We start from the raw sequence: 115,343 nt of genomic DNA, 5'->3' as shown, positions 1-115,343 counted from the left end.
AGGATGGGTCAAGCGGGACGAAACCCACCACCTCGTCCCGCCATACGTCATCGTTGCCGAAGCTGCGGCAACCGATCGCGGCTGAATTTGGCTGGCATGAAGTCCCTCCCCGATTTTTTAGCGAGGGTATCGCATCGGCCAGTCGCAGCTACGGGACAGATCGGCGCAGCGGCTACAAGTCAGCGACTGTGCTCACCGCCGCAACCGTTGATCCCGGATCGGCCCCGCTGACACCGCTGCGACCTTCTGCGCGAACCGCTGGCGGCCGACGAGGCCGGCAATTGCCAGCATGACATCGCCACCGAACCACCACGAGCCGATCACGAACTCCCAGGCTCGCGGCGGAATCTCGTCGAACACGATGCCATAGACCGACACCAGCGCGGCCAGGGCGGCAAGGAAAATGCCACCCGCGCTCATCAGCTCGACGGCATCGATGCGACCCGTCACGCGCATCGCCGGCTTCGGAATATCGATGCCGAGATAGAAGCCGACGGCACCGATCACGATCGTCGTCGCGATGAAGGCAAGCGTACCGAAGAAAGCGATGTGCCCCTTCGCGAGCTGGGCGGCGACGAAGGTGCCGCCCATGGCGCCGGCCATCGCCAGCCCGGTTCGCTGCAGCACATGCGCAGCGCGGCTGACCATCATCAGTTCGCGAGCGATCACCGCCCTCTGCTTCGGCCTGGTCACGATCCTCATGAGCGATCTCCTCTACCGGCTCTGCGCTCGCTCTCGCCGCTGCTACGGGGAGAACGGGTAGTAGCGGATCTGCGACATGATGATGTGATCGTCGGTCCTCGGCGCGCCGCCGACACCGGCGAAGGCGAAGCGCTGGTTGTAAGAGTATTGGACGCCGGCCTTGATCGCCCCGTAGTCACCCTTGAAGATCGTGTCGTAGAAACCGGCGGTGTACTGCCTGACCTCCGAGGTATTGCCGTTGCAGGTCGCGGCCGGCGAGTTCTCGATGTTGCAGCCGAGATTGTTGTAGAGCGGATTGCCGTAGCCGAACGGCACGGTGCCGACGTTGGAGAACGTCGCCTTGGTCTTCTCGAGGCCGGCATAGGCATAGAGATCGAGCGACGGCGTGGTGTGCCAGACCGTGCCGAGCAGGAACGCGGTGATCGGCAGCGGCTGGATCGTGCCGTCCTGGCGCAGCGTGGCGTCCGGGAATGGCGTCGCGGTGAAGCGGCCGAGCGCGCCGTGTGACGCCGAGCCTTGCAGCTCCAGGAGCTTCGGCACGATCTCCGCCGAGAAATGCCCGCCGAAGCTCACCGTGTTGACATCGTGGTTGGCGAAGTTGAAGCGATCGTAGAAGTCGCGGTACATCGCCCAGCCCTCGACGTGCAGCTTGTAGGGCCCGAGCCGCGGATCCCACGCACCCTTCACGGTGAAGTCAGGCACGTGGTTGAGGCTGACATTGTTGGCGTTGTTGAAGAAGCTGCCGCCCGGCCCGGTGAGATTGACCAGCACGTTCGGATTGAGCACGCCCTGCGGCCCGACCGCGGGCGTGCCGACCAGCGGCGTGTTGCCGCCGAAGAACGAGGTCTGCGGATTTTCCGCCGAGACCGCGAGCTTGAATTCGGGCCCGATGTCCTGCCAGACGCGGATGCCGGGTTGTCGCGCCGCAAGGAAGCCGGGCACCGATTCGAAATCGATCACGCCGGGTGCATCGACCCCGCGCGGATCGATGCCGGCCTTGCTCGGCGCGTTCAAAGACCAGCTCTGGCCGGCGAGAAAATGCAGGCCGAGATCGGTGCGATCGATCTCGACGCTGGCCTGCCGCAGCCGCGGATTGAAGGAGTTGGTGGCGACCGAATTCGCGGTCTGCGCCGCGCCTTCGAGGTCCAGTTCGCCGTAGCCGGCGACACGGGTGTTGGCGAACACTTCGGCTTCCGCAAGCACCGAGAAGCGGGTCTGCCGCGCCGAGAAGCGCGACTCGCCGGTGTTGAAATTCTTGCTCTGCGGGAACGGGATGAAGGCGTAGACCGAACCGGTATCGGAGGCGAGATTGCGGGTGCGATAGATGCCGGTGAGATCGACCCAGCCGCCGAAGGTGAAGGTGACGCCCTTGTAGCAGAGCTTGCCCGAGGCGCAGGGATCGAACGGCACCGGCGCCTTCGCCGCCATCTGCGTATTCCGCATCGCGCTCTGCCTTGCCGCCAGCGCCTCCTCCTTGCGCGCCTGCACTTCCATTTTCTGTTCGAGCTGCTTGAGGCGAGCCTTCAACGCCTTTAGCTCGGACGCATCGTCCTCCGCCAACGCCGGACCTGCCGACAGCAGCACGCTGCCGAGCAGAATTCCCCCGAGAATTCGCATCGCTTCCTCCACACGAGGTTGTTTCCTCAGGCGTGAGAGAGCGGTACTCGGGGAATGATATTCGCGAAGGCCCGCAATATTCCGGTCACGTTTTTCTCATGGCGACCGCGGGAATAGTTTGCCGCGACGGACGATATCGCGCGCGAGGGAGTAGTGAGTGGCTCAGTGCGTAGGGCGAATTAGCCAACGGGTCCGCGCAAAGCGCGGCCCGATGACAGGCTCCGCGCAATCCGCCGCACAGCCGGCGCTGAAGGACGGCGGATTACGCCTGACGGCTAATCCGCACTACAAGACCGCCGCCGCGCCTTCGCGTGAGTTTTTCTCGCGCTATGCGCGAGTTTTTGCAGGATTGTCCGGTTCAGATTTTGGCGATACGTCCATATCGCGATCAGGCGATCAACAGGGACACGCAACATGGCGGACAAGGCGAACGTTCGGGCTGGCCAGTGCCATTGCGGCGCGGTGCGTTTCGAGGTGACGCTCAGCGACGGCTTCAATTCGATCCGCCGCTGCACCTGCTCCTATTGCCGCATACGCGGCGCCGTCGTCGCCATGGCGGAAATGGGCGGGATCAAGTTCCTGCAGGGCGAGGATGCGTTGACGAGCTATCGCTTCCATACCGGTGCGGCGCAGCACTTCTTCTGCTCCCGCTGCGGCATCTACACCCATCATCAGCGGCGATCCGACCAAAGCCTCTATGCCGTCAACGTGGCGTGCCTCGACGGCGTCAGCCCGTTCGATTTCCCCGAGGTGCCGGTCATGGATGGCGTCAATCACACCAACGACACCGGCAAGCCGACGCGTCGCGCCGGCACGCTCCGCTTTATCCAAGCCGACGGTGTGTAGGGCGCATAGCGAAGCGTAATCCGCCGCACTGCCGACGCTGAACGATGGCGGATTACGCTTCGCTAATCCGCCCTACAAAGCTGACTGGGCGCGGCGCTCAAAACAGCGGCGGGATCTGCGCGACTTTCAGCGGGCCCAGGAAGACCGCGCCGTCGGCGAAGCGCAGCGGGAAGCTGCGCGCCTTCTTGCCTTCGAGCGTCGCCTCGGTGCCGAGCGAATTGATGCCGGCGGAGATGCCGGCATTGGCGTTCTGCTTGATCACCTTGCCGAGGCCGGGGATCGCGCGATCCAGCGCGCCGAAGAGATTGCTGAGATCCTGGCTCTTCACACCGGGCGCGACGCGATCGAGCGTCGACTGCGGCACGCCCTCCTCCAGCATCTTGTCGATGCCGAGCGCGGGGATCACGCGTTCGAGGCCGGCGACCGTCATCTGCAATTCGCCGTCGATGCGCCCTTGCGCGTTGAGGCGCAAGGTGCCGGCCGCGACCGACAGCACATCGCCCTGCTCGATCCGCGACTGCTGGATCTCGACGCTGCCGCCGGCCGCCTGGATCTCGCGGAAACGATCCGGCCACGGCTTTGGCGAGAAATCCTTCAGACCGTTCAGCCGCGCATGGATGTCGGCGTTGAACGGCTGGGTGAGCAGCGGATGCACCTCCTGCAAGGTGCCGCCATTGATCTGCAGCACGGTCTCGATCGCGGGACTGTCGGGGCCCGAGCCGTCGACCTGCCTTCCGTGCAGCTCGATGTGATTGACGCGCATCAGCGGCGTCGGCGCGGGACCGCCGGTGCGGTCGATCGCCAGATTGTCGAACACCAGCGAGGCGCGCTGCGGCACCGCCGGCAGGCCGACCACGCTGCTGCGTCCAAGGCTCCAGTTCACCGACAGCGTCGGCTGCGCATTGCGCTCGGCGATCGAGGCCGGGCCCTTGAACTCCGCGATCACAAGCTTGGGATCGTAGATCTGCGCCACCACCAGGATCTCGGCGAGCCGCGCCACGAACGCCATCTGCGGCGAAGCGGTCTGCGAGACCAGCATCACGCTCGGATCGGTGCAGCGGACTTCGAACCGGAACGGGTACCCCGCCACCGAACGGTTGCCGCAATCATAGACCCGGCCGGCCTTCGCCTCCTGGGCGCGCCAGGCATCGGCCTGCACGCCGACCTGCGAGGCGGCGAAGAACCAGAAACCGCTCCACGCGACCGCGGCGATCAGGACCGCGACGGGGACGGCATAGAGGCCGAAGCGTGAGCGGCGGCGGGGGGCGGAGGTCAAATCGGACATGCGGGTCCTTTGGCGGGCGAATTTGTCAAAATCTAAGCGGCGGCAAGCCTTGGGCAACCCCTACGCACGCCCTTACGCAACTCTCGCGCAACCCTGGAGCAACCCTTGCGCAACTCTTGGAAACATCACGGAATTTGCTTCGCTTCGATTAGCTGTTCTGCTAGCCCATCAGCGCGATGGCAGCAAATCCTTCCCATTCCGAATCTCCCGACGGCGACCTCTGGGTGTTCGGCTACGGCTCGCTGATGTGGAAGCCGGGCTTCGAATACCTCGAGCAGGTGCCGGCACGGCTGATCGGCGAGCATCGCGCGCTCTGCGTCTATTCGTTCGACCACCGCGGCACGCCGGAGAAGCCCGGCCTAGTGCTCGGGCTCGACCGCGGCGGCGCCTGCCGCGGCATCGCGTTCCGCGTCGCCGCCCGGCTGCGCCACGACACCATCGCCTACCTCCGGGCACGCGAGCAGACCACCAACGTCTATCGCGAGGTGATGCGCTCGGTGTGGCTGGAGAATGCGGCGCGCGATCGCGTCTCGGCGCTGGCCTATGTGGTCGATCGCGGCCATGTGCAATATGCCGGGCGGCTGTCGCTGGCCGAACAGCAGCGGCTGGTGCTGCAGGGCCATGGCCGCTCCGGCAACAACCGCGACTATGTGCTCTCGACGGTGACCTCGATCGAGAAGCAGGGGTTTCGCGACGCGCAGCTGCACCAGCTCGCGGCGATGCTACACGATTCCGGTACGCTGCATCGGGATGCGCGTGCGGCGGATGGGCCCGATCCGGGCTAAGGCTCGGAACCTCGCTCGCGAATTTTTGCCACGGCGCGAACAACATTGTGGTCTCAATTTCCAGTCGCTGAAATGGAATGACTGGAATGCCCCCCTCATTGCTCAGGCTCGCCGCGATCGGCCTGCTGTTGCTGCTGAACTCCCCATCTTTTGCCGGTCTGAGAGAGGATGGCGCGGTTTGCGACGCCAAGAATTCGCAGCCCGACCTGGTGATCCCGGCCTGCACCCGCCTGATCGCGGCCAATCCGAGGGGACGCGACCTCGCGATCACCTATTACAACCGGGCGCTGGCCTGGCATAACAAGGGCGATCTGGAGAAGGCCAAGGCGGATTACGATCAGTCGATCGCGGCGAATCCGTCGTTTGCGCCCTCCTACGGCCAGCGCGCCAAGGTCTTCCTGCAGAACCAGGACTATGACCGCGCGCTGAGCGATTTCGACCGGGCAATCCAGCTCAAGCCCGCCGGTCCGTTCAGCGCCGGCTGGTTCAACAATCGCGCCGAGCTGTTCGTCGCCACCGGCGACTATGACCGCGCGCTGGCCGACTACGGCAGATCGATCGAGCTCGATCCCAACTCCTGGTACGCCTATGTCAATCGCGCGCTTGTGTACGACTTCAGCGGCAAGGACCGGCTCGCGGCGCTGCATTGCCAGGATGCGCTCAAGGTCGCGCCGCGCGCCAGCGGCCCCTATTACTGCCGGGCCGTAGTCGAGATCAGCGCCGGCGACATCGACAATGCCGCGCGCGACGTCGATCGCGCGATCGCGATCCAGGATGGCCAGCCCGAGTTCTACTCGCTGCGCGGCCTGACGCTGGCGAGCAAAGGCGAGCTCGATCAGGCGATGCGCGACTACGACCACGCCACGCAACTCAATGCCCAGGGCGCATTGAACTACGCGCGGCGCGGCCTCGCCGACGAGAAGAAGGGCGACCTCGACACTGCCCGCACCGACTTCCGCCATGCGCTCGATGTGATCGGCCTCGATCAGCTCGACCGCACCCAGGGTCAGCGCGTCGCGAGGGAAGGCCTGCAACGGCTCGACAAGGTCGCCGCGACCGACAAGAGCGTCAGCGCCGATCATGGCGCGGCCAAGCCTGCCGCCCCCGCGCTCGCCGCAGCCGTTCCGATCGCGCCGGTCGGCGCGAGCCCGAAGTCGGCAACGACTGAGCGGCGCGTGGCGCTTGTCGTCGGCAATTCGAAATATCGCTCCGTGCCGGTGCTGCCGAACCCCGGCCAGGACGCCGCGGCAATTGCCGAGACGCTGCGCGCCACAGGCTTTCAGGATGTCCGGCTCGTTACCGACGCCACGCGGGACAGCCTGGTCGAAGCGCTGAAGTCGTTCGCCAACGCCGCCGATGGCGCGGACTGGGCGGTGATCTATTATGCCGGGCACGGCATGGAGATGGCCGGCGAGAACTACCTGGTGCCGGTCGATGCGAAGCTCGCGACCGACCGCGACGTGCCGTATGAGGCCGTGGCGCTGACCCAGGTGATGGGCGCGACCGAAGGCGCCCGCAAGCTGCATCTCGTGATTCTCGATGCCTGCCGCGACAATCCGTTCGCCAACCAGATCAAGCGTACCGTCGCATCGCGCTCGATCGGCCGGGGATTGGCCCAGGTCGAGCCCGACAGCGGCACGCTGGTGGTCTACGCTGCCAAGCACGGCCAGGTCGCGCTCGACGGCGACGGCGGCCACAGCCCGTTCGTGACCGCCTTGATCAAGCGCATGCAGACACCGCGGATCGAGATCCGCAAGCTGTTCGACCTCGTGCGCGACGACGTGATGGCCGCGACCGATCGCCGGCAGCAGCCCTTCAGCTACGGTTCGGTGCCGGGAAGCGAGGATTTCTACTTCGTCGGCGCGAGCCAGAATGCGGCAAAATAATCCGGATGCGGGAGGCCGGCGATGAGCACCGAGATGCCGAGATTGCGCAGCGACGACCCGCTCGCCGCCGAGTTCACGGCGGTCCTCAAGGCCGGCGAGGCCGAACGTCTGTGCGCGCTGCTCGCCTCGCATCCCGGACTTGCGACCTGCGTGGTCGAGGATGCGAAGGGCGGCGGACGAACGCCGCTGCATCTGCTTGCCGATTGGCCGGGCCATAATCCCAATGCAGCTGCGATCGTGCAGATCCTCGCCGCGGCCGGCACCGATCTCGACGCACCGGCCGTCGCGATGTGGCATCGCGAAGCTCCGCTGCACTGGGCCGCGAGTTGCGACGATGTCGCGCTGATCGATGCGCTGCTCGACGCCGGTGCCGATATCGAGCATGAGGGCTCATCGATCGATGGCGCCTCGCCGCTGTCGTCGGCTGTCGGCTACGGCCAATGGGCGGCGGCGCGGCGGCTGGTCGATCGCGGCGCGCGGACGCAGTTGTGGCACGAGGCGGCGCTCGGCATGATGCCGGAGATCACCGGCCGTTTCGCGGCCGCGGCCGTGCCGGCCGACGAGCTCTCAGGACCATTCTGGAACGCCTGCCATGGCGGACAACTCGCCGCGGCAAGGTATCTGCTCGAACGCGGAGCCGACCTCAACTGGCCCGCGCCGTGGTCCGGGCAAACACCGCTCGACATCGCAGAGCAAGCGGACCGTCGCGAGGTCGTGACCTGGTTGCTCGAACGCGGCGCAATTCGCGCGCAGAAGAGCTCCGGACCCGATGCCGACTGAACGGCCCGTTTGGATCGAGCGCACCTTCGATGCCGCCTTTGTTGCGGCCAGACACATCGCGGCTTCTCTAAGGCAGCGCCCTGTGACATTTAGGCTTTTGCATCGCGGCGCGGACGGATAGAAGCTGATCCGCAAACATCGCTCGCTGATGCAATGAACCTCTCCGCTCCCTTTGTTCGCCGCCCGGTCGGCACCACACTGCTGTCGCTTGGACTGGTGGTGGCGGGCATCATTGCGTTCTTCAAGCTGCCGGTGTCGCCGCTGCCGGACGTCGACATCCCGACCATCATGGTACAGGCGACCCTGCCCGGCGCCAGCCCGGCCGATGTTGCGGCCACCGTGGCGAGTCCCCTGGAACGCCACCTCGGCCAGATCGCCAGCGTGACCGAAATGACGTCGCAATCCTCGCTCGGCTCGGCGCGCATCACGCTGCAATTCGACATCGACCGCGACATCAACGGCGCCGCGCGCGACGTGCAGGCCGCGATCAACGCGGCGCGCGCCGACCTGCCGACCAACCTGCGCGCCAATCCGACCTACCGCAAGTTCAACCCGGCCTCGGCGCCGATCCTGATCTACACTTTGACCTCGGACACGCTGACGCCGGCCGAACTCTACGACGCCGCCTCGACCGTGCTGGCGCAGAAGCTGTCGCAGGTCGAGGGCGTCGGCGAGGTCTCGGTCGGCGGCGGCTCGCTGCCCGCGGTGCGCGTCGAGCTGATCCCACCGGCGCTCTACAAATACGGCATCGGGCTCGAGGACGTCCGCGCCGCGCTGAGTAGCGCCAATGCGCACAGCCCGAAGGGCGGCATCGACGTCGGCGACCAGCGCTACCAGATCTACGCCAACGACCAGGCCCGCAAGGCGGCCGACTACAAGCCGCTGGTCGTCGCCTACCGCAACGGCGCCGCGGTGCGGTTGACCGACGTCGGCGACGTGATCGATTCCGTCGAGAATGTGCGCACGCTCGGCCTCGCCAACGGCAAGCCGGCCGTCGTGATGATCGTGTACCGGCAGCCCGGCGCCAACATCATCAAGATGGTCGACAATGTGAAGGGGCTGATGCCGCAGCTCAAGGCCTCGGTCTCGCCGGCGATCGACATCACGCTGGCGATGGACCGCTCGAAGACGATCCGGGCCTCGCTGCACGATGTCGAGATCACGCTGCTGATCGCCGTTGCCCTGGTGATCCTGGTGGTGTTCGCCTTCCTGCGCAATGCGCGGGCGACGCTGGTGCCGGTGGTGGCGGTCGGCGTGTCGCTGATTGCGACCTTCGCGGTGATGTACCTGCTCGGCTACACACTCGATATCTTCTCGCTGATGGCGCTGACGGTGGCGACCGGCTTCGTGGTCGACGATGCCATCGTGGTGCTGGAAAATATCACCCGCCACATGGACGCCGGGCTGTCGCGGCTGGAAGCGACGCTGCTCGGCACCCGCGAAGTCGGCTTCACGGTGCTGTCGATGAGCGTGTCGCTGGTCGCGGTGTTCGTGCCGATCCTGTTGATGGGCGGGCTGGTCGGGCGCCTGTTCCGCGAATTCGCCATGACCATCACGATCGCGATCGTGATCTCGCTGGTGGTCTCGCTGACCACGACGCCGATGATGTGCGCCGTGGTGCTGCGCAAGGAGGAAGGCCAGCCGCATGGCCGGACCTACCGGATCAGCGAGCGGATCTTCGAATTGATGCTGAACGGCTACCGCACGACGCTTGGCCTCGCGCTGCGTCATCCGCTGCTGGTGATGCTGATCCTGGCCTCGACGCTCTATCTGAACTTCCATCTCTACAAGGTCGTGCCCAAGGGCTTCGTCCCACAACAAGATACCGGGCTGCTGGTTGGCTCGATCCAGGCCGACCAGAGCACCTCATTTCAGCTGATGCGGCAGAAACTGACCCAATTCATCGACATCGTGAAGTCGGATCCGGCGGTCGAGACCGCGGTCGGCTTCACCGGCGGCGGCGGTGTCGGCCCGGGCGGCACCAACACCGGCACCGTATTCGCCTCGCTGAAGCCGATGAACGAACGCGGGCTGCGCGCCGACAAGGTGATCGAGCGGCTTCGCGAACCCCTGGCAAGCGTCGCCGGCGCCACTTTGTTCCTGCAATCGATCGGCGATCTCGGCGCCGGCGGACGCTCGGGCAACGCGGCGTATCAGTACACGCTGAAAGGCTCGACCTTCGAAGAACTGAACGAGTGGACGCCGAAGCTCGTCGCCGCGCTGCAGAAGGAGCCGACGCTCACCGACGTCAACAGCGACCAGCAGAACAAGGCGCTGCAGGCCAATCTGGTGATCGATCGCGACGCCGCCTCGCGGCTCGGGATCACGGTCGCCCAGCTCGACAACACGCTCTATGACGCGTTCGGGCAGCGCCAGGTCTCGACCATCTTCGTCGCGCGCAACCAGTATCACGTCATCATGGAAGTCGCGCCGCGCTTCTCGCAGGACCCGCAGACCCTGAAGGAGGTCTACATCTCGACCTCGGGCGGATCGGCCACCGGCACCCAGAGCACCAATGCGGTGGCCGGAACGGTGGCCTCATCGTCGCAGAAGAGTTCGGTCAGCTCGGTCGCTGCTAATGTGGTGCGCAACCAGGCGACCAACTCGATCGGCGCCACCGGCAAGGGCGTCGCCTCGACCGGGACCGCGGTCTCGACCAGTGCCGAGACGATGATTCCGCTGTCGAGCGTCGCGCGTTTCGAGCATGGCGAAACGCCGCTTTCGGTCAACCACCAGGACCTGCTGGTTGCCAGCACCATCTCGTTCAATCTGCCGCCGGGGGTCTCGTTGAGCACGGCGACCACCACGATCGAGACCGCGATGCACGCGATCAACATGCCGGCGAGCATTTCCGGCGGATTCGCCGGCTCCGCGAAGATCTTCCAGCAGGCGCTGGCGAACGAGTTGTTCCTGATCGTCGCGGCGCTGGCGACGATCTACATCTCGCTCGGCATGCTCTATGAGAGCTACATCCACCCGCTGACCATCCTGTCCACCTTGCCCTCGGCCGGCGTCGGCGCGGTGGCCGCGTTGATGCTGTCGCACACCGATTTCGACCTGATCGGCGCAATCGGGGTGATCCTCTTGGTCGGCATCGTCAAGAAGAACGCGATCATGATGATCGACTTCGCACTCGATGCCGAGCGGCTGCGCGGGCTGTCGTCGCGCGATGCGATCTACGAGGCCTGCGTGATGCGCTTCCGCCCGATCATGATGACGACGCTTGCGGCGCTGTTCGGCGCGGTGCCGCTGATGATCGGCCTCGGCGAAGGCAGCGAGCTGCGCCAGCCGCTCGGCATCGCGATCTTCGGCGGCCTGATCCTGAGCCAGATCCTGACCCTCTACACCACGCCGGTGGTCTATCTCTATCTCGATCGCGCCCGGCTCTGGACCCAGCGGCGCCGTGCCGCACGGCGCGCACGGCGAGCTGCAGCAAGCGCCGCCGGTCGTTGACAGACCGGCCGCGATCTTGCCAACCTGCCGCGAAGTGACAGGCGCAAGGAACCAGGCCGTGACTCCCGCACCGGAAATCGCCGCGTCCCGCTGGTTCAACACCAGCGAGCCGCTGACCCTGGCCGCGCTGCGCGGCCGCCCGGTGCTGCTGCATGCCTTCCAGATGCTGTGTCCCGGCTGCGTCGCGCACGGCACGCCGCAGACCCAGCGCGCATTCGAGCTGTTCAAGCATTCGGATCTGCAGGTGATCGGGCTGCACACCGTGTTCGAACACCATGCGGCGATGACACCCGTGTCGCTGGAAGCCTTCATCCACGAGTACCGGCTGACCTTTCCGATCGGCGTCGACGAGGCCGGCGACGGCACGCCGATCCCGGTCACGATGCAGCGCTACGGCATGCAGGGAACCCCGACCAGCATCCTGATCGGCCGCGACGGCAACATCGTGCATCACGGCTTCGGCCAGCAGAGCGACATGGCGCTCGGCGCGATCATCGCAGCCGAGCTTGCCGCGACGCACGGCTGACGGCGATCGCCCCCGTCTGCAACCCACTCAAGCAGCTGCGTTATGACGGCGTCGCGCAAGGCGTGGTAGCATTTCGCCAACCAGAACCATTGCCTTGCGGGAGGATCTCATGAAGACCTATCAGCTCTACATCAATGGCCAGTATGTCGACCCCGCCAATGGCGAGTGGTTCGAAACGATCGATCCCTATCGCGGCGAGGCCTGGGCGAAAATCCCGCGCGGCACGGCCGCCGATGCCGACAAGGCGGTGAAGGCCGCCAACGAGGCGATGTGGAACGGTCCCTGGGCCAAGATGACGGCCTCGGCGCGCGGCAAGGTGATGCGCAAGCTCGGCGACCTCGTCGCCGCCAATGCCGAGCGTCTCGCCGAGATCGAGGTGCGCGACAACGGCAAGCTGATGGCCGAAATGCTGGGCCAGCTCCGCTACCATCCGGAGTGGTGGTGGTATTTCGGCGGCCTGGTCGACAAGCTCGAAGGCGGCCTGGTGCCGATCGACAAGGCTGAGACCTTCGCCTACACGACGCATGAGCCGGTCGGCGTGGTCGCGGCGCTGACCGCCTGGAATTCGCCGCTGCTGTTCGTCGCCTGGAAATGCGCCGCCGCGCTCGCCGCCGGTTGCGCGGTGGTCGTGAAGCCGTCGGAATTCACTTCGGCCAGCACGCTGGAATTCGCCGCGCTGACCAAGGAGGCCGGCATCCCGGACGGCATCTTCAACGTGGTGACCGGGTTCGGGCCCGAGGCGGGCTCCGCGCTGATTTCGCATCCCGGTGTCGCCAAGATCACCTTCACCGGATCGGATACGACCGGCGCCAAGGTCTACGAGACCGCGGCGAAGAGCTTGAAGCGGGTCTCGCTCGAGCTCGGCGGCAAGTCGCCGAACATCGTGTTCGAGGATGCCGACCTCACGGCGGCTGCGGCCGGCGCGATCTCCGGCATCTTCGCCGCCACGGGCCAAACCTGCATCGCGGGCTCGCGCCTGCTGGTGCAGAGCTCGATCAAGGAGAAGTTCGTCGCCCGCGTGCTGGAGCTGGCGAAATCCGCCAAGATCGGCGATCCGATGCAAGCCGACACCAATGTCGGCCCGATCACCACGCCGGCGCAGTACAAGAAGGTGCTCGACTACATCGACATCGCCAAGGCCGAGGGCGCGCGCTGCCTGCTCGGCGGCAAGCCGGCATCCGGCGACGGCATCAAGGGCGGCCAGTTCGTCGAGCCGACGATTTTCACCGATGTCGACAACACCATGCGGATCGCGCGTGAGGAGGTGTTCGGCCCGGTGCTCTCGATCATCTCCTTCGACACCGAGGAAGACGCCATCCGCATCGCCAACGACACGATCTACGGCCTCGCCGCCGGGATCTGGACCAAGGACCTCGCCCGCGCCATCCGCGTGCCGAAGCAGCTGCGCGCCGGCACGGTGTGGGTGAACACCTACCGCGCCATCAGCTACATGATGCCGTTCGGCGGCATGAAGTTCTCCGGCGTCGGCCGCGAGAGCGGCATCGACGCGGTGCGCGAGTACCAGGAGACCAAGAGCGTCTGGATCTCGACCGCGACCGACGTGCCGGCGAATCCGTTCGTGATGCGGTAACAGCACGCTCCGATCGCGATCCGCTTGCCTCTCCCGGCTGGGAGAGGTGAGCGGAGTTGCGCTTCGCGACGGCTCATTTGCTCCGATGCGCTTGCAACGGAACCTTTGCGCACAAGGACTCAAATCGCTTGAAATACTGAGATCTTACGACGTCTTTGTGCCAGCTGAGATAAATGTGCAGCGGGAGGCTGTTGGCAAGCGGCACCACCGCAAGCGGCATGTCCCATTCATCGGCCACCGAGAACTCATCAACAATTGCGATACCCACTCCGTTAGCGACCAGGCTCACAGCGGTCTCTATGTGTCTTATCAAGACGCAAATCTGCGGTTCGTGTCCCGTAGACTCGAACATTTGCGAGACAGCCGCTCCGTGTGGCGTCATCGGGTCGAAAGAGATTAGAGGCTCTTTTGCCAGCTGCTGGACCGTCACTTGTCTGCGTTTGGCGAGAGGGTGCGTCTTTGGAATGAGCGCGACCAGTCGGCCGGTTCGGACGGACCGCGACTCCACGAGGGGATGGCGGATGGGAAATACCGAGACGACGCATTCGCCACGCTGAAACAACAGATAGTCGATGATCTGCTCGAACAGGAGAACGTCGACTTGAAAGTTGAGTTTTGGCAGAGCCGTTCGCATCGCCGCGACCACGCGCGGCACCAGGCATCGTCCCGGACTACCCGTGCATCCGAGCTTGAAGACGCTTCCTTCGCCCATCGTCATTTTGTCGACGGCGTCACCTAGCTCATCCAGCTGCCGATAGACACGATTGACCAGGGTAAGAAGCGCTCCCGCCTCTTTGGTCGGGATCAAACGGCCTCTGACCCGCTCGAACAATTTGAAATTGAGAACATCTTCCGTTCGCTTGACCACGCGCGAAAGACTAGGCTGCGCGACGTGGAGCACATTCGCCGCACCGTTCAGCGAACCGGAAAGCATGACAGCTCGAAATACTTCGATCTGTCTCAAACTCAGCCGCCGGCGTTCTCCGGCAAGGTCTCCAACCTCCATCAGGTTTAGCGACGACGCTTGGTTCTTCCGACGACCCGTCATGATCAACCTATGCCTCCAGGGCATATGATAGGCATAAAACGGCATTGGTGCTATTCTCGGTGTCGCCCTACAGCCTCCTGAACGAACTAAGAACACAACGCGTGGGCTCTGCACTTGCAAAGCCCGACGATGGAGGACGCCGTGGGCACGTTCGATTCCCAGGTCATCTACGAAGAAGAGGTCACGAAGGGCCGCAGGCGCGTCGTGCGGAGGCCGCTCGGTTCGTTGCACGAACCGGCGCGTGAGGTCCCCATCATGCACGACGTGGATGTTCTGGTTGTCGGTGGCGGTCCTGCCGGAACCACCGCCGCCATCGCGGCTGGACGCATGGGTGCACGCGTCCTGCTGGTCGAACGCTACAATCACCTCGGTGGGCTCTCGACTGGCGGGCTGGTGATCTGGATCGACCGCATGACGGATTGGAACGGCAATCTCGTCATCCAAGGGCTGGGTGCGGAACTCGTCGACCGCCTCCCATCGCACGCAAAGTTGGGCCCGGATCGCGCCACATGGGGCTCCCATAACGCCGACGATGTCGCGATCTGGAAGCCTCGTTTTTCGGCGTTCCACGATACGGTGACCTGGGCGCCAATGATCGACCCCGAAGCGCTCAAGGCGGTATCGCTCGCTGCCGTCCGCGAATCCGGCGCGCAGGTTCTCTTCCACGCCTGGGCCTCATCCGCGGTCGTCGACAATGGCCGGCTGCGTGGCGTCATCTTTGAATCCAAGAGCGGCCGCTTCGCCGTAACGTCCCGAGTCGTTGTGGACACCACCGGCGATGGCGACGTCTTTGCCAGTGCGGGCGAAGCTTCGGCCGGCGATGTGGAGGCCAGCAGCATCCATCAATGCATCAATACGTCCTGGCTTTGGGGTGGTGTCGATTGTGAGTCATGGCTTCGCTTCCGACGATCGCCTGAATATGAGGAATTCTCTGACCGGGCCCGGAAACAATTGGGGCTTTTTGAATGGCCGATCGCCGGATGGCGGAACGACATTGCCGTGTTCATGGGCCCGCGGTGGGCGGGCTACAGCGGCCTCGACGTGCAGGATCTCACCGAGGTCGAACTGCGCTCGCGAGACAAGATGACGGAGTTGCTGGAATATTATCGAGAACATGCGCCGGGCTTCAAGGACGCCTGGATCATGTTGACGGCACCACAGGTCGGAGTCCGCCAGACACGTCGTCTCCTAGGGCGTCAGATATTGACGCGAGAAGATTGGCAGGCCGGACGCGTGCACGCCGATGAGATCGGCGTCAGCCCCAGCCTCGGACCAAAGTGGCCGAGTGTTTCCGTGCCCTACGGAAGTCTGCTGCCCCGTTCAATGCCTGGATTGCTGGTCGCCGGCCGACATTTATCTGCGGACGCTTCATCACACACCTTCATGCGCGAAATACCGCAATGCTGGCTGACCGGGCATGCGGCCGGTGTTGCGGCAGGCCTTGCGGCGCAGGCGAACTGCGATCCAAGCGAGATCCCCGTCAATCTCCTGCAAAAGCAATTGTCAGAGCAAGGGGCCCATCTGCGCGCCCGTGAAACCGGGCGCCCTTCAGTTCTGGCTGGTCGCCAACCTCAATAGCTAGCGCAACACGGATTTCGTTCACAACGGCGCGACGTCTTCGAGCGCGCAGCAAAGATCGATCTTGAAAGATCGGCAAACTGGAGGAGGAAACAATCATGGACACCTCGAACAAGCATGCGATTTCCACCATTGTCGAGGGAGTGCCGTTCGAACGGCCGCTGCTGACAATCATCGGACTATGCTTCCTGTTGATGGTTTGCGATTCCTACGATGTGGCCGCCCTTTCATTTGCGGCGCCGGTCCTGATCAAGCAGTGGAGTCTCACACCCCAGGCCATGGGCTTGATATTCAGTGCGGGTCTTTTTGGCTTGCTGGTGGGTTCCATCCTGTTTGGGTGGGTCGGCGACCGATACGGTCGCAAGCAAGCCATGATCATCGGCGCGCTCGGCTTTAGCGTGCTGACCGCAGCGACTGGATTTGCCCGGTCCGAGGAATCGCTGCTTGCGCTTCGCTTCCTTGCGACGATCGGCCTGGGAGGCGCGGTGCCGAACGCCGTCGCACTCACATCCGAATTCACCCCAAAGGCATATCGGATCACCGCGGTCGGCGTCATTTTCGCCGGCTACTCCATTGGCGGCATCGCTGCGGGCTTGTCGGCGGCCTACGTCGTTGGCGCGCTCGGCTGGCAAACGATGTTCTTCATCGGTGGAGCGCTTTCGCTGCTCTGCACCTGCGCATTCTTGCTGCTGCCGGAATCGCTCGCCTACCTCGCCTCGCGTCCCGAACGCCGGCGTGAAGCGATCATGGTTGCCAACTATGTCAGGCCGGACCTCAAGCTGGATTCAACGAGTGAGTTGATACCCGACGTCCCGGCAGATGTTCCACGCGCACAATTTTCCGATCTGTTTCGCGGTCCGCTCATGGTTGCGACCCCTTTGCTATGGATCGTCTACATTGCCAGCGCTATGACCGTCTTCTCCCTGGTTAGCTGGATGCCGGTCGCAGCCCAGTCGGTGGGGCTTTCGCAGAGTGCAGCGGCTGTGGCAACGGCGCTGCTCTTTGCCGGCAGCGCCGTCGGAGGGATTGTCGCGGGCTGGATTGCTGATCGCCTTGGTATCCTCGCGGTCGCAGGAATGGGCGTTCTTGGCTTTCCCGCAGTGGCCACTCTTGGCTCTTTGGGCAACAGCGCCGAGTTGCTGCTACCCGCGAGTTTTTTCGCCGGCTTCTTTGCGTTCGGCGGGCAGACCTGCCTCCACGGTGTCGTCGGTTCTCTTTACCCAACGAACGTGAGAGCCAACGGCGTGGGTTGGGCAATCGGTATCAACAAGATTGGCTCGATTGCGGGCCCGTATATCGGTGGCCTTCTGCTGTCGCATCTCACCGGACAGCAACTTTTCCTGGCTGCAGCCAGCCCGTTGGTGGTGGTCGTTGTCGTTGCCCTCGCGCTTTGGATCGTCCTGTCCTCGTCAACACGTAGCAGCGCGCGATCCGCAACCAGCATCGTTCACTAGTCTTCGCGGGAATCACGCCAGGACGGCGTCAAGTCGACGCCTCCCCCTTCGATCCCGGCACACCGCCGAACGACTTCGCCTGCTCGGCGCGGCCGGCGTCGACGATGCGGGTGGTGGCGGTTTCGATCTGGTCGCGCAGGCGGGTCATGAACTCGTCGCGCGGCAAGCCCGGCGGCAGCGGATCGAGGAATTCGACCACCAGCGTGCCGGGATAGCGCATGAAGGTACGGCGCGGCCAGAACAGGCCGGAATTGAGCGCGATCGGCAGGCACGGCACGCCGCTCTCGGCATAGATCTGGGCGACCCCGGCCTTGTAGTTCGGCACCGCGCCGGGCGCGGTGCGGGTGCCCTCGGGGAAGATCACGAGCTGCCGGCCGCGCTTCACCTCGGCGGCCGCGGCCTTCAGCGTCTTGATCAGCGAGCGCGGGCCGCCGCCGCGCTCGACCGAGATCATGCCGGCCTTCTTCAAATACCAGCCGAACACCGGGATCATCATCAGCTCGCGCTTGAGGATGAACAGCGGATGCTCGAAGAAGCGCACCAGCGCGAAGGTCTCCCAGAACGACTGATGCTTCGAGGCGACCACCAGCGGTCCCGCCGGAATCTTCTCGACGCCGCGGAACTCGATCCTGATGTTGCAGATCACGCGCATCAGGAACAGGCTGGTGTGGGCCCACGCGGCTTCCAGCGCCATCAGGGCGCCGCGCGGCAGCAGCAGTGTCGGCAGCGCGACGATGCAGAGCACCACCAGCACCAGATAGAACAGCACGTTGAAGATCAGCGAGCGCAGGAAGATCATCTCGGTCCCAGTGCTAATTCGCCTGCGCCGTTGCCGGGCGGCGGGGCGCGGCTGCCGGCTCGGCAAGATCCGAAGTCAGGTCGAGGCCGATATCGGCCAGCCGCACCCGGACCTCCGCGGCGACATATTTGGCGTATTCCGATAGCAAGAGACGGAAGGTTCCGCCACTCGTCCACCACGGCTCGTCGCGCCATTTATCACCGACCACCGCGAACGGGATCAGCGTGATCTCCGGCATCGCATGTGACAGTTCCACGATCGCCCTGGGCATGTGGTAGTTCGAGGTCACCACGATCAGCGACTTGAAGCCGCGCTCGCGCGCCCAGCGCCGCGTCTCCGCCGCATTGCTGCGGGTATTGACCGCCGAGCGGTCGAGATCGACGCAGCAGCTCATCAGCCCCCGGCTGTCGGGCACCGAACGGGAAATGTCGCCGGCATCGTTGGTCGGGTGCACGCCCGAGATCAACAGACGCTTGCCGTAGCCCGCGGCCAGCAGTTCCATCGCATCCGACACCCGCGACGAGCCGCCGGTCAGCACCACGATCCCGTCGGCATTGTGCGGCGGATCGGTCTCGACGCCGCGCAGTTGCGACAGGAATCCGATGAAGCCGACCGCGGCGGCGACAAACACCAGCGCCAGCGGCGCGACGATAGCAGCGCGCAGCCAGCCACGCGGGCGCGCGGCATGGCCATTCGGCGACGTATCGTCGGGCTGCAAACTCATGTGATGCGGTCGTCCTTCCCCCCGGGGATTTTAGAGCATGAACCGGCAAAGTGGAAACCGGTTTTGCCGGGCCAAGGTCGCGTGTATGCACGCGAAATCACACTCGGGCGACCAAACGCGATCACGAAATCGGCCCCATGATTGCGCTATCGCAAGCCGTCAATCGATGTCGTCGAGCGTGGCGAACAGGGTACGCCGCGATGCCCATGCGGTGATCGCCGCGATCAGCACCGCCTGCATCGCCAGCACCAGATAGCCGGACGGACGCAGCGAGAACGTGCCCAGCAGTGCCGCGAACTGGTCGCCCACCGGCGTGCCGGAGAACCAGTTGGCGATCGACTCGGAGAAGCCGAACGCCAGCATCGCCGCGCCGCCGCCGATCAATCCGCCCTCAAGGCCGAGCCGGAGGAAATGGCGCAGGAAGCGGTTGGCGATAAAGCTGTCGCCGGCGCCGACGAAATGCAGCACCTCGACGATCGGGCGGTTGGAAGCCATCGCGCCGCGGGTCGCGAACGACACCGAGATGATGGTGGCTATGATGACGAGGATCAGGATGCCGACGCCGGCAAACACGGTGGCGCCGGTCATCGAGCGCATGCGTTCGATCCAGGCGCGGTGATCGTCGACGCTTGCGGTCGGCGCCGCCTGCGTCAGGCGCGCGCGTAGCGCCGCGAGATCGAGCGTGGTGCCGGGCTGCACCCGCGCCACGATGACGCGCGGCACCGGCAGATCATCGATCGACAGCCCGCTGCCGAGCCACGGCTCCAGCAGCTTTGCGGATTCCTCCTTGCTGAACGGCCGGACCTCGAGAATGCCGGACTGCGCCCGCACCGCATCCACTGCGGCCTGCGCGTCGCGATCGAGGTCGCGGCCGGGTGACGGACGCACCTGGACGGTGATCTCGCTCGAGACTTCCGACTGCCATTCGGCGGCCGAGGCGCTGACCAAAAGCACAGTGCCCGTCGTCAGCGAGGCAAGGAAGGTCATGATCGCGACCACCGCGACCAGCGCGCGGCCGGAGATCGAGGCGCGCGGCACGATCGGCGACATATTGCGCGCGGTGGCCGGGACCTGCGGGCGTTCACGCCCGAGATCGACCAACGACACTTTCTCGTCGCCGCTCCTACTCATAGATGTGCAGCCGTCCCTGATGCAGCACCAGCCGCCGCGCCTCGTATTGATCCATCAGCGTGATGTCGTGGGTCGCGATGATTACAGCGGTACCCGATTTGTTGAGCTCGATGAACAGCCGTAGCAGGCGGCGCCCGAGCGTCGGATCGACGCTGCCGGTCGGCTCGTCGGCCAGCAGCAATTGCGGCCGCGAGATCACGGCGCGCGCGATCGCCGCGCGCTGCTTCTCGCCGCCCGACAGGATCGGCGGCAGCGCATCCATACGCTCGCCGAGGCCGACCCACTTCAACAGATCGATCACCTCGCGGCGATAGCTGGATTCCTCGCGGCCCATCACCCGGAACGGCAGCGCGACGTTCTCGTAGGTGGTCATGTGGTCGAGCAGCCGGAAGTCCTGCAACACGATGCCGATCCGCTTGCGCAGGTCGGCGACCTGGTCCTTGTTGAGCAGGGAGACGTCCTTGCCGAACAGATTGACCAGCCCGCGGGTCGGTCGCAGCGACAGGAACAACAGCCGCAGCAGCGAGGTCTTGCCGGCGCCGGACGGCCCGGTGAGGAACTGGAACGAGTGCGCCGGAATCATGAACGAGAGGTCGCGCAAAATCTCCGGGCCGAGCCCGTAGCGCAGACCGACATTTTCGAACCGAACCAATGCGCTAGCTCCGTTCGAGAGGGCCTGTGGCCCAATACCCAACACTGACGGCGGCCCGAACACCCCGCCGAGCGGCCGCGAACCGCACAGAAAGCTTGTGCGACGGTTATGGTTTCCGATTCGTTAACGGTCGCTCAGTAGCATCCGGGCATACCACACGGTGGAGATTCGGCTCCATGCATATCGTTTGCCCGCATTGTACAACATCCTATGCCATCAATCCGGCCACCCTGGGGGAGGCCGGACGCTCCGTCCGTTGTTCCCGCTGCCGAGAGGTCTGGCTGGCCCGGCCGGAGGATGCGATCGGGGCGACCGCGCCGACCCTGGCCTATGAGGCCGCAGGCTCTGATCTTGCCGCCGAATGGGAGGCGATGGGCAGCGCGGAGGCTGACGACACCCCGATGGTCGACAGTCCCTCGATTTCGGCCGATTTGCCCGAGGGGACCGATACCGCCACGGACTGGCCGGCGGTCGCCGCGGCGGATGCCGCTGCCCATGCCGACGGCGAGGAGCCGGTCGGAACCCGGCGCCGCTTCCGCCTTCCCCGCCTGTTCCGGCTGCCCTCGCTGCCGCGGATTCCGTTCATGCCTGTCATCGGCGCCCTGCCGACCACCTGTGCGGCGATGGCCGCGCTGATCGTCGCGCTGTTCGTCTGGCGCAACGACGTGGTGCGGCTGCTGCCGCAGACCGCGCTGTTCTACAGGATGGTCGGGCTCGACGTGAATCTGCGCGGGCTCGCCTTCAAGGACCTCAAGATCACCAACGAGACCGTCGACGGCAAGCCGGTGCTGGTGATCGAGGGTGCAATCGTCGGCCAGACCAGGAAGCCGGTCGAACTGCCGCGGCTACGCTTCTCGGTCCGAGACGCCAAGGGCGCAGAGATCTACGCCTGGAATGCGGTGCTGGAACAGCCGGTGCTCAATCCCGGCGAGCGCGCCTTCTTCAAGTCGCGCCTCGCCTCGCCGCCGCCCGAAGGCCGCAATATCGACGTACGCTTCTTCAACAAGCATGACCTCACCGGCGGCCGCGCCTGAGCCGCCGGCTCACTCTTTCGGGACCTGACCCATCACCATGACCCGTGTTCTGATCGCCGACGACGAAGACTCGATGCGCTCGCTGGTGGCCCGCGCCATCGCCATGGACGGCCACGAGACCGTCACTGCGCAGGACGGCGCCGAGGCGCTGGAGGTTCTGACGCGCGATGAAGGCGCATTCGACCTGCTGCTCACCGACATCCAGATGCCCGTGATGGACGGCATTGCGCTGGCGCTGACCGCGGCGCGCGACTTCCCCGCGTTGAAGATCCTGCTGATGACCGGCTTCGCCCATCAGCGCGAACGCGCCTCCGGCCTCGAGGCGATCGTGCATGACGTGGTGACCAAGCCGTTCTCGGTGGCCGATATCCGCACCGCGGTGGCGGACGCGCTGGCGGCGAGGAAGGCGAGCTAGAGCATGATCCGGAAAAGTGCGAAGCGGTTTTCCGAAGAAGATCATGCAAAAAAATAAGAATCTAAAGCATGCCTGACCGCTGGCTCAGCTCGGAAAGCAAGCCTGGGCCGTCAGCACGATCGGCGCCACGTTGAGAAACTGCATAAACTGAAATGTATAGCTCGCGCTGACCTGGTTGCCGCAGGCTGACGCGGCGTAGGTGAAGGTCTGCGTCGGGAATGTGAGGCCGAACGCCTGTTGCGCCGCGTAGGTCGTGATCGCGTTGCCGTTGGGACAGAGCGTGCTGTTGACGGTTGCGCAGCGCGCCGCCATTTCCGTGCCGTGCTGCAGCCCGAGCTGTGTCCAGAACAGCAACCCGAATTCGATGATCCCGAAGATGAACAGGAAGAACACGGGAGCGGTCAGGGCAAATTCCAGCGCAGAGGCCCCTCGATCGTCGCGCCACAACGCCGTGCGTTTCACTGCAGCCTCGCAGTGGACTGGGCGTTAAAGGTATAGGTGGTCGCCACGATCTGGTAATTGATCAGCGTGTAGTAGGTCCCCTGCGCCGAGACCATCGCATAGGTCCCGGCTTGTGCGCCGCTCGGACACACTGCGCCGCAGCTGACGGTGCTGATTCCGGCACTCGTTGGACATCCACAGAACTGAATCGGTTGCGGCGACGCGGTGATGGCCGTGGAATTCGTCGCGGCTATCACGGCGTTGGACACGCCGGTCGTATCGAAGCCGCGCACGATCGCGTATTGCGCTCCCGCCTGTGCGGCATTTTCGACCTGCATCTTGTGGAAGAGCGCAAGCCCGATGTCGGTAACCGAGACGACCATCAGGGTCAGCAACGGGATCATGACACCGAATTCGATCGCCGCTACGCCGCGTCGGTCGCGAACGCTGGTGCGCAGGTGCCGCAAGAGAGCGCTGAACAATCGGCTGGGACTCATGGACGAAGACCTCTGGATTTGCATCGGAGCCAACCTCACTCGATGAGTTGCGCGGTTTGCGAGCCTATCGTCGCGGTGCCGAGCGCCGAACAATTGACCTGCAAGTTCGACGAGCCGGTGAACGTCAAGGTATCTGCGATGATCTTGGTGCAGGATGTGCTGGTGCCGTTTCCGCCACTGAAGCTGAGGTTGGCCTTCGGCAGATAGATGGCACCACCAAAGTTCTGGGTACCGCCGCCCGTGAGACTAAAACCGGTCCCGGTCGGCATGTTGCGATCGCCGTAGATGACGATGCCTTTGGTGGCGCCGGAGGTCGGTGCCGTCAGATCGATGATCGCGTTGCTGCCGATTGAAGCGGTACCCCAGTTGCTTCCCGACCCCGTGAACACCAGGGTCACGTTGGTACCCGTGATCGTGGCATTGCCCGCTACGCTCAAGCTCGCGCCGTCGAAATAATAAATCGCGGGATTAAGGTTTCCGGGGTTCAGATTTAATGTTGCTCCGGCATTGACCGTGATGTTGCCGCTGTAGCAGCCAGGGCTAAGTGAGCTGGTCTTCCCATTGGCGTTGATCGTGTACTTCTTGCTATCGCAGCTCGGCTCCGATGGGGGCGAGACGTTCGCATACGGATCGGCGATCGGCTGGATGTGCGTCTTGATGCCGTTAGTTGCCGTGATGTTGCTGGTGCCGGAGACGTCGCCGACAACTCCGACCTGATTTGCGGAAACCGCCGCATTGCCCGCAACGTTGAGTGATGGGCTTGCGTTCGAGTTGCTATAGAGGTTGCACTTGATCAGATTGAGCTGATTGCTGCCGCTCACATTGACGGCGGCGCTAGCCGTCGGATCGAGGGCGAGAACGCAACCGGTCCCGGAATTCGGCAGGGCGACCGCGCGCGCGGTGACCATGACGGGATTCGAGCCGAACAGGGCCGACAGCAGTCGCGGTTGCGGCTGGGTGACAACGACTTCGACCGCCTGCGGATTGGATGTGTAATTGCCTGCCTTCGGCGGCTGATTCACGGCGATCGTGACGTTGTTCACCGTGTTGACGTAGCCGTAGTTTGCCGTCACCGCATTGGCTTCGGACAGCAGGTCGGCGCCTGCACTTGCCGCGGTTGCAGCGCTGACGGCGCCCGAGTCGGCCGCGCTCTGCATGTTCTTGTGCTTATAGTACCACCAGCCCACTTCAGTGCCGAGCCCTGCCGTGCCCACCAGGACCGGCATCAGCAGCGCTGAGATAATGACATAGCTGCCCGACTGGTCGCGAACGAAGCGTCGGAGCAGGCTGGTCTTCTCAAGGTTCCGGCGAGCTTCACGCAATGGCCGGCACGACGATGCAATGAATAAACGGCTGCAGTGCCTCATGTGATCTCCTGAGACGCTTGCCAATTATCCGAAACAGAATGACGCAGGCGACTTAAATGCGCGCCAACGGGAACCCGACAATTTGAAAGAAGTTTTTGCGAGCCGATGTCGGGCATTCGGGCCCGATCTGCGGCCGTGACGGTTCGCTCTGGCTGCCGCTGCCCTACCGAGAGCCGGCGCGGGTGCCGGGGCTACCCCGCGTCTGCGAGGCTCCGGGCCGCGCTTGCTATTGCTTGATCAGATTGAACTCTTGGGTCAACAGCTTTCGGTTGCCCTGCCACACCTCGACCGTCCAGATGCCGGGGACATGCGTCCAATCGTCTGACATCTTCCAGTAGATCCAATAGTGCGCATTCCCGATGGTAGGGCCGGGATCGATATAATCATCGGTTAGTTTTGCCGCTCCACCGCCCGGTGGCTTGAGACCGGGTTGGGGATAGTGCCACACGATCCTCACAGGAATCGTCGCGCCCTTCGGCCGACCCTCGGCATGAACCTGCACACCGATGGTGAAGTCGCCGGGCTTCAAGATGATAGTCTTGCCCACCTCCTGGAGCTTGATGTCGCCGCCATTCAGCACTTCGCCGGTCGATATGTCGCTGTTGGTTTTTATCTTGACCTTGGTGAGCGAAAACGTGCCGGGTGTGATGTCGGTGAATCGACTGATTTCGGGTTTCGCCGCCTGCGCAGCCGGGACACACATCAAGAAAAGCACAACGAAGAGCGCAATGCGCATAGTCTTATCTCTTCAAAAAAAGGGCGAAGCCACAGGGTAAAATCCAAGCCTGTGCTGAAACAATGAGCGCCCGCAAGACCGGGCCCGCGAGCATGAGGCATCGCCAAGCTGCGACGTTTCAATCGCTGATATCCGTAGAATCCCGGGGCACCCGCCTTCGCGGGTGACGACGGCCGGGGCCGCTTCACTATCCTCAATAATCCTTCAGCAGGCGCTCGATATAGTCGAGCTCGATCTGCGGCCGTGACGGATCGGCGAGGCGGCGGCGCAGCTCTTCGAGGATACGGCGGACGCGCTGCACGTCGATCTCGCCGGGGATCTTCACGGTGTAGTCGTCGCCGAATTCGCGGCCATGCAGCGGACGGCCGAGCGGATCGGTCTGGTTGCCGCCGCTCTGCTGACGGCCGGCGCGGTTGCCGGGGCTGTCGCCCGGCTGGTCGCCATCGCCCTGCTGCATCGCGTCGGCCAGGCTCTGCGCACCCTTGCGCAGCGCATCGAGCGCACGGCCCTGCGAGTCCACCGCGCCGTCGGCATTGCCCTCGCCGAGCCGGCCGGAGGCATCGCCCATCGCGGAGTCAGCCTGGTCGAGCCCGTCGCCGTCGTCATCGCCCTGATCGCCGCCCTGGTCGCCCTGTTGCGCCTGGTCACCCTTCTGACCCTGGCCCTTCTGCCCTTGCTGGCCCTTCTGGCCGCGCTGATCCGGGCCCATGCCGCGCTTGGCGAGCTCTTCCTGCAGCTTCTTGAGCCGGTCGCGCAGCGCCTGCTGATCCTGCTGCAGGTCGCCCATCGACTGCTCGCCCTGCTTGCCGCGCATGCGGTCGCGGCGGGAATCCTGGCCCTGCTTGAAGGTCTTGTCGCGCAATTGCTGCTGCTTGCGGATCATGTCGCCGAGTTCGTTGAGCGACTGCTGCATGTCGTCGTCGCCCTGGTTGGGCTGCGCCATCTGCAGGTTTTCCAGCATCTGCTGCATCTGCTCGAGCAGCTGCCGTGCCGCCTCCTTGTCGCCGGAGCGCGACAGCCGCTCCATGCGATCGAGCATGTTCTTGAGATCCTGCTGGCTCAGGACCTTGGCGTTGGGATCGAGCGGCCGCGCGAGCTGCTGCGGATTGTTGCGGAACTGCTCGACCATCTGGCGCAGGAAATTGTCCAGCGCCGCGCGCAGATTGTCGGTGAGCTTCTTGATCTCCTCGTCGCTCGCGCCGCGCTCCAGCGCCTGCTTGAGCGCGTCCTGCGCCGCGCGCAGCGCCTTGTCGACGTCGCTGATGTTGCCGTCCTCGATGGTGACGGCGAGCGCCCACAGGCTGGCGACGACCTCGCGCAGCTGATCGTCGGTGCGCGCCGCCTCGAGCTGGCGGGCGACGGTGTGCAGGCCGAGATAATAGCCGGTCTCCGGCATGAACATTTCGGGCGCGATCATCAGCGCGTCGAGCGCGGCGTAGACCTGGCCATTCTGGTTGGCGTCGAGCGCCAGGATCCGGCGCTGCTCGATCAGCGCCCGCGCCAGGGGCTTGGTGAACAGCCGCTCGGGCAGCCGCATGTTGAACGGCTCGCTCTTGCCCTCATTGCCGGCCTCGTCCTTCGCCGTCAGGGTCAGCGTCACGTCGGCGCCGGCATAGGGGTCTTCGCTGAGGTCCTTGACGGTCTGGCCGACGCCGTTGCGGGTGCGCGCATTCGGCAGCACCAGCGGGAATTGCGGCGGCTCGAACAGAGGACGCGGCTGGGTGACCTTGCCGTCGGCATCCTTCGGCGCATCACCCGGCCGCGGCGCGAATTGCGCGCGGGCTTCGGTCACGCCGTAATCGTCCTCGAGCTTGTAGGACATCTGCAAGGCACCGCGCGCCTGCCGCTCCGGATCCTTGGCGAGCGCGATCGACGGCGGCCGGTCCGGCGTCGCGGTGAATTTCCACTGCGGCTGGCCGGCCGGCGCACGGACATGCGCGGTGCCGTCGCCGGTGATCTTGAAGTGCCGCTCATTGGTGCCCTTGGGCGCCTGTCCTTCCGGCGCGACCTCGGCGACGCCGCCACCGACCACGACGTCGATGGTGCCGCCGCTGGAGCGCACCAGCAGCGTGCTGCCGGCCGGCACCGCCAGCGGGGTGGTGTCAGCCGCGGCAGCGTCCTTGTTGGCGTTGGACAGGATGATCGGCGGCTTGCCGGTATAGTTCGGCGGCGTGACCCAGGCGTCGACCCGGACATTGGCCGGCGCCATGATGCCGTTCCAGTCGAACGCGGAGGCGACCCGCAGGCTGCGCTCGTCGCCGGCGGCGACATAGCTCGCGACCAGCATCACGATGACCAGCGCGCGCAGCGCCCAGGGGTCGTGCAGCGAGACGCGCGGCCGCGGCAGCCCGGCGCGAATCCGCTTGATCGAGGCCAGCGTGCGCTCGCGTTGCGCCTGCCACAGCGCCAGCGCGAACGGATCCTTGTTGGTGAGCGTGTCGGAAAGCGTGGTCGCGGGGCGATGGCGAATGCCGGCGCCGCGGTCGAGCCGGCTCAGGCCCTCTTCGCGGCTCGGCCAGCGGAAGCGCACCAGCGGCGCCAACGCAGCGAGCGCGGCAAGGCCGAACAGGGCGGCGCCGGCCAAGCGTGCGGCAAACGGCAGCACCAGCCACAGCCCGGCCCAGGACGCGACCAGGAACAGACCCGCGACCGTCAGGAACCGCGCCAGATGCGGCCACGCCCGTTCCCACGCGATCGCGAATTTCGCCCGCTGCAGAGCCTCAGTGAGCTTCAGACGCGCGATCGCATCGCTGTCGGGGACGGCGCGTGAGGCGTTGTCAGACGGGTCGATGTTGGCTCCGCTCAATAAAATCTCCGGGGTAGCCGGCAGGTCAGCCTAGCACGGCGGCGGCTTTGAGGCACCCGTTCCCCGACGTAACCCACACCGGGAAATACGCATAACACGAAGGCGTGACTGCGGCAGTTCGACCCCGTAACTTCGCGGTCAGAACCAACGCCTTAACGAGGCACGCTCCGCGCATAACAAGAAAAGGAAACGAACCATGGAAATCGGATTCATCGGCCTCGGAAAGATGGGGTTCCCGATGGCGCGCCGGCTGATCGAGGCCGGTCACTCGCTCACCGTGTTCGACACCCGCAAGGATGTCGTCGACCAACTGGTTGCACGCGGCGCTGCGGCCGCAACGTCGCCGAAGGACGTCGCCGATCGCGTCGAGACCGTGATGGCGAGCCTACCCTCGCTGCAGGCTTCGCTCGAGGTCGCAACCGGCGCGGGCGGCGTGATCGAGGGCAAGCGCGTCAAGCGCTTCATCGATCTCTCCACCGTCGGCTCGCAGATGGCGGTGAAGATCCACGATCTCTTGGCCAAGAAGAACATCGTGCAGATCGACAGCCCGGTCTCCGGCGGCGTCTCCGGCGCCGAGAAGGGCACGCTGGCGGTGATGGTGTCGGGCCCGCGTGCCGATTTCGAGCTGGTGAAGAGCGCGCTCGACGTCATCGGCAAGGTGTTCTTCATCGGCACCAAGCCGGGCTCCGGCCAGACCATGAAGCTCGCCAACAATTTCCTGTCGGCGACCGCGATGGTCGCGACCTCGGAGGCTGTCGTGATGGGCGTGAAGTCCGGACTTGATCCCGCCGTGATGATCGACGTCATCAATGCCGGCTCGGGGATGAACACTGCAAGCCGCGACAAGTTTCCGCGCGCGGTGTTGCCGCGCAGCTTCGATTTCGGCTTCGCCACCGGACTGATGGTGAAGGACGTGCGACTCGCGGTCGAGGAAATGCGCGCGCTCGGGCTCTCGATGGAAGTCGCCGAGGCGGTGGGCCGGCTCTGGGAAGTCATCATCCGCGACGAGGGTCCGGAGTCGGATTTCACGGCGGCGATCAAGCCGATCGAGAAGGCCGCGGGTGTGATCGTCGGTGGGACCAAGGGCGGCAGTCACGCCGCGAAGTAATGCTCTCGCCGCAATAAACGCTGTCGTCCCGGGCAAGCGAAGCGCGACCCGGGATCCATAACCACAGGCGTTCGTGGTTTAGCTAAGCTGGAGCCCCAGCTCGGTTCAACCAGCAGTAACGGTGGTTATGGGTCCTGCCTTCGCCAGGACGACACCGTTGATGCGGCGCGCTCAGTGCCTCACAGCCACGGCGCAGGCTTGTCCATCGCGATCAGGGCGTCGACGTCGATACGCGGGCGGACCACGGCGTACTGATCGTCCTTGACCAGCACCTCCGGCACCAGCGGCCGGGTGTTGTAGGTGCCGGACTGCACCGCGCCATAGGCGCCGGCGGTCATGATCGCCAGCAGATCGCCGGCCTTCGGCTGCGGCAGCGCGCGGTCGAGCGCGAGATAGTCGCCGGTCTCGCAGACCGGGCCGACCACATCGGCGACCATGGTCGGCGTGCCCTGCGCCGGCTGCCGCACCGGCAGAATGTCGTGATGCGCTTCATATAGCGTCGGCCGGATCAGATCGTTCATCGCGGCGTCGATGATGACGAAGTTCTTGGCATCGCCCGGCTTCACATGGATCACGCGGGCAACGAGGATGCCGGCATTGCCGACGATCATGCGGCCCGGCTCGAACATCAGCGTGCAGCCGAGATTGTGCGTGACGCGCTTGACCATCGCGGCATAGGCCGCCGGTTCCGGCGGCGCGGCGCGGTCCATGTAATAGGGAATGCCGAGGCCGCCGCCGAAATCGATATGCGAGATGTCGTGGCCGTCGGCGCGCAGCGTCTGCACGAATTCGGCGAGCAGCCGGAAGGCGGCTTCCAGCGGGCCGAGATCGGTGATCTGGCTGCCGATATGCACGTCGGTACCGGTGACCTTGATGCCCGGCAGCTTTGCGGCGCGGGCATAGACCTCGCGGGCACGCGCGATCGGAATGCCGAACTTGTTCTCCGACTTGCCGGTCGAGATCTTGGCATGGGTGCCGGCATCGACGTCGGGATTGACGCGCACCGAGATCCGCGCGGTCTTCTTCATTTCGACCGCAAGGCGCGACAGCATCTCGAGTTCCGGTTCGGACTCGATGTTGATGCAGAGGATGTCGGTGGCGAGCGCGGCGCGCAGCTCGCCCTCGGTCTTGCCGACACCGGAGAACACGATCTTCGACGGCGGAATCCCGGCCGCCAGCGCCCGCTTCAATTCGCCGCCGGACACCACGTCGGCGCCGGCGCCGAGCTTGGCCAGCGTGCGCAGCACCGACTGGTTGGAGTTCGCCTTCATGGCGTAGCAGACCAGCGCCTTCTCACCGGCAAAGGCCTCGGTGAAGACGCGATAGTGCCGCTCCAGCGTCGCGGTCGAATAGCAATAGAACGGCGTGCCGACGGCTTCCGCCAACTCAATCAGATTGACCGCCTCGGCATGCAGCACGCCGTTGCGATAGTCGAAATGGTTCATAGCGGACTTAATTACCGAGCAGCGGATCGAGGATAAAGGACTTCTTCGCGCCCTTCGGTGCGGCCGGCGCGGCATCCGAGCCATAGGTCGGATTGAACACGCTGGGCTGCGCCGCCCGCTCGGCCTCGGTGTCGGTCGGTGCTGCTGCGCCCGGCGCGGCGTTCGCGGTCGGCGGCAGGTCGAGCGGTCCCTTGCGGCCGCAGCCGCCGAGCGCAAGCGCTGATACGCTCAGCACAATGATGGCCCATCCCGAGGGGGTCAGGCGGTTCTTGCTAATCACGACGAATTCCCCAATTCGGGCGGCACCATACAAACATTGGCGTGCTCTGGCGAGAGGCGGAGGCCTGAGAAATCACGACCAAATTTTCCGGTTCAGCCCAATTTTCGCTCTTTTTCCAGCCGCTTGGCCCAGGCCTTGGCCTGCGCCATCACATTCTTCGGCGCCGTGCCGCCGAACGAGGTCCGGCTCTTCACCGAAGATTCGACGCTGAGCACCTTCAGCGCCTCAGCGGTGATCTTCGGCTCGACCTCCTGCATGGCCTCCAGCGGTAATTCGTGCAGCGCCACGCCCTGCTTCGAGGCCAGGCCGACGATGCGCCCGGTGACGTGGTGGGCGTCGCGGAACGGCATTTTCAGGGTGCGCACCAGCCAGTCGGCAAGGTCGGTCGCGGTGGCGTAGCCCTCACCGGCGGCAGCCTTCATCTTCGCCTCGTCCGGCACCAGATCCTCGACCATGCCGGTCATGGCGCGGATCGCAAGCGACAACGCCTCGAACGCCTCCATGGCGCCCTGCTTGTCCTCCTGCATATCCTTTTGATAGGCGAGCGGCAGGCCCTTCATCACGATCAGCAGCGCGGTGAGCGCACCGACCACGCGGCCGGTCTTGGCGCGCACCAGTTCGGCGGCGTCCGGGTTGCGCTTCTGCGGCATGATCGACGAGCCGGTGGTAAACTTGTCGCTGAGCTTGACGAGACCGACCAGCGGCGAGGTCCAGATCACGATCTCCTCGGCGAAGCGCGACATGTGCACTGCGCAGATCGCGGCCGCCGACAGCGTCTCCAGCACGAAATCGCGGTCGGACACCGCGTCGAGCGAATTGGCCATCGGCCGGTCGAAACCGAGCGCTTTGGCGGTCGCAGTGCGGTCGATCGGAAACGAGGTGCCGGCGAGTGCGGCGGCGCCGAGCGGCGATTCATTCAGCCGCTTGCGCGCATCGTTGAAGCGGCCGCGGTCGCGGCCGGCCATCTCGACATAGGCGAGGAGATGATGGCCGAAGGTGACGGGTTGCGCGGTCTGCAGATGGGTGAAGCCCGGCATCACGGTTCCGGCATGCTCCAGCGCGCGCGCAACCAGCGCCTGCTGGAACGCGGCCAGCGCCGCATTGGTCTCATCGATGGTATCGCGGACATAGAGCCGGAAATCGGTCGCGACCTGGTCGTTGCGCGAGCGCGCGGTATGCAGCCGGCCCGCCGCGGGCCCGATCAGCTCAGACAGTCGCGACTCGACATTCATATGGATGTCCTCGAGCGCGCGCTTGAAATCGAAATCGCCCTCGCCGATTTCTGACAAAATCGTGTCTAGACCTTTGCCGATATTTTTCGCATCAGCTGACGTGATGATGCCTTGCGCAGCGAGCATCGCGGCGTGGGCCTTGGACGCGGCAATGTCCTGGGCATAAAGGTGCCGGTCGACGTCGATGGAGACGTTGATTTCCTCCATGATCGCGTCGGGACGCTCCGAAAACCGGCCGCCCCACATCTTGTTGCTCATGACATCTCGCTCACGAATTTGTATTTCAGGCCTTGCTGTTCCCGCGCCAAGACGGCGAAACAGCGTGGCGGTTCCGATCGTATTCCCGGCACTGCTTAGCCACATCTGACGCTGGATGACAAACGATATGCCCGAGACGACCCCATCCGAACCGACCACGAGGCCGACTGCCAAATGGCGCATCCCGCTGGTGATCGGCGCCGTGCTGGTTGGAGCCGTGATCGGCTATATCGGGGTCTCCGGCCTCAAGCATCCCGCGGGCGGCGATATCGCCTGCAACAGTGCGGTGGATCTGGCCAAGAAGATCGCCCCGCTCGCCCAGGGCGAGGTCGCGGCGCTGACCATGGCGACCACCCCCTTGAGGCTTCCCGACCTGACCTTCGAGGACTCCAACGGCCAGCCGAAAAAGCTCTCCGACTGGCGCGGCAAGACGGTTCTGGTCAACCTCTGGGCGACCTGGTGCGTGCCCTGCCGCAAGGAAATGCCGGCGCTCGACAGCTTGCAGACCAAGCTCGGCGGCAAGGATTTCGAGGTGGTCGCGATCAACATCGACACCCGCGACCCGGACAAGCCGAAGAACTTCCTGAAGGAAGCCAATCTGACCAAGCTCGGCTACTTCAGCGACCAGAAAGCCAAGGTCTTTCAGGATCTTAAGAACATAGGGAAGGCGCTGGGCATGCCGACCTCTGTGCTGGTCGACGGCAAGGGCTGCGAAATCGCCAATATCGCCGGTCCCGCCGAATGGGCGAGCGACGATGCGATCAAGCTGGTGAAGGCGGCGCTGGCCCCGGCCGCGGCGGGGTTCTGATCAGGCGACGGCGTTGAGATTGTCGCCGATGCCGGGGCTGAGATTTGCGGTGGACGGACTGCCCAACAGGGTCTGAACCGCGAACTTTTCCGCGTCGAGATTCTGCTTCGTGACCCGGGTCGCGATCTCACCCTGCAGGTTGCCCTGCTGCATCGACAGGATGCTGGTGACCATGCTCATCGTGTCCATACGCGGTACTCCCAATTCCGAACTTGGCGTAGCGCGCGAAAGTTAATGCTTGGGTAACAGATGGCCGCGTCAGGCTGACGCATCGCTTCAGGCCGCGTTCGCGGCAAAGGCGGCGCCGAGGGTGCGCAGCGCCTGCCGGGTCCGCGCGTCCGACAGCTTCGAGTGCAGCATGACATCGCGGGACGGCAATGGCGGCAGGCCAAGCCGCGGCCCGAGATCGACGGTATCCGCCGGCGCCACCCGGCGCGCCAGCGCAGCGACCGCAAGCCCTGCCGATATCGCAGCCCCGATCGTCGCAAGCCCGCCACCGACGAACGCCTCGGTCCAGGCGATGCCGGCAGCGTCGAGCGCTTCGACGGCCATGGCGCGGACGCTGCACGGCTCGGCCTGGGTCGCCAGACGCAACGGCTCGCCGGGGCGATGGTGAAAATCGGGCGCGGCCATCCAGCCGAACGGTTCCTCGAACAGCACGTCGCCGTCGCGGCGCTTGGCATCATGGCGCAGCGCGATCGCAGCATCGAGCTTGCCGTCGTCGAAGGCGCCAAGCACCGCGCGCGACGTGTCGACGTGCAACTGGATCACCAGGCCGGGATCGGTGGCGTTCATCCGCTTCAGCAGCGAGGCGAGTTCCGTTCCGACGATGTGGTGGCTGATGCCGACGACCAGCCGCCGATGCTCGACGGCAAACGACCCAATCGCCGATTGATGCGCGGCAACCAGATTGCGCGCGGCGCCGAGAAAGGCCGCACCTTCGGCCGACAGCCGGACCAGCCGGGGCGTGCGTTCCAGCAGCCGCCGGCCAAGCCCGTCCTCCAGTCGCCGGATCTTCAAACTGACCGCGGACTGCGTGGTCTCCATGACCTGCGCCGCGCGGGTGAAGCTGCTGAGGTCGGCGACCAGGACAAAGGCCTGCACCGCCTCGACGTCGAGTGCCTTCATGGCCATTCATTTCAATTAGCAATCATTGAAATGCAATACCATACCATTTTTAAATGATCAATCAGCTCCTAGGATCGGCTGCACACAACGCTTCCAAGGAGCCACCATCATGCCGCTGACCCGCGTCTCGCTGCGGAGGGGCAAGCCCGCCGCCTACCGCAAGGCCATTCTCGACAGCCTTTATCGCGCCATGCGCGAGACCTTCGACGTGCCGGACGGCGACCGCTTCATGACGATCTCCGAGCACGACGGCGACGATTTCGCCTATGGCGCGGACTATCTCGGCATCAGGCGCAGCGATGATCTGGTCATCATCCAGATCACCGTCAGCAACACCCGCCCGGTGGCGCAAAAGCAGCAGCTCTATCGCCGGATCGCCGAGCTGCTGACGGACAGCCCCGGCCTGCGCGCCGAGGACATCTTCATCAACCTCGTCGAGGTGCTCCCCGAAAACTGGTCGTTCGGCAACGGTGAGGCGCAGTACGTCCGATGACCGCATTACCGATCCTCTCGCCGCGCATGAGCGGCATCAAGGCATCGCCCGCATCGGTGCTGCGGCGCCGCGCCCGCGAACTGCGCGCCAACGGGCGCGACATCATCGAGCTGTCGTCGGGCAATCTGGACTTCCCGACGCCCGCGCATGTGATTGCGGCGGCGCATGACGCGGCCTTGTGCGGTGAAACCCGTTATACCGATGTCGACGGCACGCCAGAGCTGAAGCGCGCGGTGCAGGCCGCGCTGCTGCGCGACCATCGTCTCGACTATCGGCTGGATGAGATCGTCATCACCAACGGCTCGACGCAGGCGCTGTTCAACGCGCTGCTGGCGACGCTGGCGCCTGGCGACGAGGTGATCATCCCTGCCCCCTATTGGGCGCCCTATCTCGATCAGGTGCGGCTCGCCGGCGGGGCGCCGGTGGTCGTGCCGTGCGCGCAGAACAACGGCTTCAAGCTGCGCGCGGAGGATTTGCAGGCCGCGATCTCGCCACGTACGCGCTGGGTCGTGCTCAACAATCCGGTCAATCCTTCCGGCGCGCGCTATTCGCGTGAGGATCTCTCCGAGATCGCCGCGGTCCTGTTGCGGCATGCGGATATCTGGGTGCTTGCCGACGGGCTCTACGAGCACATCACGTTCGACGGCTTACCGGCGCCGACGCTGGCAGACATCGAGCCGCGCCTGAAGCCGCGGACTATGACCGTCAGCGGCCTCGCCAAGAGCTACGCCATGATGGGATGGCGGATCGGCTATGCCGCCGGACCATCGGCTCTGATCCGCGAAATGATCACGATCCAGTCGCAGACCACGTCGGGCGCATCGTCGATCAGCCAGGCCGCCGCGGTCGCTGCGCTCAATAACGCCCAGGATGTGCTGGCCGAACGGGCTGCCATCCTTCGCGCGCGGCGCGACCGCTTTGCCGACCTCGTCAACGGATGCGCCGGGCTGTCCTGCACGCCGCCGGAAGGCACGTTCTATCTGCTGGTCAGTTGCGCCGGCGTGATCGGCAAGCGCGCCCCCGACGGCAGCGTGATCGAGACCGACCGCGATTTCTCGGCTTATCTGCTCGAGAACGCTAATCTGGTGGTGTTTCCCGGCGAAGATCTCGGGCTGTCGCCCTATATCCGCGTCAGCTTCGCCAACCCGTCAGCGACCATCGAGGAGGCCGCTACGCGCTTGAAGCGCGCCTGCGAGGCATTGCAATGACGCCTCACACGCAGAACCAGCGCCTAGCGCTGGCAGCGCATCTGCTCGGACTTGGAATCGGGGTCAGCGTCATCGTCAGCCTCGTGCCCGCGACGCTTGCGCTGCTGCGGGCACTGACCTGACGACGCGGTGACTACCGCGTCGGGATCGGCTTGTCGCCGCGATAGTCGTAGAAGCCGCGCTGGCTCTTGCGTCCGAGCCAGCCGGCCTCGACGTACTTCACCAGCAGCGGGCACGGCCGGTACTTGGAGTCGGCCAGCCCCTCATGCAGGACCTGCATGATCGACAGGCAGGTGTCGAGGCCGATGAAATCGGCGAGCTCGAGCGGGCCCATCGGATGATGCGCACCGAGCTTCATCGCGGCATCGATCGCCTCGACGTTGCCGACGCCTTCATACAGCGTGTAGATCGCCTCGTTGATCATCGGCAGCAGGATGCGGTTGACGATGAAGGCGGGGAAATCTTCCGACACCGCGACCTGCTTGCCGAGCTTGGCGACGAACGCCTTGGCGGTGTCGAAGGTCGTGTCGTCGGTGGCGATGCCGCGGATCAGCTCGACCAGCTCCATCGCCGGCACCGGATTCATGAAGTGAATGCCGATGAATTTCTCCGGGCGGTCGGTCGAGGCGGCGAGCCGTGTGATCGAGATCGACGACGAGTTGGTCGCGACGATCGCCTCGGGCTTCAGCACCGCGCAGACCTCCTGGAAGATCTTGCGCTTGGTTTCTTCCTTCTCGACCGCGGTCTCGATCACGAGGTCGCAATCGGCCAGCGCGTCGAGCGTCTCGGCGGAGGAGATGTGGTCGAGCGCCTGCTTGCGCTCGCTCTCGCTGATCGCCTTCTTGGCGACCTGGCGGGTCAGATTGCCGTTGATGGTCGCCAGCGCCGACTTCAGCCGGTCGCCGGACACGTCATTGAGCACCACGTCGAAGCCGGCCAGCGCCGCCACATGGGCAATGCCATTACCCATCTGGCCCGAACCGATCACGCCGACCTTTTTGATTGCCACCGTCATCTTGTCATCCACCGGAACGGCGCGCATGTCGCGCCTGCCCAATTCCAACGATACCCGAAGTGAAGCCTTCCGGGTTGCCCAATCCGCCGGAAAACATTTCCCGGGACCATGATGTGATGACACGTCATCACGTCAGGACCCCATTCTCCCCTGTCGAGCATGATCCTTTCGGAAAAACGTTTCCGGATCATTGCTCCGAGAATAACAACACCGGCCGGAGCTTAGCCACCCGGCCGGTGTCTTGTCGCTTACTTTCCGAGCTTGCCGAGCGCTTCGGTCAGTTCCGGAACCGCCTGGTAGAGGTCGGCGACCAGGCCATAATCGGCAACCTGGAAGATCGGCGCGTCCTCATCCTTGTTGATGGCGACGATCACCTTGGAGTCCTTCATGCCGGCCAGATGCTGGATCGCGCCGGAGATGCCGACCGCGACATAAAGTTCCGGGGCCACCACCTTGCCGGTCTGGCCGACCTGCCAGTCGTTCGGCGCATAGCCGGCATCGACCGCGGCGCGCGAGGCACCGACGCCGGCGCCGAGCTTGTCGGCGAGCGGCTCGATGTACTTCGCGAAGTTCTCGCGGCTCTGCATGGCTCGGCCACCCGAGACGATGATCTTGGCCGAGGTCAGTTCCGGACGGTCGCTCTTGGCGACTTCCTCGCCGACGAACGTGGACAGGCCGGGATCGGCGGCCGATGCGGCGTTCTCGATCGCCGCGCTGCCGCCTTCACCGGCGGCGGCGAAGGTCGAGGTGCGGACCGTGATCACCTTCTTGGCGTCCTTCGACTTCACGGTCTGGATCGCGTTGCCGGCATAGATCGGCCGCTCATAGGTGTCGGGCGCGACGACCTTGATGATCTCGGAGACCTGCATGACGTCGAGCAGGGCTGCGACGCGCGGCATCACGTTCTTGAAGCGGGAGGTCGCGGGCGCGACGAACGCGTCATAGCCGGGCGCCAGCGCGACGATCAGCGCAGCCAGCGGCTCGGCAAGGTCGTGCTCATAAGCGGGGCCTTCGGCCACCAGCACCTTGCTGACGCCGGCGAGCTTGGCGGCTGCTTCGGCCGCCGCCTTGGTGCCCTGGCCGCCACCGGCAACCAGCACATGGACGTCGCCGCCGAGCTGGCTCGCCGCGGTCAGCGCCTTGTTGGTCGAGTCCTTCAGGGTCTCGTGGTCGTGTTCAGCAATCAACAGCGTCGTCATCAGAGAACCCCGGCTTCGGTCTTGAGCTTGTTCACGAGTTCGGCGACGTCCTTGACCTTGACGCCCGCCTTGCGGCCTGCCGGTTCCGCGGTCTTCAGCACTTCCAGGCGCGGCGTCACATCGACGCCGTAGTCAGCGACGCTCTTGTCGTCGATCGGCTTCTTCTTCGCCTTCATGATGTTGGGCAGCGACGCATAGCGCGGCTCGTTGAGGCGGAGGTCAGTGGTGACGATCGCCGGGCCCTTCAGCTTGATGGTCTGGAGGCCGCCGTCGACTTCGCGCGTGACCTTGAAGTCGGATCCGTCGACCTCGAGCTTGGAGGCGAAGGTCGCCTGCGACCAACCGAGCAGCGCGGCCAGCATCTGGCCGGTCTGGTTCGAGTCGTCGTCGATCGCCTGCTTGCCGAGAATGACGAGGCCGGGCTGCTCCGCCTCGACCACCGCCTTCAGGATCTTGGCAACCCCGAGCGGTTCGACATTGCCTTCGGCCTTGACCAGGATGCCGCGGTCGGCGCCCATCGCAAGGGCGGTGCGAATGGTCTCGGAGGCCTGCGCCGGTCCGATCGACACCACCACCACCTCGGTCGCCTTGCCGGCTTCCTTCAGCCGCAGCGCTTCCTCGACGGCGATTTCGTCGAACGGGTTCATCGACATCTTGACGTTGGCGAGCTCCACGCCCGTCCCGTCGCTCTTGACGCGGACCTTGACGTTGTAGTCGACGACCCGCTTTACCGGCACAAGAACCTTCATCGATCCTCTTTCGCTTTGATTTTATGGGTTTCGGTTGGCTGGCGCGGAACCTAAAGGTCCCGTTTCCCCCGGTCAACGCGCCAAAGCCAAAAAACCGTCACCCGGTTTTGAGCCAGTCTAACGGTTCTGGCCCGGCACCCACAACACGTCTCCCGCCCCCTTATTGTTCTGGAAGCGGCTGGCAACGAACAGGAAATCCGACAGGCGGTTCATATACTGAATGCCAGCGGAATTGACCGTCTCGTCGGGCCGGGCGGCGAGTTCCACCATCATCCGTTCCGCGCGGCGACATATCGTCCGGGCGAGGTGCAGATATGCGGATGCGGCCGTCCCGCCGGGCAGTACGAACGAGGTCAGCGGCGCGAGCTGGTCGTTCAGGCTGTCGATATCGCGCTCGAGCCGCTCGACCTGACTTGCCAGCACGCGCAGCCGTTCGGCCTTGCCCTCGCGCTCGGGCACCGCAAGGTCGGCACCGAGATCGAACAGGTCGTTCTGGATGCGGCCGAGCATCGCATCGACCTCGGGGCTGCCGGCAAGATGCAGCCGCACCACGCCGATTGCGGCGTTGGTCTCGTCCACGGTGCCATAGGCGGCGACGCGCAGATCGTATTTCGGCCGCCGCTCGCCGGAGCCGAGCGCGGTGGTGCCGTCATCGCCGGTGCGCGTATAGATCCGATTGAGAACGACCATGGCCGTGATCCTCTAAGGTTTGCGCCATCGCAGCTTCGCGCGACGACGCGCTCAACGCCCCATCGCCCAGACCGCGAGCATCGCGATGACGATGGCGACGAACTGCAACAGCACACGCAGCCGCATCAGCTTCTGCGACGTGTTCGGCGAGCCGCCCTTCATCATGTTGATGAGGCCGAGCAGGAGTACCAGCGCGACGGCGCCGACGGCGATGGGAAGAATGATCGTGCTGAGGACGGATGTCATCTGCGGTACATAACACCGCAGGACGCGGACTTCCACACAGCTCCGCCATGCAACCAACTGGCTTTTCAAGGCATAATGTCAGATGCTGGGTCCGTCCTCGGACCGAGCGGTTGTCGACAATGCCGGGTGGAATGTGAAGCAGCTTCGTTACGTCACCCACGTCGTGATGGATGCCTTTTACACGTTCCTCGCCGACGACGGCTGGGCGATCGCGAGCCACATCGCGCTGTCGACCCTGATGGCGCTGTTTCCGTTCCTGATCGTGCTGACGTCGGTCGCCGGCTTCTTCGGCTCCAAGGAGCTCGCCGACCAGGCCGTCGGGCTGCTGCTGCAAGTCTGGCCGCATCAGGTCGCCGAGGCGCTGTCCGGCCAGATCCACGACGTGCTGACCAACACCCGCGGCGACATCCTGACCATCGGCGCGGTGCTCGCGGTGTACTTCGCCTCCAACGGCGTCGAGGCGCTGCGGGTGGCGCTGAACCGCGCCTATGCAGTGATCGAGCCACGGCGCTGGTACTGGCTGCGGCTGGAATCGATCGGCTACACGCTGGTCGCGGCGTTCACCTCGCTGGCGATGGCATTCCTGATCGTGCTCGGACCGCTGATCATCGAGGCGGCGCGGCGCTATATCCCGTTCTTCGTCGAATCCAACGAGAGCCTGCTCAACACCGCCCGTTACGGCATCACGATCCTGGCGCTGGTGGTTGCGCTCTTCATCCTGCATGCCTGGCTGCCGGCGGGCCGCCGCAGCTTCACGCAGATCCTGCCCGGCATCATCTTCACCGTGGTGGCGTCGCTGATCTCGGGCATCGGCTTCGGCATGTACCTGGCGCGCTTCGCCAACAACTATGTAACGATGTATGCGGGGCTCGCCTCGGTGATCATCGCGCTGGTGTTCCTGTATTTCATCGCCGCGATCTTCGTGTTCGGCGGCGAATTGAACGCCGCGATCATCAAGTCGCGGCTGCCGCGCGGCGTGTCGCTTCATGCAGCGCAGTTGCGAGTGCCCGCGGAGAAACAGGCTTGACCAGGAAGGCGTCGGCGCCGGCGGCGCGCGCCGCGGCTTCGTCCTCGGCACGGCCGGAAATCCCGACGATCACGATGCGGCCGTGCGGCGGCGGCAGCGCACGGATGCGCTTGATCGTTTCGACACCGCCAATGCCCGGCAGCACCATATCCATCAGCACGGCGTCGAAGGCGCCCTGTCCGAGCCGATCCGGCGCGGCCTCGCCCTGACCGACGAATTCGGCGTGATGACCGAGTTCGGTCAGGATCGTGTTGAGCACGACGCGGCCGAACGGGTTGTCCTCGACGCTGAGCAGCCGCAGCCCCTGCGATGCATGCCCCGAGGCGCCTTCGCTCGAAGCGGTGCCGGCCGGCGCTCCGGCCGAGACCAGCACCACGTTGAGTGTGAAGACGGTGCCGCCGCCCGCGCGCTGCGCCGCGACGATGTCGCCGCCCATGGCACGCGCGAGCTGCTTGACCGAGGACAGGCCGAGCCCGGCGCCGCCGAACCGCGCGGCGATCGAGACATTGGCCTGCGAGAACGGCCGGAACAGGCGCTGGACCTCCGACAGGCTCAAGCCGATACCGCTGTCGGAAATCGCAAAGGCAACGCCGATCCTGCCGCCGGTCTTGCCGCCGATCTTGTCAGCGTTCTTGCCCTTGGCCGCCCGCACCGGGGCGACATGGAGCTCGACGCTGCCCTGCTCGGTGAACTTGACGGCGTTGTCGATCAGATTTTCCAGCGCCGCGCGCAACCGGACGGGATCGCCGACCGCGAAAGCGGGCAGCTTGTCGGAGATCACAACGGAGGCCTGCAGCCCCTTCGCTGCGGCACGGCCGGCCAGCGAATCCCCGGCATGGCGCGCCAGCGTGCGCAGATCGAAGAAGTCCTGCCGGACCTCCAGCCCCGGCCCCTCGCTGCGGGCTGCATCGACGAACAGGGTCGCAAGGCTCGCCAGATGCTCGGCGCCGGCCTTGATGGTATCGACCCAGCGCCGCTCGCGTTCGCCGAGTTCCGACGTTGCGAGCAGATTGCTGATCGCAAGAATGCCGGTCAGCGGCGTGCGGACCTCATGGGCAAAGGCGGCAAGCGCGGTCTCGACCATGCCGGGATTGGCCTTCGCGGCTGGCTTTGGCACGGCTCGCTTACGCCGTGGCTTGGTTACCGGCTTCGCGGCGCTGGTCGTGGCTGGACGCTTTTTGGCGGCGCGGGTCTTCGGCGGCGGCCTTTTGGATGGCCGCTTGCTGCGCCGTACGCGCGATTTTGACGCCATGGTCTCAGTGATCCCCGCCCCGAATGACAGCATGGCATGCCAGGCGGCCCGGAGTCACGGCAGCGTTTGCGGTCCGTCACCGCATAGCGCGACGATCGTCACCAGCGTCTTTACGGCAGACCGACCACGCGGCGAATGTCGGCCGGGCTCGCACCCTCCGCCCGCAATTCGCGCAGTCCGGTCGCCCGGGTCGATTTCGACAGTTTTTGGCCTGCGGCGTCCCGGATCAGGTGGTGGTGCCGGTAGGCCGGCACGGGCAGACCAAGCAGCTGCTGCAACAGCCGATGCACGCTGGTCGACCAGAACAGGTCAACGCCCCTGACCACATCGCTAACGCCCTGCAGCGCGTCGTCGATCACGACGGAAAGATGGTAGCTGGTCGGGGTCTCCTTGCGTGCCAGGATCACGTCGGCCCAGGCCTCAGGTCGGGCCGCCACGTCGCCGCGCTCGCCGGCGGGACCCTCGCCCACCTCGTGCCAGCGCAGGTCACCGGCGCTCGCGCAGGCCGCGGCCATATCGAGCCGCAACGCGAATGGCGCGCCCTGCCGGCTCAGCCGGTCGCGCTCCGCGGCCGAGAGCGATTTGGCCGTCCCCGGATAGAGCGGCGCGCCATCCGGATCGCGCGGCCACGCTCCACTGGCCTCCCGCGCCGCGACCAGCTGTGCGATCTCGGCGCGGCTCTCGAAGCTCGGATAGACCAGCCGCTGGGCCGACAGGCGGTCGAGCGCGGCGCGATAGGCGGCAAAATGCTCCGACTGCCGACGCACCGGGGTCTCCCAGGCGATGCCCAGCCAAGTAAGGTCCTCATAGATCGCCTGCTCGAATTCCGGCCGGCAACGGGTCCCGTCGATGTCCTCGATCCGCAGCAGAAAGCGTCCGCCCGACTGCCGCGCCAGGTCGTGGTTGAGCAGCGCCGAATAGGCGTGGCCGAGATGCAAATGGCCGTTCGGGCTCGGGGCGAAACGGAAAACGGGTGGCATGGTTGCTGGTCGCACGTCATTGCCGGGCATAGCCGTCTGAAGGACGGCGTCGCTTCCGCTCGCCTATGCCCGGCAATCCTTCTGGACAAGACTCTGTTACGATAGGAGATGGATGCGCGGGTCAAGCCCCGCGCATGACAAGCCGATGCAGATCCCGCAATGCTGATTCATCTCGAAACCCAGGCCGACCTCGACGACGCGGTCCAGAAACTGGTCGACCAGGATCGGCGCCTGCGCCCGATTCTGGCAGCGACCGGCATGCCGGCGATCCGGCAGCGTGAGCCCGGGTTTGCGGGGCTTGCCGCGATCATCTGCGGCCAGCAGCTCTCGACCGCGAGTGCGGCGGCGATCTGGGGCCGCGTCAGCAAGGCGTTCGACCCGTTCCATCATGATGCCATCCGCAAGGCGCGCGCCGATCGGCTCGGCCGCCTCGGACTGTCGGCGGCCAAGATCAAGACGCTGAAGCACATCGCGCGGGAACTCGCCGAGGAGCGGCTGAACCTCGACGTGCTCGCCAACGAAGAGGCCGACGCCGCGCACAACACGCTGACCGCGCTGCCCGGGATCGGCCCGTGGACCGCCGACGTCTATCTGCTGTTCTGTCTCGGCCATGGCGATGCATGGCCAGCGGGTGACCTCGCCGTCCAGGAGGCGATCAAGGTCGGGCTCGGGCTGAAGGAGCGGCCGACCCCGAAGCAGATGGCGCCGCTGGCCGAGCCGTGGCGTCCGCTGCGCGGCGCCGCCGCCCATCTGTGGTGGGCGTATTATCGCGTGCTGAAAAACCGCGAAGGCGTGATCGCCGCTGCGAAGTAGGCGTCGCCAAGAAAAACATATCGACGCGCGATCGCGTGATATAGAATCAAACGACAGATACTTTTTCAATTTGCCGGCACCGCTCATTTTGCACGCCCAGCACATCCTTCCGGCAAGGAGGACGGACCTGGTTTCTCACCGTACCCCGCTGACGCTCCTCGCGATCTCCCTGGGCGCCATCGCCGCAGTGTGGTGGTGGCTGGGTATCCCGGTCAGCCTCGTGCGCGCGCCGATCGATCCGAACGACAAGGTGCAGTGCATCTCGTACGCGCCGTTCCGAAACAATCAGACATCACTTTCGCCGGCGACGCAGGTCTCGCCGGAACAGATCGCGGAGGATCTTGCCCAGCTTGCCAAGATATCCCACTGCATCCGGACCTATGCGACCGATCTCGGTCTCGATCAGATTCCCGGCCTGGCAGCCAAAGCGGGCCTGAAAGTCATTCAGGGCATTTTCCTCGATCGGGACCGCAAGAAGAACGCGACGCAGGTCGAGACGGCGATCCGCCTCGCCAAGGAATATCCGGACACGATCATCGCGCTCGTGGTCGGCAACGAGGTGCTGCTGCGCAAGGAAATGTCGGCGTCCGACCTCGCCGCGATGATCCGCTCGATCAAGGCGCAGGTCTCGGTCCCCGTCACCTATGCCGACGTCTGGGAGTTCTGGCTGAGCAACCGCGAGTTGGCCGATGTCGTCGACTTCGTCACGATTCACATCCTGCCCTATTGGGAGAATGTTCCAATTGCCGCGGAACATGCCGCCGCGCACGCCGACGAGATGCGCCGGCAGGTCGCGGCGGCTTTTCCGGGCAAGGAGATCTTCATCGGCGAAATCGGCTGGCCGAGCGAGGGGCGCATGCGCGAATCCGCGCTGCCGTCGCGCATCAACCAGGCACGGGTGGTCTCTGAAGTCCTCGACCTTGCGCGGCGCGAGCATTTCCGCGTCAACCTGTTCGAAGCCTATGACGAAGGCTGGAAGCGCGAGATCGAGGGCACCATTGGCGGATCCTGGGGCCTGTTCGATTCCGAACAGCGCGCGCTGAAATATCCACCCGGAGTGCCGATCAGCAATTTTCCATCCTGGAAATTGCAGATGGCTGGTGGAATGGCGCTGGCGATCCTGGTGTTCGGCGCGGCATGGCTGACCTTGCGCCGCAGGCCCGGGACGCCCGAATTCGCATCATGGCTTGCGGTCGGCGTATCGGCGACCACGGCAGGAATCCTGTTTGGAGTCGCCGCCCAAAGAATGATTTATGAAAGCTACGGAACGGGAGGCTGGCTTATTTGGGGCTCGCTTCTGGTGGCGGCGACGGCGTCGCCGCTGTTCGCCGCCAATGCCCTGATATCGGGCCGCGCGCCGCCCAGTTTCCAGGAATTGTTGGGACCGAAGGGCTACCACACCGAAACGGTGCTGGTGACCTCGCATGGATTGGCCCTGATCGTCACCGTCGTGGTCGGCACGGCGGCCGCGATCGGCCTTGTGTTCGACCCACGCTTTATCGATTTTCCGTTTGCGCCGCTCACCATGGCGGCGGTGCCGTTTGCGGCGATGACGTTGCTCAATCCGCCAACCAAGGGAAGCCGCCCTTTGGCGGAATCGATCTTCGCCGGCATCTTTGTCGGAGCCGCCATCTATACGGGCCTCAACGAAGGATTTGAGAACTGGCAGGCGATGTGGACTTGCGCGGTCTTCATCCTGCTTGCGGGGACGCTGTGGCGGACCCGCGCCTGAGACGGTGCCCTAGCCGCGCAGCCTGACGCGATCCTCACGCGCGCAGTCGGTAACGAAGCCGATCACTGCGCGCACCGACGGCAATTCCACCAGATCGGGATGAGCGAGCAGCCAGAGATCGGACAGGCTCGAAAGCTTCTGCGGCGCGACCCGAACCAGATCGGGATAGTCGGCCCCGACAAGGCAGGACAGCGCGCAAATCCCGAGCCCGGCCCGCGCCGCCGCCAGCATGTCGCCCTGCGAGGAACAGCGCATCACCAGCGTGCCCTGCCGCGTGATGACATCGCTCCACCGCGCCAGCCGCACATTCGAGGCCTGGTCGGCAAACCCGATCACGCTGTGGCCCTTCCACTCATCCGGCCGCTCCGGAAGCTTGCGTCCAGCCGCATAGAGGCGTGAGGCATAGAAGCCAGCACCGAGCCGTCCGATCTTGCGCCCGATCAGGTTCTCATCCCCTGCATCGACCGGCCGCAGCACGACGTCGGCCTCACGGCGGCGCACGCTGGCCGGAAACGGATGGGTGATGATCTCGAGCTGGATGTTGGGGTGATCGCGCAGGAACGCCCCGAGCCGCGGCATCAGCCAGTGTGCAGCAAGCGTCGCGCCGATCGACAGCTTCACCACGCCACGAGCCTGCTCGCCGGTGGCAGACGCCGAGGCTTCCGCGCGCAAGGCGGCTGCGGCCATCACCTCCGTGTGCTCGCGGAACTTGCGGCCGTGCGAGGTCAGCGACAGCCCATCATGGGAACGCGCGAACAGGCGGGTCCCGAGTTGCTTCTCGAGCGCCGCGACGTTGCGGCCAACGGTGGGATGGCTGATGCGCAGCCGCCGCGCAGCGGCGGCGAAGCTGCGCGTCTCCGCCACCGCGACGAACGTCTTGCAGAGCTCCCAATCCATGCCGCTCGTCACCTACGTTCATTTCTGGGCAATCGACTGTTCAATATTGAACGCCATTACGCCGCCGTCCAGCCTTATATTGCGACGCAAGAGAGCCGCCGCTCCAAGCCATCACAACAAATCGCGAACCGCTCCGGCCACCGGCCGAGCGGTCCACCCATGGAGGATCCGAAACATGTCGCTGCCCGCGTCGCTCGCCAACAAGCTTGAACTGCCGGTCGTCGGCTCCCCGCTGTTCATCGTCTCGGGGCCGGAGCTCGTGATCGCGCAGTGCAAGGCCGGCATCGTCGGCTCATTCCCGGCGCTCAATGCCCGCCCGGCCGAGAAGCTCGGCGAATGGCTGACGCAGATCGAGAACGAGCTCGGCGAGTACCAGGCACTGCATCCCGAGAAGAAGGTCGCCCCCTACGCGGTCAACCAGATCTGTCATGCCTCCAACGACCGGCTGATGCACGACATGGAGACCTGTGTGAAGCACAAGGTGCCCATCATCATCACCTCGCTGCGTCCGCCGTCCGAGATCGTCGAGGCCGCGCATTCTTATGGCGGCGTGGTGTTCCACGACGTCATCAATGTGAAGCACGCCCGCAAGGCGGCCGAGCAGGGTGTCGACGGCCTGATCCTGGTCTGCGCCGGCGCCGGCGGCCATGCCGGCACGCTGTCGCCGTTCGCGCTGGTGCGCGAGGTGAAGCAATGGTTCAAGGGCACGATCCTGCTGTCGGGTGCTATCTCCGACGGCTGGAGCATCGCATCCGCCCTCGCGCTCGGCGCCGACCTCGCTTATGTCGGCACCCGTTTCATCGCGACCGAGGAAGCCAATGCCGACGTCAAATACAAGCAGGCGCTGACCGAATATGCCGCCCACGACATCGTCTATTCGAACTTGTTCACCGGCGTGCACGGCAACTACCTCGGACCGTCGATCGCGGCAGCGGGGCTCGATCCAGCCAATTTGCCGATCGCCGACAAATCCAAGATGAATTTCGGCTCCGGCGGCAACATGAAGGTCAAGGCCTGGCGCGACATCTGGGGCTCGGGCCAGGGCATCGGCCAGATCGTCGACGCCCCGCCGGTCGGAGAACTGGTGGCGCGGCTGAAGGCGGAGTTTAATGCGGCACGCAGCGAGTTCCTTCAGGCCAGCGCCTGAGTCCGCTTGGAGAGGCTCATTATGATCATCAGCGGCGACCGACAGATCAGCTACGCCGACATTCACGCCCGCATCGCGCGGGCCGCGAGCGGTTTCCGCGCGTTCGGCGTGCAGGGCGGCAAGCCGATCGGCATGATGCTGCGCAACGATTTCGCACTGTTCGAGGTAGTTGCGGCCTCGGCCGCGCTCGGCAGTCCGGTGGTGCCGATCAACTGGCATCTGAAGGCCGACGAGGTCGCCTACATCCTCGCTGACAGCGGCGCCGACACCCTGGTCTGCCACGCCGACCTGCTGCCGCAGATCCGCGACGGGGTGCCGGCTGGAATCAAGCTGCTGGTGGTGACGACGCCGCCGGAGATCGCCGCGGCCTATGGCGTGGCGCCGGCGCTCACGCGCGTGCCTGATGGCATGACCGATTGGGATGTCTGGCGCGAGACGCACCGGCCGCTGACCGACGCACCGGTCGGCGCGGCGCCGATGTTCTACACCTCGGGCACAACCGGACTACCGAAGGGCGTCAAGCGCAAGCCGATGCGGCCGGAGCAGCAGCCGGCGGCCGCCCGCATCGGCGCGCTCACCTACGGCGTCAAGCCGAACGAGGACCAGGTGATCCTGATGAACGGCCCGATGTACCATTCGGCGCCGCATTCCTATGGGATGCTCGCGTTCCGCAATGGCTGTAGCATCGTGCTTGAGCCGCGTTTCGATCCAGAGGATCTGCTGCAACTGATTGAGCGCCACCGCGTCACGCATATGCATATGGTGCCGACGATGTTCGTGCGGTTGCTGCGGCTACCGGAGGAGACGCGGCGCCGCTACGACCTGTCGTCGCTGCGCTTCATCATCCATGGCGCGGCGCCCTGCCCGGTCGACGTCAAGCGCGCGATGATCGAGTGGTGGGGCCCCGTCATCAATGAATATCTCGGCTCGACCGAGACCGGCATCCCGGTGTGGCACTCTTCGGCGGAAGCATTGGCCAAGCCCGGCACGGTCGGGCGGGCGATCGAGGGCGGCATCGTCAAGATCTTCCGGCCCGACGGGACGCAATGCGACGTCGGCGAACCCGGCGAAATCTTCATGCGTCAAACGTTGATCTCGGATTTCGATTACCACGGCAACGCCAAGGCGCGCACCGAGGCCGACCGCGACGGCCTGATCAGCGTCGGCGATGTCGGCTATCTCGACGCGGACGGCTATCTGTTCCTGTGCGACCGCAAGCGCGACATGGTGATCTCGGGCGGCGTCAACATCTATCCCGCGGAGATCGAGAACACCCTGATCGGCATGGAGGGTGTCCGCGACTGCGCGGTGTTCGGCGTTCCCGACGACGAATATGGCGAGCGGCTGTTCGCCTGCGTCGAGCCGGAAGCCGGCAGCACGCTGTCGGCCGCATCGATCCAGGAATATCTCCGCGGCAAGCTCGCCAATTTCAAGGTGCCGCGCGACATCCGCTTCATGGACGCGCTGCCGCGCGAGGCCACCGGCAAGATCTTCAAGCGCAAGCTGCGCGACCTCTACCGCGAAGGACAGCTCCGCTGAGCGAGGCAACGGCCGGGCGAACGGCGTTTGAAACTTAGTTGCTGTTGCAAAACACCGGCAATCGACGCAACGATGCGCCCGCATCCGAAGCTGGGATCATTGCCATGAACTCGACCGACTTCATCGTCATCCGCAACGATCTGCAGCAATGCAAGGTGATCGAGACGGAGCTGCCAGAGATCGCGGCACTACCGGCCGACGCGCTGCTGGTCAAAGTGACCCGCTTCGCGTTCACCGCCAACAACATCACCTACGCCGTGATCGGCGAGCAGCTGAAATACTGGCAGCTGTTCCCGGCCCCCAAGGACTACGGCATCATCCCGGTGTGGGGTTTTGGCGAGGTGCTGGCCTCGAAGCACCCGAATCTCGCAGTCGGCGAAACGCTGTTCGGCTATTTTCCGATGGCGACCCACTTGGTGATCGAGGCGGCCGATGTCAGCAAGCGCGGCTTGCGTGATGGTGCTGCCCACCGGCAGGAGGTCTCGCCGGTCTACAACAACTATGCTCGCGTCTCCACTGACCCGACCTATGCCGGCCAGCAGGGCGATTTCCGCGCGCTGATGCTGCCGCTGTTCATGCTGTCGTTCCTGGTCGACGACGCGCTCGCCGAGAACGAATTCTACGGCGCACGCCGCGTCATCCTGTCCTCGGCCTCGAGCAAGACCGCATTCGGCCTCGCGCATCTGCTGCACAAGCGGGGCATCCACGTGATCGGACTGACCTCGAAGGGCAATGTCGATTTCGTCAGCTCGCTCGGCTGCTATGACGAGGTCGTCACCTATGACCAGGTCGCCGCGATCCCGTCGGCAGAGCCGGTCGCCTATGTCGACATGGCCGGCAACAGCGCGCTGCGCGAGAGCCTGCACCGGCACTTCGGCGCGCAGATGGTCTATTCCGGCCGGGTCGGCCTCACGCATCGCGCGAGCGAGCCGGACGAGCCGACCTTGCCCGGCGCCAAGCCGGTCTGGTTCTTCGCACCAGACCAGATCCGCAAGCGCGGCAAGGAATGGGGGCCCGGCGGCATCGAGCAGCGCTTTGGCGCCGCCTGGACCGAGCTCGTGCCGCATCTGCCCAATTGGCTCGGTGTCGTCGAGCGGCGTGGCCCGGCCGCGGTACGCGAGGCCTATCTCGATACCCTGCAAGGCCACGTGCCGCCGGATCAAGGCCTGATCCTGTCGCTGGCCGAATAGGCGCTATCCCGTCACGCCCTTTCTGCGGCCTCGCCAATGGGTATAGGCTTCGCGGCAATGGGAACGCCGCCAAGCAAACACCACCAAGGCGGCCGATGACGAGAAACGCCTGATGCTCGACAAGACGGACGATATTTCGGTCGCCGCCGACAACTGGCTTGTGCAGTTCGAGGATGCGCTGGCAAGCCCCGACGATGTGCTGCTGAAGCCGCTGTTCCATCCCGACAGCTATTGGCGCGACGTGCTGGCGCTGAGCTGGAACATCCAGACCGTCAACCGCGCCTTCGCCATCATCGAGGAACTGCCGGCGCATGCGCGTCGCAGCAGGCCGCACGACTTCCGCATCGATGCCGAGCGCGCTGCGCCGAGGCGCGTGATGCGCGCCGGCACCGAAGCGATCGAGGCGATCTTCAAGTTCGAGACCGCGACCGGCCGCGGCCACGGCATCGTGCGGCTGATCCCGGATGCCGCCGACGATGACCGGTTGAAGGCCTGGACGCTGCTGACGGCGATCGAGGAGCTGAAGGGGTTTGAGGAGCAGCAAGGCCACACGCGGCCGCGCGGACAGGCCTATTCGCGCGACTTCCGCGGCCCCAACTGGCTCGACCTGCGCAAGGCATCCACTCAGTATGCCGACCGCGATCCCGCTGTGCTGGTGGTCGGCGGCGGACAGGCCGGGCTTGCGATAGCCGCGCGGCTGCAAGCACTCAAGATCGACGCGCTGATCGTCGATCGCGAGGCCCGCGTCGGCGACAATTGGCGCAAGCGCTATCACGCGCTGACCCTGCACAACCAGGTGCAGGTCAATCACTTGCCTTACATGCCATTCCCGCCGAACTGGCCGACCTATATCCCGAAGGACAAGCTCGCCAACTGGTTCGAATCCTATGTCGACGCCATGGAGCTGAACTTCTGGACTGGCACGGAATTCGTCGGCGGCAGCTATGACGACGTGCAGGGACATTGGAACGTGGAACTGCGCCGCGCCGACGGCACGAGGCGGACAATGCAGCCGCGCCATGTCGTGATGGCGACCGGCGTCAGCGGCATCCCCAATCTGCCCGAGATCCCCGGCTTGAAGAATTTTTCCGGCAAGGTCATGCATTCCAGCGGCTACGAGGACGGCGAGAACTGGACCGGCAAGCGGGCGCTGGTGATCGGCACCGGCAACAGCGGCCACGACATCGCGCAGGACCTGCATTCTTCCGGCGCCGAGGTCACGTTGGTGCAGCGCTCCTCGACGCTGGTCACCAACATCGAGCCGTCGGCACAGCTGGCTTATGCCGCCTACAATGAAGGCTCGCTTGAGGACAACGATCTGATCGCGACCTCGATGCCGCTTGCACTCGCCAAGCGCAGCCACGTGCTGATCACCGAGCAATCGAAGCAGCTCGACAAGACGCTGCTCGACGGCCTCATGCGCAAGGGCTTCAAGCTTGATTTCGGCGACGGCGGCACCGGCTGGCAGTTCAAGTATCTGACCCGCGGCGGCGGCTACTACTTCAACGTCGGTTGTTCCGACCTCGTCGCAAGCGGCGCGATCGCCCTGAAGCAATTTGCCGACATCGAGACCTTCGTCAGCGAAGGCGCGCGGCTGAAGACCGGCGAAACGGTGGAAGCCGATATCATCGTGCTCGCAACCGGCTATCGGCCGCAGGAAGAACTGGTGAAAAAACTGTTCGGCGAGGCGATGGCCGGCCGTGTCGGCCCGATCTGGGGCTTTGGCGACGGTCAGGAGCTGCGCAACATGTACACCCGCACGCCACAGCCCGGCCTGTGGTTCATCGCCGGCAGCCTCGCGCAGTGCCGCATCAACTCGCGCTACCTCGCGCTGCAGATCAAGGCGATCGAGGAGGGCCTGCTGCCGCGTGACGTCGGGCCGGTGGCGAGGCTTGTCTAACCCACACCGTCATTCCGGGACGATGCGCAGCATCGAGCTATGATGTGCAATTGCACATCTGAGAATCCATCAGGCCACATTTTCTGCGGATGAACGGATTCCGGGCCTGCGTTGCGCGCATCCCGGAATGAGGAGAAGAGAGAGGACGTACCATGCCAACCATCCTGGGCACCGGCGAGCACCGCTACCGGGTCGTTGAGAACTTCGCGAAACTGCCGGACGGCTGGAGCCTGACCGATGTCGCCTCCGTCGCGGTCGACAGCAAGGACCGCGTCTACGTCTTCAACCGCGGCGACCACCCGATGGTGGTGCTCGACCGCGAGGGGAATTTCATCCGGAGCTTCGGTGAAGGCGTGTTCTCGCGCGCCCACGGCCTGCACATCGACGCCGACGACAATCTCTATTGCACCGACGACGGCGACCACACCGTGCGCAAGTGCTCGACCGACGGCAAGGTGCTGCTGACGATCGGCATCCCGAACAAGCCGGCGCCATTCATGAGCGGCGAGCCGTTCCATCGCTGCACCCACACCGCGCTGTCGCCGAAGGGCGAGATCTATGTCTCCGATGGCTATGGCAATGCCTGCGTCCACAAATACACGCCGGATGGAAAGCTGATCAAAACCTGGGGCGAGCCCGGCACCGATCCCGGCCAGTTCAACATCGTGCACAACATCGCGACCGACGCCGACGGCTGGGTCTACGTCGCCGACCGCGAGAACCACCGCGTCCAGGTGTTCGACGGCAACGGCAGATACGAGACGCAGTGGAACAATCTGCACCGTCCCTGCGCGCTGTGCTGCTGCGGCGGCGGCAAGCAGCCGACCTTCGTGATCGGCGAGCTCGGTCCCGGCATGGCCGTCAACCGCAAGGTGCCCAATCTCGGCCCGCGGCTGTCGATCGTCGATCACACCGGCAAGCGCATCGCGCGACTCGGCGGCGAGCACGGTCCCGGCGTCGAGACCGGAAAATTCCTCGCGCCGCACGGCCTCGCGCTGGATTCCCGCGGCGACATCTATGTCGGCGAGGTCGGCGTCACCGACTGGAAGACCAGCTTTCCGGACACCGAGATGCCGGCCGCGGTGCGCACGACGCGGTGCCTGCAGAAGCTGGAGCGGGTGACGGCGTAGCCTTCAGATAGCAAAACCGTCCTTGTCCCGTCACCCTGAGGTGGCCGCTTCTTCAGCGGCCCTCGAAGGGTCGACGGCTCGGATCGTGGCCGTGCATCCTTCGAGGCTCGCTCCGCTCGCACCTCAGGATGACGGGTTTGGCAGAAAGCGACCACGCCGCCCTCAAATCTCGCCGATCACCTCGCGACGGCGCAGCTCGGATTCTTCCGCATAGCGCCGCATGGCGTGCGCTTCGGTGAGCAGGCCGATCGGCCGCCGATCGCCATCGCCTTCGACCACGGCGAGCGATTCCGCTTCGGCGGCGTCGAACACGGCGATTGCCTCCTGGACGTTCATGCCGGGATGGAGCACCACGTCGGCGTAGCGCAGGATCCCGCCGAGTCCCTTATCCTCCTCGAGGTCCGGCGCATGCGCTTCCGCGACCAGCGCCAGCCCGGCATAGCGTCCCTCGCCGTCGACCGCGACGACCTGGGTCTTCGACCCCGGTGGAAACTCCTCGCGGAACGCCTCGATCGGCATCGCGGCGCTCACCGTCGTCATGTCCTGTCGCATCATCTTGCCGACCGTGAGATCGCGGATCCAGCCGATGTCGGCGGCGCTGCGGATAGTCTCGCCGCGCAGATGCAGCCGCCAGGTCGCGAACGAATAGCCGAACAATTCGCGCGTGATCGTGGTCGAGATGATGACCGCGACCAGCACCGCGGTGGTGAGCCAGAGGTTGCCGGTGGATTCCAGCGCGATGAACGACATCGTCAGCGGACCGCCGATCACCGAGGCCGACAGCGCGCTCATGCCGATGACCGCATAGGCGTTGGGATCGAGGTTGAGCCCCGGCCACACGATGTCGACGCCGGCGGCGAACAGCCGGCCGCCGAGCGCCCCCATGAACAGCGTGGCGAAGAACAGTCCGCCGCGGAAGCCGGACCCGAGCGAGACGATCGAGGCGATCGCCTTTAATGCGAACACGCCGGCGATGAAGGCGAGCGGCATCGCCACGATGCCGGCGAAGCGCAGCGCGCCGTGGCCCGACGACATCACCTGCGGCGTCAGCAGCGCCATCGCGCCGACGGCAAGCCCGCCGAGCGCGGGACGCAGCGGCTGCCAGAGCTTTGTCTTGGTGAGCACCGCCTCGCACAGCGTCACCCCGCGCATGATCGCAATCCCGGTCAGGGCTGCGACCATGCCGAGCAACGCGGCGATCGCGAGATCCCGCCCGAGCACGTCGCCGACGGTTCCGACGCCGACGCCGAGCGGCAGCGGCTCGAAGGCATGGGCGACGAAATAGCCGGTCACCGCCGCCACGCCGACCGGCGTCAAGCTTGCCGGCGTGTAACCGCCGATCACAAGTTCGAAAGCATAGAACGCGCCCGCGAGCGGCGCGCTGAAGGCCCCGGCGATCGCGGCCGCCGCGCCGCAGCCGACCATGATTCGCTGGTCGTTACGGCGGAGGTGGAAGCCGCGGCCGAGCGAGGCCGCGAGTCCGCTGGACAATTGGGTGTAGCCGGCTTCGAGCCCAACCGAGCCGCCGACGCCGCTCGACCAAATCGTCTGCAGCGCCACGATCACGCTGCCGCGGAACGACATCCGCCCGCCATAGAGCGCATTGGCCTCGATCGGGTCGATCTCGCGGGCCGGCCGGACCCGGAGCAGCAGCAGGAACGCAAATCCCAGCAGCAGGCCGCCAACCGTTGGAACCACGAGCGCGCGGGCTGGATCGATGCTCGGTTGACTCGATAACCGTTCCCCCCACGGAATATTGAACAGCACCGAATGCAGCACCGTGACGAGGCTGCTCATGACCGCCACCACGAGGCCGCCAATGGCGCCGATCAGCACCGCGAGCACCACGAGGCTCGTCTCGTGCGCGCGCACGAATGCGCGCAGCCGGCGCGGCGCCTCGAGATAGCGTGATGTCGTGGTCATCGGCAGGGTCCGTCACTGGCCGAGGGGGCTTACCGCTCCCTTTACGGGCCTCGCGGGCAGGAGGCAATCGGGGCAGGAACATGGCAGGGGACGGCGGATAAGCCGCTCATTGCTCTTCACAATCCCGTCACGCTGCCTGTAGTATGTGAGTGCATGCTGCTTCGCAGCTAATGGGAGTCAGGAGCGTTATTTGAACGCACATGTCTCGCAAGGCGGTTGGCCGGTGCTGGTCTTGAATGCGGACTTCCGGCCGCTGAGTTATTACCCGCTGTCGCTCTGGTCCTGGCAGGACGCGATCAAGGCGGTGTTCCTCGATCGTGTCAACATCGTCGAATATTACGACCGCGCGGTACGAAGTCCTTCCTTCGAAATCCAGTTGCCGAGCGTCGTATCCCTCAAATCCTTCGTCAAGCCGACCACCCACCCCGCCTTCACCCGGTTCAACGTCTTCCTTCGCGACCGATTCAGCTGCCAATATTGCCTGTCGGCCGACGACCTCACCTTCGATCACATCATTCCGCGCAGCAAGGGTGGCCAGACCACCTGGGAAAACGTGGTCGCCGCCTGCTCACCCTGCAATCTGCGCAAGGGCAATCTGACGCCGCAGCAGGCCAAGATGTTTCCGAAGCAGACGCCCTATGCACCCACCGTGCATCAGCTCCATCGCAACGGCCGGCTCTTCCCGCCGAACTATCTGCATGAGAGCTGGCTGGATTATCTCTACTGGGATACTGAGCTCGATCCGTAACCAAAGCGGCCGTACGGCTTAGTGGGCAATCAGCCGGGGTGCGTGCGTGAGGAAGTCCGGGATGGACATCTCCAGCACCGTTAGGCCGGCGGGGCCTTCGACGTATTCATCGCCGCGCAGGCGGCTCAGCAAGCTGTCAACGGGACGCGCGAGCGCCGCCAGCCCCAGATCGCTTCGACGCGAGACGCGCCGCGAAAGACGTTCGACGAACGGTGCCACCGGACGGAAGGTGCGCACCCATTCCAGGTTCTGCAGCGGAATCGTTTTCCCGCCGATCGCCAACAGCGACTTGGCGCTGGTCGGCGATGCACTGTCGCAGAACGAAAGACTTGCCCTTTTCGGCCGCAGACCAAGATTGAGCTGGGCCGCACCGGCGGAGTCCCGGTTTGATGGCGGGGCTCGGATTGCAGCGCTGGCTCGTGTTCCGGCATCGCGCCTTCGCCATGGCGTTGACACGCATTCCGGAAGTGAACGCGGCCGTGGTGCGCGGCGACATCTATGTCGGCGGCCTCGCCGGCGAAGACTGGAGCCGATTAATGCACGACTTCGGCTGAGGTCGGGCCGCGCGCCGCGCAATGCGGCGAAAACGACAAGGCCGTGCCACTTGCATGCCCGGGTCCAACCCCGTTCGCTTTTGCGTGATCGGCAGCGATATTTCCGACCATATGGTTGCAGACTAATAGTTAGCATCCTAACTATTCTGCATGCCGCCCACCCAATCCCATATCCACGCCGAGATCGGCCGCCTGATCACCAGGCTTGGGCGGATCTGGCGCCGCGAGTCGGATCAGGCGCTGTCGGAACACGGCCTGTCCTATGCGACGGCGATTCCGCTACTGGTGCTGTCGCGGCAGGGGGAAAACGTCCGCCAGGGCGTGCTGGCCGACGAGTTGGGGATCGAGGGACCGTCGCTGGTGCGGTTGATCGATCTGCTCCAGTCTGAAGGCCTGGTCGAGCGTCGCGAGGACCCGACCGACCGGCGCGCCAAGACGCTGCATCTCACCCAAACCGGCGAAGCCAAGGTCGAGGAAACCAACCGGGTGCTGCGCCGCGTGCGATCGAGCCTGCTGAAGGATATCGGCAGCGAGGAACTTGCGGTAACCTTCGAAGTGCTCCTGCGCATCGAGCAGCGCGCGAGCCGCTTGCAGGACGCCAAAACACCTCCCGCCGCGACTCCTCAAGAGGCGAAATAGTCATGCGCGCGGAAGAGCCGTTCCTGGTCCGCCACGCGGACCTCATCTTCGCGTTGAAGACGTTCGCCGCGTCGATGCTGGCGCTCGTCATCGCGTTGATGATCGATCTGCCGCGTCCCTATTGGGCGATGGCGACGGTCTACATCACCTCGCAGCCGCTGGCCGGTGCGACCAGCTCGAAGGCGTTCTTCCGCGTCGTCGGCACCCTGGTGGGCGCGAGCATGACGGTCGCGCTGGTGCCGAACCTGATCGATGCGCCGGAGCTGCTGTGTCTCGCGATCGCGCTCTGGGTCGGGCTCTGCCTTTATCTGTCGCTGCTCGACGGCACGCCGCGCAGCTATGTCTTCATGCTGGGCGGATACACCGTCGCATTGATCGGTTTTCCGTCGGTGTCCGCCCCGGGCAGCATCTTCGATATCGCGCTGGCGCGGGTCGAGGAGATCTCGCTCGGCATCATTTGTGCGAGCCTGGTGTCGACCGTGGTGTTTCCCCGCAGCGTCGCACCGGCGGTCGGAAGCCGCGTCCGGAGCTGGCTGTCGGATGCACGCCGCCTGTCCCGCGATGTGCTGCTCGATCACGGGACCAGCGAGACGCGCCGGGCCGAACGCCTGCGCCTTGCGACCGACATCGTCGAGCTCGACACCCTGACGACCCATCTCGCCTATGACCGGCTGGCCGACGCCGGCCTCGTGCACGGCCTGCGTGAAGTCCGGCTTCGCATGCTGATGCTGCTGCCGATCATCACGTCGATCGAGGACCGGCTTGCCGCACTCGGCGAGGCGGCGCTGCAAAGGCAGCCGGAACTGCGGCGCCTGCTCGGCGATCTCGCCGAATGGATCGTGGACGAGGATCGCCAGAGGCAATCCGGCGAGCAGATCAGGGCTGCAATCGCCGAGCGGCAGTCCGCGCTCGACGGCTTCGCGCCGCGGGAGCGTATCATCACGATCAGCCTGCTGCTCCGGCTCCGCGAACTTGTCGACATCTCGGCCGATTGCCGCGCGGTGGGCGATGCGATTGCCGCGGGCCGGGATATCTCGACCGTGCCGCTGGCGTTCCATCCGGAGTCGGGGGCAGCACCAGTCCGTCATCGTGACCACGGCATGGCGCTGTGGTCGGCCGCGGGAGCGGCTGTGGCGATCCTGATCTGCTGCGGTCTGTGGATTGCGACCGGCTGGGCCGATGGCGCCTCGGCGCCGATGATGGCGGCGGTCGCCTGCTCCTTCTTCGCAGCGCAGGATGAACCGGCGCGCAGCATCCGGGCCTTCGGAATGTTTTCGCTGGTCGCGATCGTCGTCGTCGCGATCTATCAGTTCGCGCTGGTGCCCGGCATCTCCCATGTCGAGGTCCTGATCGCCGCACTGGCGCCGACCTTCCTGTTGTACGGCTTCCTGATCGCGCGGCCGAAAACCGCGCCGATCGGCATGGCGCTCGCGGCCAACACCGCAACGCTGCTCGCGCTGCAATCGACCTACAGCGCGGATTTTGCCAGTTTTGCCAACACCTCCGTCGCCTTCTTCCTCGGTGTCGTCATTGCCGAGATCGTGACGCGGATCGCGCGCGGCGTCGGCGCCGAATGGATCGCCAAGCGGCTGATGACGTCGAGCTGGCAGACGCTCGCGGAGGCAGCCGAGCGGCGCGGCCGCGGCGATCGCGCGCAGTTTGCCGGCCTGATGCTGCATCGGCTCGGACTATTGGTCCAGCGCATCGCCTTCATCTCGGAGAGCGACCGCCGCGACGCCGACAGCCTGGTCCAGCTGCGCATCGGTCTCAACATCATCGACCTCAGGCGCGCCCGTTATGGCCTCGCCGCATCGACCGTGCGCACCGTCGACGACATGCTGGACGACCTCGCGGCGGCGTTTCGCGCCCATGCGAACGAGGCGCTGCCGGGCAAGCTGCTATCATGCATCGATGCGGCGCTGACCGCGGTCGTCAAGGATCCCAATGAACGCGCGCGGGACGATGCGTTGCTCGGCCTCGTCGGCATCCGCCGCGGACTGTTTCCGGATGCACCGGCGTATCGATCGCAGCCCGAGGAGAGCTTTGCGGCATGAGATATGAGCTCGACATCTACGGTGTCCTGGTCCCGGCGCTGCTGCTGTGGCTCATCGTGGCCTATGCACTGAGCGCGGTGGTGACCCGGGTCATGCAGCGCTTCGGGCTGTACCGGCTGGTGTGGCACCGCGCGCTGTTCAATTTCGCACTGTACGTATGCCTGTTGGGCGTCGTCGTTTATCTCTCGGAGTTTCTGCCATGAAAGGGAATTTCGCCTGGCTCGGCCGGGTTGCGCTGACCGCGGTCGCGCTCGTCGCCGCCCTCGCCGTCGCTCGCGCGCTCTGGATCTATTATATGGAGTCGCCGTGGACCCGCGACGGCAGGGTTCGCGCCGACGTGGTTCAGGTCGCTCCCGACGTATCCGGCTTCGTCACCGACGTGCTGGTCAAGGACAACCAGCCGGTACATCGCGGCGATATCCTGTTCCGGATCGATCGCGCGCGCTTTGCCCTGGCGTTGCAGCAGGCCGATGCCGCGGTCGCCGGCCATCGCGCCACGCTGGATCAGGCCGAATCCGACCTCAAACGCTACAACTCTCTGACCACCGATGCGGTGTCGCAGCAGAAGCAGGAGCAGGTGCTGGCCACGCAACTCCAGGCCAAGGCGGCTTACGACCAGGCGGTCGCTGATCGCGCCGTGGCGCAGCTCAACCTCGATCGCAGCGAAGTGCATGCATCGGTCAACGGCACCATCACCAATATGGACCTGCGGCCCGGCGCCTACGTCTCCGCGGGCAAGGGCGTGATGGCGCTGGTCGACAGCGACACGCTGCATGTGGAAGGCTATTTCGAGGAGACCAAGCTGGCGCGCATTCGCGTCGGCGACAAGGCGCAGGTCCGGCTGATGGGTGAGCCGGTCCGGCTCACCGGACATGTCGAGAGCATCGCGGCCGGCATCGAGGATCGCGATCGCGGGCAAGGCGCCAACCTGCTCGCCAACGTCAATCCGACCTTCAGCTGGGTCCGGCTGGCGCAGCGCGTCCCGGTGCGCATTGCGCTCGATCACCTGCCGGATCGCATTGCGTTGGTCGCCGGCCGTTCGGCGACGGTCGAGATCATGGACTAGCCGGCGGGCCGCACACGCCGCGACGGCACCAAGCCGGCCGCCCTTGCGGTGGTTTCCGTCGCCAAGCGCGTCTATCGCACACGGTAACGTTTGAAGTCGTCGCCGATGCTGCCTTGAATTGCCCTGGCCGCCGCGATGTCGGCATTGCCGCCGGCCTTGTCGCCCTGCTTCAGCTTCGCCAGCCCGCGTCCGTAGAGCGCGCTTGCGAGCTTCGGATCGACGCGAAGCGCGGAGCTGTAGTCGTCGATGGCAGCGCCAAGCTGGCCGGTCTTCAGATAGACCAGGCCACGCGAGTCATAGGTAGCAGCGTTGGCCGCGCCCGATTGCAGCGCCTTGTTGCAATCTTCCAGCGCCTCCTGCAACGCGCCGAGGATAGCCCGGCTCCAGCAGCGCCCGTTCCAGACACCATCCAGGTTCGGCTCGAGACGAATGGCCTGATCATAGTCCTGCGCCGCGCGGGCATAGTCATGCTTCTTCAGATAGGCGCCGGCGCGGTTGGCAAAGGCCTCGCCGTAGTTCGGGTTGAGCTTGATGGCCTGACCGAAGGCGTCGGTCGCGCGATCGTAGTCGCGCTTCCTCAAATAGGCCACGCCGCGATTGTTGAACGGCTTGATGTAGGTTGGATTGAGCTCGATCGAATGATCGAAATCCCGGATGGCACGGTCGTAATCACCTTTGGCCGTATAGGCGTTGCCGCGATCGTTGTAGGCGATCGCGAGGCCAACGGGCGTCATGTCCTCGCCGGCATCGATGAGCGCGGAGCATGCAACAATGCGCGCGTCGACCGCCTTGCGATCGTGGGTGCTGCACAGCTCGATATTCTCCAGATAGTCGCCCCTTGGCTTCGGGTTCTGCGCGGCCACCGGCGATGCGAGCGACAACAGGAGCAGCAACACCAGGCCGCTGCTCGCGGCGGTGCCCGCACGAGGCTTCATGTCGGGCTCCGGTATTGACGATGCGGAGCCACCGATTTCCGTGAGTAGCCGCACAAGACCGACGCCTTGCTTGCCTAGCACCCTCGACAAATGCCGGGATTGAACCTGTGGTAGATGTTTTGTTCGGGTTGCGGCGTCACGCGTGTCGCGGGCTTTTTCAAAAGCTTGCTCTTGCCCTCCTCGACGAGCGTCGCGAACCTGACCGTTCCGTCGTCGGATATTTCGATGCGCGGCGTGGTGCCTCGAATACCCATCGTCGCAGCCGGCGTGTCGATCTTCATATCGCCGGTCTTGGCGATGTTGCCGGCGACGAAGGTGAAGGTGCCGTTGGCCAGTTTGAACAGGGTCGAATTCGACTTGCCGTTCGGGTCGTAGACGAATTCGGTCATGGTCATCTTGGCATTGCTCGACAGATTGAACGAAGTGCCGTCGGTGAAATTGATTCCGACCCGCCCGTCTGCGCCGGTCTGCACCACGTCGCCCATAAAGACGCGGTCACCAACTTTCGCCTGCGGCGGTTGATCCGACAGGGCAGCCTGCACGACCACCGCACTCGGATGCTCGATCGTGACCGCGCCCGTGGCCGTCACGACCGTCCCGATGAAGTTCGCCGAGGAATTTTGAACCGCGGGTTGAGCCCGCTCGGTTTGCGCCAGCATCGGACCAGGCGTCAGCATCACGAACGCCAAAACGAAGCTTGCAAGCAATTGAACAATCAAATGGATGCGCACGATCCCCTCCGTTGAGAAGATATTGTCGTGTCACGGCGCGACGGCAATCTGGACCGCCAAGCCGGGGCCCCAGGACCTCTGGTGCCGAACGAGTTGCTGCAAAAACAAGCCTAAGGGCCTGGTGTCGCTCGAATAAAAATTAATAAGTGGACAATTTACTTGGTAAATATACACTAAATCTGGTGGGGCCGCACTTGCGATAATGGACAGCAGGTCTGTCGTTCTCGCGATGGCTCCCCGCCGCATTGGAAGCCGATTTTTCACTACCGAATTTAGTTTCAATCAGGACGTTTCGGCGGGCAAGCCTATGGCTGCGGGTGCGAGGTTTTTTCACCTCGTAGGGAGCGCAAGCCAGACCAAGAAAACTAGGGCAGCACCTACCGCCTGAGCCGTTCAGCAGGCGAAGAGCCAATGTTAGTCGCGTCCGGCGTAGCGTTCGGGGGCGCGAGCTCGGCCGTTCTGGGCCAGCTGCCCCGGGTGATTGGCGTTGTTCGTACGGCGATCGGCTGCGGCACGATTGCGGGTGCGCACGGCATCGCACTTCCAGTCGTGGCCGGCGATCCCGTTTGCCAAGGCGACGTCATCGAGATCGCAGCCGGCGGACGGGTTGAAATCCGCCTGGTCGATGGCAGGGTGCTCAACCTGCCGGCAGGCACCCGGATGGAGTTGGGCAATTCCGCGCAGGACTCCGGCAGCCGTTCGCAGCGGAGCCTGATTGCCAAGGCCGGAAGCATCTTCCGCTGGATCGGCAGCCGGCTGGCCGGGTCAGACGTGCTGACCGCGGACGCGCCCGTTGCCACCGTCAGGGCCAGCGGCCTCGGCCTGCTGTCGTTCGCCGCGCTGACCTTCTCGCTCCTGAAGGACGCCCAGGCCGCGGAGCCCAACGTCACCTTCCTTGACGACGACGACATCACCTACAAGGACATGCACCACGGCGTGTTCGAGCTGGTGACCAAGGAGGCGAACCCCCGGCATATCGTCGTCGACGACCCCGGAGTCACGGTCATCCTGACCACAAGAGGGTCGTCGGTGAGCGTGAGCCAGGTCTCGAACAGCCCCGCCCACATGGAGGATTTGCGCAACGCGCAACAGGAGACACTTGCCGGTTACGCGAAGGGAGTGTGGGCAAAGGGATCCGGCGCGCCAGCTTACGATGGGGTGCCGCTGCTGCAGCCGATCAATTATACCGAGCCGGATCCGTCACTGGTGCCATACCAGCTCGGGCCGCTGCCCGGGCTCGTGCTCCCCTACGTCCTCATCTACAACCCGCCGCCACAGCTGCTCCAGCTGACCTTCGGCGCGCCGCCTCCGCTGACGTTGAATGAGAGGCATCTGACAGCGACGGCGCTGGACGACCACATCGCCGGCTCGTCCCCGAACGCCGCGCTGACGACGACGTCAGGCAGCTTCGGGATAATGTTCGCCAGCACGGAGGACGCGGCGGGCGCGACGGTCGGCTACACGCTGACGATCACCGGTGGCAACGGCGCAGCGTCCGGGGTGATCGACTCGCACACCGGACTGGCCGACGTTCTGGTTCTGAACGGCAACACCATTGAAGGCCGCGTCGGCACGACTGACGGGACGATGGCCTTCACCATTGTGCTCGATCCAGCGACGGGATTTGTGACGTTCACCGAGTACCGGGCGGCGACACTGCCGCCTGGCAGCGGCACGAGCGACAGCGATGAGGTGCCGCTTGCAGCCGGGGTCATATTCCTGGTTGCGACCGTGGAGAAGAACGGCCTGTTCCAGTATCTGGCCCTCGATCTCGGCACCAAGTTAGTCGTCATCGAGGATGACCCGAGCATCAGCACAAACGGAATCGGCCCTCCATTGACGCTGAGCGAGACGCATCTGACGGCGACGGTACTGGACGACAACATCGCCGGCTCCGCGCCGAACGCGGCGCTGACGACGACGTCGGCCGACTTCTCGACCGCATTCACCCCGATTCAAGGCGCGGATGGCGCGACGGTCAGCTATGCGCTTGCGATCGCCGGCGGCGATGGCACGGCGTCGGGCCTGATCGACTCGCACACCGGCCTCGCCGACGTGCTGATTCTGAACGGCAACACGATCGAAGGCCATGTCGGCACGACCGACGGCACACTGGCGTTCACGATTGTGGTCGACCCGGCCACCGGCTTCGTGACCTTTACCGAGTACCGGGCGGTCCAGCAGCCGTTCGGCACCGATCCGGACAGCGGCGAAGCCGTGACTCTGACGGGTGGAATCGTCAGCTTGATTGCAACCATCACGGACCAGGACGGCGACTTCCAGAGTGCGAGCCTCGATCTCGGCATCAGATTGAGCATCAGCGACGACGGTCCGACGATCAAAGCCAATGGCGCCACGCCATCGCTGACGCTGAGCGAGAGCCACCTGACGGCAACGCCGCTGGACGACAACATTCCGGGCTCGGCCCCGGATGCGAGCCTGACGACGACGTCAACCGATTTCTCGACCGCATTCAGCTCGGTCCAGGGCGCGGATGGCGCGACAATCCGCTATGCGCTGACGATCGCCGGCGGCAACGGCACCGCGTCAGGCCTGGTCGACGCCCACACCGGCCTTGCCGATGTATTGGTTCTGAACGGCAATACCATCGAAGGCCATGTCGGGACGACCGCAGGCACCCTGGCATTCAGCATCGCGCTTGACCCATTTACGGGGCAGGTGACCTTCACGGAGTACCGTGCCGTGAAGCAACTGGCCGACGCAGAGGCCAGTGCGTTGAGCGCCGGAGTTGTCCGACTGATTGCCACCATTACGGACAACGACGGAGACTATGAGAGCGCCAGCCTTGATCTCGGCAAGCAACTCTCGATCACCGGCGATCACCCGAGCATCGGCACCAATGGCACCTCCCCCGCTCTGACGCTGAGCGAGACGCATCTGACGGCGACGGCGTTTGACGACAACATCGCCGGCTCGGCCCCGAATTTGGCACTGACGACGACCTCCGCCAACTTCTCGACGGCCTTCACCTCGATTCAAGGCGCGAATGGCGCGACGATCGGCTACGTGCTGACGATCGCCGGCGGCAACGGTACTACTTCGGGCCTGACCGACTCACATACCGGTCTCGCCGACGTGCTGATCTTGAACGGCAACACCGTGGAAGGACACGTCGGAGGGATTGGCGGCGCGCTGGCGTTCACCATCACGGTTAATCCGGCGACCGGACAGGTGACCTTCGCCGAGTATCGGGCGGTGAAACAGCCGCTCGGCACCAGCCCGGACACCGGCGAAGGCATAACGCTGGGCGCCGGACTTGTGAACCTGGTTGCGACCATCACCGACAACGACGGCAACGTTCAGGGCGCGAGCCTGGACCTTGGCAAGCAACTCACGATCACGGACGACGGTCCGAGCATCAAGACCTCGGGCACGACACCATCCCTGACACTGAGCGAAACGCATCTGACGGCGACGACGCTTGACGACAACATCGCAGGCTCGGCGCCGAATCTGGCATTGACGACGACGTCGGCCGATTTCTCGACGGCGTTCAGCTCGGTTCAGGGCGCGGATGGCGCGACGATCGGCTACGCGCTGAAGATCGCAGGCGGCAACGGCACCGCGTCAGGCCTGGTCGATTCGCATACCGGCCTCGCCGATCTGCTGATTCAAAACGGCAACACGATCGAGGGCCATGTCGGCTCGGCCACCGGCACGCTGGCGTTCACGATCATGGTTGATCCAACTACCGGGCGCATCACCTTCACCGAGTACCGGGCGGTGATACAGCCGCTCGGCACCGACCCGGATACGGGCGAAGGCGTGACGCTCGGCGGCGGTATCGTCGGCCTTGTGGCGACGATCACCGACAACGATGGCGACTTTCAGACCGCGAGCATCGATCTCGGCAAGCAACTGACCATCACTGACGATGGCCCAAGCATCAAGATGAGCGGGACCACGCCATCGCTGTCGCTGAGCGAATCGCACCTGACGCCAACGGCGCTCGACGACAATATCGCGGGTTCGGATCCGAATGCGCTGCTGACGACGACGTCGGCCGATTTCTCGACGGCGTTCAGCTCGGTTCAGGGCGCGGATGGCGCGACGATCGGCTACGCGCTGAAAATCGCCGGCGGCAACGAGACCGCGTCGGGCCTGATCGACTCGCATACCGGCCTCGCCGATCTCTTGGTTCAAAACGGCAACACGATCGAAGGCCATGTCGGCTCGACCACCGGCACGCTGGCATTCACCATCACGATTGACCCGGCGACCGGGCTCGTCACCTTCACCGAGTACAGGGCCGTGATACAGCCGCTCGGCACCAGCCCGGACACCGGCGAAGGCGTGACGCTGGGCGCCGGGATCGTGAGCCTGATCGCGACCATCACCGACAAGGACGGCGACTTCCAGAGCGCGAGCCTCGACCTTGGCCGGCAACTGACCATCACCGACGACGGCCCGAGCATCAAGACGAGCGGCATCACGCCATCGCTGTCGCTGAGCGAGTCACATCTGACCGCAACGGCGCTGGACGACAATATCGCCGGCTCGGCGCCAGACGCATCGTTGACGACGACGTCCGCCGACTTCTCAACGGCGTTCACTTCGATTCAAGGCGCGGATGGCGCATCCATCGGCTACGCGCTGACCATCACCGGCGGTAACGGGGCCCTCTCCGGCTTGATCGACTCGCACACCGGCCTTGCCGACGTGCTGGTTCTGAACGGCGACACGATCGAAGGACATGTCGGCTCGACCACCGGTACGCTGGCGTTCTCGATCGAAGTTGACCCGGCGACGGGGCTCGTGACCTTCACCGAATATCGCGCGGTGATGCAACCGCTTGGGACCAATCCCGATACCGGCGAAACCGTCGCGCTGAACGCCGGAACAGTCAATCTGGTTGCAACCATCACCGACAAGGACGGCGACTTCCAGAGCGCGAGCTTCGATCTCGGCAAGCAACTGACGATCGCGGATGACGGCCCGTCCATTAGCGGCTTCCCGGAGACCACGATCGCAGCTCAGGACAATCAGGTCGCGAGCGGCACTTACCACGTCAATTTCGGCGCGGATGGCGATGCCGGGATGTCCGTTGCGGTCCACGACGGCGCAGTCGGCACCACCGGCTACAATCTGGCGACGTCAAGCCTCGGCGGCGGCATAACCTCCGTGCATGTCACCGGAAATGGTGATGACTACAGTTTTTACTATTCGACCCATGCGACCAGCGGCGGCGTCGAAATGGACGCCTATCTCGCCGATTCCGGCGGTACGCTGGCCGATCCGTACTTCACGCTGCTGATCAATCCCGACGGGACCTATTCCTTCAATCTCGAGAGCGTCGATGTGCTGAAGCAGGTGACCGTGGCCGGCTCCACATTCGGCGCCTCGGGCGGCGGTACGCCGTCACTGACGGCTCCGGACGGCGAACTCGTCATCACGGGATCCGACAACACCGGTCATCCGCTCGACGTCAAGGCGTCGAACAACGGCATCGCGGTCGGCGATACCGGGCTGAGCATGGATCCCACCGAGCAGTTGAATCTCTCGTTTTCGGAAGAGCAGCCGCAGGTCAGCTTCATCCTGACCCAGTGGCAGGGTAACGGCGCGGCAGGCGTGGTCTTCAAGATTCTGGATGGCACCGCCGATGTTCACGACTTCAGCATCGACGTCCCAAAGCCGCAGGGCGGCACCACCAACGTCTTGGTGCAGGAAACGTCGGATGCTTCGCTGATCAACACCGCGGCTTTCGACAGCGCGTCATCCACCTACACGCTCTATGTGGGGAAGGAGTTCAATCAGGTCCAGGTCGACTACGATCACATCGCAAGCGGCAATGCCACCTTCACGGTCAACAACATCACCTATAACGAGAAGACGACCATCCCGAGCACCGATCTCCTGTTCGACGTGCTCGCCACCGACAAGGACGGCGATTCGGCCTCGACCAGCCTTCAGGTCGATCTTCAGGGCGCCACGACCGGGGCGGCGACTGCGATGGGCGGCGCTTCCCTGTTCGACCAGGTAACGCACATACAGCACGATCTGATCTTGTAAGGGCCCTGAAGCCTGGTGAGGGTCCCGGCCCGCGTCGAATGTTGACGCGGGCCGGGACTGGTTCTCACCTCAGTGCCAGCCCTCGCCGGCCTTCAGTGCCGCCGAGAGGCTGCGCGTCGGGCGCGTCACCAGCGGCTCCAGATCGAAGCGCTTCTCGAGCATCTTGAGGATCGACGTGGTGTCGAAGTCCTCATGCGCGACGCCCGACTTGTTGAAGCGCTTGGCGATCAGCAGCGCCGGGATGCGGGTACCCGGGCCCCACTGGTCCGCAGCCCTGGCTTCGGCGCCATGACGGTTGTGCGGCGGCGGCGGAACGTGGTCCCACTGGCCACCGAACTCGTCATAGGTGATGACGATCAGCGTGTCCTTGCCGTCAGGCCCCTCGACGATCGCCTTGACGAGATCGACGAGATGCTGGCTGCCTTCGGACTCGCTGGTGTAGCCAGGATGCTCGTTCTCCTCGCCGATCGGCTTGATGAAGCTGACTTGCTTCAGCCGGCCGTTCCTGGCCGCCTGGATGAACTCCGCTTCGTCCTTCAGGTGGTCCCTGCGGGCCTGCGTTCCCGGCGCGTAGTTGGCGAAGTAGTTGAGCGCCTGGTGGTGGTACTGGAAGTCCACGTCGGCGCAGTTCGGAAACACCGCGGTGGAGACATGGTTCGGATCGGTGCAGGTCGTGCCGCTGCCATTGGTCCAGCCGGAGGCGCCGACGTCACCATTGGCGTTCGACCAGCCGCCCGAGTACCACGCCCAATCAACGTGCTTGGCCGACAGCCGATCGCCGATATTCGGCGTATGCAGCGGCGGCAGGCGCTTGATGTCCGGGGTACCCGGGGAATAGGGCTGGTAGGTCGGCTGCGTGGTGTTGACCGCGTAGTCGCCGCAGGCGAGGCCAGCCGGCAGACCGGCCTGGCTGCACTTGGCGGTCAGCGGCGCATCCTTCACGGTCGAGACCGGCGTGTAGAGCGGCGTGCTGGTCGGCATGCCGTTGGCGTCGACGATCGAATGGAAATCGTTGGCGCTGCCGTCGTTCAAGGCACCGACGAACTGCGGCGCCGCGGCCGCCACCAGGAACTGATGGTTGAGGAACGAACCGCCAAACGCACCCTGGAAGAAGCTGTCGGCGATGACGTAGTTCGGCGCGCCATGGCCGTGAAGATAGGTATAGATCGGCAGCTTCTTGGTGTCGTAGTAGCCCATCACCAAGCCCGCTGCATCGCTGCCGGTCATGTAGCGGTTCTGCCGGCCGCCATTGAGTTGATACTGCTCGCTATAGAAGCGATGCACGATGTCCTCGGTGCAGCCGCCGGGCGCGCCGGTGCCGTTGAGGAAGCCGTGCGCCGCGAAGGCGCCGAGCGGCTTCGGACAGGTGGTCGCCGAGGTCGGGATGAAGTCGTTGATCTCGAACGGCTTGTTCTTGAAGGCGCTGAGGATCGCGACAGAGCCGGTGTTGTCGGTGCAGGTGGTCGGCTGCGGCGACGGCGAGGTCAGGTTGACGTCGTTCTGCAGCAGACAGGCATAGACGGTCTGATTGTCCTGCCGGACCTGCAACGTATGAGCCTGATCAGCGTCGGAGGTGCCGTTGATCCGGTCGCGGCCGACATCGCCCCAGTGCCCGTAGAGGTTATCGAAGCTGTGGTTTTCCTGGTAGATGACGACGATGTGCTTGTACTGATGCACACCTTCATGGCCGCGGTCGCGCAGGTCACGCAATTCGTCCCGCACCTCGTGCTTGAACTCATCAACGATCTTCTCGACCAAATTCTCGGCGTTTGCCACCGGCGAGATGGCAACGGCGCCAGCAACAACTGCGAGCGCCGGAATGGCTCCCCAAAGCCGCATAGTGCTCTCCTGATTTCAGAAAGAAATAGAAATGGAGTTACACGCTATGCAAAACACATTTCGCCGGGATGACTGTTTTTCGACGCGCGCACAAACGCATCATAGGAGCGCTTTCGCGCCGCTGAAGTTTTGGCCGGATGAGATGTGCAGATCGGTTTCTGCTTCGTTGCCGTCATCAAACCGCAATCAACAGTCGTCTATCCAATCAGACGGTCATTGATCCTGCCGACAGGAAACTGTCACATGCGTGACATCTTCCGACGCACGGCAGCGCATATGCATTGTGACGGAGGCATTTTCTCGCAATGGCTTGGGATATACTGGCGCTCGACTTCGGAAGAGGTCGTGACACATCCGCTGGTCGCGCGAGACCCGCACGGATCGTATTGCTGGCACTCGTCGTTGCCCTTCTTCCGTTGCGTGCGACGGCATTCCCGCTCGGCGGCGACCAGACCGTGCTGCCGGCCGGCACCGAGTTTTCCGAGGAGGCGCTGGCGCGGCCGCGCGAGCTCTTCCATTCGGAAGCGATGGGCGGGCGAAAATCCTATCTGGTCAATCTCGGCGATCTCGCGTTCAACTCGCCGTCCATCCTGGGCGGCAAGGCGCGTCAGGCCGAGATGAGCTGCGGCACTTGCCACGTCAACGGCGCATCGAACCCCAAGCTGTTCGTTCCGGGCGCATCCTCCCGCCCGGGCACGTTCGACACCACGAGCCTGATCTTCAATGCGAGGACATTCAACAGCATCCTTGACCCGGTCAGAATTCCGAGCTTGCGGGGCGCCCGTTACCTCGCCCCCTACGGACATGACGGGCGCATCACCTCGCTGCGCGACTTCGTATATAATGTCATCGTCAATGAATTTTCGGGCCCGAAGCCGAGCGACCAGGTTCTCGACGGCCTTGTCGCCTACATCAACGACATCGATTTCCTGCCCAATCCGAAGCTTGCGCCCGGCGGCAGGCTCGGCACCCAAGCCAGCGTCGAGGAACGTCGCGGCGAGCAGTTGTTCTTCAAACCGTTCCCGAAGCAGGCCGAGCTGAGCTGCGCCGGTTGTCATGGTCCGGCAGGGACCTTCAACGATCAGTTCCGTCACGACGTCGGCTCCGGCGGACTGGTCAAGACCCCCACTTTGCTCAACGCCAATTTCAATGCCCCCTATTTCCACGACGGCCGCTACGACAGTTACGAGCAGGTGGTCGAGCATTTCGATCGGGTGTTCGACCTCGACCTGTCGGCCCAGGACACGCAGGACCTGGTGGCCTATCTGAATGCGGTCGGCGACGGCGAACGCCCCTTCGACAAGGACGGCGTCGTGCTCCGGATGAAGGAAGTGCTCGAACTCTCGAGCGTGCTCGAGGTCGCGATCGCGGCCGCCGATACCACGGTGGTGTCACTGGCCGTGACCGGGGTCGGCGCCGAGCTGCGCGAACTGACCGAACACATCCCCGACATCAGGAACATGACGGTCGGCGGCAAGGACGAGCGGCTGGCGGCGCGCGCGATCCTCAAGGATCTCGTCCTCACCCTGCGCCGCATCGATCTCGAAGTAGCGGCCGGCCATATCGACGAAGCGATGGCCGAATATCGCAAGTTCGCCCAGCTGGTGAATTTCGACGTTCCCGTCGCCCTGAAAAAGGCCGAGCCCTGGTCGCTGTTCAACAGCAACGTGCATCAGTCGCACTACACCGCACTCGGCCGGATGCTCCCGGTGACGAGCCGGCAATCGCAGTAGCCCAGCGCTTGCTCACTGCGAGGCCGGCGGCGCAACCCACACATCGCTCTGTTGGATCCTGCGGATCAGCGCCTGCGGATCGAACTTGCGCAGACCCGCCGGAACTTCGAAGGCCAGCGCGGGCTGCGGCTCGTCACGGATGTGGTCGGCGGCGATCACGGTCCCATCCGCGGTCCTGATCTGCACCGGGAACCGGCGCGTGCGGTCGATCCAGCCGACAAAGCCGGCTCCGGTTGGCGCCGTGATTCGATAGATCTCCGTGTCTCGGCCCGCGATTGCTTCCGCGCCGTCGCGCTCGCAATGCCACGTGGCAAGGTCGACCGGTGCGGATAGCTGCGCGATCGCCTGCCATTGCCGGCAGGGATCATCCGGATCGACCGCAACGAACATCCCCGTCAACGGGCTGGACTGCCTCGCGTCCATGAAAACATGTGCGCCGGGACGGACGAAAACCGCCGCCGGCTTGGCTGTATCGATCAGGAAGAAGCCGTCCGGCAGCGCGCTGGTCTCGATTCGCACTTTTCCATCCGAGACCCGCAAAGCTCCCACGATGGTTGCCGCATCGCCTTTCCTTGCAACGAGGTCGGCGGAAAACTGCTGCGCCACGACCTGCGTCGGAGCATTCGTCAACATAGCAATCGCAAGCAGGCCGGCTGCCGCTCTCGTCTTCTCGTGACGCTTCATCAGACGTTTCCGGTCGATCAGGTGGTCGATGGGCTGAACATGACGGCGCCGACCGAACCATCGGTTCGATCGGCGCCGGTCTCAGTTTGGGTCAGGATCTCGTCCCGAACCCCCGATCACTCGGTGTAGGACAACGTGACCGGCTTGCTGAAGTCGAACGCGTCGAACAGGTCAGACAGTGCCGGGCTGTTGGTCGGGACGTACTCGTTGTTCTTCGCGTAGCTCGGGTTCGGCAAGTTGTCGCGACTGCGGTTCGTGAGTGGCTGGAGAGCCCAGTTGCGCTCGATGAACTTCAGCAGCGAAACATGGTCGGCGTAGTTGTGGTTGACCTTGCCGCCGGTCGAATAGGGCGACAGGATCAGGGTCGGGATGCGCGGTCCGTCGCCGAAGAAGTCGATCGACTGCGTGTAGCCCGAGTCCCAGTAGCCGCCGGCCTCATCCCAGGTGATGAACACAGCGGTTTCAGCCTTCAGCTCCGGATTGTTATCCAGCGCGTTCAGCACGTTCAGGACATAGGCCTCGAACAGGTCAACCTTCGAGCTCTGCGGATGACCGTCGAGCAGGCCGTCCGGCTTGCCGAACGACACCGCAGGCAGCGTGTTGCCCTGGATCGCCGTGATCAGATCGGCAGTGTCCTTCATGTGAGCCTGACGCACGGCCGGGTTGGCCATGATCGAGGTCGCATACTGGAACGGATTGCAGATCTGGCAGTAGGCAACGCCGAGCGCGTGCGCCGGATCGGCGACCGCAGCGGCGCTGAGGTTCGGGTTCGACGGATTGGCGGCAACCGCGGCATTGGAAAGCGCCACGGCGTCGTTGAACGCACCACCATAGAACGCCCAGGAGATGTTCTTCTCCATCAGCGCATCGCCGATCGTGCGGACCGACGACGGCGGCACGTTGTTGCCACCCGACAGCGCGCCGTTCGGCAGATAGCCCGGATTGACGTTATTGAGCATGTAGTAGTGGTTCGGCTTGCAGTTCGGCTCCGCCGCGTACGGCAGGTTGTTGAGGTAGGTAACGATCGGCTTCACGCCAGGCTGGAAGATATCAGAGCAATTGCTCCAATTGCCGTCGACCGTGTAGCGGTTGACCGAGCCCGAAGCCGGATTCGGATTGGCGATGAGGGTGGACGGCGGCGCCACCGGATTGCCCTTGCCGTCGCTCCAGAATTCCGCGTCGCCGGTGCCGAGCATGAAGTGGTTCGCGCCGGTGCCGCCGTGGAACGACTGGTGGAAGTTGTCGCTCAGAGTGAAGCGGTCGGCGAGCATCTTCAGGACCGGAGCCTGACCCTGCTGGGCGTTGTAGAAGCCCATCGAGTTGGCCATGCTCTTGTTGGACGACGAGTAGGTCGCCATCACGAACGGGAACAAATCGTTCAGGCAACCCGAATTGTTCTTCTTGGTGGCGTTGGCGGCGCTGCAATCTTCCTGCTGCCAGTCCTGATAGAAGCGATGCGTCGAGTCGCCGGTGTAGTCGTCGTCGCTGATCTGCTCGCCCTGCAGCGGGAACGGTCCGTTGAGACCGCCGGCGCCGGGAACGCGGGTATCGAGCACACCGGCCGCCAGGCCGCTGAAGCCGGTAGTGAGGATGTCGAGATCCGCCGGATCCATGTCCTTCTCGACACTGGCTTCCGCGATCGTCTTGAACGGAGCGCCGGTGTCGCTCTGCGCGGTCGGCGTGCCATTGGTGTTCGGCTGGGGCATCAAATTGGTCGCGTTGTAGGGCGACTTCGAGATCGCCGGCGCGCCGATGTAGTAGGCGGTCTGACCCGCGACCGAGTACTGCTGCGCCTGCGCGAAGTTCGGACCCGGCGTTCCGTCCTCGTTGACGATGCCCTTCGACAACAGGTTGGAGATGGTCTGCCCCTTGCCCTTCGGCTTGTACACACCGAACGTGTGATCGAGGCCGCGGTTCTCACCGATCAGAATGATGACGTGCTTGATCGGCGAAGCGGTCTTCACGCCATGATCGCCGTCACCATGATGGCCATGGTCCTCATGCTTCGCACGAATGCCCTCTTCGTGCGCCTGATGATTGTGATGCGAACGCTTGTCCCAATCACTGCGACCGCCCGGATAGTGCGCGGCATATGCGGCTGTTGCGACGAGCACCGTTGACGCGATGCAGAGCGCGGTACTGGTTCGCCAGTGCTTTTTGTAATTCAAACTCATTGTCGACCTCAGGGTGTTTTGCGGTTAGCAACGCACCCTGCTTAGTGCGGCAGTATGACGCATGATTTTCGCTTACGTGAAAGCGCGCGAGAAATTTCGAAACGTTCAAAGATTTTCTGTGGAGACATCTCCAGCCGCGCTGCGGCTTCTCCACGATTCAACATTTCAACTGATGGTCGACATTGGCTGAGCAATCCGCGCGGGTGACGCGGATCGCGAAAATACTACGAATGCAGATCAATCAGTGCACAATATGCCTGGATCGCATCACCTGGCGAAGCGCAGCATAATGCTGGTCGTGCACGTCTTGATTGAACAACGACCACGGCTCGGCGCTCGCCAAAAGCGCCGGCACCGCAGCAGCCATCAGGTTGCGATAATTCCTGAACTCGTTCGCAGCATCTGTATTGCGTCCCGCCGCAACCGCCATCTCGATTCGCCGCAGCGTCAGCACGAGCTCCTTGAGGCCGTTGCGCGCGAGCACGCGCTGCTGCTCGCCGCCGGATACGCTGGTGTTCTTGCGGTCGGGATATTGCTCGGTCAACTCGCGCAGTTCGCGCCCGATCGTATCGACCGCAAGCGCGACGATGTCCTTGTCACCGGCAGGGATCGCGGTGGCGAGCACCGACGAGAAATCATTGATCTCCTTCAGCGTAGCGCCGGCCCCGTCGCGCTCGTAAGGCTGCACGCCATCGCCAACCGCCGTGAGATAGGCGACGAGGTCACCCTTGTCCTGCGCCGTCAGCTCGAGCTGAAAGGTACGGTCGAAATAATCGACGACTTGGTTGTAATTGTCGAAGCGGCCGTCGTGAAAGTACGGCGCGTTGAAGTCGGCGTTGCGCAGCGTCGGTGTCTTGAACAGCCCGCCCGAGCCGATGTCGTGCTGCTGATGATCGACAAAGCCGGACGATGGAACATGGCACCCCGCGCAGCTCAACGCCGCATCGTGCGGGAACGGCTTTGCAAACAATGCTTCGCCACGGCGCTCCGTGTCGGTGATCTTGCCGGCCAGCCGCCCGGCGGGACCGAGGCTCGGATTGGGTAGGAAGTCGATGTCGTGGAGATAGGCCACGATCGCATCGAGCGTTGCCGGCGACGGCTCGGGACCCGCGAACTCGTTGGTGATGACATTGTGGACGAAGTCACGCAGCGAGGCGAACCGCCCATCGGCGCCGTAAGGCGCCAGATAGCGGGCGCCGCGCAGGCTCGGGATCCGCACCGGATCGAACGCCAAATTGTTGGCCTTCGGATTGAACAGGGGACCCGTGGTGTCGAACGTGCCGGGTCGGCTCGACATCTTCGGCATGAAGAACTTGGCGTTGTTCGCGCCATTGACGTGGCAGGTGCCGCAGCTCACGCCGGCCTGCCGCGCCACCTCGCCGAGCAGCCCGGGCGAATTGAATGCGAGATCGCCGAGATTGACCAGATACGACTTGGCGCCGGTCCGCTCCGACTGGAACACCTCGCGCGGCTTGTCGAGCGCATCCTCGTTCAGCTCGGTCGCAACCGGCAGCACGGTCTTGTCACCATCGACCGGAAACGCTACCGCACGCCCAAGCAGCGCAAGGGCGAAGGCACCGGAGAGCAGCGCAGCCAGACGCAGGTGAAGCGACCTCATCGCGCCTGGGCCTCAAGGGTCGGACGCTGCAGCCCGAGCTTTGCCGAGGCGATCTGCAATGCGACGACCAGCTCCTCGCTGGTCTGGCGCAGATCGGCGATATTGACATGCGGCAGATCGGGCGTCGCGACGATCGCCTCGAGCTGCTCGATCCGGTTCGTCACCATCTCATCGAGCTTGCCGTCGACGGTGTTGAGCGCGGCGGAGAAGATCATGTGGTAGGCGAAGTCGATGCCGGCGATGTTGTTGCGCATATCGTCCAGCGAGGTGCCGCTGATGCGCGACTCGCCGCCATCGGCCTTGCTCTCTCCGACCTCGTAAGCGAGCCGCACCGTGCCATCGAGCAGGCCCTGCGGCGTCAGCTTGATATCCCCAAGCTTGCCGTGAAGATCGTTGAGGTGCTCGACGAGACCGGTGGCGTCGGCGCCAACCTCGGTATTGCCGGCTCCGAACAGCTTCGCCTCGATGGCGTGGAACCCAGTGTCTGCGTTCGGCCAGGCGTCGATCTGCGCATCGAGCTCGGGCACGAAGCCTGCGGTGAACACTTCCGAGCGCTCCCAGCCGGCACGCGCCGACAGCCAGGCCTTCCTTGCGCCGGGCAGATCGGCCGCAGCGGCGCGCTCGCGCAATGCACGCGCGCCTGCCAGCGCGCTGGCGACACCCTCGATCAGATACGGCCGATAGCGCTCGGCGCCGTCCTCGAGAGCGCCCGCGTTCGCGGCGCGCACGCCTGCCGACGCTGCCAGCAAAGCCAGGCACGCCGCCACTCGCATCTTGTACATAGTCAACCCACTCATCTGCCACGAAGGGCTCGCGGCATGTAGCGGGGCGAACTATTGTCGGTATCCTATGCGGATTTGTGACAGCGCAGACTTTTTGTCGCATCTTTTCTGTTTTGTCATCGTCGATGACGATCACAATCGCAAAATCCGCGCGCGGTGATCGGGTCGATTGAAAATGAACTGTTCAACGCGCGCGCATTGTTGCAACACAGTGCCGACACGCGTCACACTTGTCCCGCCACCATGCAGATCGATCGCGAAGCTATTTATTTCATTGGATCTTACGGCGCGCTTTGCGTGCTCTGCTGTGCCGTCGCGCTGATCGATCTGCGCCACGGCATCATTCCCAATTGGCTGAACTTCGCGATCGCGGCACTCGGGCTTGCGAACGTCGTCATCACGGAAGGCACAACGGCCGCCTTCAGTGCGATGGCGATCGCGGCCCTCGTCGGTCTCCTGTTTTGGCTGTTGCAGCGACTTTACTTCGTCGTGCGGCATGTGGACGGGTTGGGACTGGGCGACGTCAAGCTTCTCGTCGCCGCGGCCATCTGGGTCGGTGCCTTGGGCATTCCAACCTTGCTGCTGATCGCGGCGCTCGCCGCGCTTGGTGTTGCCGGCATCCTGCAACTTGCAGGACGCGAAATGAAGCGCCAGACCTCAATTCCGTTCGGTCCGTTCCTTGCGCTCGGGCTGCTCGTGACGCCGGCGCTTCAGAGCTGGCTCGGACTGAGCTAGCTCGCGCGCAATCACTTCTGGCGACGCGCGGCGAGCGGCACCCTCTCCGCGCTGACCGGAACGATGCGTGCATCGCCGTTCTCTTCACCGCCGGGCTCGGGCAATGTGAGCACGGCCCCCTGCTCGTCCTTCTGCATCGTGACTTCGCGCCCCTTGATGGTGCGCAGCTTCCATCCCTGGAACTCGTCGCCGAGCTTCAGGCGCAAGGCGGTCTTGTTCGATTGATCGAGAAAGATCCCGAAGCTCTCATCGTCGCCGGCGATGGTACCGACCAGCGACAGCGGCGGCGGCTCGGCCGCAACCTTGCGCGGCGGTGGCGGCGCTGGCTTGCTGACTTCCGGCTCCGCCACCACGGCCGGCCGCGGCCGCCGCGACGGCGAGAACACCGGGCGGTCGCGCGTGTTGGACAGCGTCTTGAGCGGAATCCCCCACAGCGGATTTGGGCTGAGTGGCCGCGGCGTCGGTGCCGGCGCTGGCGCCACCCGGACCGATGTGATCGGTTCGGAGGGCGGCGGTGAACCCAGCACCGGTCCACCCAGACGGGTATCGTCGAGCATGCCGGCATCCAATGCATCGCCCGCCCGATCAGGCACGGCCGCCGGCGCGGAATAGGCCGACACCGCCAACAGCAAGATGGTCGCTGCAAAGCGTCGCATCATTTGGCTCCTCGCCATTGTCCGGACACGCCGAGCAGGACGCGCAGCTTGCCGGGATCGGCGCCCTTGGCGGCCTCGTCGGCAACGGGTTGCACGACCAGTTGGTCGATGAACAGGAACGGCATGCCGGCCTCGAGATCGTAGAGCACCTGCTGCAATTGCGCCTGTTCGATCTCGGAGCTCGCGACCATGCTGATGAAGCCGGCCTTGGCCGGCGCGTTGGGGACGTCGAGCTGCGTCGACAACACGTTGCCGCCGGCCTTGATCACCGCGCCAGACACGCGTTGCAGCAAGGTGGCGCCGGCGACGGTGACGGTTGCGCCCTCGAGATAGGCCGAGCCGGTCGGCATTGCAGGCTGGCCGGGCGCGGGGTTCGCTTTGGAGCGCCCTTCCAGCTGCTCCAGCATTCCTGCCGATGCCGCCACGTCGCTGCGCAGGCCGATGAGATCGGAGAGCGACGAGATGACGACAAACAGCAGCAGCACGAACAAGCCGAGATAGCTCGCGCTCGCGACCAATGGCGAGGTGCTGACGGCGGTCAGCGATCGGGATGCTGCACTCATGAGCCGGACCCAAAATAGGCTGAGATGTTGGCCTCGACGTGGAATCGCTCCGCCGTCTCATTGGCCGCGCGCGTCGTCGGCGCGAAGAACGTCGCGCGGGTGAATTGCGGCGACTGCTCCAGCAAGCGGATCAGCGACGGCGCGTCCTGGGTCAGTCCCACCACCTGCACCTTGTTGTTCTCGATGCGGAGTTCGGTCACATAGGTCGTGTCGGGCAGCACGCGCGAGACCGCCTCCAGGACCATGACGCTCGACGGCGTGGTCTGCTTGCGCTTGGCGAGCAGCCCAAGCCCGGACGAGTCGCCATTGGCGTCGAGGCGCAACGCGGCGCGGCGCTGCGAGATCCGGTGTTGCAGGTCCTCCTGCTCGGATTGCAGCCAGCCGCCGAGATAGACGTTCAGCAGCAGCGAGACCGCCGCGGCCGCGGCCGTCGAGATCAGCCCAATGCGCAACAGGCGCGGAACCTGAGGTCCAGCGAGCCCGCGCAACGATCTGTCGAGCAGCGTCACCTGCTGGGAGACGCCGTCGCTGCCGACCGCCGGCGCCGAGACCGCGACGGAAGCGGCGCCGAGCTGCCTCGCCATCCGGACCAGCGGATCGACCTTGGCCGCCGCAGTTGCACCGAACGCAACTTCGATGCGGTCATTGGCGATCGGCTGCGGCGCGCCCCAGCCGAACACCGCATCGGCCGCGGTCCATGGCGTCAACCGGTCGACCTGCGCGCGGATCATGCCGTCGAGAAAGCCGCCGGCCTGGCTCGGGAAATCGAGCACGCGGCTGACGATGTGATCCGAGCGCAAGCGCACCTCGATGCGGCTGCCGTCGAACGCGGTCTTCCATTCCGCCGGCAGCGCAGGCTGCGGCGCGTCATGATCGAGCCGGAACGAAACCGGCGCCGCGGGCGAACTGTCCTTCGCCGCCACGAGGCGGGCGGTGAAGCTGCCGTCGCCATTCTCGTCGAGCTCGACGCTGCGCCGGCGTATGAACCTGCCCGCTACGCCGTCGACGGACGTCGCGACCGCGGCAATCCATTGCTCGAACCAATGCCGTGCTTCGGCAAGTATCGCCATCAACCTCTCCCCCGCGGCAGAGCCAGAACGCGCGGTTCGACATCGTTCTGCCAGGACAACACACGATAGGGCTCGGTCTTGTCGCCGAGTGCAATCACCGCCTCAGAATTGGTGCGGTGACCGTTGCGGAATCGGATCGACACGGCGATCCGGTAGCAAGGGCTTTGCGCGGTCGACGCCGCGGTTTGCGGGCTCGGCGCCTGCGATCCGGCGGAAAGGCCGCCGTTCGGCGAGGGAGCACTCGCCCCAAGAGCAGACGAGCCGAGCGCAGCCGAGCCGAAGCCGTCCTGCTGCTTCCCCGATGCTTTATCCACGGCGAGCGCGAGTTCCGGCGCGGCGATGGTCGGATCGACATCCGGCCCGCCGTTGAACACCGTCACGAACGGCAGCACGCGATCGACAAAGGCTTCGGGGATGCCGGCGACCAGTGCCAGTTCATTGACGTGAGTGAACAGCCCCTGCCGCGGCGCGTAGCCCAGTGCATTGTAGCGCGCGGCCTCCACGTTCTCGCTGCCCGGCGTGGGCCGCGTTCGCCAGCCGACGATCCGATCGGCATATTCGCTGGCGGCGTCCTTCCGAGCGCCGAGCACGACGAACAGCCCGGTCAGCATCTCCTTCGACGCGTAATTCAGATCAAGCCGGCCGGCTTCCGACGTGAAGCTCACGTTGACGCTGGCGTCGTCGAGGCCGAAATGAAACGCGCCGTATTGCGGCCGCGTCTTGTCGTCGGTCAACGTCAGCTGATAGGCGGTGAGCTCGAGCCCGGTCGACACCAGCGCCTCGGTCTGCAACGAGATGTCGCTCGCCGCCAGCGCGCGCGCCGAGGCGGCCAGATAGGCCGAGAAGATGATCGCGAGCGACGACAGCGCCAGCAGGATCCAGAGCACCGCGACGATGACGAAGCCGCGGTCGGCCGGCGATCGGCCGCGATTGCCGGACGTGCCCATCACGTCTTCCCCTGATCGGTGGCAACGGCATCGGAGCTGGGCTTGTCGCCGCAATTGCCGTCAGGCTTGGTGCAGTCGCTCGGAATCTGGACGTGAAGCGGCGCGATGGTCGACACCGACAGAACGCGCTGGCTCGCCGCGTCGCGCACAGTCAATCGGATCATCGCCGGCAGCTTCTCGGCATCCCTCCACGCGCTCTTCCAGGCCCGGTCAGGACCGGCATAGGCAAAGGACAGCCGATACGGCGCGCGCAGCAGCACGACCGGGCTGCCCAGATGCACCTGCTCCGACAGCGACACGCCATCGGCCAGCGGCGTGAAGCGCGTCTGGGTGCGAACCGTGACGAACTCGCCGCGTTCCCTGACCTCGCCGAGGCGCACCACGTCGAGGCCCGGCCCGGCGTTCGGCCCCACCGACGTCCGCACGAACGTCACGGACAGTTCCGACCCGTCGAACAGCGGCTTGTGGGTATCGCGGTTGGCCGCGACGAACTCCGCCGCAGCAAGGTCGGCGCCGATCCGTTCCAGCGCGATCCCGATCAATTCGCTGCGCTGGATGCGGTCGAGGCCCCTGTTCCAGCTCGGCAGCCATTGCGCCGTGATGCTGGCGAGCGCGGACAGCAACAGCCCCATCAACGCCAGCGCGACGATCATCTCGATCAGCGTGAAGCCGCGCTCGCCGGGGCGTTGTGCCGTGCTTGCCCGGGTCATTCCGAAGACCTCGGCATCAGGCGCACGGTGCGGATGTCGGACAACGCGCCGCCCGGCGATTTGACGCGAATCCGCACCAGCTCTGGAGCCCAGGGCACATTGCCCTCGGGCACCGTCCAGTCGCCACCGAGCGGACTGACCTCGATGGTCCAGCGATAGCCCTCCGCCTGCCCGGTCGACGTACCCGATTGCAATTCGGCGCGAGGCGGAATGCCGACCGTCATCAATGTGCGCACCGCCTGCATCAGCGCGACGTGCTGCTCCATCGCCCGCACGCCGCGCGTCTTGACGCCCATCACGGCGCCGATCGCAACGATCGAGACAGCAACCAGCGCCAGTGCCACCAGCACTTCGATGATGGTGAACCCCGCATCCGTGCGGTTAGTTGGCGGCGACGTCGCGAGCAACGATTTCAACCCTTCCGGTGAGCCAGTTGACGCGGACCTCATAGCCCGCATCGAGCCGCGTCAGCGCGATGGAGCCGCCGCAGGAACCGCCATTGGCGAAGAAGCGAATGGTCGACAGCGCCGCGCGGCGCTGACAGCTCTGCGGCAGCACCGCGTCGAACCGCACGTCATCGGGGATCCGCACCGTCATGCGCGACGCGCCGGAGTGGATCACCCGGCTCGGCGCATCGACCAGCGTCGCAACGCTGGTGCTGCGCTCGATGGCGGCATTGCGGTCGGCCTTCAGCAGCGTTGCGGTCTGCAGCGCATAGGCTTGCAACCGCGACCGCGAGGTCTGATGCGGAATGAACGGCAGCAGCACGGCCGCCAGCAGCGCGATGATGGCGAGCACGCACACCATCTCGAGCAGGGTAAAGCCACGCTGCGTCGCGTCATTCATGCTTGCCGTGCATCCTTATCCGTCATTGCTGGTCGTTGTTGGAGGCTGTGGTCTTCTCGAGCGAGATATCGGCCGAGGTGCCGCTGCCGCCCTCCTGCCCGTCAGAGCCATAAGAGACGATGTCGTAAGGCCCGTGCTCGCCCGGCGAGCGATAGAGATAGGCGTGGTTCCAGGGATCATTGGGAACGTTGCCGCCTTTCAGATAGGGCCCATTCCATGCGGCGACGCCCGGGGTGCGCCGGACCAGCGCGGCCAGTCCCTCCGCGGTGGACGGGAAACGTCCGGCGTCGAGATAGAACAGGTCGAGCGCGCTGGAGAAGCTCTGCAATTGAATCCGTGCGGTCTTGACCTTGGATTCGCTGAGATAGTTGAGCACGCGCGGTCCGATCAGCCCCATGATGAGGCCGATGATCGCGATCACCACCAGCATCTCGACCAGGGTGAAGCCCGCCTCGCCCGAACGCCTTGGCGCTTGCGATGGGGTGCGATCCCGTCCCGCTCGCGTGGAGAATGCCTCGATGATGCTATTGCGCGCTATCATGACCGATGACCTCTGCTCTAACCGACTAGCTGTGTGACCGAGAGCAGCGCCGTCATGACCGACACGATCAATCCACCGACCACGGTGCTGATCGTGATGATCGCCAGCGGACCGACGATGCCGACGACCCGGTCCAGGCTGCGCTGCAATTTTGCTTCGTAGAATTCCGCGACTCGCCCGGCCAGCACCGGCAGCTGGCCGGTCTCTTCGCCGAGCCGCAGCATGCGGACTGCCATCGGCGGCAGGCTGTCCGCCATGGCGAGCGCCTCCGACAATTTTCCGCCATGGCGGACGCGGTCGGCGGCGGCGGTCCAGTTCGCCTCGCTCCCGGTTACCGCCATGATGTCGACCAGGATGCGCAATGCGGCCGTAAGGTTGACGCCGCTGCCAAGCAGGACGCCGAGATTGCGGCAGAACAGGCTGGCACGGTAGAATTGGAAAGCGCTGCTGATGCCGGGTACCCGCGAAATTCCACTGACCAGCGCGGCGCGCACCCGCGCCTGCCGCAGCAGCCACCAGGCAAGCGCGATCGTCGCCGCACTGATCAGGCTTGCCGCCGTGGCATTGGCGCGCAGGAAGTCCGACACCGCGATGAAGCTCGCAAGCGCGGTATCCGACTTGCCGCCGAAATCGCCGAGCACGGTCGAGAATTGCGGCAGCACGAACAGCAGGAAGAACAGCATCACGCCCGATGCCGCGACCAGCACGAAGGCCGGATACTGCATCGCGTCGGTGAGCTTGCGCCGCATCTGCTCGGAGCGCGCGCGTTCGGTCCCCAGCATCTCCAGCACGGAATCCAGTGTGCCGGAGATTTCGCCGACCCGGACCAGGGCGATATACATCGGCTGGAACAGGGTCGGATGATCCGCCACCGCATCGGCAAAGCTCTCGCCGGTGAGCAGGGCGGCGCGGATTTTCGCCACCACCGGACGCATCCGGCCGACGTCGGCATCGCCGGACAACAGCTCCAGCGCATCGTCGAGACGCGCGCCGGCTTTCAGCAACAGCGCGAGATCGCGCGTGAAGGTCGTGACCTCGGCGGCACTCGGTCCGCCGAACAGGCTACGGCCGCCTGCTGCGCTGGACGCGCGCTTGTCCTCGGTGGTTTCGATCGGCAGCAGCTTGAGATATTCGATCCGCCGCGCCACCTCGGCCGCGGTCGGGGCGGAGATCGTGCCGTTCACGATCTCGCCGCCTTGAGTCAAAGCGCGGTAGCGATAATTCGGCACGGCGTCACCGCACCGTCGCGACGCGGAGGATCTCGGCGGGCGAGGTCAATCCGGCGCGGCATTTGGCGACCCCGTCGTCGAGCATCGTGGTCATGCCCGCCCGGATCGCCATGGTATCGATCTTCAGCCCGTCGGTTCGCTCTCCGATCAGTTCGCGCAGTTCATTGGACAGTTCGAGCAGCTCGAAGGCGCCGAGGCGGCCGCGATAGCCGGTTCCACCACAACGCTCGCAGCCGCAGGCCTCATGAATGATCTCGCCAGCCTTAAAGCCGATCGCCGCGAGCCGAGGATCCTCAGTGAGATCGGCGGTTGCCAACGGCCGCGCCGTCTTGCAGCGCTCGCACAATTGCCGGACCAGGCGCTGCGCGATGACGCCGCGCAGCACAGAGCGCAGCAGATAGCCTTCGACCCCGAGATCGAGCAGGCGCGGCACCGCGGCAGCCGCCGTCTCGGTGTGCAGCGTTGTCAGCACCAGATGGCCGGTCAACGCCGCATGCACCGCGACATGAGCGGTCTCCGTGTCGCGAATTTCGCCGACCATGATCACATCGGGGTCCTGGCGAACGAAGGAGCGCAGCGCGGTGGCGAAGGTCAGGCCGATCGCGGGCTTGATCTGGGACTGGTTGACGCCGGGGAGCTCATATTCGACCGGATCCTCGATCGTCAGGATCTTGCGGGTCGGTTCATTGAGGATCGATAGGATCGTCGCCAGCGTTGTGGTCTTGCCGCTGCCGGTCGGTCCGGTGATCACGACCATGCCGTGCGGCAGCTTCAGCAGCCGCCGGAGCTTGGTTTCGTCGGGCTCCGAAAACCCCAGCTTCTCCACCACCAGCAGGCCGCGATCCTTGGGCAGGATGCGGATGACACAGGATTCGCCATGCTGCGTCGGCATGATCGCGACGCGGATGTCGATGTCGGTACGCCCGGCCCGCAGCCGCGCCGCGCCATCCTGCGGTAGACGACGCTCGGCAATATTGAGATTGGCGATGATCTTGATGCGGGAGACCACCGCCTGCGGCAGCACGCCCGACAGCGCCGCGACCGGCCGCAGCAGACCATCGATGCGCAAGCGCACCATGAGGCCGGCGGAAAACGGCTCGATATGGATGTCGCTGGCGCGGAGCTCGACGGCCTTCTCGATCAGGTCGTTGACCGCGCGCACCACCGGTGCGCCGCTGGCGAGATCGCGCAGGCTCTCGATGTCGTCTTCCCGGGGCAGCGCCGCCGCCGAATCGGTGGCTTCGGCCTCCTCGGCGCTGGAAGAGTTGTTTAGCGCGATGGCGACGTCTTCCGACGACGCCACTTTCACGTCGATCCCGGCACCAAGCACGATCTGTGCCGCCCGCAACGTCGCCTGGTCAGTCGGATCGACGACCGCGAGCACGACGGTCCCGTCAGCCGTCCGGCAGGGATAGACCATGGTCTCGCGCAGGAAACGTGGCGAGAACGACCCGACCAACGGCTCGGCCGAGGTCATGTCCTGAAGCGTCAGGCGGCCGAGCGCGAAGAAGCGCGCGGCCTCGTCGGCGAATTCGGTCGGTGAGAGACTGGTGATCTCCCACAGCTTCAACTGCCTGACGTCGGCGCCCTGCCCGGTTCGCTCCGCCGATCCGTCGATCGGCGCCAGGTGATTGTTCTGACGCAGATAATCCACGAACCGAACGGACAGGTCGTTGGCCATTCCTTTGTATCCCGCCACACAATTCCGGATCGGTCCGTGCCATGCGCCGTCGCGTTCGGCTCCCGGCAGTTCTGCGGTTATCGATCCGAAGTGTGACAGCTGTGCGAAGTCACATCGCTCGCCGCGCTCAAGAAACCTTGACGTGGCATCGCGGACACGGTGCACGATTTTGGTGCGAGGCGTGGGGAGGGTCGCGAACGACAATCATGTAACCAATTTATTTCTGTCATGTTCGATCGATAAGAGTCCTCTCGGGGTAGGACCGATCGTCGCAGACAATCGAATTATCAGTTAGTAAGAGCGAAGGGCCTTCATGCAACGCGTAGGCACAGTGGGCCGCTGCCCGATCCGTGGCGGCCTGGCAGCCATGTTTGCCTTGGCGTCAATGGGGTTGTTGGCGTCCTGCAATTCCGCGACGGTCAGCGAAAGCGTCGACGCGTCCCAGCTCGACGTCACCGACAAGGTGCGATCGCTGGATCTGATGTCGCGCCAGCCGCAACCGGTGAACGCCTTGGCGACGGCTCAAGGCGGCCAGAACGGCAACGCCCGCGCGGCGATGTACGACGGCAGCGAGGTGACCGCGGTCGTCGACGCACGGCCGCAGCCGGCGTCGAACGGCAATGGCTTCGACCTGAATTTCGAGAGCACGCCGGTGGCGACCGTCGCCAAGGTCGTGCTGGGCGACATTTTGCATGTCGGCTACACCATCGATCCGCGGGTGCAGGGCACGGTGAGTCTGGTGTCGGTCCGCCCGGTGCCGAAATCCGATATGGTCTTCGTGCTTGAAAACGCGCTCCGCCTCAGCGGCGTGGTGCTGCTCAAGGATACGGCAGGCTATCGCCTGACGCCGCTCGGCGACGCCGTCGGCGGCGGCCGCGTCGATGCGGCGGCGGCCAATCCGGAACCCGGCTTCGGGATCTCGGTGGTCCCCCTGCAATATGTCTCGGCGCAAACGCTGCTGAAGCTGACCGACAGCTTCGCCACCAGGGCGGGCGCAATTCGCGCCGACACGACGCGCAACCTGTTGCTGATCCAGGGCACCGGCGCCGAGCGCCGCACCGCCGTCGACACCGTGCTGAGCTTCGACGTCGACTGGATGCGCGGCCAATCGGTCGGCATCTTCCCGATCTCGAGCGGCTCGCCCGCGCCTGTCATCGCCGAGCTGGAGAAGATCGTCGATTCCGGCGAGAACGGGCTCAGCCAGAACGTCATCAAGTTCATGCCGATCGCGCGCCTGAACGCGATCCTGGTCGTGACCAAGAAGCCAGACATGCTGCACACGGCCGCGACCTGGATCAAGCGGCTCGACCGCAACGACACCGCGCGCACCACGGTCCATGTCTACCGCGTCAAATACGGCGATGCGCGCCAGATCGCGCGGGTCCTGACCGACATGTTCCTCGGCGGTTCATCCGGCAATCTGCTCGACAGCGCCGACAGCCAGCTCGCGCCCGGCTCCGGCACCTCGTCGAGCTCGAGCGTCGCCGACCGCCTGTCGCTCAATAACAACAACGGCTCGAATTCGAGCATGGGCGGCTTCGCATCCCGCGGCACGTCAGGGACGGGCTCAACGGGCCAGGGCCTCGGCCAGGGATTTGGTGCCGGCGGCCAATCGAACAATGCCAACAACAATCAAGGCCAGGGCAACAATGCCGCGCTGGATAGCGGCCGCGGTGCCAGCGGCGGCAACGGCCAGCCGGTCATGCAGGACGTTCGCATCACTCCCGACGTCGTGAACAACAATCTGCTGATCTATGCCGACCAGGCCAACTACCGCATCATCGAGTCGACGCTGCTGCAGATCGACGAGCCGCAGCTACAGGTCGCGATCGACGCCACGATTGCCGAGGTCACGCTCAACAACACACTGTCCTATGGCGTGCAGACCTATCTCACCAGCCAGAACCTCGGGCTGAAGCCGAACACCGGCTCGATCCTCGGCACCCAGGCTACCGCGGCGCCCGCGACCACCACGGACGCGACCACCGGGATCGTCAGCGCCGCAGGTTCGCTCACCAATGCCTACATCAACCAGGCCTTTCCAGGCTTCAACTTCCTGATCGGAAACGCGACGCAGCCGAGCCTGATCCTGGATGCGCTGCACGCCGTCACCAGCGTCAAGGTGCTGTCCAATCCCTCGCTGGTCGTGATCAACAACCAGGTCGCCACCTTGCAGGTCGGCGACGTCGTCCCGGTATCGACCGGCAGCGCGACGGTGCTGACCACCAGCAACACCGTGGTCAACACCATCGACTATCGCAACACCGGCATCATCCTGAAGGTCTCGCCGCGCGTCAGCGTGAACGGCACGGTGCGGCTCGACGTCGAGCAGGAGATCAGCAACGTTCCCCAGAGCAGCGGCAGCACGGTCAACCTGACGCCGACCGTTTCGGAACGGCGGGTCAAGAGCCAGATCTCGGTGGCAAATGGCCAGACCGTGCTGCTGGCGGGCCTGATCAGCGAGCAGCAAAGCGGCGCCCGCAATGCGCTCCCAGTGCTCGACCAGATCCCCGGCCTCGGCGATGCCTTCGGGCATCAGAGCAACAGCACCCAGCGCACCGAGTTGATCATCTTCATCCGCCCGCAGATCATCCGCAACGGCACCGACGCCCAGGTCGTGGCCGAGGAGCTGCGATCGAAATTGCGCGGCAGCATCGCCACGACGACGACCAATGCGCCGATCACCACCAGCTATCACTGAGCCGGACAACGGGATGCTCCGCATGATCGCGCGACGGACAGGCTTCTGCACTTCTGCCGTGGTCGTACTTTGGGCCATGACCGCGTCTGTCGCCAGCGCCGACATTGCCGCGGTCGGCACGGCCGCCTTCCATCGCGGCGATTATGTCAGGGCGTTTCGCGAGCTCGCACCGGCCGCCGCGCGCGGCAATGCAAAGGCCCTCGGCCTGCTCGGCTTCATGTACGAGCATGGCTTCGGCGTGCCGCAGGCCTACGCCGCCGCCGCCGATTGCTACTATCGCGGCGCCACGCTGGGCGACCCGTTCGCGCAAGCGATGCTCGGCATGATGTATGACAAGGGCCACGGCCTCCCGAACGATTACGTGCTGGCCTACAAATGGCTCAATCTGGCGGCGGCCCGCTCGAACGGGCGGCAGCGCGAAGCCTATGTCCGGTTCCGCGATGCGGTCGCAGGCAAGCTTTCAACCTATGAGATCATTGCCGCTCAGCGATTTGCACTGGAATGGACTCCCGACCGACCCGGTCCGGACGTGCACCTGACGGTCAAATAATCGCCGACCCGGCGCGCCTGGTCGCGTCAGACAATATTGAAGACCTCCTAGGAGTCGTCACTCGACAATGCGCTGAACAGCCAAACTAGGACGGCACCAGCCGTGTACACGCCAAGGCCGGCGACTCCATTAACGACAAGAACAAGCTGGCCTATATCGATAAGCCGATCGGTGCGAACCATCCCGATGTCCGCCACCACGTGGTACATCCAGGTGCTGCAGAGCGCCGCGATCGCGATGCCTGCGATGATCCTGCCAAGCTGCAGCTCAGCCGTCAGCTGATGTTCTACCTTGATCGTCCACATCCGCTTAATTCCAAGGACCAGCATCGCGGCCCAACCAAGCGGCAGAATGAGTCTTGCAAGATCAAGGCGCCACGCCAGGAACGGAAATTCGCAAAGCGAGACAACCAGCGCCATCGAGACGAGGTAATTACCGTAAAGGTCAACCCTTGCTACCAGTTGCCTCGCTTTGTCGACCATCGACTACATTTCCTTCGGAGGAAAGAATGAGCCCAGATCACGACATACGGTTCCAAGGGCCTCGCCACGCGCGATGTGGTCAAAGACGCAATTATCAACGCCCACCTGCCTTTACCCCCTTGCCCTCAAGCCAGCGCAATATTGGCGAACTTTCTCGACCACAATGCCACCAAGTACGCTCAACGCACCTGCATCGACTGCAACGAGCGCATTGCTCACGAACGCTCCCTTGACCCGCCAAATGACGTCTTCCGAGGCTGGGGTAAGGCTGTTCGCGATAACGACGTCGAGCAAGAAGACGACCGACAGCCAGGCTAGGAAAGCGCAGGCTATGAGCTTGGCGAAGCCAGCGTCGCTGACGACAAGCGATTGAGTATTCAGCCGCCAGACGCGATAGAAAGTGTAGCTACAGATGACTACCCACCCCGCAATGAAGACAATGACGGGAGGAATAACGTTCAAGGCAAGGATCGGAATTTCCGCGACAGCAATTAAGACGGCGATCCGGAGTGCAATCCAAAGGTAAGCCGACACATCGGAAAGCACAGGCTCTTGATTATTGGTCATGACTGACGTGCGATTCCTGCCGGGCGCGTCTGCGCCGCTCTGGTTTCTGAGTGTTGGCTCGATCTCGCCCTGGTCGACGAAGCTAGTTCTCCTCCGCGAGAACAGGAAAGCCGGCGGTTGAGGGAGCAACCTGGAACGTTGCGAAGATCGCGAGCCAGACGGACAACCCTGCCACAGCAGGCGAGCGTTCAACGAAAAGAACGACTCACCGTCACGTGCACCCCATGCCGCCCTCGCGCACCTGCGAGATCAACGGCAGCCTGCAACTGGTAGAAGACGCTTCTCTACATTGCAACTGACTTCTGCGGTTTCTCCGGGAGGCGGAGAACAATGGAACTACGCTTCTGCTTCGAGCATCGATGCACCTCGCGATTTACAAAGAACCCCTTTATCAAGCTAGACTCTCGATCGTTGTTGATCGCGACAGAGTCCGACGCTGCCGGCGAAATTCAGGTCGCCGTACCATGCGCTGCGACAGTATGGCGCAGCTCTGCGAATTGACTCCAATTTTCCGATGACTTGTCGCGATACATCGGTTACCGCGGCAGCGCTCGCAATCACAGCGCCCCTCTAAGACGTGGATGTCGTTCTGGCCAACGCGCGCCCGCCTCTCCCCGGCCGCACCTTCCGTCGCCGCAACCGACGCCATCCGATCACGACACCGCTGATCGAAACGACCGTGCCGACGGCCGACAACAGCCACACCACGACATCGCGTGCCGGCCAGATGCGCAGCAGCAGCGGGACATCCAGGCTGTGCAGCGCGTTGAACAGCCAGCGATAGGAGCGGCGGCTGTCGTCGCTGCGGTCGAGGATCTCGCCGGTGACGGGAGAGATGTGCAGCCACGTGCGGGCGGGATCGTCGAATCCGATGCGCAGCACCGGAAGCTCACGCGTCTGGTGCAGCGTGTACCAATAGGCATCCGACTCGTCGAGCTGTCGCGCCGACGTCATCGCAACGCCCGGCATGGCGCTGTGCGCTGCGGCGATGATCTCGTCTTGCGAGAGCGTCGCGGGCGCACCGGTCACGGGATCGGCCAGGCTCCGGCCGCCTTTGTCGTCACTGAGCAGCATCAGCCGGTGTCCGGCGACCCAAGCAAAGCGCGCCTCCATGGCCGGGATCGATGACGACGACTGAAAGGCGGCGACAATGTCGGGCGCGTCGTGGCCGCTATAAGCCACCGCAATCTCGCGGGTGATGCCGCGAGCGGAGAACGCACCGCCGGGATTGAGCGACAGCCAACCGCTGAACATCCAGGTGAAGACGAAGATGCCGCCGATCAGGCCGGCGATGTGATGCCAGGCCATCCAGCCGCGATAGGGCGAGACGGCGCCGTCGGCGTAACGGCGCGTCAGCCGCAGGCGGAGGATGCCGATCCAGAAGCCGGTGACCGCGACGACGAGGCAGACGCCCGAGACCCACAGCACCACATCCCGCCACAGCGGCCCGTCCTTGCGCAGCACGGTCGGATAGATCCAATGCGGGATCGAGCCGAGCCAGTTCCAAATGCGTTCGCGCCGTGTGGTGTCGAGCGCGATCTCGCCCGTGCGCGAGGAGACGTAGAGCTCGGTGCCATCGGGATCACCGAGCCCGATCAGATAGAGCGGCCGCAACGGATCGAAGCGCGCGGTGACCGACCACTGGTCGCGCGTCACCGTATCGAGCAATTGCGGCCGTACCGCATGCGGATGATGGCGAGCGACCGCGAGCGCCTGATCCGGCGTGACATGGTCGATGACACCGCCGTCGATCGCCGAGATCGTGACGGCGCCCCCCTTCCACCCGGTCACACGATAGACCGGAACATCGTCCATCATCGAGAGCCGGAGATCGCGGGGATAGCGATCCATCCCCGCGATCCCCATCGCACGATCGGGTGCGACCCGCACCTTGCCCCACGAAATGACGGGAAGCGCGGACAGCCGCTCGCCGTCGGTGAGGCGCGGAAACGCCACATACATCATGACGAGACCGGAGCTGAACCACATCGCGAAGAAGAGGCAGGTCGCAATGCCGATCCAGCGATGAACGACATAGAGCCATCGCCGCCCGCGCCGGATCAGAGCGTTGCGCATGATCAGAACTTCACGTTGACGGAGAGTTCGGCGGTGCGCGGCATGCCGAGCAGCCATTGCCCGGCGTATGGCGATGTCACTGCATAGACCTTGTCGAACAGATTGTAGACCCGAAACGCGACCGTGGTGCGGTCATCGGGCTTCCACCTGATGCCGCCATTGACCACATTGTAGCCCGGCCGCAACTGGGTATTGGCGAGATCTGAGTACATCGCACCGACCATCTGCACGCCGCCATAGACCGACCAGCTCGGCGCGAAGTCCCAGGTCACCCAGACGTTAGCGACCTTTTGCGGCACGTTAATCGGCACATTGCCGGCATAGCTGACGATCTTGCCGCTCACCAGCTGGCTGTTGTTGTCGTACTTGGCCTGCAACATTGCGACGTTGGTGTCGATGCGCCAGCCATCGTTCAGCGCCAGCCCGACCGAAGCCTCGACCCCGCGGGATGATTGCTGACCGACCTGCAGCGCCGGACCGGTGGGAGCGTTGGGATCGGCAATGAGCAGATTGTTCTTGACGATCTGATAGCCCGCCAGCGTCCACTCGCCGCGCCCGCCCCAAAACGACTGCTTGACCCCGAACTCGGTCTGCTTGCCGGTGGAAAGCTGGAAGGTCTTTTGCGAGGCCGCCAGCGAGATGATGTTGCCGACCGGATCGACGCCAACCGCATACTGGCCATAGAGGGCGAGATTCTTGATCGGCTCATACACAACGCCGGTGCGCCAGCTGGTGCCCGACAGCGTGGTGTCGAAACTGTTACCCGGTATCTTGTAGTCGGTACGGTCGACCTCGGGGCGATCATATCTGACGCCGGTGACCAGCGACAACTGGTCGGTCAGCGATAGCCGATCTTCGGCGAATAGCGCGTATTGATTGACGATTGCATTGAAGCCCGGCGTGGTCGGGTATTGCGTCGTGAAGAACGACCCCGGATCGTACACGTAGGGACTGACTGAGGATGTCGTGGCCACGGTCCCAGTGAATGAGTTATTGGTGTGGAAGAACTCGATGTGGTTGACGTCAAACCCCGAGACGAAGCGGTTCTCGAGGCCGAAAATATGGCCACTGAACGTCGCATCCATGCGGTTGCCGGCCTGCTTCTGATCGTGGAATATCTCAAGATAGCTCGTGCGATCAATCAGCTGCGTCTTGGGGTTGAAAGTGTAGCTTTCGATGTCGCGCCAGTGCCGTTCGCTGGTCAGATAGTACAATGTGTTGCTGATCTTGATGCCGTCGGCGACATCCCACTCGGTCTTGAACTGGGTCCAGCTGTCCTGATAGCGGATCGCGCTATCAGACGCGTTGTAGTTCTTGAAGCGCAGCGCATCCTGGATCGCGCCGTTGATCAGCGGCGTGCCGAAATAGCGCGACGGGCTGCGGTCGCCATAATCCTCGGACAGCGTGAAGGCGAGATTCTCTGACGCCTGCACCCGCACGGCGGCGGAGACCACCGCATTCGAGGTCTTGTCGCGATCGACCCAGCCGTCCGACATGTTGCCGGTGGCGTTGATGCGGTACGACACATTGGGATTGATCGGACCGGTGCTGTCCACCGAGAGCCGCCGCGTCATGTTGCTGTCGAGCGAGACCTCGGCCTCATTGTAGGGCGTATTCTGCGGCTTCTTCGGGATCACGTTGATGACGCCGCCGATCGCTCCTTCGCCATACAGCACCGAGGCCGGGCCGCGCAGCACTTCGATGCGCTGTGTCGACCAGGTGTCGTAGGGGAACGTCAGCGTGCCGGAGCCGATATAGAAGCGCGTGCCGTCATACAGCGTCATCACCGAGTTGCTGCCGGCAAAGCCGCGGGTGCTGAACGACAGGCCGCCATTGCCGGGCGCCGGCGTCGCGATGAACCCGGCCGCATTCTGGGTGACGGCGTCGGTCACATTATGCTGGCCGCGCTCAGCGATGGTCTGCGCCGTGATGATCTCGACGCTGGCCGGCGTCTGCAATGGCGTGAGGTTGAGGCGGCTGCCGGTGCCGCCCTGCGTGGTAGCGTTGAGCGTCGGCGAGGCCGTCCCCGATGCGCCTGAGGCTGCGGCGCGCGGCGCGCCTTCGGTCGCAGCTGCCGTTGCAGGCCTGGCGCGTGGCCGCGACGACGCGGCAGTATTGCTGCTTCGTGCCGCGGGCTTCGGCTTTGCGGACGTCGAGGGCGAGACCTCGATTGGATCGAGGCTGGTGGTTGGAGCTGTTTGAGCCGAGCCTTCGGCCGGCAGCAACAATGATGAGAGGGAGCAGACGAGGCCGAGGCGCCATTTGCGCGCAACGGGAGAGGACGGAGACATGAAAAGACTCGCGGTAACGTGGCACGTCACCGCGAACGCGGACTGGCGCATTGCCCACAAGGCAGTGCTCCGATCCCACCAGGACGCCCCCGCCCGATGTGCTCGCGTGTGACCACGACTGACGGCAGGTCTCCTGGCTCACGGGTCATCGCCTGTCGACGCCTTCCCGGACTGAACAGCCCAGTGGCAAATTGACGAAAGGCTCGCCGTTTACAGTTGCGGGGACAGCTGCGGCATTGGGGTTACCCTCGCACCGCATTCCCTTTTGATCCCCGAAGGGAACCGTCGCCAAAAACGATAGGTGGTCGACGCGGAGCTGTCAATTCGACGTGAGCGTCGCACACGTGCTTTGCGAGAGGGCGTGGCCACGACGTCACAAATGAGTGCCGACATACCTCACTAAGCTTCGACACAGTTCTGCATGACGGCGTCGATCTCGTCACGCGACAACGCGCCCATCTCGGCGATGAACACGATGCGCGTGCGGGGCACGCCGGGCGTCGGCACACCGCCGGCAGCCAGTGTCGCGCGGCCGCCGGCGAGTTGAAATACCGTCAGCCGTCCGGGCTGTTCGACCGTCTCGAACAATCCCTTCGCCCGCGCCAGCTTCGGCGCCAGTTTGCCGATCGCCTGCTGCAGGCGCGCCAGCCGCACCGGCCGCTCCGAGGTCCAGCTCAAGGTTTCAAATCGGTCCGACGCCGGCCGGCGCGGCGGGGTCTCACGCGACATCGGCACATGATCAACGTCGGTCGGAAACAGCAACTCCGTCGGCACCTCGCCATGCACGGCATCGACCACCACGGCCGCGGGACGCACCGCGCGCACGGCATCGCGGATCGCGGTCTGCGCGGCTGCATCGGCGAGATCGACCTTGCTCAGCGCCACCACATCGGCTGCCCGCAACTGCGAGCGCAGCAGCGCATCGTCCAGTGCGGCCACCGGCTGCGTCGCGTCGACCACGCAGAGCACGGTCTCCAGCGGCGCCTCCTTCCAAATCACGGGATCCATCAGGTTGCGCACGATGTCGGCGGGATCGGCGATCCCGCTGGTCTCGATCACGATGAACTCGGGACGCGGATCACGCCGCAGTAAATTGGCGAGCGTGCGCAGCAGATCACCCTCCAGCGTGCAGCAGATGCAGCCATTGCTCAGGCTGACCACGCCATCGCTGGCGCCGGCGATCAATTCGGCATCGATATTGATCGCGCCGAAATCGTTGACCACGGCGGCGATGCGCTTGCCTTGCGCATGCGCCAGCAGATGGTTGACGACCGTGGTCTTGCCCGCCCCGAGAAAGCCCGCGACCAGCAGGATCGGGACCGGCACCTCAGCCTCCAGTGACGGGCCGGCGCACCGGCCGGCCGGGACGCGCCGCGACATCGAGCACGCCATCGTTGATCAGCGGCTGGCCACTGACCACAAGATGCCGCACACCTTCCGCCGGGCGGTTCATCGCGGAGAAGGTCGCGCGATCGCTCAGCGTCTCGTAGTCGAACACCACGACATCGGCGTCGGCACCCACTTGCAGCCTGCCCTTGGCGCGCATTGCCGGCGTGCTCGCCGACAGGATCTCGGCCGGGATGAGCGCACATTTGCGGATGCCCTCGAGCAGCGACACTTTCTTGCGCTCACGCACCCATTCGCGGATGAAGCGGGTGAAGCAGCCCGCCGAGCGCGGATGCGAGGTGGCATCGTCAGGCAGCGGCCAGGCGTCGCCGCTGTAGGGACGGCCGTCCGACGTCGTCCAGGGCATCGCGTCAGAGGCGATCGCGCCGCCCGGATACAGCACCGCCATGTCGAGCAGATCGCGATGATGCGCGTTGTTCTCGATGTCGAGCACGTGCCACAACACCAGCGTGGAGGGCTCTTCGGCCTGCGCGGCCAGCAGCTCCTCGCGGCTGCCGAAGCGATGACCGTCGGTCACGCGCTGCACGGAATCATAGCCGAGGCCGTTGCGCTCCTCGAATTTCGGATCGCTGAAAAAGGTCGCCGCCAGCACGGTCGAGCCGGTACCGTACGGATAGGCTTCCACCGTGATCGGTAGGCCCTGCGCCTGCGCTTTGGCGATCAGCGCGACACAGCGTTCGATGTCCGTCTTGCTCGACGAGTTGAAGTGGCAGATGTGCATATGCGCGCCGGTGGCGCCAGCATAGCCGATCAGACGGATGTAAGCCTCGGCGGCGCTCTCGGGGTCGATGCGCGACATGTAGGCGACGTGGGTGAAGGTCGGCACCGCGTGATTGGCCGCGAGCTGGCACACCGCGGTCAGTTCCTGCACGCCGGCGCCCGGCGCATAGGCGTTGAGGATGCCGATGCCGATGCCGCCCTCGTTCAGCCCGTTGGCGAGACGCTCGAGGATGCCGCCGACCTCGCCTTCGGTCGCGACGTTCTCGATCCAGCGGCGATCGCGCATCGCCGCGCCGAACGATTCCAGCGAGCTTTCCGAATTCGAGCCGGTCATCGCGCCGATCCGCGCGAAGGCCCAGTTGGCCGCCGCGCCGTAATTCAGCACCCGCCCCTTCTCGGCCTGGCGCTTGTACCAGGATGCGACCGGCAGCACGCCGGCCTCGAGGTCGAGCGTCGTCGTCACCCCGTCGAAGGCCTGCATGCGATCGGCCGGAATGGTCTGGCCGTGCGCGTGCAGGTCGATGAAGCCGGGCGCCACCACGAGCCCGGTCGCGTCGATCTGCCGCTCCGCGCCGCCGAGCCCAGTGCCCACAGCGGCGATCTTGCCGTCGACCACAGCGACGTCGCCGATCGCGTCCATCCCGCTGGCCGGATCCACCACCCGGCCGCCGCTGATCACCAAACCAACCATCTCGCCACTCCCCGCATTCCGAAACCGACTGGTCTCGCGTCGGGCACAGAGAAGCGCATCGCAGGCATCGCAGCAACCGGGCCAGGGTTGTGGCGACATGCTGTGGCGGAATGTCCGCCGCGACGTGATCGCGATTGCACGGCGGCTCTCCTACGTTCCGGTTGCGCGCCGCGACGGCAGCCCGCGCCAGAGATCGGGGCTAGGCTTGATGCGGCCCGCCGCGAGGCTCGGTGGCGTACAGTCCTTGGCACGGTCCTTGGCGATCGCCGCGTCGACCGCGCGCCTGAGCCTGACATGGTCGATCTGCGCCAGGAATCGCCTGACGACGCCATCCTGATCCGCGCCCCGACCGGAGATCGCCGCGCACAGCTCCGCGGTCGTCCTGCGGAAGAAGTGGAAGGCATCACCGGCCGCGCCGCCCAGCCGGTCGATCTCGCCGGCCACACCGAGCGCGTGCATCCGATCGTCGTCCTCGCGCGTCACCGCGAACCGCAGCACGGCAAGCTGCCAGGCACGGAGCAGCTTGCTCCCCGGTTCGGTCGCATCCTCGCGCATCAGTCGAGCACCCCGCGCGCCAACGCTCCTTCGGCTGTCGAGGGAGATCAGGCGCGGCGCGACTATCCTTGCGCGGGAATAGGTTTTCGAGGGGAGCCTGCGCTCGATCGCATAAGGATCGCATAGGCGGAGCGCACTGGGTCCCAATTCGTTCAAATCCCCTCGAACTGCAGCCGCGCCAGTCGCGCATAGAGGCCGCCCGCGGCGACCAGCTCGGTATGAGTGCCCTGCTCGACGATCTTGCCCTGATCCATGACAAGGATACGGTCGCAGGACAGCACGGTCGCCAAGCGATGCGCGATCACCAGCGTGGTGCGGTGGCGCATCAATTCCTCGAGCGCTGTCTGCACCAGCGTCTCGCTCTCGGCGTCGAGCGCGGAGGTCGCTTCATCGAGCAGCAGCAGCGGCGCGTCGCGCAGGATCGCGCGGGCAATCGCGATGCGCTGGCGCTGGCCGCCTGAGAGCGTCACGCCGCGCTCGCCGAGCTGAGCGTCGAACCCCTCAGGCAGCCGGCGCAGGAATTCGGTGGCGTGCGCGAGATCCGCGGCGCGCTCGACCTCGGCATCGCTGGCATCGGGCCGGCCGAACCGGATGTTCTCGCGGGCAGAGGCGGCGAACACCACGGAATCCTGCGGCACCAGCGCGATCCGCGCCCGCACCTCGGCTGGATCGGCCTGCCGGATCGGCACGCCGTCGAGCGAAATGGTGCCCGATTTCGGATCGTAGAAGCGCAGCAGCAAATGGAACAGCGTGCTCTTGCCGGCGCCGGACGGGCCGACGATCGCGACCTTCTCACCCGAACCGACCTTCAGCGACACGCCGTCGACCGCCAGCGCATTGGGCCGGGTCGGATAGGCGAAGCTGACATCGTCGAAGCCGACATCGCCGCGTGCCGGCTGCGGCAGCGCGCGCGGCGAAGCCGGGGCCGCGATCTGCGGCTTGACGCGCAGGATCTCGAACAGCCGTTCGGCGGCCCCCGACGCGGCCGAGACCTCGCCCCAGACCTCGCTGAGCTGGCCGAGGCCGCTCGCCGCGAACGCCGTATAGAGAATGAACTGGCCGAGCCGGCCCGGGCTGATGGCGCCGACCAGCACGTCATGCGAGCCGACCCACAGGATCACGACGACGCTGGCGAACACGATGAAGATGACGATCAGCGTCAGCACCGCGCGCGCCTTGGTCGAGCTGCGCGCGGCCTGATAGGCCTGCTCGACCTCGCCGGCAAAGCGCGTCCGGGCGAGCCGCTCGCCGGTATAGGCCTGCACGGTCCGGATCGCGTTGACCAGCTCGCTTGCATAGGCGCTGGCATCGGCCAGCGTGTCCTGGGCGGTACGGGACAGCCGCCGCACCCAGCGGCCGAATGCGACCAATGGAATCACGATGATCGGAATCGCGAGCAGCACGAAACCGGACAGCCTTGGGCTCGTGATCACCATCATCGCGGCGGCGCCGAAGAACAGCATCAGATTGCGCAGCGCGATCGACACCGACGCGCCGACCGCGGACTTGATCTGCGTGGTATCGGCGGTGAGCCGCGACACCAGTTCGCCGCTCCGTGCGGAATCGAAGAACGCGGGCGACAGCGAGATCAGGTGCGCGAACACGTCGCGGCGGAGATCGGCGACGATGCGCTCGCCGATCGTCATCACGAGGTAGTAACGCGAGGCGCTGGCACAGGCGAGCACCGCCACAACCGCGATCATCACGCTGAAATAGCTGTTGATCATCGCGATGCCTTCGGGCGTGAAGCCCATGTCGATCATCCGCCGCACCGCGACCGGCACGATCAGCGTGGTGATCGCGGCAATGGTCAGCGAGATCAGCGCGAGGATCGCCCGCCCCTTGTAGCGCGCGACATAGGGCGCCAGCGCAAGCAGCGGCCGCAAGCGGGCACGGTTCTTGGCCGGCTCCGTGATCTGGCTCTCGATGAAGGCTTCCTCATCGAGCAATGCGTCGCGCGGCGGCTCGTGGCTGCCTCGAGGGGTCTCAAGCTGTTCAGCTATGCTCATCAATCTAGACCGGTTCTATCGCCCCCCACATAGGCCCGCCGACCCCCGGCTGGCAAATCCGGTAAAGTCCCAATCCGGTGATGGGCTTAAGCCCCCCTTTCTTGGCTTGTTTTGGGGGGCTCCATGCGTTATAGAGCCGGCCAAATCCCGTACCTGAATGTCTTGAGATGGGCGCCGGCGCGCCAGAGGAACTGTCATGAAAGCCGATATTCATCCGAATTATCATACGATTAAGGTCGTCATGACCGACGGCACCGAGTACCTGACCCGCTCGACCTGGGGCAAGGAAGGCGACACGCTGAACCTCGACATCGACCCCAAGTCGCACCCGGCCTGGACCGGCGGTACCCAGCAGCTGATGGACCGCGGCGGCCGCGTCTCGCGCTTCCAGAAGAAGTTTTCGGGCTTCCTCAAGAAGGACTAAAGTCCGCTTCGGGATACCCTTCGCGATCAAATGCAAAACGCCTCCATCCCGGGGGCGTTTTTGTTTTTGGGGCCGTCCGGATCGTTTGGATGGACAAGCGTGCCACCCCGTCGTCCCGGCGAAGGCCGGGACCCATAACCACCGCGCAACTGTCAATTCCGTCATCCTGAGGCGCGAGCCTCTTCGGCGAGCCTCGAAGGATCGGCGGCCACCAGCCGGGCCGGGCATCCTTCGAGACTCGCTGCGCTCGCACCTCAGGATGACGGGGGTAAATCTCGTGCATCGTCAAACAGCGCTGAGGATGTGCAACGACGTTCTCGCGACATGATCTGTCCGAGCTTTGCTGGTCTTTTCCGCCCTCCTCTCTCAGAGGGCGCAGGGAAAGCCGGGTGCCGATCGCACCCATGGGCCCCGTGCAATGGGTAGAAAAGCACGGGGGTAGGACCACAGGTGTAACCGGAGCAATCCGGCTTTCCCTGCGCGATGGCTTACGGCTTATACGTGCTCTCCCCGGCGAGACTGGGCTTTGTTGTCACCGCCTTCACCAAACGCTTGCGCGTTTCGCGAGAGGACACCTACCACTAGGGCGTCAGGCCTGCACGATTTCACCGTCCGCATCATGCGCATTCGTCGACTGCGCAATCGGCGTCCACCGCATCTCGACCCGCGTTCGTGACGATCGCGAAGCGCCCCTCGATCGGGCGAGACGGGCAGACCATACACCGAGCTGCAATTCTGATAAAGCGAAACATTTTTGATGCGGGGCCTTGACGCATTTTGCTGAGTTGCCCGTCGGGTTGTTTTGTCGCACCCGCCGCGTCACGATCGCGGGCCCAGTCCGTAGGATTGGGTGGGCTGCTCAGACCGCACGAACCTGGGCAAGCCGTTTGATCGCGAATGCGTCGTCCCAGCAGACGGCGGCCTCCCATGCGGCCGATGCTTGCGCGGCGATGTCATGCGCGCCGGCGTCGAGACCGGCGGCGTTGTGGGGCAGCGCCAGATCAAGATCGGGGACGTCGACATGCGACTCGTCCCAGTCGATCAGCGCGACCCGATCCGCTGTCATGCGGATGTTGCGCGGGTTGGGGTCGCCGTGGACGACGCAGGTCTGACGTCCGACGAGCCGCGCCCAGGCGACCCGGCATCGCGCAACGGCCTCGGGCGGCATCGCGCCGAGATCGATCCGCGTTCCCCTCTCGGCGTGCAGCAGATCGGTCGACGATCGCCAACCCGGGCGCTGCGGCCAGCCCTGCGTCATCAGATGCAGCCGGCGGAGCGTGTCGGCCACGCGACGCCAGTCGGCTTCCGTCTCGGGCGGTTCGCCCTCCAAATATGTCATCACCACAAGACCGTCGGCGAACAGCCGGCCGTCCGTCGTCGGGATCGGCACCGGCACGATCAGGCCTTCACGGTCGAGGTATTGCAGGAGCCCGGTCTCCCACGCGAGATCGGCGTCGCTCCTGCCACCGAGACGACCGACGGCGAGGCGCCCATGGACGCGGACGCTCCACACGTCGTTGGCGACCCCGCCGGAGAGCGGCTCGATGCGCGTTGCGTCGTCACCCCACTGTCCGAGCGCCTCCCATCCCACCGGCGACCTCAAGGGCACGCCTTTCGCGCCGTGATCAGGGATATGGCAGACCTCCAACGCGGGGGCATGGAGCTTCCGGATTTTGTGAGCACACACCCCAAAGCGCGATGAGATCAGGTTGAATCGTCATCGCGCTTTGGCGCATTGTTTGAGCATGATCTCCGCGCAAACGCGTTCGCGTTTGTCGCGAGGGAAAGCCGCTTCGCACTATTCCGGATCATGCTTTATCGCGGATGTCTCGGTCGCTTGAGTTCGGCGACCTTAAACTTTCCTGCGGCTTGCAGGCTGCTGCAAAGCCACCAGGCCCTGTTTCGGTACTCGCCCAGGAACCATTTGGTCTCGACGCAATCGACATAGGATTTGTAGGTCAGGTTGTCCCGGCAGGTTGCCGAGAACGGTCCATGTGTCTGCCCGCCAGTCGACTCGCTGCACCCAACCCAAGGGTCCTTGCCGTGCGGCATGCTCGATTCGCAACCACCGTTGCAATTGCTGGCGACCTTCTCCAGCGCGGCAATCCTACCCAGCACTGAATCGGGCGCCGGCGACGGCGCCCGGACGGTTGACGATGTCGTCTGGGCGGTTCTCGATCTGCGGTGCGACACCCCTGAGGTCGCCTCCTGCGTCGGACGATTTGGCCGTGCCGCCGGCTTCGGCGCTTCGACCGTGATGGACGGAAGCGACTTGGCGGAATCTGTTTGTGACGCTGCCGGGCCGCACAGCAAGACGGTTGACAAGACGGCGATAGCTGAAGGCGCGACAAAGCTTGGTGACAATCTCATGACATGCCCTCCCAAATCCGGGACGGAACAGCCGTCCCGAGAACGGCACGGTAGCATACATACCTGGCAGTGCCACCGAGGGTTGAAGATATTTCTACTGATGACCAGCCGTTTCCGGGATTGATGAATGGACGCCATGGATCTGGAGACGCAGCTCGCAGCGCAGGTCGGCGAAGTGTTGATCGACAGCCTCGCCACTGTTCGACAATGACTGCTCCTAGCGATCCCCCAACGCCAACCGCGCGCCGAGCGCGACCAAAATACTGCCGCCGATCCGCTGCATGATCCGCTGCGACGTGCGGGAGCGCTGCAGCTTCGACATCACTGCGCTGGCGAACAACACGCAGACGATATCGACCGCCGAGAATGTCAGGTTGACGATCGTGCCGAGCAGGAACAGCTGGGCCCAGACCGGAACGCTTGCCGACGCATCGACGAATTGCGGCAGGAACGCCAGGAAGAAGATCGCGGTCTTCGGATTCAAGACCTCGACGACGATGCTTTGCGCGAAGGCGCGCTCGGCGGAGAGCGGCGCCAGCTCGGGACGCTTGGTGTTGTCGCGAGCACGGAACAGCGACAGCCCGAGCCAGACCAGATAGGCCGCGCCGGCGAGCTTCATCGCCATGAATAGCGGCGGCACCGCATGAAACAGCAGAGCGAGGCCGGCCGCCGCGGCGATGACATGGACATAGCCGCCGAGATGCAGGCCGAGCGATGCCATCAGTCCCGCGCGCCTGCCGCCGGCCAGGGTGCGGGCCGCGGCATAGAGCATGGCCGGCCCCGGGATCAGCGCAAAGGTCGCGGTGGTGATCGCAAAGGCGAGATACAATTCCATCGAACGTTTTTCGCCTCAGTTCGCCGGGATCATTGCCGCGACTTCGCGATCGATCGGATTATCGCTTTCGCCGAGCCCCGCGATCACGCCGGCGCGATCCTCGCGCTTGCGGTTCTGGCTCATCTTCTTCTTGGCATCGATCCGCGTGATCGGCATCCGGACGCCGACGATGCCGCGCAGCTGCGCCTTGACGAAATCGTCCGGAGCATCGCTGACCTGCCAGACCTCCTTGCGTGAGCTCTCGTGCAGCACGGTCAGCCGGGTCACGACATCGAGCAGGCGGTCGGCATCCTCGAAGAACTCGGCCGGGCCGTAGGCGTGCACGGCGACGTAATTCCAGGTCGGCACCACCTTGCCGTGCTCGGCCTTGGTCACATACCAGGACGGCGTCACATAGGCGTCGGGGCCCATGAAGATCGCCAGCGCCTCGCCGGTCGCCGGCAGCTTCCACTGCGGATTGGGTCGCGCGACGTGACCATACAGCGTGCCGTACGCGCCCTCGTTCTCACTGAGAATCAGCGGCAGCGGCGTGCCGATCAGCCCGTCGGCGGTCGCGGTGACCAGCGTCGCAAGCCTTGAGGCCCGTATCGCGGCGTGGATCGGGCCGAGCTCATCCATCTTGAAATGCGGCGGCAGGTACATGACAGACCTCTTCGATTGCTGCTCGCACCATAGCGCCGAAGTGGCCTATGGTAAGAGCCACTTTCGATCACAATGACTGGTCCACTATGCCCCGCTTGCGCGCCACGATCAGCATTCCCTCGCTCGGCGCGGTCGACCGCGCCGCCGGCCAGGTCGGACGCCAGATCGCGCAGGCGCTGCGTGCGGCGATCGCCAAGGGCGAATTGAAGGCCGGGGAATTGCTGCCGTCGACCCGCGCGCTGTCGGCCTCGCTCGGCGTCGCGCGCGGCACGGTCGCGGAGGCCTTCGAACAATTGCAGGCCGAGGGCTATCTGGAATCGCAGGTCGGCGCCGGCACGCGCGTCGCGCCGACGCTGGCGGAGCAAGCACGGCCGGTCCGGCCGGCTGGCCGCAGTCCCGACAAGCCCGCGCCGATCCAGCTGCCACCGCGCGCGATGCGGCTTGCCGAGGTTGCAGCGGCGTTCACGCCGATGCCCGAAATCCCGTTTGCGATCGCGGTCCCCGGCGGCGCGGTCGCGCCCGACGACAATTGGCGCCGGCTCGGCAACCGCGTCCGCGCATCGCGCGCGGCGGCGCCTGCGAGCTACGGCGATCCGCGCGGCCTGATGGAACTGCGGCAAGCGATCGCCGACTATGTGCGCAAATCCCGCGCGGTGCATTGCGAGCCGGAGCAGGTCGTGATCACGGCCGGCACACAACAGGGCCTTTATCTCGCCGGACGCGTGCTGCTGTCAGCGGGCGATCGCGTCTGGGCCGAGGATCCCGCCTATCCCGGCATGACCGCGGTGCTCGACGATCTCGATCTCATCACTACGCGCATTGCGGTCGATGCGCAGGGCATCGACGTCGATGCTGCGATCGCCGCGTGTCCCAATGCACGCGCGGCGTTCGTGACGCCGTCGCATCAATATCCGCTGGGGATGCCGATGAGCATGGCCCGCCGCAATGCGCTGGTTGCGTGGGCGCAGCGAAGCAATGCGTGGATCGTCGAGGACGATTACGACAGCGAGCTGCGCTATGCCGGTCATCCCTTCCCGTCGATGCAGGGCCTCGCGCCGTCGCGCGTGATCTATCTCGGCACCTTGAGCAAGGTGCTGTTTCCCTCGCTGCGGCTCGGCTATGTCGTTGCGCCTTCACCGCTGATCGACGCCTTCGCCGGCGCGCGCGCCCTGCTCGACCGGCATTCGCCGACGGCCGACCAGCACGTGCTGGCGGCCTATATGCGCGAGGGGCTGTTCGAAGCTCACATCAGGCGGATTCGCGGCGTCTATGCCGCACGGCGCGCGACACTGATCGCGGCGCTCGAACGGCACATGCCCGATGACGTCACGTTGCAGCCGAGCGACCAGGGCATGCATCTGTTGTTGTGGCTGCCGCCGGGTTTCGACGATGTGCAATTGGCAAAGACCGCGCTTGCCCACGGCATCGTGGTGCGGCCGATCTCACCGATGTACAAGGCAGCGGCACGGCCCGGGCTGATGCTCGGATTCGGCGGCTTCGAACCGGAGGAACTGGAGGCAGCGGCGATACGGCTGCGGCGCATGATCGATCAGCACAGGTCGCAGCGGCGGGCCAAGCCACGCCGTGCCGACACTTGACACTGAGGTCGATACTACTGCTCGAACGCAGCCTTGAGGCGATTGAGCTGCGGCACCAGCGGATTGCCGATCGACGAGCGATCCGGCGCCGGCGCGTGGATCGTGGTGTCGAGCCGGCGGACGCGCGCCTGCAGGTCCATCGAGCGGGCGATCAGCTGCTGCAATTGCTCCGGCAGCTTGGTCACCATGTCGACCGGGCCGGGATCGGCGGCCGACAGCTTCACCTTGGTCTTCTCGCGATTGGCCTGGGTCAGCGTCATCTCGCCTTCCTTGACCGCGCGATGCAGCAGCAGCCAGGACGCGAGCTGCATCAGCCGCGTGGTCAGGCGCATGCTTTCGGTGGCATAGGTCAGGCTGACGGACCGTTCCAGCGCCTTGGCCTCGGTGCGTCCGTCGCCATCGAGATAGGCCGCGGTCTGCTCGACCAGATCCATGCCTTCCCGGAACAGCACGCCGAATGCCGCAGAATTGGTCAGCCGTTCGCTGAACAGCACAAGCCCGGCTTCGTTCTGGGAACGATCGGCCATGGTTAACGCCCTCACACCATCTTAACGCCCACTGGCATCTCACGCGCCAGCTTATGATGAACAAATCATTGCGCGGGCGCGCCGAAGAGTCCAGCCGCAACCGGATTTATGGTTTCCAGCGGCGGACGCAACAAAAAAGAGCCGCCGTTTCCGGCGGCTTTTGAAGTTGATAACAGGGAGGCGTCAAACAGAGTGGACAGGAGCCACTCGGTGTCCAAACGAGGACAATGCAGTCATAATCGAGAAAGCTTAACCGACCGTAAATGAGCAGATTTCTTCAGGCTTTGTTTGCCATGTCGGCCATTGACCTAGTTTGGGACAGGTACGGATTGATTCCGTCCAACTCATCCCCGAGGGCCGTCTCGGCCTGATGCGCAATTGCACACGCGGGCCGGGACCCATAACCACCAATGCCCACATTGCGCGCGGCTGTTATGGGTCCCGGATCGCGCTCGCTTTGCTCGCTTGTCCGGGACGACGTGATGTGATGTTGCAGCGTTACGACTTGGCGCTACGACTTGAAGAACGCGTTCGCGGCATCCTTCGACGCGCGCTTCTTCGTCATCGCTTCCTTCAAGCGATCGACTTCGGCGGTGAGCAGCGCGATGCGCTCGGTCAATTCCTCGACCGACAGCAGCGAGAGATCCTGTCCGATCTCGTGGCTGATCTTCTTCCGCGGCCGGTCCTCATCCTCAATCGGCATGTGTCCTCCCGCGACGCTGATCTGGTGCCGCGCATCCAGAGAAAGTGAATATCCGCGCAGGAGAATTTTGCAGTGACTTTGGTGTGCACGCAACATCTGACGCGCTGTCACGCCACGCTGGCCCAATGGCTCAGTCCGGCCGGAAGGTTTCGCCCGGCGGTTGAGGAAATCACGGCCGAACGGCCGCGCATCTGACGGCCCGCTTCGGGGCTTAATGGCGTTTCGCTTCGTTGGAAAAGGCGGTATGCCATCCGCCAATCCTCTTCACCGACCAGGGACGAACCATGCCAAACCTGCCCGCGCAAATGACCGTCGTCGCCATCAGCAAGCCCGGTGGCCCGGAGGTGCTGGTGCCCGAGACCCGTGCGGTGCCGGCACCGAAGGCCGGCGAGATCCTGGTCAAGGTCGCGGCCGCCGGCGTCAATCGTCCCGACGTCGCGCAACGCTCCGGCTCCTATCCGCCGCCGCCCGGCGCGAGCGACCTGCCCGGCCTCGAGATCGCGGGCGAAGTGGTCGCGCTCGGCGAAGGCGCCAAGCACAAGATCGGTGACAAGGTGATGTCGCTCGTCGCCGGCGGCGGCTACGCGCAATACTGCATCGCGCAGGACGCGCAGGCGATGACTGTGCCGCCCTCGCTGTCGATGCAGGAAGCCGGCGCCATTCCGGAAACGCTGATGACGGTGTGGCACAACGTGTTCGAGCGCGGCGCGCTGAAGGCCGGCGAGACGCTCTTGATTCACGGCGGTTCGTCGGGCATCGGCACGATGGCGATCCAGCTTGCCAAGGCGTTCGGCGCCAAGGTGATCGTCACCGTCGGCTCGCAGGACAAGGCCGATGCCTGCCTCAAGCTCGGCGCCGATTACGCCGTCAACTACAAGACCGAGGATTTCGTCGAGGCGGTGAAGAAGGCGACTGATGGTGCCGGCGCCAACGTCATCCTCGACATGGTCGGTGGCGACTATATCGACCGGAACTACGACGCTGCCGCGGTCGAGGGCCGCATCGTCCAGATCGCGTTCCTGTCGGGAACACCGAAGGCCACGGCCAACTTCGCCAAGCTGATGGTCAAGCGACTGCACCACACCGGATCGACCTTGCGCCCCCGTAGTAATGCGGACAAGGCGGCGATGGTCGCGGCGATCGACGCAAAGGTGCTGCCGTTGCTGCGCGAAGGCCGGGTCAAACCGCTGATGGACAGCACATTCCCGCTGGGAAAGGCCGCCGACGCGCACCGCCGCATGGAGACCAGCGAACATATTGGCAAAATTGTGTTGGTGGTTTAACTCTCGCAGCGGAAGCAGAGGCGGAAACCCTTTGATTCCCTTCGCTTTCGTGTCATTTATCGCGCCACCTCCGGGCCGGTCGCCGGGTCCGGGCAGTTTGTCGATCGCGGAGTACTGACATTGCGTCTGATCAGGTGCCTTGCGCTGCTGGCGCTGGGCCTCATGATGTTTGCTGCTGCGCCTGCCGCGTATGCGATCGACGCGGTCAGCGTGCGCAGCGATGCACCGGCGATCGACCTCACCGCAGTTCTCGACCATCAGCGCAGTGAAACCGACCGCATCCAGGTCTCCACTGCTCCGGGAACCGACGGCATCGTGCGCCGCATCGAAGTTCGCGCCCGCGAAGGCGGCCAGAACTGGGTGGTGTTCGCGCTCGCCAACAACACCGACGACCAGCTCGACCGCCTGATCGTCGCGCCGCACTATCGCATCGTGTCATCGGGCCTGTTGTGGCCCGACCTCGGCCTGTCGCGCATCGCCACCATCACGCCGTCGGTCGGCGATCGTCCGGAGCGGCAGGAGAGCCCGACCGCCGACGTGTTCCGCATCACGCTCGATCCCGGCGCCGTCGTCACCTATGTCGCGGAACTGCGCACCGACAAGCTGCCGCAGCTCTATCTGTGGGAACCCGACGCCTACAAGGACAAGGTCAACTCGTTCACGCTGTATCAGGGCATCGTGATCGGCATCTCGGGCCTGCTCGCGCTGGTGCTCACGATTTTGTTTGTGGTCAAGGGCAGCATCATGTTCCCCGCTGCCGCCGCACTGGCCTGGGCGGTGCTCGTCTATATCGGCGTCGATTTCGGCTTCTGGGGCAAGGTGCTCGATATGTCGAACAACGCCGAGCGCGTCTGGCGCGCGGCGGGCGAGGCGATCCTCGCGGCGACACTGCTGGTGTTCCTGTTCGCGTATCTCAATCTCAGTCGATGGCACGTGCGCTACTCGCACATCACGATCGGCTGGCTGGTCTTCCTCGGCTCGCTGGTGGCGCTGGCGCTGTTCGATCCCGCGGTCGCCTCCGGCATCGCGCGGATGTCGCTGGTCATGATCGCCTTCGCCGGCTTCGCGCTGATCGTCTATCTCTCGACCCATGGCTTCGACCGCGCGGTGCTGCTGATCCCGACCTGGTTCCTGCTGGTGGTCTGGGTGGTCGCGGCCGGCATGACGGTTGCGGGCTCCGTGACCAACGACATCGTCGGCCCGGCGCTGCTCGGCGGCCTGGTGCTGATCGTGATGCTGATCGGGTTCACGGTGATGCAGCACGCCTTCGCCGGGGGCGGCGCCACCACCGGCGTCGTCTCCGACGTCGAGCGCCGCGCACTGGCGCTGACCGGCTCCGGCGATCTGATCTGGGACTGGGACGTCTCCGCCGACAAGGTGTTCACCAGCCCGGAGACCGAGGCCCTGCTCGGGCTGAAGCGCGGCACGCTGGAAGGCCCGGCCGCGAAATGGCTCGAGGTGCTGCACCCGCTCGACCAGGACCGCTTCCGCGCCGCGCTCGACAGCGTGCTCGACCAGCGCCGCGGCCGCCTGGTGCAGGATTTCCGGCTGCGCACGCCCGACGGCCATTTCATGTGGTTCGCGCTGAAGGCGCGCCCGGTGGTCGGCTCCGACGGCGAGGTCTCGCGCGTGGTCGGCACCCTGACCGACGTCACCGAGTTCAAGAACTCGGAAGAGCGGATGCTGCATGACTCCGTGCACGACAACCTGACCGGCCTGCCCAACCGCCGGCTGTTCATGGATCGCCTCAGCGCTGTGGCCAATCTCGCCAAGACCATGCCGAACCTGCGGCCGACCTTGATGGTGATCGATCTCGACCGCTTCAAGCAGGTCAACGATTCCGTCGGCATTGCGGTCGGCGATTCCATCCTGCTGACGCTGGCGCGGCGCCTGACCCGCATCCTCAAGCCGCAGGACACGCTGGCACGGATGGCCGGCGACCAGTTCGGCCTGATCCTGCTGTCCGAGCAGGACCCGGCGCGGATCACCAATTTCGCCGAGACCATCCGCAAGACCATCCGCGCCCCGATCGCCTTCAACGACCGCGAGATCTTCCTGACCGCCTCGATCGGCCTCGCGCTGTCCGACCCGGCCGCGCCGCTGACCGACGAGATCATCAAGGACGCCGAGCTTGCGATGTATCACTCGAAGCGGATCGGCGGCGACCGCATCGACGTCTACAAGCCGGCGATGCGGGCGCGGAAGACCGATCGCCTGACGCTGGAGAGCGACCTGCGCCGTGCCATCGAGCGCCAGGAGATCACGATCCTGTACCAGCCGATCGTGCGGCTGGAAGATCGCGCGATCGCCGGCTTCGAGGCGCTGGCGCGCTGGGATCATCCGAAGCTCGGCCGGATGTCGCCGTCGGAATTCATCAACGTCGCCGAGGAGACCGGCCTGATCGTCGATCTCGGCATGTTCGTGATGGACCAGACCGCGCGCCAGCTCGCGGTGTGGCAGCGCGCGATGCGCGCCCGCGAGCCGATCTTCGCCTCGGTCAACGTGTCGTCGCGGCAGTTGCTCCGCCACGATCTGATCCACGATATCCGCACCGTGCTGTCGCGCTCGTCGGTGGCGCGCGGCACGCTGAAGCTGGAGCTGACGGAATCGCTTGTGATGGAGAATCCGGAGCACGCCGCCCAGATGCTGGCGCGGATCCGCGAGCTCGGCACCGGGCTGTCGCTCGATGATTTCGGCACCGGCCACTCCTCGCTGTCCTATCTGCAGCGCTTCCCGTTCGACACCATCAAGATCGACCAGTCGTTCGTCCGCACCACGAGCCGTGGCACCCGCCCGGTGATCCTGAAATCGATCATCGCGCTGGCGCATGATCTCGGCATGGACGTGGTCGCGGAAGGCGCCGAGACGGATTCGGATGCCGTCGAGCTCTACCAGCTCGGCTGCGAATACGCGCAGGGCTTTGCCTTCGGCGAGCCGATGGACGCCGACGCCGCGACGCGTCTGCTCACCGAGGAACGGCTGGAAGCCGCGAGCTAGGCTCTGGCGAAGGCACTCCGCCTGCCCACCCACGAATGTCATACTCCGCGAAAGCGGAGTATCCAGTACGCCGCGGCTTATCCGTGTCACTCTGACGTCTCTGGAATACTGGATCGCCCGCATTCGTGGGCGATAACAAACCAGAGCGGGGCTTCGCTTCGCGCTTCAGCGCGGCTTCGGCATTTTCTTGAACTTGACGCTCTTGCCGTCGGCCTGGCGGGTGGCGATGTAGCCGGCCTCGAGGCAGGCTTCGCGCTGCGGCATCTTCTCCTGCGGGCTGCGCAGGGTTTCCCACCACGACGCCCGGTGCGAGGCGCGTGGCAGCGCCGCGTCGATGATCTCCTCGATCTGCTCGAAGGTCAGCACGAACTCGGGAAGGTGCTGCTTCTTCAGGTAATCCCGCAGCGCGTCGTAGTCGTTCACATCGTCCTCAAGGCTTACGGTTCCGGCAACCACCCGTTAACCCATTCGGCGGCCGCTGTCGCCATTTAAGGCGACGACAAGATTTCCCGATGCATGACGGCGCATTGGAGCTGGAAATGCCATTTCGACGGGGAAACGAGGCTAGGCGGCGCTGGCGGCTATCGGCAAAGCTGCTGATCGTTGCGTCGATTGCCACCGTCCTCGGCTTCTCAGCGGTCTGCGCCGGCGTGATGTTCGACATGCGTCGCGGCGAAGAGGAACTGGCGCGCCGGACCCTAGAGAATCTGGCGTCCGGCATCGAGGCCGACATCAGTCGCAACATCGAACTCTACGATCTGTCGTTGCGCGCGGTCGCCAGCAATTTGGAGATGCCGGAGATCCGCAACGTCAGCAAGGAACTGCGCCAGCTGATCCTGTTCGATCACGCCGCGACCGCGCAGCATTTCGGCGCGATCCAGGTGTTCGATGCGGAGGGCAATCTCACCATCGACGCCGCGAGCCTCGATCCACGCCCGGAGAACCGCAGCGACGAGCAATATTTCACCATCCAGCGCGACCGTCCGGACACCGGCCTGTATATCAGCCGGCCGATGCTTCATCGCGGCGCCTACGCCATCGTGCTGAGCCGGCGGATCTCCAGCGATGACGGCCGCTTCCTCGGCGTCGTGGTCGGCTCGATCCGCTTCAGCTATTTCCACGATCTTTTCGGACGGCTGAACCTGGTGCCGGGCGATACCATCACCGTGCTGCGCAACGACCGCACCATCATCATGCGGACGCCGTTCGATCTCGACGTGATCGGCAAGAACCTCGCGGAGCAATCGGACTGGAAGGCCGACAATTTGAAAGTGGGCGGCGCCTTCTCCGGCAAGGGCCCGGTCGACGCCACGCCCAGGCTCTATGTCAGGCGCAGCAGTTCCGGGCCGCTCTATGTCGTGGTCGGCAAGCCGCTCGCGGCCGTGTTCAACCTCTGGCGTACCGAGGCCATGCGCATCGGCGCGATCATGGCTTTCCTGATCCTGTTCGTGCTCAGCGCGACGCTGGTGCTCGCCCGCGAGATCGTCCGCCGCGCCGACGCCGAGGACAAGCTCGAGGAAATGGCGACGACCGACGCCCTCACCGGCCTGAAGAACCGGCGCAAATTCGACAGTGAGATCGAGCGCGAATGGCGCCGTGCCGGCCGCTACGGCCAGCCGGTCGCGCTGCTGATGATCGATGCCGACCATTTCAAGGCCTATAACGACACCTATGGCCATCAGGCCGGCGACCAGGTGCTGGTTGGGATGGCGATCTGCATCTCGGATGCGGTGCGCCGCGCCGGCGATTGCCCGGCGCGCTTCGGCGGCGAGGAATTTGCCGTGCTGCTGCCCAACATGACCGCGCTCGAAGCCTTCAATCTGGCCGAGACGATCCGTGGCAAGGTGCAGCAATGGTGCGAGGGCGAGCTGAGCACGACGGTGAGCATCGGCGTCGCCAGCATACGACCGGGTGCAGGCCAGCAATGGGCCGACCTGATCGAAGCCGCCGACAAGGCGCTCTACGCCGCCAAGGCCAGCGGCCGCAACCAGTCGGTGCTGGCAACGGTGCCGAAGATCGCGCTGGTGGCGTGAGGGGCGCAACTCTCGCCTCGTCGTCCCTGCGAAAGTAGGGACCCATAACCACAGGCTTTCATTGTTGAAGCGAGCTGTGGCTCCAGCGTTATCCAACAACAAGCATTTGTGGTTATGGGTCCCAGGTCGCGCTGCGCTTGCCCGGGACGACGGTGAATTTGTTGCGGCGCCGAGACTCTTACACCCGCACTGACAACAACTCAGCCCCGCCGCTTCTTCTTTGGTTTCTTGCCGAACTTCGGCTTCGCCGACACGTCCGGCCACGGCGTGTGTCCGGCGTGGCCGGGCTTGCCCCGATGTTTCTTTTTCTTGCCGAACCTTGGCTCGTCGCCAGACGTCGGCTTCGAGCCTTTTCCTTCGCGATCGAATCGAGACGGCGCCCTCGATTCCTGTCTTGATGCGTAGTCTTCACGCGAACCGCCCGCGCCTTCGCGTGAAAACGCTCTCGCCTCGCGGTCCGGCTTGCCGCGTCGCTTTGCTGCCGCCTCGTCACGAGGCTCGTCGCGGCGCGGCGCACTGTGCCCGCTGTCGGCCTTGTCACGCCAAGCATCGTCCCTCGGCTTGCGCGCCGGCTTTTCCGAGCGCGCCTCTCCCTGCGGAGCATCAGCCAGCGGCTCGATGCGGATGCTGTCTTCCTTGTCTGGACGCTTGATCTTGGTGGCGAAGGAGTCCGCGACCCGCGCGGCGATCTCGAACTCGGTGGTCGTATCCATGACCTTGATGGCGCCGATGTCGCGCTTGTCGATGCCACCGCGGCGGCAGATCATCGGCAGCAGCCAGCGCGCTTCGGCATTCTTCCGGCGCCCGATCGCGGCGCGGAACCAGACGGTCGCCTCCTCCATGCCGTGGCGCGGAGACTTCCCGGTCTTCGATCGCGGCCCGGCGGCGCGCTCCTCACGGCGCGCGGCGCGATCGCCGCGTTCGCGGCCCCGCCCCTCGCCGGGATCGAGGATATCTTCGGGCGCCGGCAGCCGCGCGCGATAGAGCCGGGCCAGCGCCGCGGCGATCGCCTCGGGCGAGCGTTCGGCGAGCAAGGCCTGCGCGAGCGCCAGATCGTCCGAGGTCGTCTCCTCGGCGAACACTGCATCTTTCAGCAAGCGATCATGGTCGAGCTTGCGGATCTCGTCCGCCTGCGGCGCGGTGCCCCAGACGATATCGATGCCGGCGAGATCGAGCAGTAATTCGGCGCGCCGTCGGCGGGCCGGCGGCACCAGCAGGATGCTGACGCCCTTGCGGCCGGCGCGGCCGGTGCGGCCGGAGCGATGCTGCATCACCTCCGGGTCCTTCGGCAGATCCGCATGGATGACGAGATCGAGGCTCGGCAGATCGATGCCGCGCGCCGCCACGTCGGTCGCGACGCAAACCCGGGACCGTCCGTCGCGCAAGGCCTGCAATGCCTGGGTCCGCTCGTTCTGGGTCATCTCGCCCGACAGCGCGGCCACCGAAAATCCACGCTCCAAGAGCGCCGCCTGCAAATGCCTGACGGCTTCGCGGGTGTTGCAAAACACCAGCGCGCTCGGCGCCTCATGGAAACGCAGCACGTTGACCACCGCGTGCTCGACATCGTCGGCGGCCACCCGGATTGCGCGATACTCGATGTCGGCGTGGCCGCCCTCGTCGCCCGCGACCTCGATGCGGAATGCCTGTTGCTGATACTGCTTGGCCAGCGCGACGATGCCGCGCGGGAACGTCGCCGAGAACAGCAGGGTGCGGCGGCTATCCGGCGTGGTTTCGAGGATGAATTCCATGTCCTCGCGGAAGCCGAGATTGAGCAT

General features: G+C 64.8%; 100 protein-coding genes and 1 riboswitch (1 of these 101 only partly in view). Of the genes, 40 read left to right on the top strand and 60 right to left on the bottom strand.

Annotated elements, in window-relative coordinates; all coding sequences use genetic code 11:
• Nucleotides 1-192 precede the first annotated feature (192 nt).
• Complete coding sequence (locus JQ616_RS18455) at nt 193-702, bottom strand: hypothetical protein (protein WP_212016661.1); 510 nt, start codon at nt 700-702, stop codon at nt 193-195.
• Between the two features lie 42 nt (nt 703-744).
• The gene (locus tag JQ616_RS18450) at nt 745-2,319 is read right to left on the bottom strand and encodes a hypothetical protein (protein WP_249136979.1); all 1,575 of its coding nucleotides are present in this window, start codon (nt 2,317-2,319) and stop codon (nt 745-747) included.
• Between the two features lie 414 nt (nt 2,320-2,733).
• Here JQ616_RS18450 and JQ616_RS18445 point away from each other — a divergent pair, with 414 nt between their 5' ends.
• Nucleotides 2,734-3,165, top strand: coding sequence for a GFA family protein (locus tag JQ616_RS18445; protein ID WP_212016659.1), 432 nt, complete (start codon nt 2,734-2,736; stop codon nt 3,163-3,165).
• A 97-nt stretch (nt 3,166-3,262) separates the two neighbouring features.
• Here the strand turns inward: JQ616_RS18445 and JQ616_RS18440 are convergent, their stop codons facing one another.
• Nucleotides 3,263-4,450 carry a DUF2125 domain-containing protein gene (locus tag JQ616_RS18440; RefSeq protein WP_212016657.1) on the bottom strand — a complete coding sequence of 396 codons (1,188 nt, stop codon included), beginning with the start codon at nt 4,448-4,450 and terminating at the stop codon, nt 3,263-3,265.
• A gap of 176 nt (nt 4,451-4,626) precedes the next feature.
• Here JQ616_RS18440 and JQ616_RS18435 point away from each other — a divergent pair, with 176 nt between their 5' ends.
• The 6 genes from JQ616_RS18435 to JQ616_RS18410 all read left to right on the top strand — a co-directional run bounded on the left by JQ616_RS18435 (nt 4,627) and on the right by JQ616_RS18410 (nt 13,471).
• Nucleotides 4,627-5,235 carry a gamma-glutamylcyclotransferase gene (locus JQ616_RS18435; RefSeq protein WP_212016655.1) on the top strand — a complete coding sequence of 203 codons (609 nt, stop codon included), beginning with the start codon at nt 4,627-4,629 and terminating at the stop codon, nt 5,233-5,235.
• Nucleotides 5,236-5,321: 86 nt separating this feature from the next.
• A complete protein-coding gene (locus JQ616_RS18430; protein ID WP_212016653.1) occupies nt 5,322-7,121 on the top strand; it encodes a caspase family protein in 1,800 nt (599 codons plus the stop codon).
• A 21-nt stretch (nt 7,122-7,142) separates the two neighbouring features.
• Nucleotides 7,143-7,901 (top strand): ankyrin repeat domain-containing protein, encoded by a 759-nt coding sequence (locus JQ616_RS18425; RefSeq protein ID WP_212016651.1) that lies wholly within the window; start codon nt 7,143-7,145, stop codon nt 7,899-7,901.
• Nucleotides 7,902-8,054: 153 nt separating this feature from the next.
• A complete protein-coding gene (locus tag JQ616_RS18420; protein ID WP_212016649.1) occupies nt 8,055-11,354 on the top strand; it encodes an efflux RND transporter permease subunit in 3,300 nt (1,099 codons plus the stop codon).
• A gap of 58 nt (nt 11,355-11,412) precedes the next feature.
• Nucleotides 11,413-11,880, top strand: coding sequence for a peroxiredoxin family protein (locus tag JQ616_RS18415; protein WP_212016647.1), 468 nt, complete (start codon nt 11,413-11,415; stop codon nt 11,878-11,880).
• Nucleotides 11,881-11,989: 109 nt separating this feature from the next.
• On the top strand, nt 11,990-13,471 hold the full coding sequence (locus JQ616_RS18410; RefSeq protein WP_212016645.1) for an aldehyde dehydrogenase: 1,482 nt from the start codon (nt 11,990-11,992) through the stop codon (nt 13,469-13,471).
• A gap of 73 nt (nt 13,472-13,544) precedes the next feature.
• On the opposite strand, the gene JQ616_RS18405 is transcribed toward JQ616_RS18410, so the two are convergent.
• Nucleotides 13,545-14,519: a LysR family transcriptional regulator gene (locus tag JQ616_RS18405; RefSeq protein ID WP_249137055.1), complete on the bottom strand. Its 975-nt coding sequence runs from the start codon at nt 14,517-14,519 to the stop codon at nt 13,545-13,547.
• A gap of 141 nt (nt 14,520-14,660) precedes the next feature.
• On the opposite strand from JQ616_RS18405, the gene JQ616_RS18400 reads away from it, so the two are divergent.
• Nucleotides 14,661-16,097: an FAD-dependent oxidoreductase gene (locus JQ616_RS18400; RefSeq protein WP_212016641.1), complete on the top strand. Its 1,437-nt coding sequence runs from the start codon at nt 14,661-14,663 to the stop codon at nt 16,095-16,097.
• A gap of 98 nt (nt 16,098-16,195) precedes the next feature.
• Entirely contained in the window at nt 16,196-17,551 is a 1,356-nt protein-coding gene (locus JQ616_RS18395) for an MFS transporter (RefSeq protein ID WP_212016639.1), read from the top strand.
• 28 nt (nt 17,552-17,579) lie between these two features.
• On the opposite strand, the gene JQ616_RS18390 is transcribed toward JQ616_RS18395, so the two are convergent.
• The 4 genes from JQ616_RS18390 to ftsE form a co-directional block, all read right to left on the bottom strand.
• The gene (locus JQ616_RS18390) at nt 17,580-18,350 is read right to left on the bottom strand and encodes a lysophospholipid acyltransferase family protein (protein ID WP_212016637.1); all 771 of its coding nucleotides are present in this window, start codon (nt 18,348-18,350) and stop codon (nt 17,580-17,582) included.
• Nucleotides 18,351-18,363: 13 nt separating this feature from the next.
• Entirely contained in the window at nt 18,364-19,074 is a 711-nt protein-coding gene (locus JQ616_RS18385; protein ID WP_212016635.1) for a YdcF family protein, read from the bottom strand.
• A gap of 159 nt (nt 19,075-19,233) precedes the next feature.
• Nucleotides 19,234-20,205, bottom strand: a complete 972-nt coding sequence (locus JQ616_RS18380; RefSeq protein WP_212016633.1) for a cell division protein FtsX — start codon at nt 20,203-20,205, stop codon at nt 19,234-19,236.
• The gene (gene ftsE, locus JQ616_RS18375; protein WP_212016631.1) at nt 20,198-20,857 is read right to left on the bottom strand and encodes a cell division ATP-binding protein FtsE; all 660 of its coding nucleotides are present in this window, start codon (nt 20,855-20,857) and stop codon (nt 20,198-20,200) included. The genes JQ616_RS18380 and ftsE overlap by 8 nt, the downstream gene beginning before the upstream one ends.
• Before the next feature lie 176 nt (nt 20,858-21,033).
• Between ftsE and JQ616_RS18370 the strand changes: the two genes are divergently transcribed.
• Both JQ616_RS18370 and JQ616_RS18365 read left to right on the top strand, forming a co-directional pair.
• Entirely contained in the window at nt 21,034-21,891 is an 858-nt protein-coding gene (locus JQ616_RS18370) for an MJ0042-type zinc finger domain-containing protein (RefSeq protein ID WP_212016629.1), read from the top strand.
• Nucleotides 21,892-21,928: 37 nt separating this feature from the next.
• On the top strand, nt 21,929-22,306 hold the full coding sequence (locus tag JQ616_RS18365; protein WP_028340383.1) for a response regulator: 378 nt from the start codon (nt 21,929-21,931) through the stop codon (nt 22,304-22,306).
• Nucleotides 22,307-22,390: 84 nt separating this feature from the next.
• Here JQ616_RS18365 and JQ616_RS18360 read toward each other — a convergent pair whose 3' ends face one another.
• The 5 genes from JQ616_RS18360 to JQ616_RS18340 form a co-directional block, all read right to left on the bottom strand.
• A complete protein-coding gene (locus JQ616_RS18360) occupies nt 22,391-22,753 on the bottom strand; it encodes a TadE/TadG family type IV pilus assembly protein (protein WP_212016627.1) in 363 nt (120 codons plus the stop codon).
• 11 nt (nt 22,754-22,764) lie between these two features.
• On the bottom strand, nt 22,765-23,229 hold the full coding sequence (locus JQ616_RS18355; RefSeq protein WP_249136975.1) for a TadE/TadG family type IV pilus assembly protein: 465 nt from the start codon (nt 23,227-23,229) through the stop codon (nt 22,765-22,767).
• Between the two features lie 50 nt (nt 23,230-23,279).
• Nucleotides 23,280-24,611 (bottom strand): pilus assembly protein TadG-related protein, encoded by a 1,332-nt coding sequence (locus JQ616_RS18350; RefSeq protein ID WP_212016625.1) that lies wholly within the window; start codon nt 24,609-24,611, stop codon nt 23,280-23,282.
• 226 nt (nt 24,612-24,837) lie between these two features.
• A complete protein-coding gene (locus JQ616_RS18345) occupies nt 24,838-25,347 on the bottom strand; it encodes a hypothetical protein (RefSeq protein WP_212016623.1) in 510 nt (169 codons plus the stop codon).
• A gap of 193 nt (nt 25,348-25,540) precedes the next feature.
• The gene (locus JQ616_RS18340) at nt 25,541-28,153 is read right to left on the bottom strand and encodes a TIGR02302 family protein (protein ID WP_212016621.1); all 2,613 of its coding nucleotides are present in this window, start codon (nt 28,151-28,153) and stop codon (nt 25,541-25,543) included.
• Between the two features lie 196 nt (nt 28,154-28,349).
• Here JQ616_RS18340 and JQ616_RS18335 point away from each other — a divergent pair, with 196 nt between their 5' ends.
• The gene (locus JQ616_RS18335) at nt 28,350-29,261 is read left to right on the top strand and encodes an NAD(P)-dependent oxidoreductase (protein ID WP_212016619.1); all 912 of its coding nucleotides are present in this window, start codon (nt 28,350-28,352) and stop codon (nt 29,259-29,261) included.
• Between the two features lie 179 nt (nt 29,262-29,440).
• Here the strand turns inward: JQ616_RS18335 and lysA are convergent, their stop codons facing one another.
• The 3 genes from lysA to argH all read right to left on the bottom strand — a co-directional run bounded on the left by lysA (nt 29,441) and on the right by argH (nt 32,476).
• The gene (lysA, locus tag JQ616_RS18330; protein ID WP_212016617.1) at nt 29,441-30,706 is read right to left on the bottom strand and encodes a diaminopimelate decarboxylase; all 1,266 of its coding nucleotides are present in this window, start codon (nt 30,704-30,706) and stop codon (nt 29,441-29,443) included.
• Nucleotides 30,707-30,713: 7 nt separating this feature from the next.
• Entirely contained in the window at nt 30,714-30,986 is a 273-nt protein-coding gene (gene lptM / locus JQ616_RS18325; protein ID WP_212016615.1) for an LPS translocon maturation chaperone LptM, read from the bottom strand.
• A 92-nt stretch (nt 30,987-31,078) separates the two neighbouring features.
• Nucleotides 31,079-32,476 carry an argininosuccinate lyase gene (argH, locus tag JQ616_RS18320; protein ID WP_212016613.1) on the bottom strand — a complete coding sequence of 466 codons (1,398 nt, stop codon included), beginning with the start codon at nt 32,474-32,476 and terminating at the stop codon, nt 31,079-31,081.
• Nucleotides 32,477-32,603: 127 nt separating this feature from the next.
• Between argH and tlpA the strand changes: the two genes are divergently transcribed.
• Nucleotides 32,604-33,284, top strand: coding sequence for a thiol:disulfide interchange protein TlpA (gene tlpA, locus JQ616_RS18315; protein ID WP_249136974.1), 681 nt, complete (start codon nt 32,604-32,606; stop codon nt 33,282-33,284).
• On the opposite strand, the gene JQ616_RS18310 is transcribed toward tlpA, so the two are convergent.
• Nucleotides 33,285-33,473, bottom strand: coding sequence for a putative motility protein (locus JQ616_RS18310; RefSeq protein ID WP_212016609.1), 189 nt, complete (start codon nt 33,471-33,473; stop codon nt 33,285-33,287).
• Between the two features lie 87 nt (nt 33,474-33,560).
• Nucleotides 33,561-34,418, bottom strand: coding sequence for a LysR substrate-binding domain-containing protein (locus JQ616_RS18305; protein WP_212016607.1), 858 nt, complete (start codon nt 34,416-34,418; stop codon nt 33,561-33,563).
• Nucleotides 34,419-34,521: 103 nt separating this feature from the next.
• Between JQ616_RS18305 and JQ616_RS18300 the strand changes: the two genes are divergently transcribed.
• Genes JQ616_RS18300 through JQ616_RS39660 form a run of 3 tightly spaced genes read left to right on the top strand, consistent with a single transcriptional unit; the run spans nt 34,522 to nt 36,235 of the window.
• Complete coding sequence (locus tag JQ616_RS18300; protein ID WP_212016606.1) at nt 34,522-34,905, top strand: tautomerase family protein; 384 nt, start codon at nt 34,522-34,524, stop codon at nt 34,903-34,905.
• Nucleotides 34,902-36,113: a pyridoxal phosphate-dependent aminotransferase gene (locus JQ616_RS18295; RefSeq protein ID WP_249136972.1), complete on the top strand. Its 1,212-nt coding sequence runs from the start codon at nt 34,902-34,904 to the stop codon at nt 36,111-36,113. Before JQ616_RS18300 ends, JQ616_RS18295 begins: the two co-directional genes overlap by 4 nt.
• Complete coding sequence (locus tag JQ616_RS39660) at nt 36,110-36,235, top strand: hypothetical protein (protein ID WP_283812649.1); 126 nt, start codon at nt 36,110-36,112, stop codon at nt 36,233-36,235. Before JQ616_RS18295 ends, JQ616_RS39660 begins: the two co-directional genes overlap by 4 nt.
• A gap of 11 nt (nt 36,236-36,246) precedes the next feature.
• Here JQ616_RS39660 and JQ616_RS18290 read toward each other — a convergent pair whose 3' ends face one another.
• The 5 genes from JQ616_RS18290 to JQ616_RS18270 form a co-directional block, all read right to left on the bottom strand.
• Entirely contained in the window at nt 36,247-37,128 is an 882-nt protein-coding gene (locus JQ616_RS18290; RefSeq protein ID WP_212016604.1) for a 3-hydroxybutyryl-CoA dehydrogenase, read from the bottom strand.
• A gap of 248 nt (nt 37,129-37,376) precedes the next feature.
• A complete protein-coding gene (locus tag JQ616_RS18285; protein WP_050422791.1) occupies nt 37,377-38,327 on the bottom strand; it encodes an electron transfer flavoprotein subunit alpha/FixB family protein in 951 nt (316 codons plus the stop codon).
• Complete coding sequence (locus tag JQ616_RS18280; protein ID WP_212016602.1) at nt 38,327-39,076, bottom strand: electron transfer flavoprotein subunit beta/FixA family protein; 750 nt, start codon at nt 39,074-39,076, stop codon at nt 38,327-38,329. Before JQ616_RS18280 ends, JQ616_RS18285 begins: the two co-directional genes overlap by 1 nt.
• Before the next feature lie 117 nt (nt 39,077-39,193).
• Nucleotides 39,194-39,766 (bottom strand): cob(I)yrinic acid a,c-diamide adenosyltransferase, encoded by a 573-nt coding sequence (locus JQ616_RS18275; protein WP_212016600.1) that lies wholly within the window; start codon nt 39,764-39,766, stop codon nt 39,194-39,196.
• 51 nt (nt 39,767-39,817) lie between these two features.
• Nucleotides 39,818-40,012 (bottom strand): twin transmembrane helix small protein, encoded by a 195-nt coding sequence (locus JQ616_RS18270; protein WP_024584739.1) that lies wholly within the window; start codon nt 40,010-40,012, stop codon nt 39,818-39,820.
• Nucleotides 40,013-40,178: 166 nt separating this feature from the next.
• On the opposite strand from JQ616_RS18270, the gene JQ616_RS18265 reads away from it, so the two are divergent.
• A complete protein-coding gene (locus JQ616_RS18265) occupies nt 40,179-41,039 on the top strand; it encodes a YihY/virulence factor BrkB family protein (protein WP_433995986.1) in 861 nt (286 codons plus the stop codon).
• Here JQ616_RS18265 and JQ616_RS18260 read toward each other — a convergent pair.
• Together JQ616_RS18260 and gluQRS are read right to left on the bottom strand one after the other, a co-directional pair.
• Entirely contained in the window at nt 40,966-42,291 is a 1,326-nt protein-coding gene (locus JQ616_RS18260) for an ATP-binding protein (RefSeq protein ID WP_212016596.1), read from the bottom strand. The genes JQ616_RS18265 and JQ616_RS18260 overlap by 74 nt on opposite strands.
• A 110-nt stretch (nt 42,292-42,401) precedes the next feature.
• Nucleotides 42,402-43,271 (bottom strand): tRNA glutamyl-Q(34) synthetase GluQRS, encoded by an 870-nt coding sequence (gene gluQRS / locus JQ616_RS18255; protein ID WP_212016594.1) that lies wholly within the window; start codon nt 43,269-43,271, stop codon nt 42,402-42,404.
• 159 nt (nt 43,272-43,430) lie between these two features.
• Here gluQRS and JQ616_RS18250 point away from each other — a divergent pair, with 159 nt between their 5' ends.
• Together JQ616_RS18250 and JQ616_RS18245 are read left to right on the top strand one after the other, a co-directional pair.
• Entirely contained in the window at nt 43,431-44,084 is a 654-nt protein-coding gene (locus JQ616_RS18250; RefSeq protein WP_212016592.1) for a DNA-3-methyladenine glycosylase family protein, read from the top strand.
• A 169-nt stretch (nt 44,085-44,253) separates the two neighbouring features.
• Nucleotides 44,254-45,816, top strand: a complete 1,563-nt coding sequence (locus tag JQ616_RS18245; RefSeq protein WP_212017825.1) for a glycosyl hydrolase family 17 protein — start codon at nt 44,254-44,256, stop codon at nt 45,814-45,816.
• A 9-nt stretch (nt 45,817-45,825) separates the two neighbouring features.
• Here the strand turns inward: JQ616_RS18245 and JQ616_RS18240 are convergent, their stop codons facing one another.
• On the bottom strand, nt 45,826-46,713 hold the full coding sequence (locus tag JQ616_RS18240; RefSeq protein WP_212016590.1) for a LysR family transcriptional regulator: 888 nt from the start codon (nt 46,711-46,713) through the stop codon (nt 45,826-45,828).
• Between the two features lie 175 nt (nt 46,714-46,888).
• On the opposite strand from JQ616_RS18240, the gene JQ616_RS18235 reads away from it, so the two are divergent.
• From JQ616_RS18235 to JQ616_RS18215, 5 genes are all read left to right on the top strand, one after another.
• On the top strand, nt 46,889-47,860 hold the full coding sequence (locus tag JQ616_RS18235; RefSeq protein WP_212016588.1) for an NAD(P)H-dependent flavin oxidoreductase: 972 nt from the start codon (nt 46,889-46,891) through the stop codon (nt 47,858-47,860).
• A gap of 21 nt (nt 47,861-47,881) precedes the next feature.
• A complete protein-coding gene (locus JQ616_RS18230) occupies nt 47,882-49,399 on the top strand; it encodes an acyl-CoA synthetase (RefSeq protein ID WP_212016586.1) in 1,518 nt (505 codons plus the stop codon).
• 104 nt (nt 49,400-49,503) lie between these two features.
• Nucleotides 49,504-50,589, top strand: coding sequence for a DUF2855 family protein (locus JQ616_RS18225; protein WP_212016584.1), 1,086 nt, complete (start codon nt 49,504-49,506; stop codon nt 50,587-50,589).
• A gap of 112 nt (nt 50,590-50,701) precedes the next feature.
• A complete protein-coding gene (locus JQ616_RS18220) occupies nt 50,702-52,489 on the top strand; it encodes a flavin-containing monooxygenase (protein ID WP_212016582.1) in 1,788 nt (595 codons plus the stop codon).
• Between the two features lie 152 nt (nt 52,490-52,641).
• Nucleotides 52,642-53,619, top strand: coding sequence for a peptidyl-alpha-hydroxyglycine alpha-amidating lyase family protein (locus tag JQ616_RS18215; RefSeq protein WP_212016580.1), 978 nt, complete (start codon nt 52,642-52,644; stop codon nt 53,617-53,619).
• Between the two features lie 162 nt (nt 53,620-53,781).
• Here the strand turns inward: JQ616_RS18215 and JQ616_RS18210 are convergent, their stop codons facing one another.
• On the bottom strand, nt 53,782-55,542 hold the full coding sequence (locus JQ616_RS18210; protein ID WP_212016578.1) for a chloride channel protein: 1,761 nt from the start codon (nt 55,540-55,542) through the stop codon (nt 53,782-53,784).
• 190 nt (nt 55,543-55,732) lie between these two features.
• Between JQ616_RS18210 and JQ616_RS18205 the strand changes: the two genes are divergently transcribed.
• Nucleotides 55,733-56,290: an HNH endonuclease gene (locus tag JQ616_RS18205; protein ID WP_139486795.1), complete on the top strand. Its 558-nt coding sequence runs from the start codon at nt 55,733-55,735 to the stop codon at nt 56,288-56,290.
• Nucleotides 56,291-56,308: 18 nt separating this feature from the next.
• On the opposite strand, the gene JQ616_RS18200 is transcribed toward JQ616_RS18205, so the two are convergent.
• The gene (locus tag JQ616_RS18200) at nt 56,309-56,572 is read right to left on the bottom strand and encodes a hypothetical protein (RefSeq protein ID WP_212016576.1); all 264 of its coding nucleotides are present in this window, start codon (nt 56,570-56,572) and stop codon (nt 56,309-56,311) included.
• A 107-nt stretch (nt 56,573-56,679) separates the two neighbouring features.
• On the opposite strand from JQ616_RS18200, the gene JQ616_RS18195 reads away from it, so the two are divergent.
• The 5 genes from JQ616_RS18195 to JQ616_RS18175 all read left to right on the top strand — a co-directional run bounded on the left by JQ616_RS18195 (nt 56,680) and on the right by JQ616_RS18175 (nt 60,603).
• Complete coding sequence (locus tag JQ616_RS18195; protein WP_212016574.1) at nt 56,680-56,844, top strand: hypothetical protein; 165 nt, start codon at nt 56,680-56,682, stop codon at nt 56,842-56,844.
• A 150-nt stretch (nt 56,845-56,994) separates the two neighbouring features.
• Nucleotides 56,995-57,483 (top strand): MarR family winged helix-turn-helix transcriptional regulator, encoded by a 489-nt coding sequence (locus JQ616_RS18190; protein WP_212016572.1) that lies wholly within the window; start codon nt 56,995-56,997, stop codon nt 57,481-57,483.
• 2 nt (nt 57,484-57,485) lie between these two features.
• Nucleotides 57,486-59,537 (top strand): FUSC family protein, encoded by a 2,052-nt coding sequence (locus tag JQ616_RS18185; RefSeq protein ID WP_212016570.1) that lies wholly within the window; start codon nt 57,486-57,488, stop codon nt 59,535-59,537.
• Nucleotides 59,534-59,740: a DUF1656 domain-containing protein gene (locus JQ616_RS18180; RefSeq protein ID WP_212016568.1), complete on the top strand. Its 207-nt coding sequence runs from the start codon at nt 59,534-59,536 to the stop codon at nt 59,738-59,740. The genes JQ616_RS18185 and JQ616_RS18180 overlap by 4 nt, the downstream gene beginning before the upstream one ends.
• Entirely contained in the window at nt 59,737-60,603 is an 867-nt protein-coding gene (locus JQ616_RS18175; RefSeq protein ID WP_212016566.1) for an efflux RND transporter periplasmic adaptor subunit, read from the top strand. The genes JQ616_RS18180 and JQ616_RS18175 overlap by 4 nt, the downstream gene beginning before the upstream one ends.
• Nucleotides 60,604-60,674: 71 nt before the next feature.
• Here the strand turns inward: JQ616_RS18175 and JQ616_RS18170 are convergent, their stop codons facing one another.
• Both JQ616_RS18170 and JQ616_RS18165 read right to left on the bottom strand, forming a co-directional pair.
• A complete protein-coding gene (locus JQ616_RS18170; protein WP_212016563.1) occupies nt 60,675-61,538 on the bottom strand; it encodes a tetratricopeptide repeat protein in 864 nt (287 codons plus the stop codon).
• A gap of 74 nt (nt 61,539-61,612) precedes the next feature.
• Complete coding sequence (locus tag JQ616_RS18165) at nt 61,613-62,197, bottom strand: FecR family protein (protein ID WP_249136968.1); 585 nt, start codon at nt 62,195-62,197, stop codon at nt 61,613-61,615.
• A gap of 483 nt (nt 62,198-62,680) precedes the next feature.
• Here JQ616_RS18165 and JQ616_RS18160 point away from each other — a divergent pair, with 483 nt between their 5' ends.
• Nucleotides 62,681-68,299, top strand: a complete 5,619-nt coding sequence (locus tag JQ616_RS18160) for a DUF5801 repeats-in-toxin domain-containing protein (RefSeq protein ID WP_212016561.1) — start codon at nt 62,681-62,683, stop codon at nt 68,297-68,299.
• A 69-nt stretch (nt 68,300-68,368) separates the two neighbouring features.
• Here the strand turns inward: JQ616_RS18160 and JQ616_RS18155 are convergent, their stop codons facing one another.
• Complete coding sequence (locus tag JQ616_RS18155) at nt 68,369-70,138, bottom strand: alkaline phosphatase family protein (RefSeq protein ID WP_212016559.1); 1,770 nt, start codon at nt 70,136-70,138, stop codon at nt 68,369-68,371.
• Nucleotides 70,139-70,524: 386 nt separating this feature from the next.
• On the opposite strand from JQ616_RS18155, the gene JQ616_RS18150 reads away from it, so the two are divergent.
• On the top strand, nt 70,525-71,871 hold the full coding sequence (locus tag JQ616_RS18150; RefSeq protein ID WP_249136966.1) for a cytochrome c peroxidase: 1,347 nt from the start codon (nt 70,525-70,527) through the stop codon (nt 71,869-71,871).
• 12 nt (nt 71,872-71,883) lie between these two features.
• Here JQ616_RS18150 and JQ616_RS18145 read toward each other — a convergent pair whose 3' ends face one another.
• The 4 genes from JQ616_RS18145 to JQ616_RS18130 all read right to left on the bottom strand — a co-directional run bounded on the left by JQ616_RS18145 (nt 71,884) and on the right by JQ616_RS18130 (nt 77,129).
• Nucleotides 71,884-72,555 carry a hypothetical protein gene (locus JQ616_RS18145; protein ID WP_249136964.1) on the bottom strand — a complete coding sequence of 224 codons (672 nt, stop codon included), beginning with the start codon at nt 72,553-72,555 and terminating at the stop codon, nt 71,884-71,886.
• A gap of 116 nt (nt 72,556-72,671) precedes the next feature.
• The gene (locus tag JQ616_RS18140) at nt 72,672-74,729 is read right to left on the bottom strand and encodes a phospholipase C (RefSeq protein ID WP_249136962.1); all 2,058 of its coding nucleotides are present in this window, start codon (nt 74,727-74,729) and stop codon (nt 72,672-72,674) included.
• Between the two features lie 241 nt (nt 74,730-74,970).
• Nucleotides 74,971-76,347: a cytochrome c peroxidase gene (locus JQ616_RS18135; RefSeq protein ID WP_212016555.1), complete on the bottom strand. Its 1,377-nt coding sequence runs from the start codon at nt 76,345-76,347 to the stop codon at nt 74,971-74,973.
• Complete coding sequence (locus tag JQ616_RS18130) at nt 76,344-77,129, bottom strand: EfeM/EfeO family lipoprotein (RefSeq protein ID WP_212016553.1); 786 nt, start codon at nt 77,127-77,129, stop codon at nt 76,344-76,346. Before JQ616_RS18130 ends, JQ616_RS18135 begins: the two co-directional genes overlap by 4 nt.
• A 297-nt stretch (nt 77,130-77,426) precedes the next feature.
• On the opposite strand from JQ616_RS18130, the gene JQ616_RS18125 reads away from it, so the two are divergent.
• Nucleotides 77,427-77,864, top strand: coding sequence for an A24 family peptidase (locus JQ616_RS18125; protein WP_349630018.1), 438 nt, complete (start codon nt 77,427-77,429; stop codon nt 77,862-77,864).
• Nucleotides 77,865-77,875: 11 nt separating this feature from the next.
• Here the strand turns inward: JQ616_RS18125 and JQ616_RS18120 are convergent, their stop codons facing one another.
• Genes JQ616_RS18120 through JQ616_RS18075 form a run of 10 tightly spaced genes read right to left on the bottom strand, consistent with a single transcriptional unit; the run spans nt 77,876 to nt 86,107 of the window.
• Nucleotides 77,876-78,520 (bottom strand): hypothetical protein, encoded by a 645-nt coding sequence (locus JQ616_RS18120; RefSeq protein WP_249136961.1) that lies wholly within the window; start codon nt 78,518-78,520, stop codon nt 77,876-77,878.
• A complete protein-coding gene (gene gspM / locus JQ616_RS18115; RefSeq protein WP_249136959.1) occupies nt 78,520-79,083 on the bottom strand; it encodes a type II secretion system protein GspM in 564 nt (187 codons plus the stop codon). The genes JQ616_RS18120 and gspM overlap by 1 nt, the downstream gene beginning before the upstream one ends.
• A complete protein-coding gene (locus tag JQ616_RS18110) occupies nt 79,080-80,153 on the bottom strand; it encodes a PilN domain-containing protein (RefSeq protein WP_212016547.1) in 1,074 nt (357 codons plus the stop codon). The genes gspM and JQ616_RS18110 overlap by 4 nt, the downstream gene beginning before the upstream one ends.
• Nucleotides 80,153-81,100 carry a general secretion pathway protein GspK gene (locus JQ616_RS18105; RefSeq protein ID WP_212016545.1) on the bottom strand — a complete coding sequence of 316 codons (948 nt, stop codon included), beginning with the start codon at nt 81,098-81,100 and terminating at the stop codon, nt 80,153-80,155. Before JQ616_RS18105 ends, JQ616_RS18110 begins: the two co-directional genes overlap by 1 nt.
• The gene (locus JQ616_RS18100; protein ID WP_212016543.1) at nt 81,100-81,810 is read right to left on the bottom strand and encodes a PulJ/GspJ family protein; all 711 of its coding nucleotides are present in this window, start codon (nt 81,808-81,810) and stop codon (nt 81,100-81,102) included. Before JQ616_RS18100 ends, JQ616_RS18105 begins: the two co-directional genes overlap by 1 nt.
• Nucleotides 81,807-82,226, bottom strand: a complete 420-nt coding sequence (locus tag JQ616_RS18095) for a prepilin-type N-terminal cleavage/methylation domain-containing protein (protein ID WP_249136958.1) — start codon at nt 82,224-82,226, stop codon at nt 81,807-81,809. The genes JQ616_RS18100 and JQ616_RS18095 overlap by 4 nt, the downstream gene beginning before the upstream one ends.
• Nucleotides 82,192-82,656: a type II secretion system protein gene (locus JQ616_RS18090; protein ID WP_212016541.1), complete on the bottom strand. Its 465-nt coding sequence runs from the start codon at nt 82,654-82,656 to the stop codon at nt 82,192-82,194. The genes JQ616_RS18095 and JQ616_RS18090 overlap by 35 nt, the downstream gene beginning before the upstream one ends.
• A gap of 22 nt (nt 82,657-82,678) precedes the next feature.
• Nucleotides 82,679-83,197, bottom strand: coding sequence for a type II secretion system major pseudopilin GspG (gene gspG, locus JQ616_RS18085; RefSeq protein WP_212016539.1), 519 nt, complete (start codon nt 83,195-83,197; stop codon nt 82,679-82,681).
• A 17-nt stretch (nt 83,198-83,214) separates the two neighbouring features.
• The gene (locus JQ616_RS18080) at nt 83,215-84,426 is read right to left on the bottom strand and encodes a type II secretion system F family protein (RefSeq protein ID WP_212016537.1); all 1,212 of its coding nucleotides are present in this window, start codon (nt 84,424-84,426) and stop codon (nt 83,215-83,217) included.
• Nucleotides 84,427-84,430: 4 nt separating this feature from the next.
• Entirely contained in the window at nt 84,431-86,107 is a 1,677-nt protein-coding gene (locus JQ616_RS18075; protein ID WP_212016535.1) for a GspE/PulE family protein, read from the bottom strand.
• A gap of 313 nt (nt 86,108-86,420) precedes the next feature.
• Here JQ616_RS18075 and gspD point away from each other — a divergent pair, with 313 nt between their 5' ends.
• Together gspD and JQ616_RS18065 are read left to right on the top strand one after the other, a co-directional pair.
• Nucleotides 86,421-88,808: a type II secretion system secretin GspD gene (gene gspD, locus JQ616_RS18070; protein WP_212016533.1), complete on the top strand. Its 2,388-nt coding sequence runs from the start codon at nt 86,421-86,423 to the stop codon at nt 88,806-88,808.
• 76 nt (nt 88,809-88,884) lie between these two features.
• On the top strand, nt 88,885-89,358 hold the full coding sequence (locus tag JQ616_RS18065) for a tetratricopeptide repeat protein (RefSeq protein ID WP_212016531.1): 474 nt from the start codon (nt 88,885-88,887) through the stop codon (nt 89,356-89,358).
• Nucleotides 89,359-89,405: 47 nt separating this feature from the next.
• On the opposite strand, the gene JQ616_RS18060 is transcribed toward JQ616_RS18065, so the two are convergent.
• The 8 genes from JQ616_RS18060 to JQ616_RS18025 form a co-directional block, all read right to left on the bottom strand.
• A complete protein-coding gene (locus tag JQ616_RS18060; RefSeq protein ID WP_212016529.1) occupies nt 89,406-89,840 on the bottom strand; it encodes a hypothetical protein in 435 nt (144 codons plus the stop codon).
• 111 nt (nt 89,841-89,951) lie between these two features.
• Entirely contained in the window at nt 89,952-90,407 is a 456-nt protein-coding gene (locus tag JQ616_RS18055) for a hypothetical protein (RefSeq protein WP_212016527.1), read from the bottom strand.
• Nucleotides 90,408-90,977: 570 nt separating this feature from the next.
• Nucleotides 90,978-92,483, bottom strand: a complete 1,506-nt coding sequence (locus JQ616_RS18050) for a PepSY domain-containing protein (RefSeq protein ID WP_212016525.1) — start codon at nt 92,481-92,483, stop codon at nt 90,978-90,980.
• Between the two features lie 2 nt (nt 92,484-92,485).
• On the bottom strand, nt 92,486-94,774 hold the full coding sequence (locus JQ616_RS18045; RefSeq protein ID WP_212016523.1) for a TonB-dependent receptor: 2,289 nt from the start codon (nt 94,772-94,774) through the stop codon (nt 92,486-92,488).
• Nucleotides 94,775-94,880: 106 nt separating this feature from the next.
• Nucleotides 94,881-95,076, bottom strand: a riboswitch (cobalamin riboswitch).
• Between the two features lie 97 nt (nt 95,077-95,173).
• On the bottom strand, nt 95,174-96,100 hold the full coding sequence (locus JQ616_RS18040; RefSeq protein WP_212016521.1) for a CobW family GTP-binding protein: 927 nt from the start codon (nt 96,098-96,100) through the stop codon (nt 95,174-95,176).
• A gap of 1 nt (nt 96,101) precedes the next feature.
• Nucleotides 96,102-97,592, bottom strand: a complete 1,491-nt coding sequence (locus tag JQ616_RS18035) for an amidohydrolase family protein (RefSeq protein WP_212016519.1) — start codon at nt 97,590-97,592, stop codon at nt 96,102-96,104.
• Between the two features lie 150 nt (nt 97,593-97,742).
• The gene (locus JQ616_RS18030) at nt 97,743-98,147 is read right to left on the bottom strand and encodes a hypothetical protein (protein ID WP_249136955.1); all 405 of its coding nucleotides are present in this window, start codon (nt 98,145-98,147) and stop codon (nt 97,743-97,745) included.
• A 152-nt stretch (nt 98,148-98,299) separates the two neighbouring features.
• Complete coding sequence (locus tag JQ616_RS18025; protein WP_212016517.1) at nt 98,300-100,156, bottom strand: ABC transporter ATP-binding protein/permease; 1,857 nt, start codon at nt 100,154-100,156, stop codon at nt 98,300-98,302.
• 196 nt (nt 100,157-100,352) lie between these two features.
• On the opposite strand from JQ616_RS18025, the gene rpmE reads away from it, so the two are divergent.
• A complete protein-coding gene (gene rpmE, locus JQ616_RS18020; protein WP_016845230.1) occupies nt 100,353-100,580 on the top strand; it encodes a 50S ribosomal protein L31 in 228 nt (75 codons plus the stop codon).
• Between the two features lie 859 nt (nt 100,581-101,439).
• On the opposite strand, the gene JQ616_RS18015 is transcribed toward rpmE, so the two are convergent.
• The 3 genes from JQ616_RS18015 to JQ616_RS18005 form a co-directional block, all read right to left on the bottom strand.
• Nucleotides 101,440-102,171 (bottom strand): phosphotransferase enzyme family protein, encoded by a 732-nt coding sequence (locus JQ616_RS18015; protein WP_212016515.1) that lies wholly within the window; start codon nt 102,169-102,171, stop codon nt 101,440-101,442.
• A gap of 996 nt (nt 102,172-103,167) precedes the next feature.
• Nucleotides 103,168-103,785, bottom strand: a complete 618-nt coding sequence (locus JQ616_RS18010) for a LysE family translocator (RefSeq protein ID WP_212016513.1) — start codon at nt 103,783-103,785, stop codon at nt 103,168-103,170.
• A 15-nt stretch (nt 103,786-103,800) separates the two neighbouring features.
• The gene (locus tag JQ616_RS18005) at nt 103,801-104,427 is read right to left on the bottom strand and encodes an FMN-binding negative transcriptional regulator (RefSeq protein WP_212016511.1); all 627 of its coding nucleotides are present in this window, start codon (nt 104,425-104,427) and stop codon (nt 103,801-103,803) included.
• Between the two features lie 86 nt (nt 104,428-104,513).
• Between JQ616_RS18005 and JQ616_RS18000 the strand changes: the two genes are divergently transcribed.
• A complete protein-coding gene (locus JQ616_RS18000) occupies nt 104,514-106,025 on the top strand; it encodes a PLP-dependent aminotransferase family protein (protein WP_212016509.1) in 1,512 nt (503 codons plus the stop codon).
• Between the two features lie 14 nt (nt 106,026-106,039).
• On the opposite strand, the gene JQ616_RS17995 is transcribed toward JQ616_RS18000, so the two are convergent.
• Nucleotides 106,040-106,552, bottom strand: a complete 513-nt coding sequence (locus tag JQ616_RS17995; protein WP_212016507.1) for a DUF1465 family protein — start codon at nt 106,550-106,552, stop codon at nt 106,040-106,042.
• Nucleotides 106,553-107,063: 511 nt separating this feature from the next.
• Complete coding sequence (locus JQ616_RS17990) at nt 107,064-107,255, bottom strand: DUF1192 domain-containing protein (RefSeq protein ID WP_076865389.1); 192 nt, start codon at nt 107,253-107,255, stop codon at nt 107,064-107,066.
• A gap of 284 nt (nt 107,256-107,539) precedes the next feature.
• Between JQ616_RS17990 and JQ616_RS17985 the strand changes: the two genes are divergently transcribed.
• Nucleotides 107,540-108,538 carry an NAD(P)H-quinone oxidoreductase gene (locus tag JQ616_RS17985; RefSeq protein WP_212016505.1) on the top strand — a complete coding sequence of 333 codons (999 nt, stop codon included), beginning with the start codon at nt 107,540-107,542 and terminating at the stop codon, nt 108,536-108,538.
• Nucleotides 108,539-108,658: 120 nt separating this feature from the next.
• On the top strand, nt 108,659-111,535 hold the full coding sequence (locus tag JQ616_RS17980; protein WP_212016503.1) for an EAL domain-containing protein: 2,877 nt from the start codon (nt 108,659-108,661) through the stop codon (nt 111,533-111,535).
• Between the two features lie 165 nt (nt 111,536-111,700).
• Here the strand turns inward: JQ616_RS17980 and JQ616_RS17975 are convergent, their stop codons facing one another.
• The gene (locus tag JQ616_RS17975; RefSeq protein WP_212016501.1) at nt 111,701-111,958 is read right to left on the bottom strand and encodes a DUF7662 domain-containing protein; all 258 of its coding nucleotides are present in this window, start codon (nt 111,956-111,958) and stop codon (nt 111,701-111,703) included.
• A 116-nt stretch (nt 111,959-112,074) separates the two neighbouring features.
• Between JQ616_RS17975 and JQ616_RS17970 the strand changes: the two genes are divergently transcribed.
• Nucleotides 112,075-113,568: a GGDEF domain-containing protein gene (locus JQ616_RS17970; RefSeq protein WP_212016499.1), complete on the top strand. Its 1,494-nt coding sequence runs from the start codon at nt 112,075-112,077 to the stop codon at nt 113,566-113,568.
• A 200-nt stretch (nt 113,569-113,768) separates the two neighbouring features.
• On the opposite strand, the gene JQ616_RS17965 is transcribed toward JQ616_RS17970, so the two are convergent.
• Nucleotides 113,769-115,343: the 3' portion of a DEAD/DEAH box helicase gene (locus JQ616_RS17965; RefSeq protein ID WP_212016498.1), read on the bottom strand. It continues 474 nt past the right edge of the window; 1,575 of the gene's 2,049 nt are visible here — the last part of the coding sequence; the start codon falls outside the window, past its right edge; the stop codon is at nt 113,769-113,771.

The sequence above is a fragment of the Bradyrhizobium tropiciagri genome (assembly GCF_018130545.1).
GTDB classification, from domain to species: Bacteria; Pseudomonadota; Alphaproteobacteria; order Rhizobiales; family Xanthobacteraceae; genus Bradyrhizobium; species Bradyrhizobium tropiciagri_A.
The sequence above is the reverse complement of the archived record's forward strand: the minus strand, read 5'-3'. Positions and strand labels throughout refer to the sequence as shown.

Excerpts from the sequence above, each read along its gene's own strand:
- JQ616_RS18385 (WP_212016635.1), bottom strand. The coding sequence starts at position 19,074 with ATGAGTTTGCAGCCCGACGATACGTCGCCGAATGGCCATGCCGCGCGC.
- JQ616_RS18220 (WP_212016582.1), top strand. The coding sequence starts at position 50,702 with ATGCTCGACAAGACGGACGATATTTCGGTCGCCGCCGACAACTGGCTT.
- JQ616_RS18290 (WP_212016604.1), bottom strand. The coding sequence starts at position 37,128 with ATGACGGTGGCAATCAAAAAGGTCGGCGTGATCGGTTCGGGCCAGATG.
- JQ616_RS18105 (WP_212016545.1), bottom strand. The coding sequence starts at position 81,100 with ATGGGCACGTCCGGCAATCGCGGCCGATCGCCGGCCGACCGCGGCTTC.
- JQ616_RS18175 (WP_212016566.1), top strand. The coding sequence starts at position 59,737 with ATGAAAGGGAATTTCGCCTGGCTCGGCCGGGTTGCGCTGACCGCGGTC.
- JQ616_RS18285 (WP_050422791.1), bottom strand. The coding sequence starts at position 38,327 with ATGACGACGCTGTTGATTGCTGAACACGACCACGAGACCCTGAAGGAC.
- JQ616_RS18425 (WP_212016651.1), top strand. The coding sequence starts at position 7,143 with ATGAGCACCGAGATGCCGAGATTGCGCAGCGACGACCCGCTCGCCGCC.
- JQ616_RS18010 (WP_212016513.1), bottom strand. The coding sequence starts at position 103,785 with ATGGAATTGTATCTCGCCTTTGCGATCACCACCGCGACCTTTGCGCTG.
- JQ616_RS18195 (WP_212016574.1), top strand. The coding sequence starts at position 56,680 with ATGGCGGGGCTCGGATTGCAGCGCTGGCTCGTGTTCCGGCATCGCGCC.
- JQ616_RS18300 (WP_212016606.1), top strand. The coding sequence starts at position 34,522 with ATGCCGCTGACCCGCGTCTCGCTGCGGAGGGGCAAGCCCGCCGCCTAC.
- JQ616_RS18295 (WP_249136972.1), top strand. The coding sequence starts at position 34,902 with ATGACCGCATTACCGATCCTCTCGCCGCGCATGAGCGGCATCAAGGCA.
- JQ616_RS18395 (WP_212016639.1), top strand. The coding sequence starts at position 16,196 with ATGGACACCTCGAACAAGCATGCGATTTCCACCATTGTCGAGGGAGTG.
- JQ616_RS18140 (WP_249136962.1), bottom strand. The coding sequence starts at position 74,729 with ATGAGTTTGAATTACAAAAAGCACTGGCGAACCAGTACCGCGCTCTGC.
- JQ616_RS18180 (WP_212016568.1), top strand. The coding sequence starts at position 59,534 with ATGAGATATGAGCTCGACATCTACGGTGTCCTGGTCCCGGCGCTGCTG.
- JQ616_RS18230 (WP_212016586.1), top strand. The coding sequence starts at position 47,882 with ATGATCATCAGCGGCGACCGACAGATCAGCTACGCCGACATTCACGCC.
- JQ616_RS18440 (WP_212016657.1), bottom strand. The coding sequence starts at position 4,450 with ATGTCCGATTTGACCTCCGCCCCCCGCCGCCGCTCACGCTTCGGCCTC.
- JQ616_RS18430 (WP_212016653.1), top strand. The coding sequence starts at position 5,322 with ATGCCCCCCTCATTGCTCAGGCTCGCCGCGATCGGCCTGCTGTTGCTG.
- JQ616_RS18025 (WP_212016517.1), bottom strand. The coding sequence starts at position 100,156 with ATGAGCATAGCTGAACAGCTTGAGACCCCTCGAGGCAGCCACGAGCCG.
- JQ616_RS18165 (WP_249136968.1), bottom strand. The coding sequence starts at position 62,197 with ATGCTGGCGCAAACCGAGCGGGCTCAACCCGCGGTTCAAAATTCCTCG.
- gspD (WP_212016533.1), top strand. The coding sequence starts at position 86,421 with ATGCAACGCGTAGGCACAGTGGGCCGCTGCCCGATCCGTGGCGGCCTG.
- tlpA (WP_249136974.1), top strand. The coding sequence starts at position 32,604 with ATGCCCGAGACGACCCCATCCGAACCGACCACGAGGCCGACTGCCAAA.
- JQ616_RS18210 (WP_212016578.1), bottom strand. The coding sequence starts at position 55,542 with ATGACCACGACATCACGCTATCTCGAGGCGCCGCGCCGGCTGCGCGCA.
- JQ616_RS18390 (WP_212016637.1), bottom strand. The coding sequence starts at position 18,350 with ATGATCTTCCTGCGCTCGCTGATCTTCAACGTGCTGTTCTATCTGGTG.
- gspG (WP_212016539.1), bottom strand. The coding sequence starts at position 83,197 with ATGATAGCGCGCAATAGCATCATCGAGGCATTCTCCACGCGAGCGGGA.
- JQ616_RS18120 (WP_249136961.1), bottom strand. The coding sequence starts at position 78,520 with ATGCGACGCTTTGCAGCGACCATCTTGCTGTTGGCGGTGTCGGCCTAT.
- JQ616_RS18000 (WP_212016509.1), top strand. The coding sequence starts at position 104,514 with ATGCCCCGCTTGCGCGCCACGATCAGCATTCCCTCGCTCGGCGCGGTC.
- JQ616_RS17985 (WP_212016505.1), top strand. The coding sequence starts at position 107,540 with ATGCCAAACCTGCCCGCGCAAATGACCGTCGTCGCCATCAGCAAGCCC.
- JQ616_RS18260 (WP_212016596.1), bottom strand. The coding sequence starts at position 42,291 with ATGGCGTCAAAATCGCGCGTACGGCGCAGCAAGCGGCCATCCAAAAGG.
- JQ616_RS18100 (WP_212016543.1), bottom strand. The coding sequence starts at position 81,810 with ATGACCCGGGCAAGCACGGCACAACGCCCCGGCGAGCGCGGCTTCACG.
- JQ616_RS18365 (WP_028340383.1), top strand. The coding sequence starts at position 21,929 with ATGACCCGTGTTCTGATCGCCGACGACGAAGACTCGATGCGCTCGCTG.
- gluQRS (WP_212016594.1), bottom strand. The coding sequence starts at position 43,271 with ATGCCACCCGTTTTCCGTTTCGCCCCGAGCCCGAACGGCCATTTGCAT.
- JQ616_RS18335 (WP_212016619.1), top strand. The coding sequence starts at position 28,350 with ATGGAAATCGGATTCATCGGCCTCGGAAAGATGGGGTTCCCGATGGCG.
- JQ616_RS18055 (WP_212016527.1), bottom strand. The coding sequence starts at position 90,407 with ATGACCAATAATCAAGAGCCTGTGCTTTCCGATGTGTCGGCTTACCTT.
- argH (WP_212016613.1), bottom strand. The coding sequence starts at position 32,476 with ATGAGCAACAAGATGTGGGGCGGCCGGTTTTCGGAGCGTCCCGACGCG.
- JQ616_RS18110 (WP_212016547.1), bottom strand. The coding sequence starts at position 80,153 with ATGGCGATACTTGCCGAAGCACGGCATTGGTTCGAGCAATGGATTGCC.
- JQ616_RS18350 (WP_212016625.1), bottom strand. The coding sequence starts at position 24,611 with ATGAGGCACTGCAGCCGTTTATTCATTGCATCGTCGTGCCGGCCATTG.
- JQ616_RS18305 (WP_212016607.1), bottom strand. The coding sequence starts at position 34,418 with ATGGCCATGAAGGCACTCGACGTCGAGGCGGTGCAGGCCTTTGTCCTG.
- JQ616_RS18445 (WP_212016659.1), top strand. The coding sequence starts at position 2,734 with ATGGCGGACAAGGCGAACGTTCGGGCTGGCCAGTGCCATTGCGGCGCG.
- JQ616_RS18240 (WP_212016590.1), bottom strand. The coding sequence starts at position 46,713 with ATGGATTGGGAGCTCTGCAAGACGTTCGTCGCGGTGGCGGAGACGCGC.
- JQ616_RS18170 (WP_212016563.1), bottom strand. The coding sequence starts at position 61,538 with ATGAAGCCTCGTGCGGGCACCGCCGCGAGCAGCGGCCTGGTGTTGCTG.
- JQ616_RS18235 (WP_212016588.1), top strand. The coding sequence starts at position 46,889 with ATGTCGCTGCCCGCGTCGCTCGCCAACAAGCTTGAACTGCCGGTCGTC.
- JQ616_RS18090 (WP_212016541.1), bottom strand. The coding sequence starts at position 82,656 with ATGAATGACGCGACGCAGCGTGGCTTTACCCTGCTCGAGATGGTGTGC.
- JQ616_RS18405 (WP_249137055.1), bottom strand. The coding sequence starts at position 14,519 with ATGACGGGTCGTCGGAAGAACCAAGCGTCGTCGCTAAACCTGATGGAG.
- JQ616_RS18280 (WP_212016602.1), bottom strand. The coding sequence starts at position 39,076 with ATGAAGGTTCTTGTGCCGGTAAAGCGGGTCGTCGACTACAACGTCAAG.
- JQ616_RS18035 (WP_212016519.1), bottom strand. The coding sequence starts at position 97,592 with ATGGTTGGTTTGGTGATCAGCGGCGGCCGGGTGGTGGATCCGGCCAGC.
- JQ616_RS17970 (WP_212016499.1), top strand. The coding sequence starts at position 112,075 with ATGCCATTTCGACGGGGAAACGAGGCTAGGCGGCGCTGGCGGCTATCG.
- JQ616_RS18225 (WP_212016584.1), top strand. The coding sequence starts at position 49,504 with ATGAACTCGACCGACTTCATCGTCATCCGCAACGATCTGCAGCAATGC.
- JQ616_RS18065 (WP_212016531.1), top strand. The coding sequence starts at position 88,885 with ATGACCGCGTCTGTCGCCAGCGCCGACATTGCCGCGGTCGGCACGGCC.
- JQ616_RS17995 (WP_212016507.1), bottom strand. The coding sequence starts at position 106,552 with ATGGCCGATCGTTCCCAGAACGAAGCCGGGCTTGTGCTGTTCAGCGAA.
- lysA (WP_212016617.1), bottom strand. The coding sequence starts at position 30,706 with ATGAACCATTTCGACTATCGCAACGGCGTGCTGCATGCCGAGGCGGTC.
- JQ616_RS18435 (WP_212016655.1), top strand. The coding sequence starts at position 4,627 with ATGGCAGCAAATCCTTCCCATTCCGAATCTCCCGACGGCGACCTCTGG.
- JQ616_RS18310 (WP_212016609.1), bottom strand. The coding sequence starts at position 33,473 with ATGGACACGATGAGCATGGTCACCAGCATCCTGTCGATGCAGCAGGGC.
- JQ616_RS18190 (WP_212016572.1), top strand. The coding sequence starts at position 56,995 with ATGCCGCCCACCCAATCCCATATCCACGCCGAGATCGGCCGCCTGATC.
- JQ616_RS18160 (WP_212016561.1), top strand. The coding sequence starts at position 62,681 with ATGTTAGTCGCGTCCGGCGTAGCGTTCGGGGGCGCGAGCTCGGCCGTT.
- JQ616_RS18270 (WP_024584739.1), bottom strand. The coding sequence starts at position 40,012 with ATGACATCCGTCCTCAGCACGATCATTCTTCCCATCGCCGTCGGCGCC.
- JQ616_RS18450 (WP_249136979.1), bottom strand. The coding sequence starts at position 2,319 with ATGCGAATTCTCGGGGGAATTCTGCTCGGCAGCGTGCTGCTGTCGGCA.
- JQ616_RS18250 (WP_212016592.1), top strand. The coding sequence starts at position 43,431 with ATGCTGATTCATCTCGAAACCCAGGCCGACCTCGACGACGCGGTCCAG.
- JQ616_RS18265 (WP_433995986.1), top strand. The coding sequence starts at position 40,179 with ATGGATGCCTTTTACACGTTCCTCGCCGACGACGGCTGGGCGATCGCG.
- JQ616_RS18455 (WP_212016661.1), bottom strand. The coding sequence starts at position 702 with ATGAGGATCGTGACCAGGCCGAAGCAGAGGGCGGTGATCGCTCGCGAA.
- JQ616_RS18030 (WP_249136955.1), bottom strand. The coding sequence starts at position 98,147 with ATGCGCGAGGATGCGACCGAACCGGGGAGCAAGCTGCTCCGTGCCTGG.
- gspM (WP_249136959.1), bottom strand. The coding sequence starts at position 79,083 with ATGAGTGCAGCATCCCGATCGCTGACCGCCGTCAGCACCTCGCCATTG.
- JQ616_RS18215 (WP_212016580.1), top strand. The coding sequence starts at position 52,642 with ATGCCAACCATCCTGGGCACCGGCGAGCACCGCTACCGGGTCGTTGAG.
- JQ616_RS18420 (WP_212016649.1), top strand. The coding sequence starts at position 8,055 with ATGAACCTCTCCGCTCCCTTTGTTCGCCGCCCGGTCGGCACCACACTG.
- JQ616_RS39660 (WP_283812649.1), top strand. The coding sequence starts at position 36,110 with ATGACGCCTCACACGCAGAACCAGCGCCTAGCGCTGGCAGCGCATCTG.
- JQ616_RS18045 (WP_212016523.1), bottom strand. The coding sequence starts at position 94,774 with ATGTCTCCGTCCTCTCCCGTTGCGCGCAAATGGCGCCTCGGCCTCGTC.
- JQ616_RS18075 (WP_212016535.1), bottom strand. The coding sequence starts at position 86,107 with ATGGCCAACGACCTGTCCGTTCGGTTCGTGGATTATCTGCGTCAGAAC.
- JQ616_RS18060 (WP_212016529.1), bottom strand. The coding sequence starts at position 89,840 with ATGGTCGACAAAGCGAGGCAACTGGTAGCAAGGGTTGACCTTTACGGT.
- JQ616_RS18380 (WP_212016633.1), bottom strand. The coding sequence starts at position 20,205 with ATGAGTAGGAGCGGCGACGAGAAAGTGTCGTTGGTCGATCTCGGGCGT.
- JQ616_RS18345 (WP_212016623.1), bottom strand. The coding sequence starts at position 25,347 with ATGCGCATTGCGCTCTTCGTTGTGCTTTTCTTGATGTGTGTCCCGGCT.
- JQ616_RS18005 (WP_212016511.1), bottom strand. The coding sequence starts at position 104,427 with ATGTACCTGCCGCCGCATTTCAAGATGGATGAGCTCGGCCCGATCCAC.
- JQ616_RS18370 (WP_212016629.1), top strand. The coding sequence starts at position 21,034 with ATGCATATCGTTTGCCCGCATTGTACAACATCCTATGCCATCAATCCG.
- JQ616_RS18130 (WP_212016553.1), bottom strand. The coding sequence starts at position 77,129 with ATGTACAAGATGCGAGTGGCGGCGTGCCTGGCTTTGCTGGCAGCGTCG.
- rpmE (WP_016845230.1), top strand. The coding sequence starts at position 100,353 with ATGAAAGCCGATATTCATCCGAATTATCATACGATTAAGGTCGTCATG.
- JQ616_RS18155 (WP_212016559.1), bottom strand. The coding sequence starts at position 70,138 with ATGCGGCTTTGGGGAGCCATTCCGGCGCTCGCAGTTGTTGCTGGCGCC.
- JQ616_RS18275 (WP_212016600.1), bottom strand. The coding sequence starts at position 39,766 with ATGGTCGTTCTCAATCGGATCTATACGCGCACCGGCGATGACGGCACC.
- JQ616_RS18135 (WP_212016555.1), bottom strand. The coding sequence starts at position 76,347 with ATGAGGTCGCTTCACCTGCGTCTGGCTGCGCTGCTCTCCGGTGCCTTC.
- JQ616_RS18145 (WP_249136964.1), bottom strand. The coding sequence starts at position 72,555 with ATGAAGCGTCACGAGAAGACGAGAGCGGCAGCCGGCCTGCTTGCGATT.
- JQ616_RS18410 (WP_212016645.1), top strand. The coding sequence starts at position 11,990 with ATGAAGACCTATCAGCTCTACATCAATGGCCAGTATGTCGACCCCGCC.
- JQ616_RS18050 (WP_212016525.1), bottom strand. The coding sequence starts at position 92,483 with ATGCGCAACGCTCTGATCCGGCGCGGGCGGCGATGGCTCTATGTCGTT.
- JQ616_RS17990 (WP_076865389.1), bottom strand. The coding sequence starts at position 107,255 with ATGCCGATTGAGGATGAGGACCGGCCGCGGAAGAAGATCAGCCACGAG.
- JQ616_RS18185 (WP_212016570.1), top strand. The coding sequence starts at position 57,486 with ATGCGCGCGGAAGAGCCGTTCCTGGTCCGCCACGCGGACCTCATCTTC.